Below are 114,109 nucleotides of genomic sequence, written 5' to 3'. Positions count from 1 at the left end.
GCGGTGCCCGGCGCCGGCGACAACTTCATGGTCGTCGCGGACGACCGGCTGGCCCGCCAGATCGCCGAGAAGCGCGAGGCGCGCGAGCGCAACGCCCTCCTGGCACAGCGCACCGGCCGTCGTACGCTCGAGGACTTCATGTCCTCGATGGAGAAGGGCGAGACCGACGAGCTGCTCCTCATCCTCAAGGGTGACGGTTCCGGTTCGGTCGAGGCGCTCGAGGACGCACTGGCCCAGATCGACGTCGGCGAGGAGGTCGCACTCCGGGTCATCGACCGCGGTGTCGGTGCGATCACCGAGACCAACGTCATGCTGGCCGCCGCGTCCAACGCCGTCATCATCGGCTTCAACGTCCGCCCGCAGGGCAAGGCGACGGAGCTGGCCGACCGCGAGGGTGTCGAGATCAAGTACTACTCGGTCATCTACAACGCGATCGAGGAGATCGAGGCATCGCTCAAGGGCCTGCTCAAGCCGGAGTTCGAGGAGGCGCAGCTCGGTACCGCCGAGATCCGCGACATCTTCCGCTCCAGCAAGATCGGCAACATCGCCGGTTGCATGGTCACGAGCGGCGTGATCCGGCGCAACGCGAAGGCACGCCTGCTTCGCGACGGCTCCGTGGTCGCGGACAACCTCGACTTCTCCAGCCTGCGCCGCGAGAAGGACGATGTGTCCGAGGTCCGCGAAGGCTTCGAGTGCGGTCTCGTGCTCAAGGGCTTCAACGACATCAAGGTCGGCGACATCGTCGAGACGTTCGAGCTGCGCGAGAAGGTTCGCGCCTAAGCGCTGATGTTCCTTGAGCTTGTCGAAAGGATCCTTTCGACAAGCTCAAGGAACGCCGCGCACCACGTCTCACACCAGGAGGAATCATGGCTGGACCTCGGATCCACAAGGTCGCCGACCGGATCAAGGTCATCGTCGCGCAGATGCTCGAGCGCCGGGTCAAGGATCCGCGTCTCGGCTTCGTGACGATCACCGACGTACGCATGACCGGTGACGGTCAGCAGGCCTCGGTGTTCTACACCGTCATGGGCGACGAGACGGCCCGTGCGGAGACCGCGGCGGCGCTGCGCAGTGCCACCGGCCTGATCCGCTCCGAGGTCGGCAAGCAGCTCGGCACCCGCATCACGCCGTCGATCGAGTTCTTCCTCGACGCCGTCCCCGAGACGGCCAAGGAGATCGAGGACCTGCTGGCCAAGGTCAAGGAGTCCGACGAGCAGGTCGCCTCGCGCTCCGCGGGTGCGCAGTACGCCGGCGACCCCGATCCGTACAAGAAGAAGGACGAGGACGAGGACGAGGACGACGCGGAGCTCGATGACTGACGCTCCGGTGTCGGGCCTGGTCGTCGTCGACAAGCCGGCCGGCTGGACGTCGCACGACGTCGTCGGCCGCATGCGCCGCATCGCCGGCACCAAGAAGGTCGGCCACTCCGGAACGCTCGACCCGATGGCGACCGGCATCCTGGTGCTGGGCATCAACCGCGCGACGCGGCTGCTCGGCCACCTGACGCTCGCCGACAAGGAGTACGTCGCGACGATCCGCCTCGGCCAGAGCACCGTCACCGACGACGCCGAGGGCGAGGTCACCGCGTCGACGCCGGCCTCGCACATCGACGAGGCCGCCGTACGCGCGGTGCTGCCGGCGTACACGGGCGACATCCAGCAGGTCCCGTCGTCGGTCTCCGCCATCAAGGTCGACGGCGTGCGATCGTACGCACGGGTCCGCGCCGGCGACGAGGTCGAGCTCAAGGCCCGGCCGGTCACGGTCTCGGTGTTCGAGCTCGATGACCTGCGCGTCGAGGGCGACGTGGTCGACGTGGACGTGCGGGTCGTCTGCACGAGCGGCACCTACATCCGGGCCCTGGCCCGCGACATCGGCGCCGATCTCGGTGTCGGGGGGCACCTCACGATGTTGCGCCGCACGCGCGTCGGTGCGTTCGCGCTCGACCAGGCCCACACGCTCGAGGAGCTCGAGAAGGACCTCGTCGTGGCCGGCCTCGACGACGTGGCGCGCGCGAGCTTCCCGTCGTACGACCTCGCGGAGCGCGAAGCCTCGGACGTGCGCTTCGGCCGTCCGCTCACCGGCATCGACCTCGGCGCGCCCGGCGCGGTCGCGGTGTTCGCGCCGTCGGGGGAGTTCCTGGCGCTCTACGAGCAGCGCGGCGGCGTCGCCAAGCCGGTCGCCGTCTTCGTCTGATCACCGCGGGATCGGGACTCGCTAGGGTGAGTGCCACCATGCGCATGCGCCGACCGTCGACCCGCGGCATCCTCAAGCGGGCCCTGTCCACGATGGTGACCGCGCAGTTCCTGATCGTCGTGGCGCTCATGGTGACGACCAAGGTGCGCAAGATGATGCGCGGCGGCAAGGGCCACGAGACGTTCCCGGTGACCGCCCCCGAACCGCTCGAGGTCGGCGCCGGCAACACGGCGACGGTCTACACGTACGGCTCCGACCTGTTCGAGGACATGCTCGAGGCGATCGGCAACGCCCGCGAGCGCATCCTGTTCGAGACCTACATCATCAAGGCCGACGACATGGGCCGGCGCTTCAAGCAGGCGCTGACCGACGCGGCCGAGCGCGGCGTCGAGGTCTACGTGATCTATGACGGCTTCGCCAACCTGGTGGTCCCGCCGAGCTTCCTCACGTTCCCCGCCCCGATCCACGTGCTGCGCTATCCCGTGTTCGCCACCGGCTGGCGGTTCTTCAGCCCGCGGCAGATGGGACGCGACCACCGCAAGGTGCTGGTCGTCGACGACGCGGTCGGCTACGTCGGTGGCTACAACGTCGGTTCGTTGTACGCCTCGGAGTGGCGCGACACGCACCTCAAGATCGAGGGCCCCTCGGTGTGGGACCTCGACAACGCGTTCGTCGACTTCTGGAACCTGCGGCGCAGCAAGCGGTCGCGGATGCTCGAGGAGCGCGGCGACGCGAGCTGGGAGCCGCAGATCCGTGCCCACCGCAACGTCCCGAGGCAGCTGCTGTTCCCGATCCGCGGCATGTACATCGAGGCGATCGACCGGGCGCGCGACCACATCTACATCACCGCCGCCTACTTCATCCCCGACCGCGACATCCTCGAAGGGCTGCTCGCGGCGGCGGCCCGGGGCGTACGCGTGCGGATCCTCGTCCCCGAGATCTCCAACCACGTCGTGGCCGACTGGCTCTCTCGGGGCTTCTACTCCCAACTGCTCGACGGTGGGGTGGAGATCCTGCTCTACCAGGACTGGATGGTGCACGCCAAGACCGCGACGATCGACGGCCGCTGGACGACGATCGGCACGGCCAACATCGACCGGCTGAGCCTGACCGGCAACTACGAGATCAACCTCGAGATCCTCGACGATGCGCTGGCGCAGCACCTGGAGACGGTCTTCGAGACCGACGCCTCCAACGCGCGCGTGCTGACGAGGGCCGAGTGGTCGTCGCGGCCGCTTGTCGCCAAGGCGTGCGAGTGGATCCTCGCCCCGTTGCGGCCGCTGCTCTAGAGCGGCCGCGGCGGGCCGGCTCCGTCGAGCACCACGACCTCGCCGCCGGAGGACGGATCGACGATCAACCGGACGATCTCGTCGGTCACCTGGCCGACCGGCACGAGCGGGGGAGCCGAGAGCCGGTCCTCCGGGGCGAGCGCGGCCAGCTCGCTCTGCGCCCGGGGGAGGGCGATCCAGCCCGGCACGACGCAGCTCACGCGTGGGCTCGCCCAGTCACCCACCGCGGACGTCAGGCGCGCGATGCCGGCCTTGGCGACGGCGTACTCCGGCGAGGCGTACGGGGTGGACTCGATGCCTGCGCTCGACGACACCTGGACGACCGCGCCGCCGTCCACGACAGCGGTGCGGGCGAGGTGCAGCAGGCGCATGGGCGCGACGAGGTTGAGCTCGACGACCCGCAACCACTCGTCCGGTGAGGCGTCGGGGAAGTGGGTGGCGAGCCCGTCCCAGCCGCCGGCGTTGCTGACGACCGAGAACAGACTGCCCTTCGCGGCGGCCAGGTCGACGGCCCATGCCAGGCGATCGGTGTCGCGTACGTCCGCGACCACCGCCTCTGCGGAGCCGCCGTGGTGCTCGACGCGCTGCACCAGCTCGCGTGCCGCGTCGGCATCCGGATCGACGACGACCACATGCGCGCCATGGGAAGCGAGCTCGGCGACGACAGCGGCGCCGAGGCCAGAGGCGCCACCCGTCACGAGGCTGGTGGTGTCGCGCAGGACGGACAGGTCAGGGGTGGTCGGCATGGGTCCGACGCTAGGCGCGGCCCCCGACAGCCGCCACATGAGAGACCTCTCATGCGGGGCTCATGGGTGCCTCACCCCGGGTCGACAGATTGGGGTCATCAGCAACCACCGATCAAGGAGAAGAGCATGCACAAGCTCGTACGCACCGGCATCGTGACCCTGGCCGGCACGGTCGTCCTCGGCACTGCGGGAGTCGCGATCGCCGGCGGCGCCCAGGCCAAGGACGGCGACAAGGTCGTCAAGCGCGAGGACACCTCGACCTCGTGGGTCCAGTCGACCAACCTCGACGACGACCCCGACGACGACCAGGCAGGCAAGGCCGACTCGCCGACGCACCACACCGTCAACACGACGCCGACGACCAACACGGCGAACACCGCCAACACGTCGCCGACGACCAACACGGCGAACACGGCCCCGACCAAGAACACGGTCAAGACCGTGAACACCGCGCCGACGAAGAACACGGCGCCGACCGCGAACACCAACTGATGTCCGACACCTGGGGCCTGGCCGGGGGCGACGCGATCGCCCCCGGCCTCACGGCTGTCAAGCCGGTCGGCGGCGGCACGATGTACGAGGCGTGGCTCGCGTTCGACGAGCGGCTGTACGCGCCCGTCGTCGCCAAGGTCGTCCGGCCGGGTCAGGTCACCGACTCGGCACGTGTCGACCTGCAGCGCGAGGTCGACGTGCTGGGCCGGCTCAACCACCCGGGCATCGCGCGCGTGTTCGCGTACGACGACGAGGGCGATCGCCCGTACCTGGTGCTGGAGAACATCGACGGGCCGAGCCTGTCATCGCTCATCTCGAAGCACGGCTACGTGCCGCTGCACCAGCTGCTGCCGCTCGGTCTGGAGCTCGCGTCGGCGCTGCACTACCTGCGCGGGATGGATGTCTGCCACCTCGACGTGAAGCCCAGCAACGTCATCATGGGCGCCCCGGCGAAGCTCATCGACTTCAGCATCGCGATGGAGAGCAAAACGGCCGCCGAGCTGACCGATCCGCTCGGCAGCGACGAGTACATGGCTCCCGAGCAGTGCCTTCCCGGAGAGCGCGGCACGATCGGCCACGCGAGCGACATGTGGGGGTTCGGGGCCACGATGTTCCGTGCCGCTGCGGGCTATCGCGCGTTCGAGCGGGAGCCTCGCTGGTTGCAGCTCACCGAGGAGCCGTACGTCCTGCCGGACTTCGTGCCGGCCGCGCTCGGCGACCTGATCTTCGCCTGCCTGTCGAGCGACCCGGCCGACCGCCCGCTGCCTGACGAGGCCGCGCGGGCCCTCGAGCCGATGCTCGAACGCCTCCCGCAGGCCCGGCTCTCCGGCTTCAAGATCACCCTCTGACCGTACGAGTCGCGGGTCAGTCGACGCGGTAGCCGAGGCCCCGCACGGTCGTCACGAGGTCGGCACCGAGCTTCTTGCGGAGATAGCCGACGTAGACGTCGACGACGTTGGACCCGGGGTCGAAGTCGTAGCCCCACACCTGTGACAGCAGCTGCTCGCGGGACAGGACGATGCCGCGGTTGCGGATCAGGACCTCGGCGAGCGTCAGCTCACGCGCTGACAGCTCGACCTCCCGCTCTCCGACGTACGCCCGACGCCGGCGCAGGTCCACGCGCACGGCGCCGACCGAGAGCTCGTCGTCGGGTGCCGGCTCGCCAGGCGGTCGCAGCCTCAGCCGTACGCGGGCCAGCAGCTCGCCGAACTTGAACGGCTTGGACATGTAGTCGGCCGCACCGCCTTCCAACGCCGCCACCGTGTCGGTGACCGAGTCGCGGGCGGTCAGCACGATGACCGGCAGGGCCGGCCGCTCGGCCGTGACGCGTTCGAGGATGCGGAAGCCGTCCATGCCGGGCAGCCCTATGTCGAGCACCATGAGGTCGAACTCGCCGGTCAGGGCGTAGTCCAGCCCGGTGATGCCGTCCCCGACCACCGTCGGAGTGAAGCCCTCGGCCTTCAGCCCCTTGGCGACGAACGATGCGATGCGGTCCTCGTCCTCCACGATCAGGATGCGGTTCATGCGATGTCCCCTGTCGGCAGGCGGAGGCGGAACGCCGCCCCGGTGTCGGTGTCGTCCAGCACGACGTCTCCGCCGTGCGCCTCGGCGATCGCTCGTACGATCGACAGTCCGAGTCCGAAGCCCTCGTCGTCGTGGTCGCCGCGCGCGAAGCGTTCGAAGATCTGGGTGCGCAGCTCTGCCGCAACGCCCGGCCCGCTGTCCCGTACCCACAGCTCCAGGCGTCCCTCGTGGTGGCGCGAGCCGATGCCGATCTCGTCGCCGGGCTGAGTGTGCCGGGCGGCGTTGTCGGCGAGCTGGAGCAGGGCCTGGGTGATCCTTTGGCCGTCCATCGGCGCCGTGCCGCGCGCGACGCCGTCGAGCAGCCAGGTGCGGTCGGCCAGCGCGCGGGCGCGGTCCAGCACGCCGTGCGTCAGGGCCTCGACGTCGGTCGGTTGCACGCGGACGAAGTCGGGGCGTCGCGCCTTGGCCAGCATCAGGAGGTCGTCGACCAGCCGCGACATGCGATCGGTCTCGTCGAGCAGCAAGGTGCGGGTCGCCTCGACGTCGTCGGGGTCGGACGCGTCGAGGACCTCGAGGTGGCCACGGAGGATCGTGAGCGGCGTGCGCAGCTCGTGCCCCGCGTCGTCGAGGAGCTGGCGCTGGGTGACGAAGGCCGACTCGAGCCGGTCGAGCATGTCGTTGAAGGTCTGCTGCAGGTCCGAGAGGTCGTCGTGGCCGGTGACCTGAAGCCGGCCGCCGAGGTCGCCGTCGGAGATGCCCCGCGCGGTGTCGCGCAGCCGGCGAACGGGACTCAGCAGCCGGCCCGCGATCCACGAGGCGAGCCCGGCGATGATGATGACCGAGAGCGCGGCGAGCAGGGCGTACGTGATCATCAGCTCGCGCAGGTCCGCCCGGCTGGCGCTGACGTTGTGCGCGACGACGAACGCCGAGGTCGAGCCGCCCTGGATGACGGGCTGCACCGCGACGCGGTACTCGGACCCGCCGACCGTGACGGTGCCCGTGCCGCCCTTGGTCTCGAGCCGGGCGACCAGGCTGCGGAACGGCGCCGAGCCGAGCAGCCGCCTGTCGCCCTCGCCTTGGTAGGACGGGCCGCCCGACGCCCGAAAGCCGTAGAGCGCCTCGTTGTCGTCCGGCAGGTTGCGCTCGAGGAACACCGTGAGCAGCCGGTCGGCGGAGGTGAAGGGCTTGCGGGTCTGCGGATCGGGCTCGGACTGCAGGGCGCGGAACTCGCCGATCTCCTGCGTCAGGCTGGTCTCGATGCCGCGGTCGATCCGGCGCGACTCCAGACCGTACAGCGTCGACCCGACGGCCAGCAGGGCGAGCGAGGTGAGCAGGGCGACGGCGGCGGTGAGACGCTGCCGCACCGAGAGGCGCGACAACGTCGTGAAGCGGGCCATCAACCCTCAGTCGTCATCGTCGCCGGGCCCGGTGTGGTCGTCGTCATCATCATCGGGGCCGTCGTCGTCATCGTCGTCGCGCACGCGCGGGGTGACCTTGCCGGACGTGTCGTCGTCGCCGTGCGTCGGCGTCGTGGACGGGGTGGGATCTTGGTCGGGCGCGATCGTGATCGGGGTGGTGTCGCGCGGCGCCGGATCGGCGCCGGCAGAGACCCTGGAGACGATGACCGCGGCGAGCGCCAGCGCCACGACGGCGAGCACCGCAGCGGGGAGGCGTCTGCGCAGGTCCATGGCTCCAGCCTGCCCCATGCGTCCGCGCGGGTCGATGAGGCGGTGATGAGAGTGTTCTTAGGTTCGGCCCGTGCCGGGCGATCATCGGTCGTGTGGCACAGTTTTGTCGTGATGATCTGGCGTGACTTCCGCGGTGCCGCGACGGATCCGCGCACCGAGCCGTCCGCCGTGACGGTGGGCAACTTCGACGGCGTGCACAAGGGACACCAGCACGTGCTGGCCCGCACCCGTGAGCTCGCCGGTGGGCTGCCGGTCATCGCGGTGACCTTCGTGCCTCACCCACTGGCCGTCGTACGCCCGGAGCAGGCGCCGACGCGGCTCACCACGATCGAGCGCCGGGTCGAGCTGCTGCGTGCCGCGGGCGCCGACGAGGTCCGCATCCTCAACTTCACCGCCGAGATGGCGTCGTGGTCGCCGCAGGAGTTCGTCGACCGGGTCCTGGTGGAGCAGCTCAGCGCCGGACTCGTGGCGGTCGGCGACAACTTCCGCTTCGGCTCCAAGGCCAGCGGCGACACGACCTTCCTCCGCGAGGCGGGGGAGCGCGCCGGGTTCGCGGTCGACGGTCTCGCCCTCGACGGCGGTGCGGTGCCCTACTCGTCGACACTCGTCCGTACGTTGGTCGCCGAGGGCCGGCTCGTCGAGGCCGCCGAGGTGCTCGGCCGCCCCCACGAGGTGTCCGGCATCGTCACCAAGGGTGACCAGCGGGGCCGCGAGCTGGGCTTCCCGACGGCCAACGTCCCGGTCGACGAGGCCTACGCGGTGCCACCCGACGGGGTCTACGCCGGCTGGCTCGTACGCGCTGACGGCGAGAGACTGCCCGCGGCGATCTCGGTCGGCACCAACCCCACGTTCGACGGCGTCGAGCGACGCGTCGAGTCGTACGTCATCGACCGCACCGACCTGGAGCTCTACGGCGAGTCGATCCGCGTCGAGCTGGTCGACCGGCTGCGAAGCATGGTCAAGTACGAGGGCATCGACCCGCTCATCGCGCAGATGCACCAGGACGTCGACAAGGCCCGCGAGATTCTGCAAACCTGAAACCTGTTCCACCTCGCGCCGAACGCGGGTACGTTGTCCGCATTCTGCGTGCGTGCGGCACGCCTGACGTGGGGAGCCCCATGACGACGCGACGCCTGCTCGGCCTGGTCATCGCCGCTGCGACGGCCACCTCGACCCTTGCCCTGGTCCCGGCGTCGCCGGCTGCCGCAGCGGGGCGCTGCGGTGACCATCCCTGGTGCGACACGTCGTTGAGCCCGGGCAAGCGGGCCGACCTGCTGCTCGCGCAGATGACGCTGACCGAGAAGGTCGGCATGCTGGGAGGCGACTCGCTGACCTCCGGCGCGTTCAGCGGACCCGACCAGCACACCGGCGTGCAGAAGGGCATTCCGCGCCTCGACGTGCCGACCATCTACTACAGCGATGGTCCGGTGGGCCCGCGTCAGGGCAAGTCGATCGGGCTGCCGGCGCCGCTGACCCTCGCAGCCACGTTCGACCCGGAGCTGGCCCGCTCGCACGGCACGGTGGCGGCGCTCGAGGCGAGAGCCAAGGGCAATGACGCGATCTACGCCCCGACGGTCAACATCGCCCGCACCCCGCTGGCCGGTCGTACGTTCGAGGGCTACGGCGAGGACCCGTGGCTGACCAGCCGGCTCGGCGTCGCGTGGATCGAGGGCGCGCAGTCGACCGGGCTCATCGGCAACGTCAAGCACTTCGCCGCCAACAACCAGGAGGGCATCGACCTCACGGGCGGCGTGCTCAACGAGTACCTCCCGCTCGGGCTCGGGATCATCGGCACGCGCTACGCACAGAACTCGATCGTCGACGACCGCACGCTGCGCGAGATCTACCTCCCGCAGTTCGAGGCGGCAGTCAAGGAGGCCAAGGTCGGCACGATCATGTGCGCCTACAACCGGGTCAACGGCAAGTACGCCTGCCAGAACCCGACGCTGCTCAAGCAGATCCTGCGCGACGAGTGGGGCTTCAAGGGCTACACGATCGCGGACTACCTGGCGATCCACACCACCGACGGTGGCCTCAACAACGGCCTCGACTTCGAGCCCTGGCCGCCGGTCGGCTACCAGCCGCTGCTGGTGTCCGGCGCGGTGACTCTCGGTCAGGTCTCGCGGGCGACGATCGACCAGCACGTGCACGTGATGCTCGAGACGTGGTTCCGGTTCGGCGTGTTCGACCGGGCGGCGTACCGCAACGACGACGCGCAGATCGACAAGACCGCCGACGGGCTGGCTTCCCAGCGCATCGCCGAGCAGTCGACGACGTTGCTGCGCAACCAGGACCACGTCCTGCCGATCTCGCCGTCCGTGAAGTCGATCGTCGTGATCGGCAAGCCCGCGACACAGTTCGCCGTCGGCGGCGGGTCCGGTGAGGTCGCGCCGTTCGAGAACCACTCGCTCCTCGACGGCCTCAAGGCCCGTGCCGGCTCAGGCGTCGCGGTCACGTACGACGACGGCACCGACAAGGCGCGAGCGACTGCCGCCGCCAAGGCCGCGGACCTCGCGATCGTCGTCGCCAAGGACCAGTACGGCGAGGGATCGGACCGCAACTGCCTGACCTTGGAGTGCCCGGGCGTGAACGGCAACCAGGACGCGCTGATCGACGCCGTCGCGACCGGCCAGCCCAAGACCGTCGTGGTCCTCGAGTCCGGCGGGGCCGACCTCACGCCGTGGCGGTCGAAGGTCGCCGCGCTCGTGCAGGCCTGGTATCCCGGCGCGCACGGCGGCCCGGCGCTCGCCAGGGTGCTGTTCGGCGACGTCGACCCCGGTGGCCGGTTGCCCATCACGTTCCCCGACAGCGAGTCGCAGCTGCCGACCGCGGTGAGCACCGCGCGCTATCCCGGCAGCGGCGTCCTCGGTCTCGACACGCACTACGACGAGGGCGTGTTCGTCGGTTATCGCTGGTACGACGAGAAGAAGCTGGCGCCGGCCTACCCGTTCGGGTTCGGTCTTTCCTACACCTCGTTCGCGCTGTCCGGGCTCGAGGTCGTCCCAAACGGCAGCGGCGCCACGGTGAAGGCTCGCGTGACGAACACCGGCGATCGTACGGGCTATGCGGTGCCGCAGCTCTACCTCGGCCTGCCGGACCAGTCGGCGTCGGTGCAGCAGCCGCCCGCGGCGCTCAAGGGCTTCACCAAGGTCCAGCTCGCGCCGGGGGAGTCGCGCACGGTCTCGTTCCCGCTCGACGAGCGCGCCCTGTCGTACTGGGACACCAGCGCGTCGGCGTGGAAGGTGACGAAGGGCTGCGCCGCGGTCAAGGTCGGCTTCTCGTCGCGCGACCTGCCGCTCGACGGCCAGCTGCCCATCGGCGGGGGTGCCTGCTAGTCCGCGAGCTCGGCCGCGACCGCCCTGGCGACGGCCTGCATGCCGGCCAGTCTTGGGTGGAACGCGATGCCGTCGGCGTCTCGCACGGTGCGGCCGTTGGTCCAGGCGCGCGCACCCGCGCACGCGTCGTGCCCGCGCGACGCCTTGCGCATCGAGACGTACGGGACGCCCGCGTTGCGTGCGGCATCGGCAAGCGCCTGGTCGAGGGCCTCCTCGGCTGCCGCGACAGCTGCCGTGTCGGCGGCAGGGATGCCGATCGTCGGGCACGTGCCGGAGTCGGGCATGATCCGCAGGTAGCCGACGAGCAGGACGGTCGCCTTCGGAGCCTTCGCGCGTACGTCATCGAGCACCGTCGCGATGTCGCTGACGGTCTGGTGCAGGATCCTCGGCGCGGAGTCGCGGGAGAACGGCGCACACGCTCCCTGACCGCCCGTGCAGGCCGAGATCAGGGACGCGAACAGGTTGCCGTCGTTGCCGCCGATGCCGACGGTGACGAGGTCCGTGCCGGCCCGGACAGCGGCGATCTGCGGTCGCGCCCCGACGGGTCCGCCGGCCTGGTGCAGAACGTCGTGGGTCGTCGCGCCGGCGCAGCTGACGTCGGTGAACGACGTCGCGTCGAGCCGCTGCGCCAGCAACGACGGCCAGTTGTGGTCGGAGCGCAGGCACAGCTCGCCGCCCGCACCCAGGGCGGCGAGCCCCGGACCGGCGGTGAACGAGTCGCCGAGGGCGACGTACGAGCGTACGGCCGGCAGCGCGGGCGTCCGGCTCGGCGTCGGGGTCACCGTGGTCGAGCTGGACGGTGCCGGCTGGTCGGGTGCCGACGAGCAACCCGCGAGCAGCGCCGCGACCGCCACGCCGGCGACCAAGGCTCTCCACGACATGTGCACGACGCTAGCCGGGGCCTGGTGACCGCTCGGTGAAGGACCTCTTGCCCTCCGCCGGCGATTCGCCCCGGGAGCAGTGGCGCTGATACTCTGGACGTTGCCGTCTGATCGGCCACGGATCCAGAGTGCCCCGGTGGACAAGCCCGGGCGCGCCGTGCAACGGAACCCCCAGAGGAGAAGAGTGTCAAAGAAGACTGCTGCGCCCACGGTCGCAGGCATTGCCAAGGAAGACATCATCAAGCAGTACGCGCTCAGTGACGGCGACACCGGATCCCCTGAGGTCCAGATCGCGCTCCTGACGGGTCGCATCTCGCACCTGACCGCGCACCTGCAGGAGCACAAGCACGACCACCACAGCCGTCGTGGTCTGCTGCTCCTCGTCGGACAGCGTCGTCGTCTGCTCAACTACCTGCAGAACAACGACATCGAGCGCTACCGCTCGCTCATCGAGCGTCTCGGTCTGCGCCGCTAGACCCCTGAGGCGGTCACTCCCCGTGGAGTGACCGCCTTTCTTCACAACTGCACATCGCACCACCCATGACGAGAGTGCCCAGGCACGACGAGCTCGGTCCTCGGTAGTGGCCCTCGGGATGTTCCGCACGGAACGCCCGCAGGCCTCGATCGAAGACCGACACGGTTTCACCGTCTGGCACCTCTCGTCCCAACAGGCAGGCATACGCCTGCGGAAGGGACTTCCATGTCGGAATCCACACTTCACACCGCTGAGACCGTCATCGACAATGGCAGCTTCGGCACCCGCACGATCCGTTTCGAGACGGGCGTCCTCGCCCAGCAGGCCGCCGGCTCCGTCGCCGCCTTCCTCGACGACGACACGATGCTCCTGTCGGCCACCACGGCCGGCAAGCACCCCAAGGACCACTTCGACTTCTTCCCCTTGACGATCGACGTCGAGGAGCGGATGTACGCCGCCGGTCGCATCCCGGGCTCGTTCTTCCGCCGTGAAGGACGCCCCAGCGAGGACGCGATCCTCACGTGCCGCCTGATCGACCGCCCGCTGCGCCCGACCTTCAAGAAGGGTCTGCGCAACGAGGTCCAGGTCGTCATCACGGTCCTGGCGCTCAACCCCGACACGCCGTACGACGTCCTGGCGATCAACGCGGCTTCCGCGTCGACCCAGATCTCGGGCCTGCCGTTCACCGGTCCCGTCGGCGCCACGCGCGTCGCCCTGATCGACGGCCAGTGGGTCGGCTTCCCGACGCACAGCCAGCTCGAGAACGCCGTGTTCGACATGGTGGTCGCCGGCCGCATCGCTGGTGACGACGTCGCCATCATGATGGTCGAGGCCGAGTCGACCGAGTCGACCTGGGACCTCGTCCAGAGCGGTGTCCAGGCGCCGACCGAAGAGGTCGTCGCCGGTGGCCTCGAGGCCGCCAAGGTCTTCATCAAGCAGCTGTGCGAGGCGCAGATCGCCCTCGCCGAGACCGCCGCCAAGCCGGTCCGCGAGTTCCCGATCTTCCTCGACTACGAGGACGACGTCTACGAAGCCGTCGAGGCCGTCGCCAAGGCCGATCTGGCCCAGGCCCTCACGATCGTCAGCAAGGCTGACCGCGAGGAGCGCGAGTCCGAGATCAAGGCCGACGTCATCGAGAAGCTCGGTGAGCAGTTCGAGGGTCGCGAGAAGGAGATCGGCGCCGCCGTTCGCTCCGTGACCAAGGCTGTCGTCCGCGAGCGCGTCCTGCGCGACAAGGTCCGCATCGACGGCCGTGGCCTCGAGGACATCCGTGCCCTCAGCGCCGAGGTCGGCATCGTCCCCCGCGTGCACGGCTCGGCGCTGTTCCAGCGCGGCGAGACGCAGATCATGGGCATCACGACGCTCAACATGCTGGGCCTCGAGCAGAAGCTCGACACGCTCTCGCCCGAGACGTCGCGCCGCTACATGCACAACTACAACTTCCCGCCCTACTCGACCGGTGAGACCGGCCGGGTCGGTTCGCCGAAGCGCCGCGAGATCGGCCACGGTGCCCTCGCGGGCCGTGCGCTCCTCCCGGTCCTGCCGACGCGCGAGGAGTTCCCCTACGCGATCCGCCAGGTGTCCGAGGCGCTCAGCTCCAACGGCTCCACCTCGATGGGTTCGGTCTGCGCCTCGACGCTGGGCCTGCTCAACGCCGGTGTGCCGCTGCGCGCGCCGGTCGCCGGCATCGCGATGGGCCTGATCTCCGGTGAGATCGACGGCAAGCAGACGTTCGTCACGCTGACCGACATCCTGGGAGCCGAGGACGCCTTCGGCGACATGGACTTCAAGGTCGCCGGAACGCGCGAGTTCGTCACCGCCCTGCAGCTCGACACCAAGCTCGACGGCATCCCCGCCGACGTGCTGGCCGGCGCGCTGACCCAGGCCTACGGTGCGCGTGTCGCGATCCTCGACGTCATGGCCGAGGCCATCGACGAGCCCGACGACATGAGCCCCTACGCCCCGCGGATCATCACGATCAAGATCCCCGTGGACAAGATCGGTGAGGTCATCGGCCCCAAGGGCAAGATCATCAACCAGATCCAGGACGAGACGGGCGCCAACATCTCGCTCGAGGACGACGGCACGGTCTACGTCGGTGCGGAGAGCGGCGAAGCTGCCGAGGCCGCCCGCGACGCGATCAACGCCATCGCCAACCCGACGATGCCCGAGGTCGGCGAGCGCTACCTCGGCACCGTCGTCAAGACGGTCGACTTCGGCGCGTTCGTGTCGCTGGCTCCGGGGCGCGACGGCCTGCTGCACATCAGCAAGCTGCGTGAGCTCAACGGCGGCCAGCGCGTCAACAACGTCGAGGACGTCGTCAAGGTCGGCCAGAAGATCCAGGTCGAGATCGCCGAGCTCGGCGACCGCGGCAAGCTCTCGCTGGTCCCGGTCCTCGAGGACAAGGGTGACGAGGCTGCCCCGGCCGAGGAGCCGGTCAGCTCCGACGCCTGATCCGTACGTCTGAAGGGCCCGGTTGCTTCGGCAGCCGGGCCCTTCGGCGTACCCGAGGACCGACGGTCGTGAGAGCATCACCCGGTGACGACACCCCCTGACGTCCTCGACGGCGCTGACCCACTGGCCGCGTTCCGCGAACGCTTCGTGATCGACGAGGACCTCGTCGCCTACCTCGACGGCAACTCGCTGGGCCGCGTGCCCCAGGCGACGGTCGACCGGCTCGCTGCGTTCGTGCGCGAGGAGTGGGGGAGCCGGTTGATCCGCGGTTGGGAGGACTCGTGGGTCGACCTCCCGGTCACCGTCGGTGACGAGCTCGGCGAAGCGCTCCTGGGTGCCGCTGCCGGGCAGACGGTGATCGCCGACTCGACCTCGGTCAACCTCTACAAGCTGCTGCACGCAGCGATCGGCCTACGCCCCGAGCGCGACGAGATCGTGATCGACGCGACGAACTTCCCGACCGACCGCTACCTCGTCGAGTCGGTCGCCGCCGCTCGCGGCCTGACGGTCCGCTGGCTGCGACCGGACCTGGTCGACAACGTCACGGTCGACGAGCTCGCCGACGTGGTCGGTGAGCGTACGGCCGTGGTCGTGCTGAGCCACGTCGACTACCGTTCCGGCACCTTGGTCGACTTGAGCGCCGTCACGCGGCTCGTGCACGATCACGGTGCCGTGATCGTGTGGGACCTCTGCCACTCCGCAGGTGTGCTGCCGATCGCGCTCGACGCGGCCGAGGTCGACTTCGCGGTCGGCTGCACCTACAAGTACGTCAACAGCGGTCCCGGCGCGCCGGCGTTCCTGTACGTCGCCGAGCGGCACCTGACCGCGGTGACCCAGCCGATCGCCGGCTGGTGGAGCGCGTCGGACCTGTTCGCGATGTCCGAGACGTACGAGGTGGCGCCGACGATCCGGCGGATGCTCAGCGGCACCCCGTTGGTCACCGGCATCGTCGCGGTGCAGGAGGGCGTACGCCTGATCGCCGAGGCAGGCACCGACGCGATCCGGGCCAAGTCCGAGGCCCTGACGGCGTACGCGGTCGAGCTGCTGGACGACGCCGGCCTCGAGCTGGTGACACCACGCGACTCGGCTCTGCGCGGGAGCCACGTCACCGTGCGCCATCCGGAGGCGCGCCGCATCACCGACGAGATGATCGGGCGCGGCGTCGTGCCGGACTTCCGGGAGCCCGACCTGATCCGACTCGGGCTGTCACCGCTGTCGACCTCGTTCGCCGAGGTCGAGGCCGGGATCCGCATCCTCGTCGACTGCGTCGGCAGTACTCGCCGATAGGCTGGCGCCATGACACGAGTCGCGGTGCTGGGTGCCAAGGGGCGCATGGGTTCGGAGTCGGTCCGGGCGCTCAATGACGCCGACGGCATCGAGGTCGTGGCCGAGGTCGACGTCGACGACTCGCTCGACCTGGTCGCGGAGTCGGGAGCCGAGGTCGCGCTCGACTTCACGCAGCCAGCCGTGGCGCTGGACAACGTGGCGTGGTGCATCGAGCACGGAGTCAACGTCGTGGTCGGCACCTCCGGCTTCGACGATGCCAAGATCGATCGCGTGCGCGGCCTGCTGGGCGACGCGCCGTCGACCGGCGTGCTGATCGTGCCCAACTTCTCGATCGGCGCGGTGCTGATGATGCGCTTCGCCGCCACGGCTGCGCCGTTCTTCGAGTCGATCGAGGTCATCGAGCTGCACCATCCCAACAAGATCGACGCACCGTCCGGCACCGCCACGCGCACCGCCGAGATGATCGCCGCGGCCCGCGACGCCGCCGGATCCGCGCCGCTGCCGGACGCCACGACGACGGACCCCGACGGCGCACGCGGCGCCAAGGTCGCGGGCATCCCCGTGCACTCGGTGCGTGCCCGCGGGTTCACGGCGTCGCAGGAGGTCCTGTTCGGTGGGGCGGGGGAGACGTTCTCGATCCGTCACGACTCGATCGACCGGGCGTCGTTCATGCCCGGCGTCGTGGCGGCCGTACGCGCGGTGCCGACGCGTCCTGGCGTCACCGTGGGGCTCGAGGCCGTGCTCGGCCTCTAGAGGCGTACGAGCGCGGCGACGAGGGCTGCGGCGAACACGACCGGCAGGAACGGCACGCGCAACGACAACAGCACTGCAGCGACGACGAGCCCCAGCAGCCGGGCGTCGATCGTGAGCGAGTCGCCGTGGGCGAACACCTGAACCGCGATCAATGCTCCGAGCAGTGCGACCGGGATGAGGTCGGCGGCGCGCACCGTCGCGGGGTGGTTGAGCACCCGCTCCGGCACCGACAGCCCGGCGTACTTCAGTGCGAAGCAGCCGACGATCATCACGACGATGCCGATCCACAGCGACGTCATGGTGCCGCCTTGGGGCGCCACAGCATGCCGAGCAGGACCGCGGCCCCGCCGCCGAGGATGATCGGCAGGCCGGCAGCGCTCATCGGGACCAGCCCGAGGGCGACCGCGGCGCCGAACAGGGCGACGAGCCGGGCGTGCCACGACGTCAGCCGGGGCCACAGCAGCCCCAGGAACGCCGCGCCGACGGCGGCGTCGAGCCCGTACGTCTCGGGGTCGCCGATCTTCTCGCCGGCCACCGCACCGACGTACGTCATGAGGTTCCAGAGCACGAAGATCGAGATGCCGGTCCAGTAGAAGCCGAGCCGGGTCTGCCGCGTCGTCTCGCGGGTGACGGCCATCGCGGTCGACTCGTCGATCACGAAGTGGGCCGAGCCGAGCCGTTGCGGGCCGTTGAGGTCGAGCTTCTGGGCGAGGCTGAGTCCGTAGAACAGGTTGCGGCTGCCGAGCAGGACCGCGGTCAACGCGCCGGTCACCGGGTTGCCCCCGGACGCGATGATGCCGATGAAGGCGAACTGCGAGGCGCCCGTGAACACCAGGAGCGACAGCACGCAGGTCTGCAGCACGTCGAGGCCGGAGGTCGTGGAGATCGCGCCGAACGAGACGCCGTACGCACCAGTCGCCAGGCCGACTCCCAACGAGTCGACGATGACGGAGCGGTCGGTCGCCGTCATCCGATCGCGGTGTGCAGCCGGATCTGCTTGAGGGTCTCCCCGGTGTCGGACGCGAGCTCACGATGGGCGCCGTCGGGCTCCCAGCCGGACTCCGTGACGAACCCGCGCAGCACGTCGTCGGTCGAGCCCACCCACCACACGGCGCGGGTGAACTTGTCGGCGGCGAGGGTGTCGACGGCGGCCTGCAGGAGGCGCGAGCCATGGCCCTCGCGCTGGTGCGCGGGGTCGATGACGAGCTCGCCGATCTCGCCGTCGGCCACCTGGTCGGCGTCAGGGTCGTAGCACGGGTGCACGAGCGCGAACCCGCGTACGTCCGCCCGCTCCAACGCCACCAGCACCCGCATGCGCGCGTCCTTGGGGGAGGAGATCACCGTGGCCCAGCGCTCGGCGAGCTCGGTATCGGCGGTGGCCTCGAGCTCGTCGGGCGAGACCAGGTCGGCGTAGCTCTCGCGCCACCGCGCGAGCTGCACACGAACGATCGAGGTCGCGTCGTCCGGCCAGGCCAGACGCGCGCTGACGTCAGCAGTGGTCACGCCGTCACCCGCATCGAAAAGGCAGGATAAGCGGGCGCCGGCGTGATGGCAGCAACATGGTTCGCTCGCTGGCGCTCGCTCACGCGTCCAGGAAGCTCTCGACGAGGTGTGACTCGGCGCCCTGGGAGTCGAGCATCGCCGCGGTCATCGACGTGTTGCGAAGCGTCGGCCAGGTCTCCCACCCGATGACCGCGAGGCCGGGGAATCCGGCAATGACGAGGGGCCATCCTCCGTAGTCGCCGGCGAACGTGACGGCGCAGGCCGGGATGATCATCGCGAAGAAGCAGTAGAAGAACTTGCGCACGGTCTGCGCCGCGAAGACGCCGATCGCCTCGTTGCGCAGCTCATGGGGTGGTGTCTCGGGCGACAGCGGCGAGGCCCTCAGCCAGACCCGCTCGGCGAAGAACGCGCCGACCGCGATCGGCACGACGAGCGCGACCGCGAGCCACGCCGGCGGGTAGTCCGCGTCGGACCCACCGAACAGGAAGAACAGGGCCACGAGGAAGGCGGCGACCATTCCGATCTGCACCAACGCGAAGTTGCGGACCTCTTTGGGTGTGGCGTCGTATTCAGCGCTCGGCATGGTCAGAGTTTCGCACACGATCCGTCGGTGGCGATTGATAGTCTGCGGTCATGCGGGCCTACCTCGATCTCGTCCAACGGATCCTCGACGAAGGGGTCGCCAAGGGTGACCGCACGGGCACCGGCACGCGCAGCGTCTTCGGCCACCAGATGCGGTTCGACCTCAGCGAGGGATTCCCTCTCGTGACGACCAAGAAGGTGCACCTCAAGTCGGTCGTCGCCGAGCTGCTGTGGTTCATCGCGGGCGACACCAACACCGGCTACCTCCGCGACAACGGCGTGACGATCTGGGACGAGTGGGCCGACGACAACGGCGACCTCGGGCCGGTCTACGGCTACCAGTGGCGCTCCTGGCCTGCGCCGGGCGGCGAGCACATCGACCAGCTCGCAGCCGTCATCGAGCAGATCAAGACCAACCCCGACTCGCGTCGTCACGTCGTCAGCGCGTGGAACGTCGCCGAGCTCGACGCGATGGCGTTGATGCCGTGCCACGCGTTCTTCCAGTTCTACGTCGCCGACGGCAAGCTCTCGTGCCAGATGTACCAACGTTCGGCCGACGTCTTCCTTGGCGTGCCGTTCAACATCGCCTCCTACGCGCTGCTGACCCACATGGTCGCGCAGGTCACGGGGCTCCAGGTCGGCGACTTCGTGCACACGCTCGGCGACGCGCACCTCTACGTCAACCACCTCGACCAGGCCCGTGAGCAGCTGACCCGCGAGCCGCGTGAGCTGCCCGAGCTGTGGCTCGACCCGTCCGTCACCTCGATCGACGGCTTCACGCTCGACTCGATCAAGGTCACCGGCTACGACCCGCACCCGGCGATCAAGGCTCCGATCGCCGTATGAGGCGGAGCCGAATGACGACAGCACTGTGACGGTCACGATCGTCGTGGCGATCGGGTCCAACGGTGTGATCGGCAACGACGGCGAGATGCCGTGGCCGCGCACGGGCGACCAGCAGCAGTTCAAGGCGCTGACGATGGGGCACCCGATCGTGATGGGCCGCACGACGTACGAGTCGATCGGCCGACCCCTGCCGGGCCGCACGTCGATCGTGCTGACCCGCAACGCCGACTGGCACGCCGACGGCGTCGAGGTGGCGCACACTCTGACCGATGCGCTGGCCCTGGCGCTGGGGCGTGACGACGAGGCGTTCCTGATCGGTGGCGCGCAGGTCTATGCCGAGGCGCTGGCTGAGCAGCTCGTCGACCGCATGGTCGTCACGCACGTGCACCTGGCACCCGACGGTGATGCCTGGTTCCCCGACCTCGACTGGTCCGCGTGGACCGAGGTGGGCCGCGAGACGTACGACGGCTACGACATCGCCACCTACGACCGCGCCTGACCGCGGTGGGTCAGAGGAGGATGGCGAGCTGACGGCTCTGGGCGACGAGGTTGCCGGCCTCGTCCCACAGCTCGCAGTCCTCCTCGTGGAAGCCCTTGATGACGTGGCGCGTCGTGAGGCGGGTCGCGATCCAGCCCGGCACGGGCCTGCGGTGCAGGTGGACCGTGAGCTGCACCGTCATCGACTGCGCCTCACCGATCTCGAGCACCGGCGGGGCGTACGAGTCGCAGAGGAACGCCAGCGCGGGAAGGTCGATCTCGCGACCGTCGGCGAGGCGTTGCCACAGCTCGAACGTGGGATCGCCGCTCGGCTGGCCCAGTGCCCAGCCCGGTGCCGTGCCGAGCCGGTAGTCGACGCGATCGAAGATCGTCGACGCGGGCATCGCGTCGGGGAAGTCCTTGGGGTTGATGCAGGCGTCGGGAGCCGGCAGGTCCGGGGGAGTGCCGAGCTCGACCGTCCGTCCGCCGCTGCGGGCGCCGAAGCTCGCCAGCAGCTGGGCGATGTGCCGGTCGCCCTCCCACAGCGCCGCCTCGCCTGTCTGGACCCGGCGACCGCGACGCAGCGACGTCGTGCGCAGCTCGGCTGCGCCGGTCTCGGGCGACGCGAGGTAGGTCACCGCGCCGACCATGGCGTCGTCGGCACCCATCTCCTCGCCGAGACCGCGCAGCATCGCCGCGAGGATGTAGCCACCGTTGGGCTTGCCGAGCGGTGTGTTCCACCGATCCGTCAGGGTCAGGTCGCGGATGCCGTCGCCCCGGGGGACCGACGCGGTGTCGATGTCATAGATGTCCTCGGTCACACCGTCATCCTGCCGGTCGCTGCGGACACCGGCTCAAGCGGTAGCCTCGTGGGTATGACGTCGCCGCTCGCCACCGAGGCTGCGCCCTTCGGGCGCGTGCTGACCGCCATGGTCACGCCGTTCACCCGCGAGGGTGAGCTCGACCTCGCCGACGCGCAGAAGGTCGCGTCCTACCTCGTCGACCAGGGCAGCGACGGACTCGTCATCAGCGGCACGACCGGGGAGTCGCCGACCACCACCGTCGCCGAGGACGGTCGGCTGCTGGCTGCGGTCCTCGAAGCCGTCGGAGACCGTGCGACGGTCGTCGCCGGGGTCGGCACGAACGACACGCGTCACTCCGTCGAGCTCGCCGAGCAGGCCAAGAAGGCCGGCGCGCACGGGCTGCTGCTCGTCACGCCCTACTACAGCAAGCCCCCGCAGGCCGGCATCCTCTCGCACATCGAGGAGGTCGCCCGCGCCGGCGACGACACCCCCGTCATGCTCTACGACATCCCGGGCCGCACCGGCGTCACGATCGCCGACGACACGTACGCCCGGCTTGCTGATCACCCGCTCGTGATCGCGGTCAAGGACGCCCTCGGCGACCTCAACCGCGGCGCCTGGCTGATGCGCGAGACCGGCATCAAGATCTATTCCGGCGACGACCCGGTCAACCTCCCGTGGCTCGCCATGGGCGCCAGCGGCGTCGTGAGCGTCGTCTCGCACGCGGCCGCCGGTGCGTACGCACGCATGGTCGCGGCCGTCGACGCCGGCGACCTCGCCACCGCACGATCCATCAACAACCAGCTGCTTCCCGCCGTCAAGGCGATGATGACCTACACGCAAGGTGCGATCACGTCCAAGGCTGCGCTGCAGCTCCTCGGCGTGGTCGAGCACCGCACGATGCGTTCACCACTCCTCGAAGCCACCGACGAGGAAGTCGCGATCGTACGCGACGGCCTGGTGGCTTCGGGCCTTCTCTGAAAGCTTCGCAATGAGCCACATGCACCTCGAGCTCGATCCGCCTCCCGCACTCCCCGAAGGCGCTCTGCGCGTCATCCCGCTCGGCGGGCTCGGTGAGATCGGCCGCAACATGACGGTCTTCGAGTACGGCGGCAAGCTCCTCGTCGTCGACTGCGGCGTCCTCTTCCCCGAGGAGCACCAGCCCGGCGTCGACCTGATCCTGCCCGACTTCGGCCCCATCCGTGACCGCCTGCAGGACGTCGTCGGCATCGTGCTGACGCACGGCCACGAGGACCACATCGGCGGCGTGCCCTACCTGCTGCGTGAGCGCGACAACATCCCGGTCATCGGCTCGCAGCTCACGCTGGCGTTCCTCGAGCCCAAGCTCAAGGAGCACCGTCTCAAGGACGCGCCCAAGTACGTCGTGTCCGAGGGTGACGTCCAGTCGTTCGGGCCGTTCGAGCTCGAGTTCGTCGCGGTCAACCACTCGATCCCCGACGCCCTCGCCGTTGCGATCAAGACACCGGCCGGCGTCGCGCTGCACACCGGCGACTTCAAGATGGACCAGCTGCCGCTCGACGGCCGCATCACCGACCTCCGGGCGTTCGCGCGCCTCGGCGAGCAGGGCGTCGACCTGTTCCTCACCGACTCGACCAACGCCGAGGTGCCGGGGTTCACGACGTCCGAGCGCAACATCACCCCGGCGATCGACGCGGTGTTCGCCAGCAGCACCCGGCGCATCATCGTGGCGTCGTTCGCGTCGCACATCCACCGCGTCCAGCAGGTCATCGACGCCGCCGTCAAGCACAACCGCAAGGTCGCGTACGTCGGACGGTCGATGGTCCGCAACATGCAGATCGCGCGTGAGCTGGGCTACCTCCACGTGCCCGACGGCGTCGTCGTCGACAAGATCGACGCGGCTCCACCGCACGAGATGGTGCTGATGTCGACCGGCTCGCAGGGCGAGCCGATGGCAGCGCTGTCGCGCATGGCCAACAACAGCCACCAGCAGGTCAGCCTCGAGCCGGGCGACACGGTCCTGCTCGCGTCGTCGCTGATCCCGGGCAACGAGAACGCGATCTACCGCGTGATCGACGGCCTCACCAAGCTCGGCGCCAACGTCGTCCACAAGGGCAACGCCCTGGTGCACGTCTCGGGCCACGCGTCGGCCGGCGAGCTGCTCTACTGCTACAACATCGTCAAGCCGACCAACGTGCTCCCGGTCCACGGCGAGATCCGGCACCTGCACGCCAACGCCAAGCTGGCGACCGCCACCGGCGTGCCCAACGTCCTGCTGGCCGAGGACGGGTTCGTCATCGACCTCGTCGACGGCCACGCCTCGATCACCGGCGCCGTGCAGTGCGGCTACGTCTACGTGGACGGCTCCTCGGTCGGCGACCTGACGGATTCCGAGCTCAAGGATCGCCGCGTGCTCGGCGAGGAGGGCTTCATCTCCGTCGTCGTGGTCGTCGACTCGACCAACGGCAAGATCGTCTCCGGTCCCGAGATCCACGCGCGCGGCATCGCCGAGGACGACTCGGCCTTCGACGAGATCCTGCCCAAGATCGTGTCGGCGCTCGAGGAGTCGATGGCCGAGGGCAACCACGACTCGCGCCAGCTCCAGCAGGTCGTACGCCGGGTCCTCGGCTCGTACGTCGGCCGCAAGCTGCGCCGCCGGCCGATGATCCTCCCCGTCGTCATCGAGGCCTGAGCAACAACCGGCCCCTGGCGACGAAGTCGCGGGAGGGAGCGAGGAACGGGCGACCGAAGGGGCGTACGACGACATGCTCGCGCGAGCGCACGTCTCACGGCGCTTCGCTCGCAGAGCTCGCTCCCACTCGGCCGCCGGCGGCCTCGTCAGCGAACGAGTGCGGCCCGGAAGTGACAGGCTTGCGCCTCGCGACTTCTCACACCAAAGGTGTGGCGACTGTGCGGACAGTGTTACGTCGTCCTCATCGCGAGGTCTCCTGGTCTGAAACACGGACTGCCTAGTTTCAGAGTCACCAGACCCGGCGAAGTGCCGGTCCATGACCTCGGAGCGTTCCATGACCAGTGTCGTCAGCAGTCCTCCAGAACAACAGCCGACCCCACCGGCCTCTGCTCGCCGCACGGGCAGGTGGATCGACGAGTGGGAGCCCGAGAACCCTGCGTTCTGGGAGTCCACTGGTCGCGCGGTCGCCAAGCGCAACCTCATCTGGTCGATCTTCGGTGAGCACCTCGGCTTCTCGGTGTGGCTCCTGTGGAGCGTCAGCGCGGCCCTCCTGACCAAGGCCGGCTTCGCGTTCACTCCGCAGCAGCTGTTCTGGCTCGTGGCCGTGCCCAACCTCGTGGGCTCGCTGCTCCGCCTGCCCTACACGTTCGCGGTGCCGAAGTTCGGCGGCCGCAACTTCGCGGTGTTCAGCGCCTTGATGCTCGTGATCCCGACGCTGCTGTTCGCCTTCTTCGTGCAGCGTCCTGACACACCGTTCTGGGTGTTCATCGTGATCGCGGCGACCGCGGGCGTCGGCGGCGGCAACTTCGCCTCCTCGATGGCCAACATCAACTTCTTCTACCCGACCCGGCTCAAGGGCACGGCGCTCGGCCTCAACGCGGCGGGCGGCAACTTCGGCGTCTCGGTCATCCAGTTCTTCCTGCCCATCATCGTGGGCGGCGCCGGCGCGTTCGGCCTGGTCAAGGCCAGCCAGAACGGAATCGTGCTCGAGCGGGCCGGCTACCTCTACGCCGCACTCGCGGTCGTGGCGGCCCTCGCGGCGTACGCGTTCATGAACAACCTCAGCGCGGCGTACTCCAAGCCCCGTGAGCAGCTCGCGGTCGTGAAGTACAAGCACACCTGGGTCATGTCGTTCCTGTACGTCGGCACGTTCGGCTCGTTCATCGGCTACTCGGCCGCCATGCCGCTGCTGATCAAGATCAACTTCTTCCGCTCGCCGGTCCCGACCGCCTCCATCGGCATCAACTTCGCCTACTACGCCTTCCTCGGCGCGCTCGTCGGCTCGCTCACGCGTCCCGTCGGCGGCTGGCTCGCTGACAAGTACGGCGGCGCCAAGGTCACGTTCGTGACGTTCATCGTGATGATCGTCGGCACGCTGACGGTGTTCTTCACGCTGACGCAGCTCAAGACCGTTCCGACCGCTCCGCCGGAGAAGCTCGCCGCCTGGGCCAAGGATCCGACGTCGTTCCCCGGCTTCACCCCGGAGGTCGTGTCCGCGGTCAACCACAACTCCGACATCTTCCCGTTCTTCCTCATCGCGTTCCTGTTCGTCTTCGCCGCGACCGGCATCGGCAACGGCTCGACGTACCGGATGATCCCGTTGATCTGGAAGAGCTACGCGCTCCAGACCGGTGCTGACGGCTCCCCGGAGCGCGCGGCGGCCGAGAAGAAGTCGACCAAGGAGGCCTCGGCCGTCATCGGCATCGCCGGTGCCGTCGGTGCCCTCGGCGGGTTCCTGATCCCGATCACGTTCAGCTCGCCGTGGGTCGACGACCCGGTCGCGGCGGTCAAGAACGCGTTCATCGTCTTCACGGCGTTCTACGTCATCTGCCTCGCGGTGACCTGGATCTTCTACCTCCGTCCCAAGTCGCACATGACGAAGGTCGGGGTGTAGCAACACCGTGACGGACACCCACTGCCCGTACTGCGCCTTGCAGTGCGCCCAGAAGCTCGGCGGCGATCCCATCGCCGCCGAGCCGCGGGCGTTTCCCACCAACGTCGGCGGCATGTGCCAGAAGGGCTGGACCAGCGCCGAGCTCCTGGGGGCCCAGGACCGCATCACGACACCGCTCAGGCGGGTCCTTTCGAGCCCCCTACTCGCAGAGCTCGTGGGGGGACCCCCAGGCTCAAGAAGCGAGGACCGGTTCGAGCCGGTCGGCTGGGACGAAGCGCTCGATGACATCGCCGCCCGGGTGCAGGCCATCCAGGCGTCCGACGGCCCGGACGGGATCGCGGTGTTCGGTGGCGGTGGGCTGACGAACGAGAAGGCCTACCAGCTCGGCAAGTTCGCCCGGCTCGCCCTGCGTACGCGATTGATCGACTACAACGGCCGGTTCTGCATGTCCTCCGCGGCAGCGGCCGCGAACCGTACGCTCGGCGTCGACCGCGGGCTGCCGTTCCCGCTGACCGACCTCAACGACGCCCAGGTCGTCATGCTGTTCGGCAGCAACCTGGCCGACACGATGCCGCCCGCGGTCCAGCACCTCGGAGGCGTACGCGAGCGCGGTGGGCTCATCGTGGTCGACCCGCGCCTCAGCGCCACGGCCAAGCTCACCGAGGATGGCGGCGGTGAGCACGTGCAGCTCGTCCCCGGCACTGACCTCGTCTTCCTGCTCGGCCTCCTGCACATCGTTCACGCCGAGTCGCTCGTCGATGCGGACTACCTTGCCGCGCGCGTCGACGGCGTCGATGCCGTACGCCGCAGCGTCGCCGAGTGGTGGCCCGAGCGGGTCGCCGCCACGACTGGCGTCCCCGAGACCCAGCTGCGCCGCATCGCCCGTACGCTCGCCGATGCCAGCCCCCACCGCGGTGGTGCGGGAGCGTTCCTGCTGACCGGCCGCGGCTCGGAGCAGCACGTCGACGGCACCGACACCGTCACCGCGGTCATCAACCTCGCCCTGTCGCTCGGCCTCGTCGGCGCTGAGCGTGGCGGATACGGCGCCATCACGGGCCAGGGCAACGGGCAGGGCGGCCGCGAGCACGGCCAGAAGTCCGACCAGCTGCCCGGCTACCGCATGATCGCCGATCCGGCCGCTCGCGAGCACGTCGCCGGCGTGTGGGGCGTCGACCCCGAGATCCTCCCGGGACCGGGCGTCCCGGCGATCGAGCTGCTCATGAGCCTCGGCATGCCCGACGGCCCGCGAGCGCTGTTCGTGCACGGCAGCAACGTGCTGGTCAGCGCCCCCGACGCCGACGCGATCCGTCGCCGCATCGAGTCGCTCGACCTCGTCGTGGTGTGTGACTTCATCCCGTCCGAGACCGCGATGCTGGCCGACTACATCCTCCCGGTGACCCAGTGGGCCGAGGAGGAGGGCACCATGACCGGCCTCGAAGGTCGCGTGCTGCGCCGTCGCAAGGCCGTCGAAGCACCCTCGGGCGTACGTTCTGAGCTCGAGATCTTCTCGGCCTTGGCGTCCAGGCTCGAGGCGCCCGGCGTCTGGGCGACCGAGCCGCGCGAGGTCTACGACGAGCTGCGGCGCGCCAGTGCCGGCGGTCGCGCCGACTACGCCGGCATCTCGTACGACCGGCTCGACGCGGGTGAGGCGCTCTACTGGCCGTGCCCGTCGGAGGACCACCCCGGCACGCCGCGGCTGTTCGCCGAGTCGTTCCCCACGCCGAGCGGCCGCGCGACGATGATCGCCGTACGCCCGGTGGGCCCCGCCGACGCGTTGCGGTCCGAGGCGCCCGTGTGGCTCGTGACCGGTCGCGTCCTGCAGCACTACCAGTCCGGCGCCCAGACCCGCCGCGTCACGAAGCTCAACGAGTCGATGCCCCGGGCGTACGTCGAGATCCATCCGATGCTGGCAGACCGCATCGGCGTCGAGGGCATCGACGACATCCGGATCACGTCCAAGCGGGGGTCGATGGTGGCCCAGGCGCGCATCAGCCCCGACATCCGCCCGGACACCGTGTTCGTGCCGTTCCACTTCGCGGACGAGGGCATGGTCAACGCCGTCACCAACGCGGCGACGGACCCGGTGTCGGGCATGCCGGAGTTCAAGGTCTGTGCAGTCCAGATCAGGAGGGCAGAAGCATGAAGGTCGTGGTCATCGGTGCCGGGATGGTGGGCAACCGCTTCGTCGACGAGCTGGGGCGCGTGGCTCCGGAGATCGACGTCGACCTGCTGGGGGAGGAGTCCTACGAGCCCTACAACCGCGTGCTGCTGACCGAGCTGGTCGCCGGCCGGGTCGACCTTGCGGGCCTCTCGCTGCCGACGCCCGACGAGGGCAGGGTCCGCGTACGTCCCGGTGTCGCGGCGCTCGAGATCGACCGTGAGCGCCGGTGCGTCGTGACGGCGCAGGGCGACTTCGAGTACGACCACCTGGTGCTGGCCACCGGCGCGCGGGGGAGGGTCATCCCGATCCCCGGGCTCCGTGACGGCCTGCCCCGCGGCGCCCATGTCCTGCGCAGCCTCGACGACGCGCGCGACATCTCCGCCGCGGCGCTCAACGTCGACACGGCGGTCGTCATCGGCGGCGGGCCGTTGGGCATCGAGCTCGCCTGCGGCCTGCAGCACCGCGGTGTCGACGTGACGGTCATGTCGATCATGCCGACGATGCTCGACCGTGACCTCGACGCCTCGGTCGCGCAGGTCGCCGAGGACGCCGCCAAGGACCTCGGCATCGACTTCGTGGGCAACGCGCAGATCGCGTCGGTCGGCGTGACCGACGGGCGGGTCACCGCCGTACGGCTGGCGGACGGCACGTCCTACCCGGCCGGTCTCGTGGTGCTCGCCGCCGGCACCGCGCCGGAGACGAGCCTCGCCGGTGCCGCCGGCCTGGAGACCAACATCGGCATCGTCGTCGGCGACGACCTGCGCACGACGCAGGACCGGCACATCTCGGCGATCGGCGACTGCGCCGAGACGCCCAGCGGGGTGAGCGGTCTCGTCGCCCCGGGCTGGGCGCAGGCGCGAGCCCTGGCCCGCAGCATCGCCCATGACAGCGAGCTCGAGCTGCCGCCGATCTCCGGATCGGCGATGCGGCTCAAGGCTGTGGGCATGAGTGTCGTGACGATGGGCGTACGGGCGTCGACCGCCGCCGAGCGTGACCGGGTGGTGACGCTCTCGGACCCGCGCGAGCGCCGCTACGTCGAGCTCGTCGCGCGCGGCGACACCCTCGTGGGCGTCACCTGCGTCGGCGCCCCGGACCTGGCGGCGCACCTGTCGACCCAGTTCGACCGCCCCGGCATGCTCCCCGTCGACCCGATGCACCTGCTGATGGGCAGCGGGTCCATGGGCGTCGTCGAGAGCGCGTCGCCCACCACGATGCCGGCCGCCACGACGGTGTGCCGCTGCAACGGCGTGACCAAGGGTGACCTGGTGCACGCGTGGGACGGCGGCGCCACAACCGTCGACGCGCTGGCGAGCGCGACGCTCGCGACGACCGGCTGCGGAGGCTGCAAGAAGCTCGTGTGCGGCATCGTCGACTGGCTGCAGGAGAGCGACCCGCCGGAGATCTCACAGGCCACTGACGCCACACGTGAGACAACCGTTCCGTCGCGGTAACACGGAGACCCCAGTTGTGAAATCTGCGATTCCTACCGTGAAAGGCATGATGACCCAGAAGAAGAAGCTTGCCGTTGTCGGCGCCGGAATGGTCGCCCATCGCCTGGTCGAGGCGATGGTCGAGCGGGGTGCCGACGAAGCCTGGGACATCGAGGTGTTCGGCGACGAGACCCGCCCGCCCTACGACCGTGTGGCGCTGACCTCGTTCTTCTCCGACCGCGACCCCGAGGACCTGCTCCTCGGCGACGGCGACCTCTGGAAGCGGCCTGGCGTACGCCTCTACCGCGGGTCGATCGTGAGCCGGATCGACCGTGAGGCCAAGCAGATCCACGCCCGCAACACGACGTTCGACTACGACCGCCTGGTGCTGGCCACCGGCTCGTACGCCACGGTGCCTCCGGTCGAGGGCTCCGACCTGCCCGGCTGCTTCGTCTACCGCACCGTCGACGACGTCGCCGAGCTCCGCGCCTGGGTGCTCGACCGTGAGGCGACGCTCGGCCGCAAGGTCAAGGGTGCGGTCGTCGGTGGTGGCCTGCTCGGGCTCGAGGCGGCTGGTGCGCTGACCGCGCTCGGTGCCGACACGACGGTGGTCGAGTTCGCCGACTGGCTCATGCCGCTGCAGGTCGACCAGGCCGGCGGTGGCGCGCTGCGGCGCATCATCGAGCAGCTGGGCGTCTCGGTGCGTACGTCGACGGCGACCTCCAAGCTGCGCGCCGGTCGCGACGGCAAGGTCACCCGCATGCAGTTCGCCGACGGCGACAAGATCCCCGCCGACGTCGTGGTCTTCGCCACCGGCGTCCGCCCACGCGACGAGCTCGCCCGCGAGGCCGGCCTCGAGCTCGGTGAGCGTGGGGGCGTCCTCGCCGACGAGGCGTGCCTGACCAGCGACGAGTCGATCTTCGCGATCGGAGAGGTCGCGCACATCGCCGGTCGCGTGTGGGGGCTCGTCGGTCCCGGCTACTCGATGGCCGAGGTCGTCGCCGACCGCCTGTTGGGCGGCGACGCGACGTTCGAGGGCGCCGACCTGTCGACCAAGCTCAAGCTGCTCGGCGTCGACGTCGCGAGCTTCGGCGACGCGTTCGCCGCGACCAACGGCTCGCTCGAGGTCGTCTACGCGGACCCGACCGCAGGCGTCTACAAGAAGCTCGTCATGAGCGACGACGCCCAGACCCTGCTCGGCGGCATGCTCGTGGGCGACGCCAGCGCGTACACGAACCTGCGGCCGATGGTCGGCCGTGCCCTCGGCAGCGACCCGACGGCGTGGCTGCTCCCCGAGGGCATGGAACCGCCGAGCGGCAGCTCGTTGCCCGACGACGCCAACGTCTGCTCGTGCAACAACGTCACCGCCGGCACGATCCGCGGGGCGGTCACCGATCACCAGTGCACCGACATCGCCGCGGTGAAGCAGTGCACCAAGGCCGGCACGAGCTGCGGCTCGTGCGTCTCCCTGGTCAAGAAGCTCATGGAGAACCAGATGGCCGAGGAGGGCCTGGAGGTCAGCACGGCCCTGTGCGAGCACTTCTCGGTCACCCGGGCGCAATTGTTCGACATCGTGCGGGTCAGCGAGATCTCGACGTTCAGCGAGCTCATCGACAAGCACGGCACGGGACGCGGCTGTGACATCTGCCGCCCGGTCGTCGCGTCGATCCTGGCCTCGCTCGGCAAGGGGCACGTGCTCGAGGGCGAGAATGCGACGCTGCAGGACACCAACGACCACGTCATGGCCAACCTGCAGAAGGACGGCACCTATTCGGTCGTCCCACGCATCCCGGGCGGCGAGGTCACGCCGGCCGGCCTGATCGCGATCGGGCAGGTCGCGTCCGACTTCGGGCTCTACACCAAGATCACCGGTGGACAGCGGATCGACCTGTTCGGCGCCCGCATCGAGCAGCTGCCCGAGATCTGGAAGCGCCTCGTGGACGCCGGGTTCGAGTCCGGTCACGCGTACGGCAAGTCGTTGCGCACCGTGAAGTCCTGCGTCGGCCAGTCCTGGTGCCGTTACGGCGTGCAGGACTCGACGACGCTCGCGATCGACCTCGAGCTGCGCTATCGCGGCCTCCGGTCGCCGCACAAGCTCAAGCTCGCGGTGTCGGGCTGCGCCCGGGAGTGCGCCGAGGCCCGCGGCAAGGACGTCGGCATCATCGCGACCGACAAGGGCTGGAACCTGTACGTCGGCGGCAATGGCGGGTTCACGCCCCGACACGCGCAGCTGTTCGCCGAGGACCTCACCACCGAGGAGCTGGTGCAGGCGATCGACCGCTTCCTGATGTACTACATCCGCACCGCCGACCGCCTGCAGCGCACCGCGCCGTGGCTCGAGTCGATCGAGGGCGGCATCGACGCCGTACGTGCGGTGGTGTTCGAGGACAGCCTCGGCATCGCGGCCGACCTGGACGCCGCGATGGCCGCGCACGTCGACACGTATGAGGACGAGTGGGCGGCGACGCTCGCGGACGAGAAGAAACTTCTTCGGTTCGCATCATTCGTTAACGCGCCTGAAACACCCGACCCGGATCTTGTATATGTCGAGGAACGCGGTCAGCGTCGACCCGCCGACGACGAGGAGCGTGCCGTGCTGATCGCCGGCGCGACGATTCCCGTACGCGACCAGGACGAGGTGACGGTATGACTCAGTGGGAGCGGGTGTGCGAGCTCGATGCGCTCGTGCCGGACCGTGGTGCGGCCGCGCTCGTGGCCGGTCATCAGGTCGCGCTGTTCCGCCTGAGCGACAGCGGTGAAGTGCACGCGGTCGACCACCTCGACCCGTTCAGCCAGGCCAACGTCATGGCACGTGGACTGGTCGGCAGCCGCAAGGGAGTGCCGACGGTCGCGTCACCGATGCACAAGCAGTCGTTCGACCTTCGTACGGGACAGTGCCTCGACGACCCAGAGGTCTCGCTCCAGGTCTGGCCGACCCGTGTCGCTGACGGCTGGGTCGAGGTCCAGGTCATCGCCCGGAGCAGGGCGGCGTGACGGCACTCGGGCCGGTGCTCGCCGGTACGCAGATCCTGGTGACGGCCCAGCGGCGGGCCGCCGACCTCTCGCTGGCGCTGGGCCGCCGCGGGGCGGACGTGACGATCGCCGCCTCGCTCGGCGTGGAGTCGCACATCGACGAGGACACCCTGCTCGCGCAGACCCGGCAGATGATCGCGACCGGCACCGACATCGTCGTCGTGACGACCGGCATCGGCTTTCGTGGCTGGCTCGACACTGCCGAGGCGGCGGGCATGGGGCACGAGCTCATCGAGGCGCTGCAGTCCGTACGCCTGATCGCCCGCGGGCCCAAGGCGCGCGGTGCCCTGCAGGCCGCCGGACTGGTGCCCGACTGGGTCGCCGAGTCCGAGACTTCAGCCGAGATCGCCGACTTCCTGGCGACGGAGGGCGTCAAGGGGCTGTCGATCGCGGTGCAGCACCACGGCGCCGGTGACGACGGGCTCGAGCAGCGGCTGCGCGCCGCCGGCGGCCGGCCGTTCGGCGTCGTCGTTTATCGCTGGGGTGCACCGCCGGACCCCTCGGCGGTCGAGCGTTCCGTGCGCGATGCCGCCGCCGGTTCGTACGACTCGGTCGTCTTCACGTCTGCCCCCGGTGCAGCCGCCTGGCTCGCGGCGGTCAACCAGGCCGGTGTCGACGACGACCTGAGGCGCCTCGAGAAGGACCGCAGGCTCGTGCTCGCGGCTGTCGGCCCGGTCACGGCAGATCCGCTGCGGGCGGCCGGGTTCGACCCGCTGCTGCCCGACCGGGCCAGGCTCGGCGCTCTCGTGCGCTCACTCGTGATGTACCTCGGCGACGCCTCCGAGAACGTCCCCACGCCTGCCGGCCAGCTGCGCGTACGTGCGACGGCCGCGACCCTCAACCACGAGGTGCTGCCGGTCTCGCCGAGCGGCCTGGCGATCCTGCGGGCGCTCGCGAGCGAGCCGGGATCGGTGCGCTCGCGTGAGGAGCTGCTGTCGGTGCTGCCAGGGGACTCCGGCGACCCGCACTCGGCAGAGGTCGCGGTCGCCCGCCTCCGCGAGGCCATCGGTCAGCCGATCGTGCAGACCGTCGTCAAGCGCGGCTACCGCCTCGCCGTTGCGGAGACCCCATGACGATCACGCTGATCGCGACGAGCCACGGCACGGACGTACCTGCTGCCCGTACGTCGATCACCGCGCTCGTGGAGGCTGTGCGTGACGCGGCGCCGCACCTCGACGTGCGCGAGGCGTTCGTCGACGTCCAGGAGCCGCCCGTCGCCCGCGTCGTGGACCACGTCGACGGTCTCGCGGTCGTCGTGCCGTTGCTGCTGGCGCCGGGGTTCCACGTCCACGTCGACATCGAGCAGGCCGTCGACCGGCCGTCCGCCGTCGCGTCGGGCACGCTCGGTCCCGACCCTCGGCTGACCGGCGTGCTGCTCAGCCGCCTCGCCGGAGCCGGTGTCACGAGCGACGACATCGTCGTGCTGGGCGCCGCCGGCTCGACGGACGTACGCGCACGGCAGAGCGTCGACGCGGCCGCCCGGATGCTCGGCGCCGCCTGGGGTGCACCGGTCCCCGTGGGCTACGTCGGCGGCACCGGGACTCCGATCGACGAGATCGTGCGCGACGTGTCGGGCGCCGGCCGCCGCGTGGTCGTGGCGAGCTACCTCATGGCGCCCGGGTTCTTCTACGACAGGCTCCTCGCGTGCGGCGCCGACGTCGTCACCCGCCCGCTGCTCGACGGGCTCGACGTCGATTCGAGCATGGTCTCGCTGGTGCTCGACCGGTTCGCCGAGGCGGCAGGAGCGCTCGACTGGGCGTCCGCGGCATCCTCCAGCCGAGTGTGAGAACAGATGTAACCAAACCTCGCCCCCGCGTTAACCGTTGCGAAACAGGTGCGCCAGAGGGTGGAGGTGCTGGTGGGGGAACCCTCGTCGACGATCGAGAGGTGTGAAGGCATGAAGCGCTTTGACACCTGCAGGCCGTCCGGAGGCAGCCCCCAGGCCGACGATTCGGGAGCCTCCGCCGTTCACGCAACGGCGGAGGCGCACCGACTCCGGCCACCTACCGCGGACATCTCGGGCTCCTCGGTCGGCCGGCACGGGTGGCGGTCGTGAACCGCACGCTGATCCTGTGTGCGCACGGTGCGGAGAGCCAGCGCGGACGCGGGGCCCTGGCCGGCCTCGTGAACGCTGTGCGCCGCGAGGCGCAGGACCTCGACGTCGTCGACGCGTTCGTCGACGTGCAGCAGCCGTCGATCGCGGAGATCGTCGCGGAGACCTCGGGTCCCCGCGCCGTGGTGCCCCTGATGCTGTCGTACGACCGGCCCGTGAGCGTCGACATCGTCGAGGCGTCGCACCTCGACGCAGCGGTGACGGTGACGCCGCCGCTCGGGCCGGACTGGGTCCTGGCGGAGATCGGCGTGCGCCGGTTGTTCGAGGCCGGAGCCCGCTCGCACGACACCATCGTCCTCGCCGCCGACACCACGACGGACGACCGTGCGATCGCCGACATCGGCAAGGCCGCCAGGCTGCTCAGCGCCGTGTGGGGCGGGCGGGTGCATGTCGGGACGCTCGGGGGCCCCGACACGCCACTCGCCGACGCGGTCGACGTCGCGCGGGCGTACGGGCAACGCGTCGTCGTGTCGACCTACCTGCTGACCCCCGGCGACGTGCACGACCACATCGCCGCCGCCGGAGCCGACGTGGTCACCGAGCCGCTGCTCGACGGCGGCCCGCCGGATGCCCGCCTCGTCAGCCTCGTGCTGGCGCGGGCCCGGTCGAAGGGGGCGTGGATGCCGATCGGTGGCGATCCGGGCCCGCGACTGGCGCACCAGTAGTCCCACGCGTCACACGCGAGCCTGCAGCGAAACCTTCGACCTGTGCTTTAACCTTTGTCCATGGCGACCCGAACGTCTTCCCCGCCGCGCAAGCGGCCGTCCGGCAGCCAGGCCCGCAAGAAGACCGCAACGAAGCGCAAGCCGCAGGCGCGCAAGCCTGCAGCCCGCCGACCAGCGGCTCGCACGGGACCTGGTCCGATTGCTGTTGTCTTCAACGCGCTCCTGCGCGCCTCGACAGCCATGTGGCTCGGCCTCGCCGGCCTCGTCGGCGCGATCGCGCGCAGCATCGGCCACAGCGCCAAGGACCTCGATCCCGAGCAACGCCGTGACGGCGTCGGCTTCGGCATCCTCGGCCTTGCCGTCATCGTGGCCGGTTCCGTCTGGTCCGACATGCCCGGCGCGATCGGCAACGCCGTGCGCGACGCCGCCGCCGGCGCGGTCGGCGTCCTGGCATGGGCTGTGCCGATCCTTCTCGTCGTGGTCGCCTGGCGCACCCTGCGTCACCCGGACCGCAACGGCCCGGCCGGCCGCCAGGCCTTCGGCTGGGCCGCGATCAGCGGCGGCATCCTCGGGCTGGTGCACATCTCCCACGGTGTGCCACGTCCCGGCGACCCCGATCCGGACGCGATGCGCGAGGCCGGGGGAGCGATCGGCTTCGTGTTCTCCGCGATCCCGATGGACCTGCTCAAGAGCGCCTACGTCGTCTCGCCGATCCTGCTGCTCATCGTGGCGTTCGGCCTCCTCATCGTCACCAGCACGCCGGTCTACGCCGTTCCCGGCCGTCTGCGCGAGGTCCGCGACAAGGCCCTCGGACGCAACAAGGACGACGCTCCCGAGCCGGAGCCCAAGAAGCGCAAGCACCCCCGCACCGCCGTCGTCACCGACGACGAGCCCTACGAGAACCCGCTGGTCGACGGACCCGACGAGGACCGTCAGGTACCGGCCCGCGTGTTCGACGAGGTCGACGACGACGCCCCGGTCGAGCGACCGCCGATTGAGCCGATCCCGGCGCGTGCCGAGCAGCTCGCGCTGTCCGGCGACGTCGTCTACTCGCTGCCCGACAGCACGATGCTGCGCGAGGGCTCGCCGCACAAGGCGCGCTCCAAGGCGTCCGACGAGGTCGTCGAGCGGCTGACCGAGGTCCTCGAGCAGTTCCAGATCGACGCGACGGTCACGGGCTACACGCGTGGCCCGACCGTGACCCGCTACGAGGTCGAGCTCGGCCCCGCGGTCAAGGTCGAGAAGGTCACCGCGCTGTCCAAGAACATCTCGTACGCCGTGGCGTCCAACGAGGTCCGCATCCTGTCGCCGATCCCGGGCAAGTCCGCGATCGGCGTCGAGATCCCCAACGTCGACAAGGAGATGGTGTCGCTCGGCGACGTCCTCCGCTCGGCCAAGGCGCGCAGCGACCACCACCCGATGGTCATCGGACTCGGCAAGGACGTCGAGGGCGGCTACGTCGTCGCCAACCTCGCCAAGATGCCGCACCTTCTGGTCGCCGGCGCCACGGGCTCCGGCAAGTCGTCGTTCGTCAACTCGATGATCGCCTCGATCCTCATGCGGTCGACGCCCGAAGAGGTCCGCATGATCATGGTCGACCCCAAGCGGGTCGAGCTCACGGCATACGAGGGCGTGCCGCACCTCATCACGCCGATCATCACGAGCCCCAAGAAGGCCGCCGAGGCGCTGCAGTGGGTCGTCCGCGAGATGGACATGCGCTACGACGACTTGGCCAACTTCGGCTTCCGTCACATCGACGACTTCAACAAGGCCGTCCGCGCCGGCAAGGTACGCCTTCCGGCCGGCAGCGAGCGCGTGCTGGCTCCCTACCCCTACCTGCTGGTCGTGGTGGACGAGCTCGCCGACCTCATGATGGTCGCTCCGCGAGACGTCGAGGACTCGATCGTCCGCATCACGCAGCTCGCCCGCGCCGCCGGCATCCACCTCGTGCTGGCCACCCAGCGACCGTCCGTCGACGTCGTGACGGGCCTGATCAAGGCCAACGTGCCGAGCCGGCTGGCATTCGCCACCTCCTCGGTCACCGACAGCCGGGTCATCCTCGACCAGCCGGGCGCCGAGAAGCTCGTCGGCCAGGGCGACGGACTGTTCCTGCCCATGGGCGCCAACAAGTCGATGCGCATGCAGGGCGCCTGGATCACCGAGGCCGAGATCCACACGATCGTCGAGCACTGCAAGACGCAGCTGCAGCCGGTCTACCGCGAGGACGTCACGGCGCCCCAGGCCGCCAAGCGCGAGCTGGACGACGACATCGGCGACGACCTCGACCTCGTGCTGCAGGCCATCGAGCTGTGCGTCACGACCCAGTTCGGCTCGACCTCGATGCTGCAGCGCAAGCTGCGGGTCGGGTTCGCCAAGGCCGGTCGCCTGATGGACATCCTCGAGAGCCGCGGCATCGTCGGTCCCAGCGAGGGGTCCAAGGCACGCGACGTCCTGGTCAAGGCCGATGACCTCGAACAGGTCCTCGCCAGCATCCGAAACGGCTGACCCGTGCCCGAGCCCTTCGAGATCCGCAGGCGTACCGGCCTCTACCTGCTGCTGGCGGCCGCATGCTTCGCCGTGGCCGCCGGCTACGGCTGGCGGGCGTACGACCAGGGGGAGCCGCTGCTGTGGGCCCTCACGGCGGTCTTCGGGGTCCTGGGGTTCATCCACCTGCGCGGGCTGCGCGACGCCCGCACGCCGCTCTTCGTCGCGGACGACCACGGCGTACGCATGAGGGCCCGCGAGGGCTGGGTGGGGCTGCTCTGGAGCGAGATGGGGGAGATCCGCATCGAGCGCCGGATCGGGGTCCGCTACGACCCGCGGGTCAAGGTCGTCAGCCGTGACGGCACCAAGTTCTACACCTCGCCGCTCGGGCTTGCGACCAACGTCTCACCCGGCGAGGCCGAGGTCCAGTTGGCGCGGCGCCGTTCGGCTGCCGCATACTGAGGCGTTGGTTCAAGCCACCGAGAGGGACTCATGGCCGCGGCACAAGAGCCGAGCAACCTGAACATCGCGAACGCCCTGACGGTGCTGCGCATCCTCGGCGTCCCGGTCTTCGGCTGGCTGTTGCTCAAGGACGGCGGGGAGTCGGTCGACTACCGCATCGCCGCGTGGGTCACGTTCGGCCTGCTGATGGTCACCGACAAGATCGACGGCGACCTGGCCCGCAAGCACAACCTCATCACCAACTTCGGCAAGCTCGCCGACCCCATCGCCGACAAGGCGCTGACCGGCATGGCATTCGTGGGCATCTCGATCATCCACCCGATCTTCTGGCCCGTCGCGATCATCATCCTGGTGCGCGAGTGGGGCATCACGCTGATGCGTTTCGTCGTCAAGAAGCACGGCGTCATGCCGGCCGGACAGGGCGGCAAGATCAAGACCGTCCTGCAGGCCGCGGCGATCGGCGGCTACCTGTTGCCGTTCGACCTCTGGAACAACGCGCCGAGCGACTGGAAGGACACCCCGAGCGACATCATGATCTGGGTGACCAACGTCGTCATGGCAGCGGCGCTCGCGATCACGCTGAGCACGGCGGTCCAGTACGTACGCGACGCCAAGACCCTGCGCCGCGAGTCCAAGGCCGCGGCGGGACAGTGACACTGGCGGCCGACGTCGTCGACGCCTTGAGGTCGGCGAACGCGACGGTCGCGACGGCCGAGTCGCTCACGGGCGGCCTGCTCTGCGCGACGTTGGTCAGCGTCAGCGGCGCCTCGGACGTCGTGCGGGGTGGCATCGTCGCGTACGCACCGGGGCTCAAGACCGAGCTCCTCGGCGTCGATGCGGGCCTGATCGCCGAGCACGGCACCGTGACGTCCGACGTCGCGCACCAGATGGCTGAGGGTGCCCGCGATCGCCTCGGAGCGACGTACGGGATCTCGACCACCGGTGTCGCCGGCCCGGGGCCGTCAGAGGGACACCCGGCAGGGACCGTGCACGTCGGCATCGCCGGCCCCACCGGGACCCTGACGAGGCAGCTCGCGCTCGCGGGGGACCGCGACACGATCCGACGAGACACGGTCGATACGCTGTTGTCATGGCTGGTCGCTAGGCTGGGGGAAGAATCCCGATCCGATCGGGGTTGAAGCACATATGGCATGCCAGGACGGAGGGACCCGATGACCGCGATGCGTCAGCTCGTCGGCGAGGTGCTCCGCGCGCGCCGCATGTCCCAAGGCCTCACGCTGCGTGACGTCTCGGGCAAGGCCAGGGTCAGCCTGGGTTACATCTCCGAGGTCGAGCGCGGCCAGAAGGAAGCCAGCTCCGAGCTGCTCGCGGCCCTTGCCGCGGCGCTCGAGGTGCCGCTGTCCAAGGTGCTGCTCGACGTCAGCTCGCTCCTCGAGGTCGAGGAGGCCGCCGAGGCCCAGATCGCGAGCATCTCGTCGATCGCGCCCGGTGACGTCTCGGCCTCGGCCGCCTGACCGTTGAAGCACAGCGAGTTCTGGCTCCGCATGGAGCAGCAGTTCGGTCACGGCTATGCCCGGGTGTGGGCGGACAACCACGTGATGCGCGAGCTCGACGGACGCACCGCGATGCAGGCGCTCGACGAGGGTGAGAGCCCCAAGACCGTGTGGCGCGCGGTGCACGCGAACCTGCAGCTCCCTGCCTCCGAGCGCTGATCCAGGCGGTTCGCCGCCCCTTTTGTCATTTCGGACAACAAATTTGGGAACGCTCCCAAAAATCCATTGACTTCCGCCTGTGACCTACCTCATACTCCCATGGAAGCGCTCCCATCGAGGGAGCCGGAGGAAGGTACGACGTGAATCGCACACAGCGCATCGCCGCCGCCGCGGCCTCAGCCCTCGTGGTGGGCGTGCTCGCCGCCGGCTGCGGAGGATCCGGATCCGACAGCGAAGGCTCGGGCGGGAAGGACGTGACCCTGCGGGTCAACCTGTTCGGTCAGTTCGGCTACAAGGACCTCTACAAGAAGTTCGAGGCGGACCACCCGGGCGTCAAGATCGTGGAGACCGCCGAAGGCGACCTCGGCAAGTACAACACCAAGCTGAGCCAGCAGATCGCCGCCAACGCGGCCGCCGGCGATGTCGTCGCGATCGAGGAGGGCCAGACGGTCAACTTCCTGCAGGCCGCCGACAAGTTCGTCAACCTCCAGGACCACGGCTACGACAAGCTCAAGGACGCCTACCTGCCCTACGTCGCCAACGCGACGACGAGCGCTGATGGCAAGACGACGATCGGGCTCGGCACGGACGTCGGCGGACTCGCCATGTGCTACCGCCGCGACCTGTTCAAGAAGGCCGGCCTGCCGACCGACCGCGAAGAGGTCGCCAAGCTGTGGCCGACGTGGGACGACTTCATCGCGACCGGCGAGAAGTTCAACACCGGCATCAAGAACGACAAGATCCACTTCATCGACGCGGCGACCAACGTCTACAACTCGATCCTGATGCAGGGTGGCGACGAGACGTACTTCGACCGCGACAACAAGCTGGTCGTCGACTCCAACCCCGCGGTCAAGAACGCGTGGAACCTCGCCAACAAGATGATCGAGGCCAACCTGACGGCCAAGGTCCAGGCCTTCACCAAGGAGTGGAACGCCGGCTTCAAGAACGGCTCGTTCGCGACGATCGCGTGCCCGGCGTGGATGACCGGCTACATCAAGGGTCAGGCCGGCGACAGCTTCACCGGCAAGTGGGACATCGCGACGGTGCCCGGCGGCGGCGGCAACTGGGGCGGTTCGTGGCTCGCAGTGCCGAAGTCCAGCAAGCACCAGAAGGAAGCCCTCGAGCTGATCAAGTTCCTGGCGAGTGAAGAGGGCCAGATGGGTGCCTTCAAGAGCGAGGGTCGACTGCCGTCCCTGCCTGCCCTCTACGACACGCCGGAGCTCAAGGACGCCAAGAACCCGTACTTCAACAACGCGCCGATCGGTCAGCTGTTCGTGGCCGGCGCGAAGAACCTGAAGCCGGTCTACCTCGGCGCCAAGAACGTGCCCGTGCGTGACGCGTTCGAGAACGTCCTCCGCAGTGTGGAGAGCGGCGATCGCTCCGAGTCGAAGGGTTGGCCCGCGGCTGTGAAGGCCGCAGAGAAGGCCGCCAAGTAGGCTCCGGCCGGCGCCTCGCCCGCAGCGAGGCGCCGGCTGAGCCCGACCAACCCGTTCGACCCAAGTCTCCGGTGCCTGCGCCTGTCCTCCAGCGGGCGCAGGCACCGGACCCACCAGGAGAGCTCACTTGAGGATCCGCGATCGGTTCGCCAAGACCGAGGCCCGCGTCGCCCCGTACGCATTCGTGTCACCGTTCTTCATCATCTTCGCGATCTTCGGACTCTTCCCGCTGATCTACACCGCCTGGGTCTCCCTGCACGACTGGAGCCTGCTGGCCGGTGATCAGGGGTACGTCGGATTCGCCAACTACCGCGAGCTCTTCCACGACTCGGACTTCTGGCGGGCGTTGACCAACACCGTCGGGATCTTCCTGCTCGCGACGATTCCCCAGCTGATCCTGGCCACCGTCCTGGCCCAGGTCCTCAACGCCAAGCTGCGGGCCCGGACGTTCTGGCGGATGGGCGTGCTCCTCCCCAACGTGACCTCCGTGGCTGCGGTCGGCATCATCTTCGGCCTGATCTTCTCCAGGGACTACGGCATCGTGAACTGGGGACTCGGCCACCTGGGCGTGAACCCGATCGACTGGCAGGGCCACCGTTGGTCGTCCTGGCTCGCGATCTCGGTCATGGTCGACTGGCGCTGGACCGGCTACAACGCGCTGATCCTGCTCGCGTCGCTGCAGTCCGTGCCCAAGGAGCTCTACGAAGCGGCGCGCATCGACGGTGCGTCGGCATGGCGCCAGTTCTGGTCCATCACGGTGCCGATGCTGCGGCCCACCATCATCTTCGTCTCGATCGTCGCCACGATCGGCGGCATCCAGCTGTTCACCGAGCCGCTGCTGTTCGGCTCGGGTGTCAACGCGATCTCGGGCGGCAACAGCGGTCAGTACCAGACCGTCGCGATGTACCTCGTGCAGCAGGCCTTCACGGGACAACGCTTCGGGTACGCCTCCACGGTCGCGTGGGTCCTGTTCCTCATCATCGCGGTCTTCGCGGTGATCAACGTGGCGCTCCTGCGTCGCATCAAGTCGGTGGAGTGAGATGAAGACCAAGAACCCGCTGCTTTACATCGGCCTGATCGCGACGTTGATCTTCTCGGCCGGCCCGATCTACTTCATGCTCGTCATGGCCTCACGGACCAACAACGAGATCGTCTCGCTGCCGCCGCCGTTCTGGGTCGGAGGCAAGCTGTCGTCCAACGTCGACCGGGTCTTCGACAACCCCGACGTGCTGTTCGGCCAGGCGCTGCTCAACAGCCTGATCGTGGCGTCGGTCGCCACCGTGTGCGTCGTCCTCACCTCGTCGCTGGCCGGCTTCGCGTTCGCCAAGCTCAAGTTCCGTGGGCGCAACGCGATGCTCCTGTTCGTCATCGGCACGATGATGGTGCCGGTCCAGCTGGGCCTCATCCCGCTCTACATGCTGATGACGAAGCTGGGTCTGAGCGGCGGCCTCGAGTCGGTGACGCTGCCGTTCGTGGTCGCCGGGTTCGGCGTGTTCATGATGCGCCAGTTCGCCGAGCAGGCGATTCCCGACGAGATGATCGAGGCGGCCCGCGTCGACGGTGCGTCGACGTTCCGCATCTTCTTCAGCATCGTGTTCCCGGCCCTCAGGCCAGCGGCTGCCGTGCTCGCTCTCCTGACGTTCATGGAGCGCTGGAACGACTTCCTGTGGCCTTTCCTCACGCTCGACGCCGAGCACCCCACGGTGCAGGTGGCGCTCTCGCGCCTCTCGAGCGGCTACTACTCCGACCAATCCCTGATCATGGCGGGCACCCTCGTGGGCACCCTGCCGCTGGTCGTGGTCTTCATCGTGTTCGGTCGCCAGATCATCGGCGGCATCATGGAAGGTGGACTCAAGGCATGACTCTCGACCTCTCGGCATTCCCCGCCGACTTCCTCTGGGGCGCGGCGACGTCGTCCTACCAGATCGAGGGCGCCGTCGACGAGGACGGCCGTACGCCGTCCATCTGGGACACGTTCGCGGCGACGCCCGGACGCGTCGACAAGGGCGACACCGGCGTGGTGGCGGTCGACCACTACCACCGCTACTCCGAGGACATCGAGCTGATGTCGGACCTCGGCCTCAACGCGTACCGGTTCTCGGTGGCGTGGCCGCGGGTCCAGCCGGACGGCACCGGCACGGGCAACGCGCCCGGCATCGCGTTCTACGACCGGCTGGTCGACGGGCTGCTGGCCAAGGGCATCACGCCCTGGACAACGCTCTACCACTGGGACCTGCCCGAGGCGCTGGAGCAGGCGGGCGGCTGGCCCCTACGCGAGACCGCCGAGCGGTTCGCCGACTACACGGCGATCATCGCCGAGGCCCTCGGTGACCGGGTCAAGCACTGGATCACGCTCAACGAGCCGTGGTGCGCGGCGTTCCTCGGCTACGCCAGCGGGATCCACGCCCCCGGCCGTACGAACCCGGCCGACGCGGTCGCGGCCTCGCACCACCTGATGCTCGGGCACGGACTCGCCGTGCAGCGCCTGCGCGAGATCGTGCCGGACGCGGAGGTCGGGTGCACGGTCAACCTCTACCCGGTCACCCCGCTCGACGACTCGGGTCGCCACGACGACGCCGTACGCCGCATCGACGGGCTGATGAACCGCTGGTTCCTGGATCCGCTGCTCAAGGGCAGCTACCCCAAGGACGTGCTGCACGACCTGTCGGCGGTCACCGATGCCGCGTTCATCCTCGACGGCGACACGGAGCTCATCGCGCAACCGCTCGACTTCCTGGGCGTCAACTACTACACACGGCACGTCGTCGGCGCGGGCCTGTGGCCCGGCAGCTCGGACGTGCGGTTCCACCTCAACAACGGTCTCGAGACCACCGACACCGGCTGGGACATCGACCCCCAAGGACTGGTCGACATCCTCAGCCAGGTGCAGCGCGACTACCCGGCGATGCCGATCTACCTCACCGAGAACGGCGCGGCGTTCGACGACGTCGCGGTCGACGGCGTGGTGCACGACGACAACCGCATCGAGTTCCTGGAGTCGCACCTGGCGTCGCTGGCGACGCTGCGTGCGCAGGGGGTGGACATCCGCGGCTATTTCGCATGGTCGCTCCTCGACAACTACGAGTGGTCCGAGGGCTACGCCAAGCGGTTCGGGATCGTGCACGTCGACTACGAGACGCAGAAACGTACGCCGAAAGACAGCGCGCATTGGTACGCCGACCTGATCAAGCGCCACAGAACAGCGACAATGGCGACATGAGCCTCGACAGCGAGGGGGGACAGCCGACCCTCGAGCAGGTCGCGGCCCGGGCGGGGGTGGGTCGCGGCACGGCTTCGCGCGTCATCAACGGATCGCCCCAGGTCAGCGCCCGCACCCGCGAGGTCGTGATGAAGGCCGTCGAGGAGCTCGGCTACGTCCCCAACCAGGCGGCACGCACGCTGGTCACCCGGCGCACGGGCACCGTGGCGCTGGTGATCGCCGAGTCCGAGGAGCGCATCTTCGGCGAGCCGTTCTTCGCCGGCGTCGTCCGCGGCATCTCGGCGGCGCTCAACGACGCGTCCCGGCAGCTCGTGCTGTCCCTGGTCCACACCAACGACCAGGCGCAGAGACTCGGCAGCTACCTCACCCGTCAGCACGTTGACGGTGTCCTGCTGCTGTCGCTGCACGACGACGAGGCGTTCCCGGTCGACCTCGACGCACGCCGGCTCCCGGTCGTGCTGGGCGGCCGGTCGGCGCACTGGGCCGGATCGTTCGTCGACGTCGACAACGTCGACGGCGGGCGCCAGGCAGTCAACCACCTGATCAAGACCGGCAGACGTACGATCGCGACGATCTCCGGCCCCCGCGCCATGGCGTCGGGCCGCGACCGCCTCGAGGGCTATGCCGCGGCGCTCCGCGACGCCGGGCTGCCGTACGACGAGGAGCTCGTCGTCGAGGGCAGCTTCAGCGAGCTGAGCGGCCGCACCGGCATGGAGGAGCTGCTGTCGCGGCGCCCTGACATCGACGGCGTGTTCGCGGCGAGCGACCTGATGGCGATGGGCGCGATGCGTACGCTGCGCGACCACGACCGACGGGTGCCGGAGGACGTGGGCGTGATCGGCTTCGACGGCACGAAGGCGTCGGAGACGACGGAGCCACCGCTGTCGACGGTTCGCCAGCCGCTGGTCGAGCTGGGCCGGGGGATGGCGGAGATGCTGCTGAGGCACATCGAGGCTGCTGACCAGCTCGTCGAGACCGAGATCCTGCCGATCGAGCTGATCGTCCGCGAGAGCACGGTCGAAGGGCTTCCGCCGACCGTTCCAGTGGAGTGCTGCACATAGATTGCTCGGCGTGTCGCTGCCGTGGATCGAACAGACGTTCGGGTAATCTCGTGCACAGGTTGGACGTTCCAAGGACGACATCCACAGACGGGTCGACGAGGCCCACATATGTCTGAGGGTCCTTCTAACGTCGTCGATGACCCGCCGCCCACGAGCAGAAACGGAAGCCCACCATGGCACAGCCCAACAGTTCCCTCGCCACCGCGAAGGACAAGGACAAGTCCCTCGAGAACGCAATGGCCCAGATCGACCGTGCCCACGGCAAGGGTGCCGTCATGCGGCTGGGTGACCAGGCCCGCGCACCGATCGAGGTCATCCCCACCGGAGCGACCGCGCTGGACGTGGCCCTCGGCATCGGCGGTCTGCCCCGCGGACGCGTCGTCGAGATCTACGGCCCGGAGTCCTCGGGCAAGACGACGGTCGCCCTCCACGCGGTGGCCAACGCCCAGAAGGCCGGCGGGGTCGCTGCCTTCATCGATGCCGAGCACGCCCTCGACCCGGAGTACGCCAAGCGGCTCGGCGTCGACACCGACGCGCTCCTGATCTCGCAGCCCGACAGCGGTGAGCAGGCGCTCGAGATCGCCGACATGCTGATCCGCTCCGGTGCGCTCGACATCATCGTGATCGACTCGGTGGCCGCGCTCGTGCCCCGTGCCGAGATCGACGGCGAGATGGGCGACAGCCACGTGGGTCTGCAGGCTCGCCTCATGAGCCAGGCGCTGCGCAAGATGACCGGTGCGATCAACGGCTCGGGCACGACAGCGATCTTCATCAACCAACTCCGCGAGAAGATCGGCGTCATGTTCGGCTCGCCCGAGACCACGACCGGCGGCAAGGCGCTCAAGTTCTACGCCTCGGTCCGGCTCGACGTCCGGCGCATCGAGACGCTCAAGGACGGCACCGACATGGTCGGCAACCGCACCCGCATCAAGGTCGTCAAGAACAAGCTCGCCCCGCCGTTCAAGCAGGCCGAGTTCGACATCATGTACGGCCACGGCATCAGCCGCGAGGGCAGCCTGATCGACGTCGGCGTCGACGCGGGCCTCGTCCGCAAGGCCGGAGCCTGGTACACCTACGAGGGCGACCAGCTCGGCCAGGGCAAGGAGAATTCCCGCAAGTTCCTCAAGGACAACCCCGACCTGGCCGACGAGCTCGAGAAGCGCATCTTCGAGCACATGGGCATCGGCGCACAGGCCGACAAGCCTGCGCTCGAGGTCGTCGAGGAGCCCCCGACCGACATCGAGTTCTGATGCCGCGGACTCCCGTCGAGGAGATGACTCCGGAGGAGCTCACGAGCTTCGCCAAGGAGATCGTGGTGCGCAAGCTCAGCGAACGTGCGCACAGCCGAAGCGACCTCGCTCAGGCACTTGCCAAGAAGCAGGTGCCTGACGGGGTCGTCGAGGCGACGCTCGACAAGTTCGAGACCGCCGGGCTGATCGACGACGAGGAGTTCGCTCGCTCATGGGTCCAGGCCCGCCAGCGTGGCAAGGGGCTGTCGTCGCGAGCGCTTGCGATGGAGCTGCGGCGCAAGGGCGTCGACGACGAGATCTCCAAGGAGGTCATCGCTGAGATCGACCCCGAGGCCGAGGTCCAGGCGGCACACCGGCTGGTCCAGACCAAGCTCCGGTCGATGTCCCGCTTCGACGACACCACCAAGATCCGCCGCCTCACCGGCATGCTGGCTCGCAAGGGCTACTCGCCGCAGATGGCGTTCGACGTGGTGCGTCAGGAGCTCGGCGCGGAGGCGCAGGCACTCGACAGCATGTAGGTCAGTTCCTACGCTCTGAGCCATGGCTGAGTTCGAGTTCCGGCGCCTCGTCGACGCCGACCTCGACGATCTGGTGCGCTGGATGGCGGCGGACCACGCGCAGCCGTGGTTCTGGGACGAGCCCCGGTCCGTCGACGGAGCCCGCACGATCTACGCCAAGGAGCTGGCGGGCACGAGTCCCACGCGCATGTGGATCGTCGAGCTCGACGGGCGGCGCATCGGCTACGTGCAGGACTACCCGGTCAAGGCTTATGACGACTACGCCGTCCGCGTGCAGGACCTCGACGCGATCGCGTTCGACTACCTGATCGGCGAGCCCGACCTCGTCGATCGGGGCATCGGCACCCGCATGATCGCGGCCTACTGCCGTGACGTGCTGTGCCGGGACTATCCGGACGCGCCACGGTTCGTCGCGAGCCCCGACGTCCGCAACAAGCGATCCATCCGTGTCCTCGAGAAGTGCGGATTCGTCCCGGGACTGTGGATCCAGCCGGAGTCGGTCGACTATCCCGAGATCGTCTGCACCGCCCCGCGGGAGCTGTTCGACTAGTCGTTACGCGAGGCGCTCCACGAACGTCAGCAGGTTGCCGTCGAGGTCGAGCGTGTCGACCTCGCGGGTTCCCCACGTCGTGGCGGTCGCGCCATCGCCGTGCGTGTAGTGCAGGACGCCTGCGGCCTGCATCTCGTCGAACACGTCGTCGGCGGAGTCCACGTCGATCCGGCAGCTCGCCGTGCCGGCGAGGAAGTCCTCGGCACCGCTGACGATCGGTTGGTCAGCCAGGTCGGGCCGGGCTCGCCAGCTCGTGTCACCTGCCAGCCACAGGTGCACCTGCGCGTCGTCGCGCTCGAGACGGGCGAAGCCCTCATCGGCGTGGATGACGTCGAAGCCGAAGCGGGTCTCGTAGAACGCGATGGCCGCAGGCATGTCCCGCACCGGGAGTGCCGGGACCGTCCGTGAGAAGCCCACGGTCAGAGCGTACGGCGGAGCTTCTCGACGATCTCGACCTCGGCGTCGTAGTAGGCGAGGCCCCAGTCGGCGACCCGCGCCGGGTAGGCGACCGCTTCGTTGTCGCCCAGCATCTCGCGCACGGCCTCGAGCTCCTTGCGCCGGTCGGCGACCGCGGAGACGTAGCCGTCGAGCATCGCCTCGACTTCGCCAGGCCCCATCAGGCTGCCGAGCATGAGGCGCAGGGCGATGGGGTGCTTGAGCATCGGGAACTCGTGCTCCGAGGTGTGCAGCCAGGTCGTGAGCGCCTCGCGGCCCGCGGTGGTGATGCGGAACCGTCGTGTCGTGCGCTTCCCGGCTGTGTCGTCCGTCGCGTCGACGAAGTCGTGACGGCTGAGCCGGTCGAGGTCGGTGTAGATCTGGCTCATCGCGGGGGAAACCCAGTAGAAGCGCAGCGTGCGGTCGGCGCGCTGCTTGAGCTCGTAGCCGGTCAGCCCGTTCTCCGACGTCTCGCTGTCGAAGACCAGCAGGCCCAGCAGGGCGTACGACGTCGTTGACAGGCTGCTGGTCACAGATCTAGCGTACTGTTCCAATTAGGAACACGTAGGGAGGCGGAGCGAGATGTCCGACACGGTCCTGCTGGCAGGAACTCGCAAGGGACTCTTCATCGGCCGCTCCGGCGCCGACCGCTCCTCATGGTCGTGGGACAAGCCGCTGTTCCCCATGGAGGAGATCTACTCCGCCGCGATCGACACCCGAGGTGGGTCGCCGCGACTGCTTGCCGGTGCCACCAGCCCGCACTGGGGGCCGCAGGTGTTCCGTTCGGACGACCTCGGCCGCACGTGGGACGAGACCAAGGGTGGCGCGGTCCGGTTCCCTGAGGACACGGGCGCTGCGCTCGAACGGGTGTGGCAGCTCCGGCCGGCGCCGGAGGGGCAGGATGACCTCGTCTATGCGGGCACCGAGCCCTCGGCGTTGTTCCGTTCGACCGACCGCGGTGAGACCTTCGAGATCGTTCGGAGCCTCTGGGACCACCCGCACCGTCCCAACTGGCAGCCCGGCGGAGGTGGCCAGGCGATCCACACCGTCGTGCCCCACCCGACGGATCCCGACACGGTGACGATCGCGATGTCGACCGGTGGCGTCTACCGCACCGAGGACGGGGGAGCGAGCTGGACTCCCTACAACCGCGGGATCGGCGCCGAGTTCATCCCGGGCGAGACGCCCGAGTACGGGCAGTGCGTCCACAAGGTCGCCATCGACGCGGGTGACCCTGACCGCCTGTACGCCCAGAACCACGGCGGAGTGTTCCGCTCCGACGATGCCGGGCGCTCTTGGCAGTCGATTGCTGACGGGTTGCCGGCCGACTTCGGCTTTCCGATCGTCGCCCATCCGCACCGCCCCGGCACGGTCTTCGTGTTCCCTCTGGTCGCTGACATCGAACGGTTCCCGCCGTCAGGCAAGCCGGCCGTCTGGCGATCCGACGACGCCGGCGAGACGTGGCAGGAGACCGGTCCGGGGCTGCCGGCCGAGGCACACACCGCCGTGCTGCGCGACGCCTTCGTCTCCGACCAGTCGGACCCGCTCGGCCTCTACCTCGGCACGCGGCACGGGGCGATCTGGGCCAGCAACGACGAGGGTGGCACGTGGGCGGAGATCCGTACCAACCTGCCGGACGTGCTCTGCGTACGTGCGGCCGTGATCTGAGTCTCCTCTGACGTTGTCGTGGTTACTCGCTGGTAACCTCGAGGCATGCCTTCGACTCTCGAGCTCTACAAGAAGCTGACCGCGCTGCCCCAGGGCAAGCGACTGTTCTCGATCGCGTTCGGGCAGAAGGCGCCGTACTTCTCCTCGATCCACCTCGAGGTGCAGGAGATGAAGCCCCACTTCGGTCAGATCAAGATCCCCAAGCGACGCTCGGTCAAGAACCACATCGGCACGATCCACGCGATCGCGGCCTGCAACGGCCTCGAGGCGGCGATGGGCCTGCTCGCTGAAGCGACCTGTCCGCCCGACATGCGCTGGCTTCCCAAGGGCATGGAGGTCAGCTATCTCGCCAAGTCGACGACGGCGCTGACCTGCACGGCCGAGAGCACCGAGGCCGACTGGGCCAACGGACCCGACGTCCCGATCAAGGTCAAGGCCGTCACGACCGATGGCACCGTGACCGTGGAGGGCACGATCCACCTCTGGGTGACGCCCAAGCGCTAGATCTACAGGCTGGCCCGCGCCGCCGGGTCCTCACCGGTCTCGGACGCGACCCCGATCGCGGTGAGGTCGAGCTTCTTCCCGCCCGCGAGCCGGCGTTCGAGATAGGTCGCGATGCGGGCCAGGATGAGGTTGACGACGATGAACACGATCGCCAGCACGATCGCCGTCTGCAGGATGTTGCGGAACTCTTGGTAGACCGGTTTGGCGGCGTAGACGACACCGGGCGCGGTGATGGCATATCCGAGCGTGGTGTCCTTCAGCGCCGTGACGGCCTGGTTGATGATGGCGGGAAGCATGATCTTGACGGCCTGGGGGATCAGGATGATCCGCATGACCTGCGACTTGCGCATGCCCAACGCGTAGGCGGCCTCGGACTGGCCCTTCGGGAGAGCATTGATGCCGGCCCGGAAGACCTCCGCGAGCACGGCGCCGTTGTAGAGCGTGAGGCCGATGACGAGCGACCAGAACGCCATCTGGCCGGTCTTGGCGCCTAGCCAGTACCACGTGGCGATGATCAACATCAGCAGCGGGACTGCTCGGAAGAACTCGACGACGAGCCAGGAGGGCCAACGCAGCACGCGGTGCTCGGACAGCTTGCCCACGCCGAAGATCGCGCCGAATCCGACGGACAGACTGATCGCGATGACGGCCGCCAGGACGGTGTGGCCGAGGCCTTCGAGCAGCACGTTGATGATCCGGGGCGTGACGAAGGGCTCCCACAACGCGTAATCGAACTGACCACGTCGGTCGAGCTGGCGGAACCCCAGATAGAGCAGGCCGAGGATCACGAGCGCTGAGATGACGGTGTAGAGGCGGTGACGCGCGCGGGCCTTGGGGCCCGGTGCGTCGAAGAGCACTGAGCTCATCAGGCGATCCTCCATCGACGCTCAAGGACGCTGGCGACGTACGAGATGACTTCGACGATCACGATGTAGCAGAGGGCGATGCCGAAGAAGACCCACCAGAGCTCGCCCGGATTGGTCCGCAGCATGTCGGCCTCGAAGAACGTCAGCTCGGTGATCCCGAAGACGGATGCCAGTGATGTGTTCTTGGTGAGGGCGATCAGCACGCTGGCGACGGGCGCCACGACTGAGCGGATGGACTGCGGGAGGATCACCTCACGCATCGTCCCGCCGAACCGCAACCCGATCGACCGTGCCGCTTCGGCCTGCCCGATCGGCACGGAGTTGATGCCCGACCGCAGGACCTCGCAGACGAATGCTGCTGTGTAGAGGCCGAGGGCGAGGCAGTTCTTGTTGAAGAAGCTGGTCTGCAGGCCGAGCCTCGGCAGTCCGAAGACGACCAGGATCAGCAGGACCAACAACGGCGTGTTGCGGAAGATGTTGACGTAGGTCGCTCCCGCGCCCCGCAACACCGCGACGGGGCTCACCCGCATGGCGGCGAGGAGCGTGCCGAGCACGAGCGCGAAGAGGCCGGAGACCGCCAGCAGCGCCAGCGTGTAGCGGAACCCGGTGGCGATGTCACCGGCTCGATCGACAAGTACGTCCATGGAGGTCCTCAGTGGTGGGCGGGCGGCACTGCGGGCCTGCGCATCGGCAGGCCCGCAGCGCCGGGCGGGTCAAGCGCAGGCGTCCATCTTCGGCGGCTCAGGCGTGTCGACGCCCGACTTGCCGAGAGTGGCTTCGAACGCCTTGGCCCAGTCGCCGTCGTCCTCCGCCTTCTTGATCGTGTCGGTGATGAACTGGCACAGCTCGGGCTTGTCCTTGCTGTAGCCCACGCCGTAGCGCTCCTCGGAGAACGGGTCGCCGATGACCTCGAGCTCGTCGGGGTTCTCCGCGGCATAGCCCAGGAGGATCGCGCCGTCGGTCGTCATGGCGTCGACCGAGCCGTCGAGCACCTGGTCGCGGCACTCGGAGTAGGTGGCGAAGCCGCGCGGCTTGGCGCCCTTGGCCTTGACCTGGTCGAGCGACGTGGAGCCGGTCACCGAACAGACCTCCTGGCCCTTGATGTCGTCGACGCTCTTGATCGAGCTGCCCTTCTTGGTGAGGATCTGCTGGCCCGTCACGTAGTAGGGACCGGCCTGTCCCACGATCGCTCGGCGCTCGTCCGTGATGGAGTACGAAGCGATCACGAAATCGACCGTGCCCTTCTGGAGGAACGGCTCGCGGTTTGCCGAGACGGTCTCGACCCACTGGACGTCATCAGCCTTGATGCCGAGCTTGGCGGCGAGGAGCTTGCCGATCTCGACGTCGAACCCCTCGGGCACGTCGGCTCCGGCCTTCTTGAAGCCGATGCCGGGCTGGTCGAACTTGACGCCGATCTTGACCTTGCCGGCTTCGGCGAGCGCCTTCATCGCGGTGCCGTCCTTGAACTGGCTCGCGGCGTTGTCGTCCACCTTGTTGTCGACCGGATCCTTGTCACCCTCACCTGCGCTCCCGCAGGCTCCCAGGATCAGGGCGGCAGCCGCCCCGATGACGGCGATGCGTAGATGTTTCATGCTTTCCCCTTTTGCTTTCAGTGCTTCAGGATCTTGCCAAGGAAGTCCTTGGCCCTGTCGGTTCGTGGATTGGTGAAGAATTCGTCGGGGGTGTTCTCCTCGATGATGCGGCCGTCGGACATGAAGATGACTCGGTCGGCCGCGGTGCGGGCGAAGCCCATCTCGTGAGTGACGACGATCATCGTCATGCCGCCCTTGGCCAGGTCGACCATGGTGTCGAGGACTTCCTTGATCATCTCGGGGTCCAACGCCGACGTCGGCTCGTCGAAGAGCATGACCTTGGGGTCCATGGCCAGGGCGCGCGCGATCGCAACTCGCTGCTGCTGACCGCCCGACAGCTGGGCGGGGTACTTCGCCGCCTGCTCGTCGATACCCACGCGTGTGAGCAGCTCGTGCCCGCGTGCCTCGGCTTCGGCCTTCTTCGCCCCCCGAACCTTCAGGGGCCCGAGGGTGACGTTCTCGAGGATCGTCTTGTGGGCGAACAGGTTGAACGACTGGAAGACCATCCCCACGTCGGCGCGCAGTTGAGCGAGGCCCTTGCCCTCCTCTGGCAGCACCTTGCCGTCGACCTTGATCTCGCCCTCCTGGATCGTCTCGAGCCTGTTGATGGCGCGACAGAGGGTCGATTTGCCCGATCCGGAGGGGCCGATCACGACGACGACCTCGCCGCGCGCGACGTCGAGCTCGATGTCCTGCAGGACGTGGAGATCGCCGAACCACTTCTGTACGCCATGCATCGAAACCATGGGTGTCTGGTCAACCATGCGGATCAACCTAGCCCGAAAGAACTAGTTCAGCAGAACTAGTTGCGACACGAATCGAAGTTGGCCGGATCGATCTCGACGTAACGCAGGTCACGCGGGGTCGTTGGAGGTTCCGACCTACGAGGGAGATCCGACGATGCGCCGTACGATCATCGCCACCATCATCTGCGCCGTGGCCATCGCCACCGGCGGCCTCGCGGCACCCGCGAACGCCGCGTCGCCGTACGCTCCGGTGGACCGGCCGGGCCCGAAGCTCAGCGTGCCGGCGGCGACGCTCAAGGCAGCGCTGCAGTGCAGCGGCGACTTCGCCCACTCGACGTTGCAGCCAGTGCTGCTGAACCCCGCCACCGGGGTCACGGTCGACGAGAACTTCTCGTGGAACTACGAACGCGCGTTCACGGCCCAGAAGCGGCCGTGGTGCGCGGTCCACATGCCTGCCCACACCCTCGGCGACATCCAGGTCGCGGGGGAGTACCTCGTCTACGCGATCCGCACGATGCGCGCGAAGTCGACGCGCGACATCGCCGTGATGGGACACAGCCAGGGTGGGATGTCGATGCGCTGGGCCCTGCGCTTCTGGCCCGACACACGCTCGAAGGTCGACGACATCATCGGCATGGCCCCGTCGAACCACGGCACCACCGTGCTCCCCACGTGCATCGTCCGGCTGACCACGTGCCTGCCGGCTGTCTGGCAGCAGCAGGACGACGCGCAGTTCGTCAAGGCCCTCAACAGCAGGGCCGAGACGTTCAAAGGGATCTCCTACACGCAGATCTACACGCGTACCGACGAGGTCGTGCAGCCCAACAGCACCAACGCGACAGCCTCGTCCGCGCTGCGCACCGGCGAGGGTTCGATCACCAATGTCGCGACACAGGACGTCTGCCCGCTCGACCTCTACGAGCACCTGCTGGTCGGCACGATCGACGCCACGGCGTACGCACTGGCGATGGACGCGCTCAACCACAGCGGGCCGGCCAAGGTCTCGCGGATCAGCCGGTCGGTCTGCCTGCAGCTCTACCAGCCCGGGGTCAACCCGCTGAACGTCCAGACGTACCTCAAGGTGCTGTCCGCGGCGCCGGGCCTGATCAGCGTCCCGCTCCCGTACGTCAGCCTGGTCGGCGTCAAGTCCGTCCCGGGGGAGCCGAAGCTGCGCTGCTACGTGTACGCGTCGGGCTGCTGACTCATTCCGCCTTGGGGAGCACGACCGACGTCGCGCTGCCACCTGGCCAGCAGCTGAACCCGATCGGGATCTTCTGGTTCTCCTTGACCATCTCGTTGAGGGTGTCCAGGCACTGGCTGACCAGCACGTTCGGGTCCTTGCTGACCGACTTGCTCAGCCGCTCGTTGGCGCGGGCCTGGGCGATCGCCGTCTGCTCGCGCTGCGTCGCGATACGCGTGTTGGCGACCTCGGCCTGGTAGAGGTTGATCTTGTTCTGCGTCGGCTTGTCGAAGTGGATCAACGGGATGATGACGTTCTTGACCTCGATCTGGTCGCCGACCTGCTCGCGGAGGCGGTCGGCAACCTCACGGGAGAACTCGTTGAGGTTGGGGTTGGCCGGGTTCTTGTCGTCGTCCTGGATCTGGCTCAGCGGGTTGTAGTCCGACAGCACCTCGTTGAGGGCCGCGGTGAGCTCGCGGGTGACCAACGACTTCCGGATGTTGTCCATGTCGCGGTAGTCCTTGTAGAGCGCCTCGCCGGCATCGAGCTTGGTGCGCCAGCGGATGGAGTTGTCGACGCAGGCGGTCGACTCGTTGCCGATGCGGATGTCGGTGCAGCCCTCGTCGTTCTTCTCGAGGTACGAGTCGGTCTGGATCGCGCCGTCGAGCGTCTTGACCTTCTCCCACGGCAGCTTGGCGTGGATGCCGTTGTCGAGGTTGCCGACGGGCTTGCCGAAGCTCGTCACGATGCCGATGTCCCGCGTCGGCACGACCGTGAAGACCGAGAAGATCAGCAGCAGCGCGGTCAAGCCGAACGCCGCGATCGCCGACAGCGTCAACGAGCGCTGGAGCGTGGGGGCCTGCGCCGTACGCGGCCTGGCCACGAGCAGGCCGACCGCGACGAGCAGGAAGAAGATCGTGAGGACGAACGTGGATGCCATGGTGCTCCTAGATGGTGACCCTCCTGGGCTGAGCCTAGGAGACAGTCGGTCCGACGGCACCCGGTACGAGAGAGGGTTTGGCGCCGGCGTACCGCGGGTATGTCATGAGTCCCGACCTGAGGAGCATCGATGACCCGCGACACCGTATCCCGCTCACTGCACGACCTTGGACTCGCCGCCTGGTTCGGCGGCACGCTCGCCAACGCCGTCGCGCTCAACCCGGCCGCTTCGGCCGCCCACGGCGACTCCGACACCGGCGCCGTCGCGAACGTCGGCTGGGATCGCTGGACGCCCGTCAACGCTGCTGCGATCGGCGCGCACCTGGTCGGCAGCATCGGCCAGATCCAGGGCAACATGGGCCGTCTCCACGCCCAGAAGGGTGTGGCCTCGATGGCGCTGCTCAAGACCGCGTTGACCGCGGGGGCGCTGGGCGTCACGGCCTACAGCCGCGTCCTCGGGCGCAAGGTCTCCGAACAGACCCGCGTGCCGGCGGAGTCCGGCACCGAACCGGCGGCAGCGACGCCGCCTGAGGTCGCGGCCGCGCAGCGCCAGCTCCGCATGCTGCAGTGGGCCGTGCCGGCAGTCACCGGGGCGTTGGTCGTCATCAGCGCGTTCGCCGGCGAGCAGGAGCGGGCCTCGGAAGTCAACAAGGGACTCGTCCAGCGAATCGTCGGCTAGCTCGCGTTCCTCCGCCGGCGCCCCTGCGCAGGCCTATGCTGCGAAGGTGCACTGCGATCGCGGCGCGCTGACGGAGGTGCCGCATGCCGATCGACGATCCACAGGTGTTCGCGAGCCTCGCCGAGTCCTTGGCCGACGTCGAAGGCGTCACCGAGACGATCGAGCAGATCGTGGCCTTCGCGGTCGAGTCGATCGACACCACGTACGGCGGCATCACCCTCGTGAAGTCCGGCGGCCGGGCGTTCACGACGGTCGGGGCGACCGACGAGTCGGTGATCGAGGCCGACCGGATCCAGTACGAGCTGCGGCAGGGACCCTGCGTCGACGCCGCGGCGGACTCCAAGATCGTCGTCTCGGCCTACCTTGCGACCGACGAGCGGTGGCCGGACTGGGGTCCCAAGGCCAGCGCCTTGGGGTTCAACAGCGTCCTCTCGGCCGAGCTGCACGCGCGCGGCCGCCGGATCGGTGCGCTCAACCTCTACGGCACGTCAGAGGCCACCTTCAGCCCTGAGGACATCGCGCTGGCCGCGCTGTTCGCACGCCAAGGGGCTCTGGCGTTGGGCTATGCCCGCAGCGAGGAGGGCCTGCGCGAGGCCCTCGAGACCCGCACGGTGATCGGTCAGGCGCAGGGCGTGCTGATGGAGCGCTTCGAGATCGACGCCGATCGTGCGTTCTCGACCTTGCGGCGCTACTCGCAGCACCACAACATCAAGCTCAAGGCGCTCTGTCACCAACTGGTCGAGACCCGCGTGCTGCCCGCCGTGGACACGGGCGGCGCAGCCGAGGCCCAGCCCGCGCCGGTGTGAGCCGCGTACGTCAGAACGTGCGGCTGTTGCCTCCGCGCCAGTTGATCTTGGCCAGCCCGCGGCTGACGAGGAACCCGACGGTCAGGAGCGTGACGTAGAACCAGGCCTGCGCGGCGCTGAAGCCGGGCCCGGGACCGTCCTCGTCGATGATCGCCGACGTGATGAAGACGCCGAGCACAGCCAGGACGTACAGGATCATCTCGATCGTGAGGTACGCCGACTGGTTGCCCGTCGAGACCCTCAGGTCACCGAGGTCGCGGGTGTCTCCGTCGTCGTGCCGGCGCTGCGGGTCGAGCGGTTCGTTGGCGGACATGCATGGCCCTCTCTGTCTCGCTGATGGTGAGCCTGGGGCTCGACGTGAGGACTACCCGCGGAGGTGGGCGCCAAACCGTGGTCGCGCGGCTGCGATTCCGTCTGTCATCTCGGGGTACTCCGCATCCGGAGGGATGAACGGAGGCGTGACGTGAGCGTGGTTCTCATTGCTGTCGGGGTCGTTCTGGCCCTCGTCCCGTACGTGCTCTCGCGCGCGGTGCGTCGCGCGCACTGATCGTCGCGCCCTCGTGCCGTCGGAGTGAGCGGCACCGGCCATCTCCGGGTCTCGACGTGTCAGCCGGCACGTACGATTGACCAGTCATGACGAAGACCTATGAAGTGCGCACGTACGGCTGCCAGATGAACGTGCACGACAGCGAACGGCTGTCGGGACTGCTGGAGACCGCCGGCTATTCGAAGGCGGAGGAGGGCAGGCCCGACCTGGTCGTGTTCAACACGTGCGCCGTGCGCGAGAACGCCGACAACAAGCTCTACGGCAACCTCGGCCACATCGCGTCGGTCAAGGAGCAGAACCCCGGCATGCAGATCGCCGTCGGCGGCTGTCTGGCGCAGAAGGACCGCGACACGATCACCAAGCGCGCACCATACGTCGATGTCGTGTTCGGCACTCACAACATCGGCTCGCTGCCGGTCCTGCTCGAGCGCGCCCGCATCGCCGAGGAGTCGCAGGTCGAGATCCTCGAGTCGCTCGAGGTGTTCCCGTCGACGCTGCCGACCAAGCGCGACTCGGTGTTCGCCGCCTGGGTCTCGATCAGCGTCGGCTGCAACAACACCTGCACGTTCTGCATCGTCCCGAGCCTCCGCGGCACGGAGAAGGACCGCCGTCCGGGCGAGATCCTCGCCGAGATCGAGGCTCTCGTCGCCGACGGCGTCGTCGAGGTGACGCTGCTGGGCCAGAACGTCAACTCGTACGGCGTGGAGTTCGGCGACCGCCAGGCATTCGGCAAGCTGCTGCGGGCGTGCGGCGAGATCGAGGGGCTCGAGCGCGTACGGTTCACCAGCCCGCACCCCAAAGACTTCACCGACGACGTCATCGCCGCGATGGCCGAGACGCCCAACGTCATGCCGCAGCTGCACATGCCGTTGCAGTCGGGCTCCGACCGCGTGCTCAAGGCGATGCGCCGGTCGTACCGCCAGGAGAAGTTCCTGGGCATCATCGATCGCGTACGCGCGGCGATGCCTGACGCGGCGATCACCACCGACATCATCGTGGGGTTCCCCGGCGAGACCGAGGAGGACTTCCTGCAGACGATGGAGGTCGTCCGCAAGGCGCGATTCACCAGCGCGTTCACGTTCCAGTACTCCCAGCGCCCCGGCACGCCGGCCGCGGACCTGCCAGACCAGCTGCCCAAGGCTGTCGTGCAGGAGCGCTACGACCGGCTCATCGAGGTCGTCAACGAGGTGGCGTGGGACGAGGCGCGCAAGCAGGAGGGCCAGGTCGTCGAGCTGCTCGTTGCCGACCACGAGGGCAAGAAGGACGGTGCGACCCACCGACTCACGGGCCGTGCCAGGGACAACCGGCTGGTGCACTTCGTGCCGGGCGACCACGCCGTACGCCCGGGCGACATGGTCGAGGTCCGCATCACCTATGCCGCGCCGCACCACCTGGTCAGCGACGACGCACCGATCTCTTTCAGGCGTACGCCTGCCGGCGACGCGTGGGAGTCGCGCCAGGGCAGGACCGAGGTCCGCTCCGTCGGCCTCGGCATGCCGACCCTCGGTGTGCCGGCGCCGTTGCCGCCGGCCGAGGCATGCGCGATCTGACCTTCCGCACGCCTGACCTGGACGACTCTCGGGCGATCGCCGAGTTCCAGACGGTGTGCTGGCGTGAGGCGTACGTGGGTGTGGTCCCGCAGATCTACCTCGACTCGACCGGCCCCGACGAGCGCCAGCGCCGCTGGGCCGACCGCATCCTCGGCAGTGAGCGCGACATCGTCGTGGCCGAGGACGGCGACCGCATCGTCGGTGTCGTCAGCTGGGGCGACGGCAGCTGGCTCGACATCAGTGGGCTCGAGCTCAAGAGCCTCTACGTCTCGGCGGACCAGCGGGGGAGCGGCTTGGCGGACACGCTCCTGCAGCGGTCGATCGGCGGGGCCTCGGCGTTCCTCTGGGTGTACGAGGCCAACCCGCGAGCGCATGCGTTCTATCGGCGGCACGGCTTCGCGCCGAACGGCATCAGCGAGCCGGATCCCGACAGCGGCGCCACCGTCATCATGATGCAGCGCTGAGTCAGTAGATTCGATGGTTGTCAGCGCCGGGCCCTAGACTGCGGCACGCGACGAAAGGACGGCAATGGCAGCAGATTCACGGGTTGAGACGTTCGACGGCAACGCCCTCGACACTCGGCTCTGGCTGCCGCACTACCTCCCGCAATGGAGCTCACGAGCCGCGTCCGCAGCGACGTACGAGGTGGTCGACTCCGAGCTGCGCCTGACCATCCCGGTCGACCAAGGGCTGTGGTGCCCTGACACGCACGACAAGCCCCTGCGGGTGTCGGGCGTCCAGTCGGGCGTGTTCTCAGGACCGGTCGGCAGCCCGATCGGTCAGCAGCCCTTCCTGCCCGATCAGGTCGTACGCGAGCAGCAGCCCGCGTGGTGGGGCTGGACGCCGCATTACGGGCGCGTCGAGGTGCGGGCGCGGATGGAGCTGTCGGAGACGTCGATGGCCTCGGTCTGGATGGTCGGCCTCGAGGACAGCCCCGGGCGGTGCGGAGAGATCTGCGTGTTCGAGGTGTTCGGCGACACGATCACCTCGAACGGTTCGGCCGACATCGGCACCGGGTTGCACCCGTTCCGTGACCCCACGCTCGTCGAGGAGTTCTCCGCCGAAGAGCAGCCCGTCGACGTGAGCGAGCCCCACACGTACGCCGTGGAGTGGCGGCCTGACGGGGTCGACTTCCTGCTGGACGGCCGGGTGACGCGGACGAGCCGGCAGGCACCGGACTACCCGATGCAGCTGATGGTCGCCGTGTTCGACTTCCCCCAAGGACCCGCTGACGCGGCATCGCACGTGCCCCTGCTGGCCGTCGACGAGGTGCGCTGGCAACCGCTGCGCTGAACGCCACGGCTCCCCGTCGTCAGACCGTTTCACAAACGACACACAAAGACCGTTGCGGAAGACAACGATGGGGAGCAGGATGAGGAAACTTCTGCTCGACCGAGCAGCTTCCTTATTTGGGGGGATACATGCGCAAGACCCTGCTATGCGCGGGAGCGGCGATCTCGCTCACCGTGCTGACGCTTGTGGTGCCGACGGTGGCACAGGCGAAAACTGCCACCGCGGAGACCGCGACCTCGGCATCATCGATCAAATGGGGCACGTGTGCCAGCAAGCGGCTCCAGGACGCCGGCGGCCAGTGCGCCAAGATCTCGGTGCCGCTCGACTGGTCCAAGCCGTCAGGCACCAAGATCAAGCTCGCGATCTCACGGATCAAGCACACCGTGCCCTCGAGCCAGTACCAAGGCGTCATGCTGGTCAACCCCGGCGGCCCCGGTGGCTCCGGCCTCGGGCTGGCCGTGCTCGGTCAGTACGTCCCGGACTACGGCACCAAGAACGTCGGCGGTGCGTACGACTGGATCGGTTTCGACCCCCGCGGCGTCGGTGCGAGTGAGCCGGCCGTGTCGTGCGACAACGACTACTTCGCCTTCAACCGGCCGCGCTACGTGCCGACCTCCAAGAGCATCGAGACGGCCTGGAAGGGCCTGACCAACGGCTACACGGACGACTGCGACAAGAACAACGGCGCGATCCTCAGCCACCTCACGACGATCGACTCGGCCAAGGACATGGACGCCATCCGGTCCGCCCTCGGCGTCTCGCAGATCAACTACTACGGGTTCTCCTACGGCACCTACCTCGGCCAGGTCTATGCGACGCGCTACCCGACGCACCTGCGTCGCGCCGTGTTCGACGGCACGGTCGACCCGCGCGGTGTCTGGTACAAGGACAACCTCGACCAGGACGTCGCGTTCGACAAGAACATCCAGACCTGGTTCAGCTGGATCGCCTCTCACGACAGCTTCTACCACCTCGGTGACACAGGGGCCAAGGTCAGCAAGCTCTGGTACGACACGCAGGAAGACCTCTACCAGCACCCGGCTGACGGTCCCGACGGCTTGATCGGTGGCAGCGAGTGGAACGACTCGTTCCTCTACGCCGGCTACTACCAGTCCACGTGGCTCGACCTCGCAGATGTGTTCGACAGCTACATCCACGGACACGACCTCCAGAAGCTCAGTGACGCCTACCTCGACGAGAGCGGTCTCGGCGACGACAACGGCTACGCGGTCTACGACGGCGTCCAGTGCACCGACACCGCATGGCCCAAGAGCTGGGCGACGTGGCGGGCCGACAACGACGCGATCCACGCGAAGGCGCCGTTCGAGACCTGGGCCAACGCCTGGTACAACGAGCCCTGCCGTCACTGGCCGGCACCGTCGCGCACGCTGCAGACGATCAAGTCGGGCAACCCGACCAAGCTGCTGATGCTGAGCGAGTCCGACGATGCGGCGACGCCCTACCCGGGCAGTGTTGAGGTCCGCAAGCGGTTCCCGAACGCGGCACTCGTGACGACGCTGGGTGGCACGACGCACTCCAACTCGCTCAACGGGCTCGCGTGCATCGACGACACGATCTCGCGGTTCCTCTACAACGGGTCGCGGCCGCACCGCAAGGCCGGCAACGTCTCCGACAAGTACTGCACCGCTCCGGCCAAGCCGGATCCGAGTGCGGCACTGAGCAAGAAGAGCGCCCAGTCCAAGACCGAGAAGCTTCGGATGGACGCGCAGAAGATGGCGCTGCGGCCCTAGGGTCGTACGACTGACGACGGGCCGTCCCGAGTGATCGGGGCGGCCCGTTGTCGTACGCCGGGGGCAGGATGGGACGCATGACGGGGATCAAGGACGACCTGCACGCCAAGCTCAAGGCGAGCCGAGCCGTGATGCTGGCCAAGGTCGAGGGGATCAGCGACTACGACATGCGTCGGCCGATGACGCCGACCGGCACCAACCTGCTCGGCATGATCAAGCACCTGGTCGGGGTGGAGCACGTCTACTTCGGCGACTCGTTCGACCGGACCCCGCCCGACACCCTTCCGTGGAACGAGGACGGCACGGTGTGGGAGGGCGCCGACATGTGGGCCAAGGCCGACGAGTCGAGCGACGACATCCTCGGCCTCTACCACCGGGCATGTGCGCACAGCGACGCCACGATCGAGGCGCTCGACATCACGACCCCCGGCCGGGTGCCCCACTGGCCGTCGCCCGACACCACGCTGGGCTACCTGATGGTGTGGGTCCTCACCGACACGGCGCAGCACGCCGGCCACGCCGACATCCTGCGCGAGCTGATCGACGGCAGCACGGGCTCCGACACCGCGACGAGCGACACGGACTGGTCGACCTACGTGCAGCGCATCCAGGCGGCCGCCGACACGTTCCGCGACTGACTACACCAGCAGCGTCGGGTGCAGCCGCGTCATCGTGACGGTCTGCCGTCTCCGGGCCGCGACCACCGTGACCGACAGCGCCAGCACCGTGAACAGCGCGAGCACCACGAAGTCGGTCATGACGCCGGTCCCGCCGCCGGCCGTCGCCGCGCGGAAGCCGTGCACCGCGTACGTCATGGGCATCAGGCCGTGCAGCACGTTGAAGAACGGGGGAGCGGTCTCGATGGGGTACGTCCCGCCGGCCGCCGTGAGCTGCAGGCACACGAACACCAGTGCCGCGAACCGGCCGGCCCCGCCGAACAACGCGACGAACATCTGGTTGATCGCGGTGAACACCGCGCCGGTGGCGAGCGCGACGCCGAGCAGGAGAGGAGGGTTCGCCGCATCGATCTTGAGCACGCCGAGCAGCACCGCCAGCAGCAGCACGACCTGCACGAACGACAGCACGACGCCCGGCACGTAGCCGGCGAGGGCAGTACGAATGCTGCCGGTCGTCGAGGCGATCGCGCGCGACGACAGCGGCCGGAGCAGCAGGTAGATCGCCATCGCCCCGACCCACAGCGCAAGCGCCATGAAGTACGGCGCAAGCGCTTCTCCGTAGTTCTTGACCGGGTTGACCCGCTCAGGGGCATCCGTGATCGGCGTCGCGGCCGTACGTGCGAGCTTCTCGCGCTCGGACTTGTCGTAGTCCGGCACCTGCTTGCTGCCGTCGTCGAGCCCGTTGACGAGCTTGAGCGCACCGGCCGACAGCTGGTCCGCGCCGCCTGACAGCTGGTCGGCCCCCTTGGCGGCATCCGAGGCGCCGTCGCCGAGCTGCGACGTGCCGCTTGCGAGCTGCTTGGCACCGCCGGAGGCCTGTCCGATCGCGTCCACGAGCTGTGGCACGGCATTGGCCAGCTTGGCGTTGCCGGCGGCCACCTGCGCCGCACCGTCAGCCAGCTTCTGCGTCTGCCCGGCATAGCCGTCGGCCTGCGAGGCGAGCGCGCCCGCTCGGTCCGCGGCGGCATCGAGCTGGGCGCACAGCGGCGGATCCGGCTCGGCTGCCGCGCGGCACTGCTCCGCCGCATTGCGGAGGGTGCTGACCAACTGGGCGGTCGAGCCCTTCACCTGCGACGCGAAGCCCTGCACGAGCGCGTTGATCTGCGCGACGCCACCGGAGACCTGCTTCGCTCCGTCAGCGAGCTGGCGAGTCTGGCCCGGCAGGGCGGACGTACGGGAGTCGAGCTGCGACAGTCCGTTGGAGAGCTGCCGGGCACCGGAATCGAGCCGGCTCGCGCCGTCAGCGAGTTGTCGGTTGCCGTCGGCGAGGTCGCTCGCTCCGGTGGCGAGCTTGCCGGCCCCGTCCGACAGCTTGGCGGCGCCGTCGGCGGCGTCGGACAACGCCATCTTGATGTCGGAGAAGCTCAGGTAGACGTTGTCGAGATACGTCTCGGTGACCTGCGCGTTGAGCGCGCCCTTGGCAGCCCGCAGGATCGACTGGGCGACCGTGCCGTTGATGTAGTTGACCGCGTCGTTCGTCCTGAGGTCGAGCTTGCCCTGCACCGCCTCGGCCGGGTCGCCGCTCGTCGACGTGGCTGCCTTCGACAGGGTCGGCGGGATGGTCAGGACGGCCTTGTAGTGGCCGTTGGCCAGGCCCCGCTGAGCGTCCTTGGCGTCGGTCAGGACCCAGTCGTAGTTGTCCTTGTCGTCGTTGCTCACGAGGTTGCCGGCGAGCTGCCGGCCGACCGCGACGGGCTGCTTCTTGCCGTCACGCCCCGTGATCTCGACGACCTTGTCCTCGTTGACGACGGCCGCACGTACGTGGTCGAGATGGCCGGTCGGGTTGATGTTGGCCCACACGTAGAGGGCTCCGTAGAACAGCGGCACCATCATCACGGCGATGACGGCCGCGCGGGTCAGCCGGCTGCGGCGGAACCGGGCGAGCTCGAACCAGGGGAGGGTCGGGGACGGGATCATCAGAGCATCAACTCGCGGAGGGTGCGGGAGGTGTCCAGCTCCAGGTGATGGAGCCGGTTGGTCGGTTCAGGGGCGGACGACGCGGACTGGACGCTGGCGACGAGGGTGACGGTGCGTTCCTCGAGCAGCCAGGCGAGCGCGGACCAGAGCAGCTCGATGTCCTCGGCCGCACGCAGGTCGTCGACGTCGTCGACCACCACGATCTGCGGGTCCTCGGTCAGCGCGAGCACGACGCCGAGCATCTTGCGCTCGAGCCGGGTCAGGGTCGACACGATCGTCGAGCCCGGCAGCGGGTCGTACGCCAGGCCGGCCTCCTCGTGCGCTCGCTCGAGGGCGTGGTTGAGCTCGGCGAGGACCGGCGTGATGCGGCTGCGGGAGACCCAGAGCCCGAACGAGCGGATCGACAGCCGCTCGGCGATGTGCTGGTCGATCGTGAGGTTGTCCTCGAGGTCGTTGACACCCGGCAGCTCGGCGAGGGCCACGGCATGACGTACGGCCGAGGCCTCCTGCGGCAGCAGGTGACCGGCGACGCGCAGCCGGCCCGAGTCGAACGCCATGCGACCGGCGAGGGTGAGCAGCAGCGCCGTCTTGCCCGAGCCGCTCGGCCCGTGGACGACGAGCCAGTCGCCGGCCTCGACCTCGACCCACACGTCGTTGAAGATCGTGCCTTCGGGGCCGGCAGCGGTGACGCCGGCCGCGGTGATGGCTGCGCTGGAGTGCTCCCGCGGCCACGCCTGGAGCTGGACGCGCCGGTGCAGGCCCTCGCCCTCGACGTCGACGTGCGGCAGCCGCGCGTCGAGCCACGCCGGAAGCGTCCAGGACCGCCGGCCGAACAGCTCGAGCACCGCCGGTGCGAACAGCATGCGGATGAGGAAGGCGTCGACGAACACGCCGATCGCCAGGGCGAACGCCACCGGCCTGATGCTCGGGTCACCTTCGGGCACGAACGCGGCGAACACCGCGAGCATGATGACGGCGGCCGCCGTGACGACGCGCGAGCTGCCGACGAACCCGTCGGCGATCGCGCGATGGGGGTCGTCCGTACGGACGTACTCCTCCTTCATCCGCGACATGAGGAACACCTCGTAGTCCATCGACAGGCCGAACAGCACCGCCATGAGGATGATCGGCAGGAAGCTGATGAGCGGTCCGGTCTGCTCCACGTGCACGGCAGACGACAGCCAGCCCCACTGGAACACCGCGACCACGGCGCCGAACGACGCACCGGTCGACAGGATGAACCCCAGCGTCGCCTTCAGCGGCACGACCAGCGAGCGGAACACGATCAGCAGGAGCAGCACCGAGAGGCCGACGACGACCAGCCCGAACGGCAGCAGCGCGTCCTGGAGGCGTTGGGACACGTCGATGCCGCCGGCCGTCAGGCCTGTGACCGAGACGTCGACACCGTGCTGCTTCTTCCACTGCGGCTCGTGATCGCGGATCTCGCGCACGAGGTCGGTGGTGCGCTCGTCGGTTGCGCCCGTCGACGGGATGACCTGGATGATGCCGGTGTCGGCCGTACGGTTGGGGGTCGCGAGGCCGATCGCGTCGACGCCCTTCATGCGGCGCAGGTCGCTCTCGATGTCGTCGACGACGCCAAGCGGGTCGGTGGTCGAGATGATGTCGACGCTGACAAGGAGCGGCCCGTTGTAGCCCGGCCCGAAGTGCTCGTCGACCAGGTCGTACGCCTCGCGCTGCGTGCTGCCGATCGGGGCGGAGCCGTTGTCCGGCAGGGCCAGCTGCAGGGCGTGGGCCGGGATCGCGACGACCCCGAGGCCCACGACGACGATCGAGATGGCAATCAGGGGGAATCGGGTCGTGACCGCGACCCAGCGGCGGGAGAAGCCTCCAGGCGGATGGTCCGTGCTGGGCGTGAGCTTCGTGCCGGCGCGACCGAGCATCGCCGGCAGGACGGTCAGCGCGACGGCGACGGCGACGACGACCGACAGCGCGGCGACGACCCCCATGACGGTGAGGAACGGGATGCGGGCGATCGCCAAACCGAGGAGCGCGATGATCACGGTCAGTCCGGCGAACACGACAGCCGAGCCTGCCGTGGCGACCGAGCGGGCGGCCGCTTCCTCGGGGTCGAGGCCTTCAGCGAGCTGTTCGCGGTGCCGCGACACGATGAACAGCGCGTAGTCGATGCCGACCGCCAGGCCGATCATCAGCGCCAGCAGGGGAGCGGTCGCCGAGATCGTCATGAAGCCGGTCGCCGCGATGGTCAACGCACTCGTCACGAGCACGCCGAGGAGGGCCGTGACGATCGGGATGACGGCAGCGCGCAGCGAGCGGAACATGAGGTAGAGCACGATGAACGCGATGACGACGCCGATGACCTCGATGATCGACAGCTGCGGTCCGGTGTTGGCGAAGACGTCGCCGCCGAACGACGCGGTGTAGCCCGCGTCGCGCAAGGCCTTGCCGGTGTCCACGAGCTCGGAGCGCTCGTCGTCGGTGACGGCCGTCAGCTCGCGGTCGAACTGCACCTGGACCTGGGCTGCGGTGCGGTCCTTGGAGATGCCGATGGCGGTCTGCTCGGAGTAGGGCGAGACGACCTCGCTCACCCCGTCGACCTTCTTCATCCCCGTGATGGCGTCGCCGACGAGCTTCTTGGTCCTGTCGTCGTCGACCGTGTGCCCCTTCGGCGCCACCACGACGACGTAGGCGGCCGCCCCGCTGAGCTCGGGGAACGTACGCCCGAGGGAGTCGATCGCGTCCTGCGACTCGGTGCCGGGGATGTCGAACGAGTTCTGTGTGCCAGATCCGAGACCGAGAGCGGCCGCACCCGCGACCACGAGGATCGCGACCCAGCCGGCGAGCACGCGACGGTGGTGGCGGAAGGCCCAGCGGCCCAGGGCGTACAGGGAGGTCGACACGAAATTGACGATACACTTCTGTATTCAATACAGCAATGTATCGAGTAGGGTGTGTTGCGTGACACGTGACATGGCACCCGCCACACCCCGTTCCCGCGCTGCCACCCGCGAGCGCCTGCTCGACGCTGCGCGGGCGGTCCTCGCGGCCGAGGGCATCCAGGGCGCGTCGGTCGAGCGCATCTGCGACGAGGCCGGTTTCACCCGCGGCGCCTTCTACTCCAACTTCACCAGCAAGGACGACCTCGTGCTGGCGCTGTTTCGCCGCGAGCGCGAGCTGATGATGGCGATCCTGCGTGAGGCGGCCGACCCCCAGTCGTACGCGGGCATGGACCCAGTCGAGGCGGTCGGCGTGATCATGGACCGGTTCTTCAAGCTGCAGCCGCCGGACCGCGAGTGGTACCTGGTGCACGCGGAGTTCGAGCTGCGTGGCGTACGCGACGACGCCGTAGGCCGTGAGTTCAACGATGCGTGGCGCGAGGTCAGGGCCCAGTTCGAGGCGATCATGGTCGCGGTGCTGCGCGACCTCGGACTGCAGCTGACGGTCCATGCGAGCCATGCGTCGGCGATCATCATGGGCACGTACGACACGGCGCTCCGCGAGGCGCTGATCGAGCGCCGCCCGCTCGACCTCGACCTGCTGCGCGTGACGATCCCGCTCGTGATGCTCTCGGTCACCCAGCCCCTCGAGTGACGGTGACGCCTCGAGCCGCAGGTGCGAGGATGGCGTCATGGCCATCCGCATCGCCCAGGACCAGCACGCCGACGAGGTCCTGACCAACGACTCGTTCGCCCTGCTCGCCGGCATGCTGCTCGACCAGCAGTTCCCGATGGAGCGCGCTTTCGCCGGCCCGGCGAAGGTCCTGGACCGGTTCGGCACGCTCGACCCGTCGGCGATCGCCGACCCTGAGGCGTTCGCCGACCTCTGCGCGACGCCGCCGGCGATCCACCGCTACGGCCGGTCGATGGCCGGACGGCTGCAGGCGCTGGCCAGGGTCGTTGCGGATGAGTACGACGGCGACGCGTCACGCATCTGGACCGAGGCGCGCACGGGTGAGGCGCTCATGAAGCGGCTCCTCGCCCTGCCCGGGTTCGGCGAGCAGAAGGCCAAGATCTTCACGGCTCTCGTCGCCAAGCAGCTCGGCGTCAAGCCTGCCGGCTGGACCACGGTCGTGGGCGACTACGGCAAGAAGGGCTATCGCTCGGTCGCCGACGTCGTCGACCCTGACTCGCTGGCCAAGGTGCGTGCGTTCAAGCAGGCCAAGAAGGCTGCCGCCAAGGCCTGAGCCCGTTCAGGCGTCCGATCCGTCACCAGGGTCGAGGTCGACCAGCACGTCGGGCACGTGGCAGGTCGAGTCGTCGATGAAGGCGTCGTTCATGCGTTCGGTGATCTCCTTGCCGCGGCTGTCGGTCGGCACGTCGAACGTCCCGGCCTCCCCGTCGACGAGTGCGTCGGCGTACGTCCTGCGCGCTTCGACGAGCCGGTCCCAGTCCCTCAGCCAGTCCTCGCTCGGAGGGTCGCTCGTCAGCAGGTCCCGTGCCTGGTCGCGAATGTCGTGCACCATGTCGACCACGGCGACGTTCTGCCTGAGGATCGACTGGGCCTGCCGGCGGGGACTGCCGTGGATCGGCAGCGCGGTGACCGTGTTCGTCATGGCGTCGCACTCGTCCTCGATGACCGAGATGAGGTCGGGGTCGTCGATCACGCCCTCCATGCCTGATGAGCCGACCGAGAAGATCACGACGAACAGGCTCGTACCGGCGATCAGGCCGAGGACCGAGGCAGCGATCGCGACCCACTTCCAGCCGGGCGACACCTTCGGTGGCGGGAACTGCCAGGCGTTGTGCGGGGGCGGGTAGTCAGGCAGTCCCCGGGAGTCGAACACGGCTCCATCGTGTCATGGCTGAGCGGCGGACCTGCGACAATCGGCAGACACCACGTCTCGGGGGACACATGCGCATCGGTTCGGTTGGAGCAATCCTGATCCTGGCCATCTCGGCCACGGCGTGCGGCGGGGGCAGCGGAGGCGACGACGGCGACCCGACCGCGATGGTCGGCGACAAGGGGCTCGACGTGTGCGGCCTCGTCTCGGACAGGACCGTCTCCGAGCTCCAGGCCGCGTCCGAGGACGAGCAGGCGGCGCCGACGGAAGACCTGATGTTCGATGCCGAGACGTACGTCGAGTGCCGGATCATCCGGGAGGTCGAGGTGGGGTTCGCCGTCCGCGCCATCCCCGAGGGCCCCACCGCCGAGCAGCTGACCGAGGGGCCGTACGGAGAACCACCCGAGCCGCTGACGGGTGTGGGCGACAAGGCCGTGATCGGCACCAACACCTACAAGGGTGTCCGCATCGCGGCGACCGCACACGGTCAGGAAGTCATCGTCGACAGCGAGTTCGACGACAGCTATGACCCGGAGATCAGCCGTGAACGCCTGATCGCGCTGGCCAAGGAGATCGTCTCCAACCTGACCGATGAGCGCCCTGCCGCGATCCGCTTGCCGAAGGCCTGCCCTCAGACGTCGGACTCGAAGGTCGAGGACACGGTCGGTGAGACCATCGTGGCCCGAGGACGCGCGACCAAGCGTGGAGTCTCGTGCCACTACGTCGGAGGCGCCCGCCACCTCGTGCTCGCCGCTGCCGCCGGTGACCGCGGGTTCAACTTCATGGGGCTGGCGGACAGCGATCCGGATGACCGGACAGAGGTCGACGGAGACCCGGCCGTGTTCGACCGCAGCCAGATCGTGGTCTTCGGCGACGACGGCTGCCTCCTCTCGGCGGACGCCTCCGAGCTCAGGTCGCCCATCACGTACGAGAAGCCGAAGCCGTCGAGCCGCGCAGAGGCGATCGACCTCGTGAAGTACGTCAAGAAGGAGATCGGCTGCCCGTCGTAGCCGCTGACGGGCTCGACTACGCTCGCGACGTGACCGGACATCCGCAGGCCGTGGCCGTGTGCCCGCACCCGCCGATGCTCGTTCCGGAGGTCGCGTCGGGTGCCGCGGACGACCTTGCTGAGTTGCGGGCCGCCTGCGACGCAGCCGTGGCCGGCCTGATCGCACAGGCGCCAGGGCGCATCGTGGTGCTCGGCACCGGTGAGCTGGCAGCCGACCTCGATGAGACCGCCGGCGGGACGTTCGCGCCGTACGGCGTGGATCTCCACGTCGGCGGACCGGGAGCGCAGCTGCCGCTCAGCCTCGCCGTCGGGGCATGGTTGCTGGACCGCGCAGGATGGGCGGGCCCGCGTACGTACTCGACCGGTGTGCCCGACGTCGACGGGGCGGCGCTGCTCGTGATGGCCGACGGCAGCGCGAAGCGTTCGTCGACGGCACCGGGATTCCTCGACGACCGGGCCGAGGAGCACGACACGCGGATCGCCGCTGCTCTGGCTGCCGGCGACGCCGACGCCCTGGCGGGGCTCGACCCGCAGCTCGGAGTCGAGCTGTGGGCGGCCGGCGTGCCGGCCCTGCGAACACTCGGAGAGCTGACGAAGGGCGCCGACATCGTCGCGCGTCTGCGCGTCGACATGGCGCCCTTCGGCGTCGGCTACTGGGTCGCCGACTGGGTGCTCAGCTAGCTACTTGCCGTCCTCGGCGAGCTTGTCGACGCCGTCCTGTGCCTTGTCGGCCGCAGCGTCGATCTTGTCCTCGTACTTGCCCTTGGTGGCCTTGTTGACCGCGTCGGCGGCCTTGTCGATGCCGGCGTCGATCTTGTCGTTCTGGCTCTTGGCGAGGTCAGCTGCCTTTTCCTTGAGCTGCGGCGCCTGCTTCTTGAACTTGTCGAGGAAACCCATGGCTTCCCTCCTTGACTCATGAGAAATGGGGGACGGCCGCCCCCGCGTGGTTCCTCACACTACTGCGAGACTTTGCCCATGTCTGTGCCCGAACGCGTCGTCGCCGTCGTGGGACCCACCGCGTCCGGCAAGTCGTCGTTGGCCGTGGCACTGGCCACGCGACTCGGCGACGCCGAGATCGTCAACGCTGACTCGATGCAGCTCTATCGCGGCATGGACATCGGCACCGCGAAGCCGTCGGTGGCCGAGCGCGCGGGCGTACCGCACCACCTGTTCGACGTCCTCGACGTCACCGAGTCCGCCGCGGTCGCCGAGTTCCAGACCTGGGCGCGGGCGGCGATCGCGGACTGCCATCGACGAGGCATCACGCCGATCGTCGTGGGCGGGTCCGCTCTGTACGTCCGTGCGGTGCTCGATCGGCTCGACTTCCCGGGCACGGACCCGGAGGTCCGGGATCGCTGGAAGTCCGAGCTCGCGGCCCGTGGCGCCGTGGCGTTGCACGCCGAGCTGGCCGAGCGCGATCCTGCGGCGGCGGCGCAGATCCTGCCCACCAACGAGCGCCGCCTCGTACGTGCATTGGAGGTCATCGACCTCACCGGGGAGCCGTTCGTCGCCACGATGCCGGCGTACGAGTCGGTGTTCGCCGGACTGACGATGCTCGGTCTCGACGTGCCGCGGCCCGTCCTGGACGTACGCCTGGCGGCGCGGGTCGACCAGATGTGGGCCGATGGATTCGTCGACGAGGTCCGTGCACTGCGTGAGGTCGGCCTGGAGGACGGGTTCACGGCGAGCCGGGCGCTCGGCTATCAGCAGATCCTCGCCCACCTGCGCGGCGAGATGACCGAGGACGAGGCGCGTGAGGCCACTGTGACCGGGACGCGGAAGTTCGCGCGGCGGCAGGATCGGCTGTTCCGCAAGGACCCGAGGATCCATTGGCTCGCATACGACGCGGAGGACCTTCTCGACCGGGCGTTGGCCGTCATCGGTGAGTGACGTCCGTCCGAGGACCGGTCGTTGAGCCCGTCGAAAGGACGCCGTGTCCGCCCGGACGACTAGACTGGAACGTATGACTTTTCCATGGCTCAAGGGGCACGGCACGGAGAACGACTTCGTGCTGCTCCCGGACCATGACGGCACGATCCACGGCGAGCTGGAGGGTGCCTTCGTGGCCGCTCTCTGCGACCGCCGGCGCGGCATCGGCGCCGACGGCGTCATGCGCGTGATCCGCACCGAGGCGCTGGGCGAGCCCTCGGCCGGCGAGTGGTTCATGGACTACCGCAACGCCGACGGCTCGGTCAGCGAGATGTGCGGCAACGGCATCCGGGTGTTCGCCCTGCACCTCGTCACCGAGGGCCTCGTCGACCCGGCCGAGCCCATCGTCGTCGGCACACGCGGCGGCGACAAGGTCATCACGCGCGCCGGCGACCTGTTCAGCGTCGACATGGGCACACCCGAGGTGCTCGGTGTCTCCAAGGTCAGCGCCGGCGGGAACACCTGGGAGGCGCAGGAGGTTACAACAGGCAACCCCCACGCCGTTGCCTTCGTCGACCACCTGGACGACGCCGGCAGCCTGCTGACACAACCTGACTACGACGAGTCGGTCTATCCCGAAGGCGTCAACATCGAGTTCGTCGTCCGCGAGGGCGAGCGCCACGTCGCGATGCGTGTGCACGAGCGAGGTTCGGGGGAGACGCGTTCCTGCGGCACCGGCGCGTGCGCCGTCGCCGTGGCCACCGCCGTGGCAGACGGCGCCGAGCGGCCGACCTCCTACCGGGTCGACGTGCCCGGCGGCACGCTGCACGTCACTTGGAACGCCGACAACCACATCGTGCTCACCGGCCCTGCCGAGATCGTCGCGCAGGGCACCATGGATTGGATTGCATGACCGAACAGATGGGCAACACCGAAGGCCTGGAGCTCGAGGAGCGCAACTCGCTGCGACGCGTCGCCAACCTGCGCACCGAGCTCGAGGACATCACCGAGGTCGAGTATCGCCAGCTCCGCCTGGAGCGCGTCGTCCTCGTCGGCGTGTGGACCGAGGGCACTGCTGAGGACGCCGACAACTCGCTCGCCGAGCTCAAGCTGCTCGCCGAGACCGCCGGCTCGGAGGTGCTGGACGCCCTGATCCAGCGCCGCCAGAAGCCCGACCCTGCGACCTACATCGGCAGCGGCAAGGTCGAGGACCTGCGCGCCGCTGTCGTCGCCACGGGCGCCGACACCATCATCTGCGACGGTGCGCTCGCGCCCAGCCAGCTGCGCAACCTCGAGGACCGCTGCAAGGTCAAGGTCGTCGACCGCACCGCGCTGATCCTCGACATCTTCGCCCAGCACGCCAAGTCCAAGGAGGGCAAGGCGCAGGTCGAGCTGGCGCAGCTGCAGTACCAGACCCAGCGCCTCCGCGGCTGGGGTGGCAACCTCTCGCGCCAGGCCGGTGGCCAGGCCGCCGGCGGCGAGGGCATCGGTGGCCGTGGCCCCGGTGAGACCAAGCTCGAGACCGACCGCCGGCGCATCCAGATGAAGATGACCAAGCTGCGCCGTGAGCTCAAGGAGCTCGGCAAGGCCCGCGAGACCAAGAAGGCCAACCGCAAACGCCACGAGATCCCGTCGGTGTCGATCGCCGGCTACACCAACGCCGGCAAGTCGAGCCTGCTCAACCGGCTGACCGACGCCGGCGTGCTGGTCGAGGACGCGCTGTTCGCGACGCTCGATCCGACCACCCGTCGTACGCAGACCTCCGACGGCCGCGTCTACACGATGTCCGACACCGTCGGGTTCGTCCGCAACCTGCCGCACCAGCTGGTCGAGGCCTTCCGCTCGACGCTGGAGGAGATCGCCGAGTCCGACCTCATCCTGCACGTCGTCGACGGATCGCACCCTGATCCCGCCGGGCAGATCGCTGCCGTACGCAGCGTGCTCGCCGATGTCGACGCGCTCGACGTCCCCGAGATCATCGTGATCAACAAGGCCGACGCCGCCGATCCGCTGGTGGTCAAGAACCTGCTGGCCCGCGAGCCACACGCCGTCCTGGTCAGCGCCCGCACTGGCGAAGGCATCGACGAGCTGCTCAGCGCGATCGAGGCCGACCTGCCACAGCCGGCGACGCACGTCGACGTCCTGCTGCCCTACGCCCGCGGCGACCTGCTCAACCAGATCCACACGCAAGGTGAGATCGAGTCGCTCGACCACGAGTCCGACGGCACGCACGTCGTCGCTCGTGTCCACGGTCAGCTGGCCAGCGAGCTCGAGCCCTACACGGTCTGAGCGCCTAAAGCCTTCTCGTAGCGCAGGGCGGGGACGGTGAAGGCACCGTCGTCCGTCTCGGCGGAGTATCTGAACGGGCCGGCGTCGACCCAGCCGTGCCGTTCATAGAAGCGGCGGGCGCGTGCGTTGCCGGGCACGACGGCGAGCCACGCTCGGTCGTACGAATCACCGACGACCTGCTCGCCGCGATCGAGCAGCAAGGCGGCCGTCCCCGAACCCCGGGCCGACGCATCGACGTAGACCTGCTCGACCTCGTCGTCGTGCACGGTCACGAAGCCGACGACGCCGCCGCCGGCGACCGCGACCGTCGTGAGGGGGATGCGCGACGGCACGAGCGCACGGAAGTGGTCGAGCGTGCGGTGTGCCGCGAGGCCGTCCGGCACGTGCCCGGCATGGCCATCGGCCCACCCGCGATGCCAGACGCCGGCCACCGCCTCGACGTCGTCCCGGGTCGCCGACCGCAACGTGATCCCTGGCATGACCGAGACGCTACCGCGCTTGTGGATGCAGGTCCCGGCGTCGGGTCCCTGCCCGACTAGCCTTGCGCCATGGCCCCCACTCCTGATGTACGCGCGGTTCTGCATGCCGCGGTCGAGGCCGTCGGGGGAGAGGACCGGCCGGGCCAGATCGAGATGGCCGAGGCGGTGCAGCACGCCCTCGAGAGCGGCGAGCACCTGCTGGTCCAGGCCGGCACCGGCACCGGCAAGTCGCTCGGCTACCTCGTGCCGAGCCTGCTGCACGGCAAGCGGGTCGTCGTGGCGACCGCGACGCTCAATCTGCAGCACCAGCTCGTCGAGCGCGACATCCCGGCGCTCAAGGATGCGGCGCGGGCGACCCTCGACACCGTCCCGCACCACGCCGTCGTCAAGGGTCGCAGCAACTACGCCTGCCTGCACCGCATCCGCGAGGGTGCTCCCGACGACCAGGGCACGTTGGTGGACGTACCCGAGGGATCGCTGGGAGCCGAGGTGCTCGAGCTGCGTGAGTGGGCCGAGGAGCAGGCCGAGGGCGGGCACATGGCCGATCGCGACTCGGCTCCGGCCCACACCGAGCGTGCGTGGCGCCAGGTCAGCGTCAACCACCGCGAGTGCCTCGGGGCGTCGCGGTGCGCCCACGCGCTCGAGTGCTTCGCCGAGCGCGCCCGCGAGGACGCCCACACCGCCCAGGTGGTCGTCACCAACCACGCCCTGCTGGCCATCGACGCGATCGACGGCGTCCCGATGCTCCCTGAGTACGACGCCGTGATCGTCGACGAGGCGCACGAGCTGGCCGCCCGCGTGACCCAGGCGTCGACCGACGAGCTCGATCCGGTCGTGGTCGAGCGGGCGGCACGGCGAGCCCGCGCCCAGGTCGACGGCAAGGAGGCTGACGACCTCACCGACGCCTCCGACGCGCTCGCCGACGTCCTGGCCCGCACCGACGAGGGCCGCATCGACGACCCGCCGCAGCCGTTGCAAGAGGTGCTGGCGTTCGTACGCGACGCCGCTCGCAACTGCCTCTCCGCGTTCCCCAAGGACAAGGACAAGGGCGAGCCCGACGCTGCGCGACAACAGGCGCGCGGCATGGTCGACGACATCCGCAAGATCGCCGAGCGCATGGCCGCCAAGGCCGAGACCGAGGTGCTCTGGATGAGCGACAACCGCGGCAACAAGCAGCTCCACATCGCCCCGATCGACGTGTCGGCCAGCCTGCGCGACAAGCTCTTCGCCGACAAGACCGTCGTGTTGACCAGCGCGACGCTCAAGCTCGGCGGCGGCTTCGACCCTGTCGCCAGCTCGCTCGGCCTCGTGCCCGGCGACGAGTCGTGGAGCTCGCTCGACGTCGGCTCACCGTTCGACTACCGCAAGCAAGGCATGCTCTACGTCGCCCGCGACCTGCCGCTGCCCGGACGTGACGGGCTCGAGGAGGCGCAGCTCGCCGAGATCGCTGCGCTCGTGGAGGCAGCCGGCGGACGTACGCTCGGACTGTTCTCCTCACGCCGCGCCGCCGAGAAGGCAGCCGAAGAGGTCCGCACCCGACTGCCCGACATCGACATCTGGTGCCAGGGTGACGCCCAGCTGCCCGAGCTGGCGCGCCGCTTCGCCGAGACACCCAGCACCTGCCTGTTCGGCACGCTGAGCCTGTGGCAAGGGGTCGACCTGCCCGGAGACACCTGCCAGCTCGTCATCATCGACCGTGTGCCGTTCCCGAGGCCGGACGATCCGCTGATGAGTGCGCGCCAGCGGCTCGTCGAGAAGCGGGGCGGCAACGGCTTCATGAGCGTCGCCGCCAGCCACGCGGCCCTGCTGCTCGCGCAGGGCACCGGCCGGTTGATCCGGCGAGCCACCGACAAGGGCGTCGTCGCGATCCTCGACCCCCGCATCGTCACGGCGCGCTACGGATCGTTCCTGGCGGCGTCACTGCCCGACATGTGGCGTACGACCGACCGTGAGGTCGCACTGGCGGCCCTGCGCCGTCTGGACGACGCGGCGAATGCGGTGAGCGCCCTTGATGTTTGATAACCTGTCGCAGATTCTCTCCTTCCGTCGACGTCCCGGGGATTCCATGAAACTGCGCCTCTTTGCCATGCTTCTCGCCCTCCCGGCGCTCGTCGCCGGGCTGTTGGTGATGTCGCCGGCCGAGGCGGCCACCTATCACGCGTCGGTCCGGACCAAGAACATCGCGATCTATCCGTCCGGCACCGCAGGCGCCGGCAAGGTCCTCGTTGCGTGCTACTCGAGCCAGACGTGCAGGGGCACGCTGAGCTTCCCTGACGACTCGGGCACGCCCTACAAGAAGTCCTACGCCGTGCGCGGCCGCTCCTCGGCCTACGTGACGGTCCTGATGCACAAGTCCGCGCCGATGTACCCCTGGAGCGTCGCCAACAGCGTCGACCGGGGCGACTACCGCGACGTCCGCAACGTACGGCTCAGGATCAACGAGAGCTCGCCGTCCAACCTCAAGTCGCGGACCTACACCGACATCATCACCGAGACCAAGCTGGCCAAGCAGCAGATCTCCGGCAACATCAACGCGGTCGGCGCCTCGGGCAACATGTCAGACCTGCGAGTCGAGCTGATCCGCGTCCTCAAGGGCGGCAACACCCAGCTGGTGGACTCCGACGACGTGACCGAGGGTGGCAGCTACTCCTTCGACGTCGCGCTGGGCACCAACAACTCGCCGTCGAGCACCTACCGAGTCAAGATCCGCGGCGTCGACAAGGATGACGAGGCGAGGTCGTGGTACTACCGCGGCGCCGACGGCACTGCCGCCGGTGGCGGTCGCTACCTCCGCGACGCCACGCCCGTGCAGGCACGCAAGTCGCACGACTATCGCGCCGACTTCAACTACACCTCGATCATCGGCGATGCGATCGCCAACGCACAGGTCACGGTCGCCGCGCCGCCGCCGTCCTACTCGAGCAACTCGACCTCGCTCCGAGAGCTCGACTACCCGCGCTGCGGCGACGTCTTCGGGCACACCACGGCCAACGGCCTGGGCAACTACCGCGTCGACTTCCTGCCCGCGACCTCGAGCACCAACAACCGCTACATGGTCGGGCTCAAGTCGCCCGGCGGGTCGGTCGAGGTCTGGTACGGCAAGGACAGCACGCCCTACGGCAGCTGCTACGACGCCACCAACTACTCCTACTCCAAGACCAACCTCATCACGCTCGCCAGCGTCAAGAACCTCGGCAGCCAGCAGGTCCGCAGCAGCAACATCAACCTGACAGTCAAGGCGAAGTACTCCTCGGCCTACAAGCCGACGGCGTCCGACCGCTGGATCCGGATCCGCGAGAAGGTTCCGGGCGTCCAGATCCTCGACTCGCCCGTGGTCGCCGAGCTCCAGGCCGGCAGCTCCAACTCACGGCTCTTCACCGACCTCCGGCAGGGCAACTTCTGGATCGAGGTCGGCCGTCAGACGGGTTGCTCGGACTGGTACGCCAGCCGCTACCCCGACAACCGGGCCTACTTCAACGGTCCCGACCGCGGAGCAGAGCGCTGGAAGACGGTGTCCGGCCGATACGCGGAGTACCAGAAGTCCTACGACATGGGCTTCAAGCCCAAGACTCCGCCGAGCGGCTACAAGGGCTGGATGTACCGCGGCTACTGCAAGGCCTACGGCACGGGCGTCTACTCGACCAAGGTGGTCTCGGGCTACGACAAGAGCTACTCGATCGACATGGCGACCAACCCCCAGGGCGCCGTCGTCAAGGGTCACGTCAGCCGTTCGGGTGGCCGCACCAACAAGGAGATGATGGTCCGGTTGTCGTCCTCCGACGGCAAGCGCGTGATCCGCACCGACTACACCGACAGCAGCGGCAACTTCTACATCGCCGGTCTGCCGTCGGGCAAGTGGACGATCTCGGTCAACTCCGACTCGTGGCGCGGCATCGGCCGTACGTTCACCGGCAAGCACTCGATCACCGTCACACGTGGGCACGGCTACAACGCCGGAACCCTCCGCTTCAAGGGGTGAGGTCGGCGCCTGAAAGGATGGGCGCATGACCGTTCTCGTCACCGGCGGCGCCGGCTACATCGGCTCGCACATCGTGCGCGCGTTCCGGCTCGCCGGTCTCGACTGCGTCGTGGTCGACGACCTCTCGAGCGGGCATCGGGAGTTCGTGCCTGACGAGGTCGAGTTCATCGACACCAACATCCTCGACAGCACGCTCGTCGCCAAGGCGATGGTGGAGCACGAGGTCGAGGCGGTCGTCCACCTCGCCGGGTTCAAGTACGCCGGCGTGTCCGTCCAGCGGCCACTGCACACGTACGAGCAGAACGTGCAGGGCACCGTGAGCCTGCTGCAGGCGATGCACGAGGCGGACGTCGACAAGATCGTGTTCTCCTCGAGTGCTGCCGTCTACGGCACGCCCGACGTCGACATCGTGACCGAGACGACCCCGACGGCGCCCGAGTCGCCGTATGGAGAGAGCAAGCTCATCGGCGAGTGGCTGCTGCGCGACGCAGCCCGCGCCTTTCCGATGCACCACACGTCGCTGCGCTACTTCAACGTCGTCGGGTCCGCGGTGCCGGACCTCTACGACACCAGCCCGCACAACCTCTTCCCGCTGGTCATCGAGGCGTTGCTCGAGGGTCGTACGCCGCGGATCTTCGGCGATGACTACCCGACGCCCGACGGCACCTGCGTACGCGACTACATCCACGTCGCCGATCTGGCCGACGCCCATGTGGTGGCGGCGCAGAAGCTGCTCGCGGGCAGCGAGCTCGAGCCGGTCTACAACCTCGGCAGCGGCGACGGGGTCTCCGTGCGCGAGATCATGACAGCTGTGGCCGAGGCCACCGGCATCGAGTTCGAGCCGGAGATCAGCGACCGCCGGCCGGGCGACCCGGCGCGCATCGTCGCGTCAGGGGAGCTCGCGACGCGCGACCTGGACTGGGCGATGCGGCACTCGCTGGCCGACATGGTCAGCAGTGCCTGGAACGCCCGCCAGAACCACCCAGTTTCGTGACGGAGCTCGTCACGTCGGCGCGCTGGAGTGACGAGTTCCGTCCCAAAACGTGGGGATGTCAGGGCAGGTAGTAGGTCGGGTTGGGCAGCTTGTACGCCTTGCCGTGCCCACCGATCAGGTCGCTGAACTGGTCGCCGAAGTTGGCCACGATGTCGTAGCTGCCGCCGCTCGGCGACTCGACGTGCGCTCGGGTCTGCGACTTGTACTCGATCGTCGTGCACTTGGCGGCCGCGCACGTCACGTACGAGGGCTGCTGCGACGAGCCGACACCGGTCCACTTGGTGTAGTAGTTGGCTGCCGTGAACCCCTCGTAGCCGACCTTATGCAGGTTGGCGATCGTCGCGGCCTTCTGGTTGTCGTTGCGCCCGGTCAGGCCGATGATCGTGCAGCCGGCCTGGTCGGCGGCGTTGACGAACGAGACCATCGCCGGCGTGGCGGGGAACTTCTGGCCCTGCACGTAGACGTCCTGGAGCACGGGATCGAACGTGAAGTGCATGCCCGCGACCTCCATGTCGTACGTCCACAGGGTCGTGTCGTCGGCATCGAGGACGATCGCCGGCTTCGTGTGGTGCCTGGCGCCGCTGCGGCACTTGGCGAGCACCGACGGGGCGAAGGAGCGGGTGAGCTTGGTCATCTCGCGGATGTAGGGCGAGGTCGTCTTGTCGGCCGTTCCGGTGCCGTGGTCGCCGTAGTAGGCGTAGATCGTGCTCTTGACCGAGTCGATGTTGGGGATGCCCTCGCCGTCGCCCTTGAGCCCGCTCGACCCGTCCGGCTTCATGGTGAAGTGCGTCCGCGGCGCCAGCTCCGGCTCGTGCACGCCCGGCAGGTCGGCCGACGGCAGGTAGTAGGTCGGGTTGGGCAGCTTGAGCACGCGGTCGGCGTAGCCGCCCTGCAGGTCGGACCACTGGTCGCCGACGTTGAGCGTGATCTCGTAGCCGAGGGACTCGATGTGCCTGCGCGTGCCGGCCTTGTACTCGACCGTGGTGCACTTGGCGGCCGCGCAGGTGATGTACGACGGCTGTTGCGAGCTGCCGGTGCCGGTCCACTTGGTGTAGAAGCGGTCGGCGGCGAAGTCGTCGTAGCCGACCTTGTCGAGGTTGGCGAGCGTTGCGGCCTTCTGGTTGTCGTTGCGTCCGGTGAGTCCGAAGATCGTGTAGCCGATGTCGGCGGCCTTGTCGACGAAGCCGGTCATCGCCGGGGTCGCGGGGAACTTCTGCCCCTGCACGTAGACGTCCTGCAGCGCCGGGTCGAACGTGAAGTGCATCCCGGCGACCTCCATGTCGTACGTCCACAGGGTCGTGTCGTCGGCGTCGAACACGATCGCCGGCTTCTTGCCCTGCTTGATCTCGCGGTCGTACGTGGCCTGGAGGTTCTTGGTGGCCCGCTTGACGATGCGGTTCATCTCGGAGATGTAGGGCGAGGCGTCCTTGTCGGCGATGCCGGTGCCGGGATCACCGTAGTAGGCGGCGATGGTCTTCTTGATCGAGTCGATGTTGGGGATGCCGGCGCCGTCGGTCTTGAGCCCGCTGGAGCCGTCGGGCTGCATGACGAAGTGTGTGCGAGGTGCCAGCTTGGTGTGGTGGTCGTGGCCCTTGGCCTGGGCGGGTCCTCCGGCCAGGACGAGCGACGAGGTCACGGCGACGGCCGCGAGCGTACGAATCGAGATCATGGGTCCCCCCGGGACGAAGCAGTTGCCTGACGCAACGACGCTACTCGCGTTGCCGCGCCGAGGCGAGACCCAGAAGGTTAAGGACCGACTAAGCCGAGTTTCCCGTTCCCCAAGGAAGCCGCCAGCGTTCGGACCCGTTCCCTAGTGAGGCCAGCTGGGAGCGTTCCGGACCCCGTTCCCTAGTGAGGCCGCCCGCGGCCGAACGGGAGCGTTCCGGACCCCGTTCCCTAGAGAGGCCGCCCGCGGCCGAACGGGAGCGAGCTCTGCGAGCGAAGGGAAGTGACCCGACGAGCTCGCCCGTGGAGGCTCAGGTCGATCCAGCTCAGAGCAGTTGTGACTCGTCCTCGACTCTGACGCCCGGCCCGGTCGCGATCAGCTTCTTCTTCTTGCTGCGCATCCAACCGTGAACGACCCGCTCCCTGCCCCAGGCTTCCGACACGCGTTGGTACTGCTCGAAGTAGAGGAGTCGAACCGGCAGACGGGTTCGGGTGTACTCGGCCCCGAGCCCTTGCCTGTGCTCCCAGAGGCGGCGAACGAGGTTGCGAGTGCTTCCGACGTAGAAGGTCCCATCGGCGCACAGCAAGACGTAGAAGTAGCCCATGCGCGGATGATGGCCGAACCTGTCGCGCGGCGCTGCGAACCATCCACAGGCGAGCCTTTCGGCTCACCGCCCTTCGCTCGCAGAGCTCGCTCCCGTTCGGCCGCGGGCGGCCTCACTAGGGCACGGGTTCGGCGGGCGGCCGCGCTAGGGCACGGGTTCGGCGGGGGGCCTCACTAGGGCACGGGTTCGGCGGGCGGCCTCACTAGGGCACGGGTGCCGCGGGCGGCCTCACTAGGGAACGGCGCAGCGACGAGCGATCAGACGCGGCGGAGGACTGCGGTGACGATGCCGAGGATCGAGGCGTGGGTGCCGTCGATCGGGTCGTACGCCTCGTTGTGCGGCAGCAGCCACACCTGGCCGTCCTTGCGCTGGAACGTCTTGACCGTGGCCTCGCCGTCGAGCAGGGCGGCGACGATGTCACCGTTGTTGGCGGTCTGCTCCTGACGGATCACGACGTAGTCGCCGTTGCAGATCGCCGCGTCGATCATCGAGTCACCCGACACCTCGAGCAGGAACAGCGTGCCCTCGCCGACGAGCGACTTGGGCAGCGGGAAGATCTCCTCGACCTGCTCGGTCGCCAGGATCGGACCACCGGCGGCGATGCGGCCGACGAGCGGGACGTTGGTGGCCTGGGGGAGTGCGTCGCCGATGCCGGTCTCGTCGAACGTGCTCTCGACGGCGCTGCTCATCGAGCGACGGGCCGCCATGACGTCGGGCAGGAAGATCTCGAGCGCGCGCGGACGGTTGGGGTCGCGCTTGACGTAGCCGAGCGCCTCGAGGGCGCGAAGCTGGTGGGCGACCGAGGACGTGCTGGTCAGCCCGACCGCCGCACCGATCTCGCGCATGCTGGGCGGGTAGCCGCGCTTCTCGATCTCGTCGCGCAGGAACTCCAGCACCTTGCGCTGCCGCGCGGTCAGCCCGGAGGAGTCTGCGGGCCCGTCGGGGAGCTCGGTGACGTCGGCGTTGCGGTCTTCGGTCATGCCGGAAGGGTAACCCGGAACACACGGCCAGTTCAAACATATGTTCGATGGCGTGTCGCGAGCCCTGACGTCTACGTTGGGGCGGTGTCGAAGCCCCTCGTGAAGCCCGGAAGTCCGCGTTCAGCCGTCGTCACCGGGGCGGGCAGGGGCATCGGGCGGGCCATCGCGCTCGAGCTCGTCGGCCGTGGATACGAGGTCGTCGTGACCGATCTCGACGGCAACGCGGCGGAGATCGCAGCCAAGGAGATCGGCGCCGCGATGGGTCTCGCGCTCGACGTGACCGACCCGGACGCCAACCGCGACGTCGCCGCTCGGGCTCGCGAGATCGCGCCGCTGGGTGCCTGGGTGTGCAACGCCGGCGTGCTGGCCGAGGGTGACCTGACGGCGTTGTCGGTCGGGCAGGTACGCGCAATGGTCGACGTCAACGTGCTCGGCGTGATCTGGGGCGTACGCGCTGCCGCCGACACGTTCCGCGACCAGCACGGGGCGACCGGGGGAGACATCGGCATCGTCGCCTCCCTGAGCGCGCACGCACCCGTCCCGGCGCTCAGCGTCTACGCGGCGACCAAGGCGGCGGTGCTGTCGCTGACGACGTCGCTCGCCTCGGAGCTGCACCGCGACCGGATCAAGGTCCACGCGGTGTGCCCCGACGGCGTCGACACGGCGATGGTGCAGTCGATGGACGCACAGGGAGACGTACGTGCTGCGCTGGCGGCCGGTGTCCTGCTCACCCCGCCTCAGGTCGCGCGCGAGCTCGTCGACATGTTCGGCACGGGCCGCGTCTACAAGACGCTCCCGGCGTGGCGCGGGGTCGTCGCGCGTACGGCGTCACTCGCGCCGCGAGCCGCGGTCCATGTCGATCCATGGGTGCGCCGCCTCGGAGCTCGCAAGCTCAAGAAGGCGGGCAAGCGCTAGCGTCAGTGCTGGCGTGCGTGGCGCTTGCGCCTGAACAGCGAGCCGAACCGAGACGTCGGCGCAGGGTCAGGCTCGGGCTCCTCGACGACCTCGACAGGCACGGTCTCGCCGGCGGCCTCGGCCGTACGCCACTCGGCGATCTCGTTGTCCTCCAAGACCGTCTCCGGCGTGACGACGTCCTCGCGCACGGCCTCGACGCACGCGCCGAGCAGGATCGCGTAGATCCCGATCCACAGCCAGAGCAGCAGGACGACGGCGCCGGCCAGGGCCCCGTACGTCTTGCCGTAGCTGCCGAAGTTGTCGACGTACAGCGAGAAGCCCACGGACACAAGCAGCCACAGGGCCGTCGCGACGAGCACGCCCTTGGAGACCAGCGAGCCGGTGGCGGCGCGGTTGGGAGCGAGCCGGAACAGCAGACCGATGGCGACCGTGACGGCGGCCAGCAGCAGCACCCAGCGGCCGGCCTCGAACGCCGCGCGTACTCCGGGCACGATGTCGACCTCGTCGAGCACCGCCGGAGCGACGGCGACGAGCCCCACGACGAGCACGACGAACACGATCGCGCCGAGGGTCAGCAGCAACGACAACGCCTTGCGCTTGATGAAGCCGCGGGTCTCGCCGAGGCCGAACATCGCGTTGATCGCGGTCACGAGGTTGCCCACTCCGCCGGCCGCGCCGTAGATCGCCAGCACGAGGGCGACTGCGAGGCCGAGGCCGAGGGAGCCGTCTGCTGTCTTGGTCAGCTCGTCGAGCTGCCCGGTGACCACTGACGCGGCGTCGGCGGGCAGTGCGTCGGCGATGTCCGCGGACTGCTTGGCGACCGTATCGGGCGAGGCGATCAGCCCGTACGTCATGACGGCGGCGATCATCGCGGGGAACAGCGAGAGGAAGGCGTAGAACGCGACCCCGGCAGCCAGCAGAGGAGCCTGTCGGGACGATGCCTGCTTCCAGGCCGTGACGACGCTCGTGCGCGGAGAAGTCATGCCTCGACGGTAGTGCGGCTGCGACGCGTTCGCCTGTCGGCGGCCGTCGGGCGTGCGAGCGTGGCGAATTTCTGGCGGCGATTTCGCACTGGAATCCCAGGGTCTGTGGCACACCTCTCGAAATTGTGTTCGACAGATGCTTCCTTTTGTCGGAGGCGTCCCCTATCGTCGTACATGTGTTCGATCGAACGCCTGTTCGCACCATCGAATGACATCGAGAACAGCGTTTGATCGACCACACCACAACCTCACATCAGCCCTCACTTCCCCCTTGGAGGCCATCATGAGCAGCATCGCATTCGGTCATCACGACCACTCCGCCCGACCGGTCCGCCACCTGCGTGCCGTGGCCGCCGCCAAGCCGGCGCCGCACGTGCGTCTGACCCGTCGCGGCAGGGTCGTCGTCCTCGTCGCAGCGGTCGCCGTCGTGGCGCTGCTCGTGGTCATGTTCGGGTCGTCCTCGTTCGCCGGCGACCAGGCCGGCACGGCGCCCGAGACCACCTCGGTCCGCGTGCTCCCGGGCCAGACCCTGTGGCAGATCGCAGCCGATGCCAACCCCAACGGTGACATCCGCAAGACGGTCGACGAGATCGTCCGGCTCAACTCTCTCCCGAACGCCTCGGCACTGCAGCTGGGCTCGGAGATCGCGGTTCCTGTCTACAAGTAGGGGACCTGCTGCAACACCCACCGGCGTCCGCGGTGCACCTTGGGGAAGGGGTGCCGCGGACGCCTTCGTTGTGCCTCGTTGACCCGCGGACCGGCACCTGTTTGACTGCTTTTTCTGTGCGCAGGCGAAAGCCTGACACCAATTCCGAGAGGGACCACGTGACGTCACCTGCTGGACCCGGCCGACGGATGGTTGCGATGTTGAGCGGAGCGGCGATGCTGGCGGCGCTCCTGAGCGCCTGCACCGGTGGCCCGCCCGATCCTCGCAAGGCAGCCGAGGCGCTGGCCGGCGGGCTCGCCAAGCAGGACCTCAAGGGCATACCTGCGGTCAAAGGTGGCCGCATCCCGCAGGCCGACCTCAAGCGCATCGTCGAGGGCATGGGTGCCGCGCGCGCCAAGGTCACCGTCGGCGACATCGACAAGGACGGCGACAACGCCACCGCCACGCTCAAGACGAGCTGGACCTTCAAGGGCGCCGACTGGGCGTACGAGACTCCGGCCAGGCTGACGTACGAGGACGACGAGTGGCGGGTGAGGTGGAGCCCGGCGATCGTCGCGCCCAAGCTGACCGCCAACGAGGCCCTGCGGGTGCGCCTGTCACCGGCTGATCGCGGCGACATCGTCGGGGCCGGCGGCAAGGGGCTCGTGATCGAACGACGGGTCGAGCGCATCGGCATCGACAAGTCGCGCATCAAGGCCGCAGAGGCTGACGGATCGGCTCGTGCGCTGGCCAGGCTGATCGACATCGACGCCGACAGGTTCGCCAAGGCGGTCAAGGCGGCCGGTCCGCAGGCGTTCGTGGTCGGGTTGGTGGTGCGCGCGGACTCCGACGACACGCTGAGCGACAGCCTTGTCGCGGCGATCCCCGGCGCCGCCCAGCTCGGGGCCGAGCTGCCGTTGGGGCCGACCAAGGCGTACGGACAGCCCCTGCTCGGCGTCGTCGGTGAAGCCACCGCTGAGGTCATCGCCAAGTCCAAGGGGTCGGTCGGACCCGGCGACCTGGTGGGACTGACCGGGCTCGAGCAGCGCTACGACAGCCAGCTGCGTGGCAACCCCGGCGTCACGGTCGAGGCCGTCGCGGGCTCCAAGGCTCGCGAGCTGTTCGCGACCGCTCCGCGACCCGGCAAGACGCTGCGCACCACGATCGACGCGGGCCTGCAGGGCTCGGCCGACGAGATCCTCGCCGACGTCAAGCCGGCGAGCGCGATCGTCGCGCTGCGCCCGTCGTCCGGCAAGATCGTCGCCCTCGCGAGCGGCCCTGGCGGCAAGGGCGCCGACACGGCGGCCTCCGGCCACTACGCACCGGGCTCGACCTTCAAGCTGGTCACCGCGCTGGCGTTCCTGCGGTCCGGCCTCAAGCCGTCCACCCCCGTGCCGTGCACGCCGACCGTGACGGTCGAGGGCCGCAGGTTCAAGAACTACTCCGACTATCCGGGCAGCGCGATCGGCAACATCCCGCTGCGCTCGGCGATCGCCAATTCGTGCAACACCGCGATGATCGCCACCCGGGGCAAGGCGCCCCAGGCCAAGCTCGCCGGCGCTGCGGCCGCGCTCGGCCTCGGGCCGGACCTCGACCTGGGCTTCCCGGCCTACCTGGGGTCCGTGCCGCGCAAGGCCGAAGGCACCGAGCACGCCGCGTCGATGATCGGGCAGGGCAAGATCGAGGCCTCTCCGCTGGCCATGGCCGTCGTCGCCGCGTCGATCGCCCATGGTTCACGGGTCACCCCGACCCTGCTGGCCGACTCGCCGACCAAGCCCGCGGCGAAGCCCGCCGATGCGCTGACGAGTCGTGAGGCCGAGCAGCTGCAGGAGATGTTCCGCGGCGTCGTGACCGACGGCAGCGGCCGGTTCCTGTCGGACGTGCCGGGCAAGCCGGTGTCGGCCAAGACCGGCACGGCCGAGTACGGCACCGACACCCCGCCGCGTACGCACGCGTGGATGATCGCCACGCAGGGCGACCTCGCCGTCGCGGTGTTCGTCGACGACGGCGAGTCCGGGTCGCAGACCGCCGGGCCGTTGCTCGAGGCGTTCCTGCGGAGTGCCCAGTGACTGTCGAGCTCACGCCCGCCCCGGAGCGTACGACCTGGCGGTCGCTGCCGCCGCTGGCCCTCGTGCCGATAGCGGCCGTCGTGTGGTGGGTCGTCGGGTTCCTGCCCTGGATCCTCGATGGGCTCGGGCCCGACGTCCCGGCCGGAGCGTCCTCGCCGGTGTTCGCGATCCCGCTGTACGCCGGCCACGTCGGCGAGCTCGTGGTCGGCGCCGGCCTCGGCGGGGTCGCCGCCGGACTGCTGACGCTGTGCGGCACCGGTCCACGCACGTTGCGCGCGGCGGCGTGCGCGGTCGGCGTGACCGGTGCCGTGTTCATCACCGTCCTCCAGTCGCGATCCGCGGTGAACGGCTTCACGTTCCTCAGACCGGACACCCGCATCACGAACGGACTGTCCGTCGTCGTGATCCTGACGGCGCTCGTCGGTCTAGGACTGGGCCTCCTCGCGCTGGTGGGTCGGATAGGTGTCGGGCTCGCTCTTGCGGCAGTGGCTGGCGCGGTTCCCTCGTGGTTGCTGAGCGTCCACATGGCGATCGGGGTGAACGATCTGGGTTCCGCGCAGGTGGTCACCGACGTGAGCCGGTGGGGCGGGGCCGCGGTGCTGGCCTTCGCGCTCGTCGTCATCGGGATGCAGCCTGCCCTCCGTCTGGTGGCGTGGCCGGGTGCCGTGCTCGTGGCCTGGTTCGTCGGTCCCACGATCACGGCCGCGAGCTACATGGAGGTGTTCCTCCGACCTGGCATGGGCTTGCCGGACTTGTGGGGTGAGCCGTTCTCGGCCGCCGCCGACGTCTGGCGCCTCTCGGCCTCGCCGGACCTGCGGCCGCTCGCCTCGTGGATCACCGCGATCGTCGTCGCCGCTGCGTACGCGGGCTGGCGCACCCGTTCCTTGAGCCGCGCACCTGCTCCTTGAGCCTGTCGAAAGGACAACCGGCACAATGACCTCATGCGCATTCACGTGGTCGCCGACGAGGCCGACAAGGACGGCGGGCACTTCCACGAGCGCCTGCTGCAGCTCGGCGGTGAGCTCGTCGAGCTCGACCGCGACGACCTTCCGGCGTACGCGGGCATCGACGACACCGACCTGATCTTCCTGCTCGGCTCCGACAAGGGCGCCCACGAGCCGAAGTGGAAGGACGTCGTCGAGGCCGAGTCCCGCTTCGTACGCGCGGCGCTCCGGGCCGGCACCCCCGTGATGGGCATCTGCTACGGCGCCCAGCTCATGGCTCGAGCGCTCGGCGGCACCTCATGGAGGGCCGACCAGCCGGAGCTCGGCTGGCAGCGCGTCGACACGATCGACCCGGTGCTGTGCCCCGAGGGACCCTGGGCGCAGATGCACAGTGACGTGTTCGCGCCCGGCCCGACGTCGAGGGTCATCGGCACCTCGTGGCGCGGCCCGCAGTGCTTCGTCGACGAGGCACACGGCGCACGCGCGATCGCGTGGCAGTTCCACCCCGAGGTCACCGCGGCGACGTACGAGCGATGGGTGCACGAGGGCTACTACGGCGCTGCCGGCATCGACACCAAGGACCTCGTCCGGCAGGCTCACGCGCACGCTGCGGCGACCCGCAACCTTGCACACGCCCTCGTCGACTCAGCCCTCACCTACCTGCGGGTGACCCCGTGAAGGGCCGGCCCAGCGGCTACGAGTGGGTCGTGCGCGGCAAGGAGGTCGTGATCTCGCACCACGGCCGCGAGGCAGCGGTGCTGCGTGGCGCGAAGGCCCACCAGTTCGTACGCGATGCCGAGTCCGGCGACCCGCAGCTCCTGATGGCGCGTCTCACCGGCAACTACAAGCGCGGCAACGAGCGCACCGCCAAGTCGCACCCCCGCAACCGCTGAGCTGACCCACGCCGTCGTTAGGCTTGTCGCATGGCTGACTCGGTGCAGATCCGCAACGTTCCCGACGACGTACGGGAGGCTCTCGCGGCACGTGCCTACGCTCGGGGCGAGTCGCTCGACAACTACCTCCTCACGCTCTTGGTGGAGGATGCGGGACGTACGACGGCGGCGCCGGTGGCGCGCACCGCACCCACGCCGATCTCACCGATCGAGATCACCAAGGCTGTGCTCGACAGCAAGGCCTGAGCTTCCGACTGCGGCAGCTCCGCCTCCGGTGACTCAGCTGGTTGCGATCGACTTCCACTCCTCCAGCCGCTGGGCGATCAACGCCGCGCGCTGCGCCACGTCGGTGCCGCTCAGGACCGCGAGGTCGGCGGCGTCGGCGCGGACGTAGACGCCGGACGTACGCATGTTGAGCGTCGCGTCGGTGCTCGACCGCGTCGTCCAGAACCCGGTGGCGCGATCGGCGCTCTCGAGGTGGATCTCGCCGGCGCCTTCGAGCTGCGGGGCGTTGGGGTCGCGTGGGCGCTCGCCCTTCCAGAAGTAGCGGACGCCGGACGGATCGGCCTTCTCCCTGGCCGCCTCGCTCCAGTAGCGCGCCGACAGCGTGCCGTCCTCCTGCCACGAGTCGCCCTTGACCTCGAGCGCACCCGAACGGTCGCGGGTGATCCGCAGCAGGCTGATCGCGGAGGGCTCGTGCTCGCTGCGCGCGGTCAGGGAGAACTGCCACCACAGGCCCTCGATCGCGGCGAGCCGTCCCTCGGCCTCGATGGCCTTGCGCAGCTTCTGGTTGATGGCCTTGGTCTCGGCGGGCGTCGTCGGTGTGTCGTAGCGGACGCACGTCAGCCCGAGCAGGTCGCTGGGCAGCTTGGCGCCGTTGGCGTGCAGGATGAACGTCCGCCGCATGCCGAGGACGCCGCCGAAGAGCCCGGCCTCGAACACGACGTTGTCGCGAGGCGAGGCCTGCGCGGGGGCGTCGGGGTCGGTCGTTGCCTGCTCGTTCGTCGTCCAGTCGTCCTGGGCGAACACGAACGCCGCGAAGTCGACCTCGTGCGTCAGCTCGACAAGTCGCTCGAGCGTCGAGGTGCCCGGGTTGAACGTCGTGGTCCACGGCTCGACGTCGGCGACGTCCTCGAGCCCGCGGGTCAGGGACTGCAGGAGCTTGGCCTGCTTGCCGGAGGAACCGAGGAAGATCCGGGGCTTCGTCATGCACTCATATTAGGGGCGCAACGCGTCGCGCCGATCGGCCAGGAACGCGCGTTCCACCGCGTTCTCGTTCAGCTCGATCGCCCGGTCGTACGCCGTCACGGCCTCGTCCGTACGTCCGGCACGTCGCAGCAGGTCGGCCCGGATCGCGTGGAACAAAGCGAACCCGTCGAGGTCGAGCTCCTCGACGATGCGCAGCCCGGCGTCCGGCCCGTCGACCTCGGCCACGGCGACGGCACGGTTGAGCGCGGCGACCGGGCTCGGCGCGAGCCGCAGCAGGTGGTCGTAGAGCTGGACGATCTGGCCCCAGTCGGTGTCGGCGGCCGTCGCGGCGTCGCTGTGCACGGCGGCGATCGCGGCCTGCAGCTGGTAGGGCCCGGGCTGGCCTCGCCGGACGCAACGGCGTACGAGGTCGTGGCCCTCGGCGATCTGCTCGCGGTCCCACTGCGTGCGGTCCTGGTCGGCGAGCAGCACGAGCTCACCGTCGGACGTACGCGCGGACCGCCGCGAGTCGTTGAGCAGCATCAGGGCGAGCAGCCCGACGGCCTCGGGCTCGTCGGGCATCAGGTCGACCAGCAACCGGCCGAGCCGGATCGCCTCGGCGCACAGGTCGCCGCGTACGAGGTCGGTGCCCGAGCTGGCGGTGTAGCCCTCGTTGAACACGAGGTAGACGACCGCGAGCACGCCACGGAGCCGGTCGGGCAGGTCGGCGTCGCGGGGCACGCGGTAGGGGATGCGCGCGTCGCGGATCTTGCCCTTCGCGCGCACGAGCCGTTGCGCCATCGTCGGCTCCGGCACGAGGAACGCTCGCGCGATCTCCGGCGTGGTCAGCCCGCCGAGCATCCGCAGCGTCAGGGCGACGCGGGCGGCGGGGGAGAGCGCCGGGTGGCAGCACGTGAAGATGAGGCGGAGCCGGTCGTCGGTCACGGGTCCCTCCTCCTTCGGTGCGTCCTGCTCGAGCAGCAGTGCTGCCTGGGCGTGCTTGTCGTCGCGGTGAGCCTCGCGCCGGAGTCGGTCGATCGCCCGGCGGCGGGCGGTGGTGATGATCCAGCCGCTCGGACTGGCCGGTGTGCCGTCGGCGGGCCAGCGCTCGACGGCGACGGCGAACGCCTCCTGGACCGCGTCCTCGGCGATGTCGAGGTCGCCGAAGACACGGGCCAGGACGGCCACCGCGCGACCGTGCTCCTCGCGGAACACGCGCGCGATGCCGGCGTCGTCGGTCGTCACGTCAGCGGCGGAACGGGCGTACTTCGATCGCCAGGCCGGTCGCCTCGGCGTACTTCCCGGCCCACGCCAGTGCTGCGTCGAGGTCGGGGGAGTCGACGATCGTGAAACCGCCGACATGCTCCTTGCCCTCGACGTACGGTCCGTCGGTCATGAGCGTCTCGCCGTCCTGATGGCGTACGACGGTGGTCGCCTCGGGGCCGGTGAGCCCGCCGGCGAACACCCACTGGCCGGACGCCTGGAGCTCGTCGTTGACGATCGCGAGCTTGCGCATGATCGGCTCGAGGAACTCCGGAGGGGGAGTGAACCCCGGTTCCATCACGGGTTCGATGACGTTGAGCACGTACTGCGTCATGGTGGTGCCTCCTGTGTGCGGGCCGGCCTGTTGCCAGCCTCTCACCACCTACACGAACGGGACACGAGGAAATCGACACCAGCCCCCGACTTTTGATGACGTGCGCACCACTTTGCGCCGTTTTGTGCGCCTCAACGCTTCAGAAGTCGGGGTTGGGCACCACGAAGCCCCGGCGGACCTGGGTATCGCCGGGGCTTCGGTCTGTGGGGACTGCTCCGTGACGTCGATCAAGGCCTACCCATCGAAGCGGCGCTCACACGTCGGCATACGGTTGCGACATGGCTTTGATCGTGTGTCCGTTGTGCGTCCGCGAGGACGATGTCGTGGTGCTCCGCACCCTGCCCGACGGACGCAAGGAGGCCGAGTGCACCGACTGCAAGTTCACGTTCCCGTTCGGCTCCCCGACGCCGGAGCCCAAGCCGGCCGCGACGCGCAAGAGCACGCCGCGCCGGGCAGCCAGCACGGTCGTGGCGCCGCGGCCCATCGCGTACGTCGTGCCGCAGTTCCCCAAGGCGACCGACGTCGACGCTGCGGCGCTGGAGCGCGTCGAGGCACTGAAGCAGGAGTTCCTCGCGACCCCGTACGAGCCGGATCCCCTCGTCGTGCGCCACTGGGCCAAGTTCACGTGGGTCTTCTCCGCTGACGGGCTCGACAAGGCGACGATCTACGACCTCAAGCTGTTCGCCGACGACCAGACCGGCGCGAGCACGGGGGACCCGACGGAGTTCGACAAGGCGTGGGTCCTGCTCGGTGAGCTCGAGGGCGCCCGCCGCGTACGCGCGGTGACCGCGCACCTGCTGCGCGGGCCCGGCGAGCTCGAGGACCGGTTCAGCAACCTCGTCGACCAGGGCTTCGCCTACTCGATGCCCGGGTGGGGCGAAGCCCTGCTCACCAAGACCCTCGCGGTCGCCGATCCCGACCGGTTCCTGCCGATCGTCACGTACTCCGACAAGCGCGCGATCGTCGAGTCGTTGTACGGCCTGGAGCTCGCCGACGTCGACCTGACGTCGTGGACGATCGGCCGCCTCGGCGTGTGGAGCAACGACCTGCTGGTCGAGCTGCTGGGCGACGGTTTCGCCGACCTCCACCACGCCGCAGCCTTCCTCCGCTGGGCACACCACCACTAGGGGTGGTGCGGCTCTCCAGGGCATACGGGAGAGCCGAAAAGCGTTGATACAGGTGTGTCTGGAGGGTTTCGACACGCCGTAATTTTGGCGACCAAATGGGGTCTGACCTGCAATGACGCGGCCCCATCCAGAAAGTGTCCTAGGTTCCCGGAATCGTGTTGCACGGGCCCCACCACCGGCGTACAGTGGCACTAGATCTAGTAGTTACACCAATGTAGTTCTCCACATGTTGTGGGGAGTTACACACCGAAAATCGGCGGAATCCACACGGCTTCCACACCACTTGTCCCCATCGGGGGACAACTTTTCGGGCCAAGCCCCTTGTATGGGAAGGAGTTGACCGACATGCATTGTCCGTTCTGCAAGAACACCGACACCCGGGTTCTCGACAGCCGTGTCGCCGACGAAGGTGGAGCCATCCGCCGTCGCCGGGTCTGCTCCGCCTGCGAGAAGCGGTTCACCACGATCGAGCAGATGCAGCTCACGGTCGTCAAGCGCTCCGGCGCCACCGAGCCCTTCGTCCGTGACAAGGCCATCGCCGGCGTCCGCAAGGCCTGCAAGGGCCGACCGGTCGACGACGACGACCTGGCGCGACTCGGCCAGCAGGTCGAGGACACGCTTCGCGACTCCGGATGCGCGGAGGTCCCGGCCCACGAGGTCGGCCTCGCCATCCTCGAGCCCCTCAAGAGCCTCGACGAGGTCGCCTACCTGCGATTCGCCAGCGTCTACAAGCAGTTCGAGTCGGCCGATGACTTCGCCGACGAGATCGCCAGCCTCATGGCGGCCGGCGCCGACGGTGAGCTCGCCGAGCACACCGCGACGAAGGACCAACACCAGACCTGAGTCCCGCTGGTTGAGCCTGTCGAAACCACCGAGACAACAGAAACACCACCACCATCACCGCGAAATAGGAGCACTCTCATGACGGAAACGGTCAGCGGACCCTCGGGGTCCTCGCGCAAGACTGCTGGCAAGAAGGGCAACGCCGCCCTCAAGATCCAGCGCGTCTACACGACCGAGGGGGTGCACCCGTACGACGCCGTCACCTGGGAACGTCGCGACGTCGTGCAGACCAACTGGAAGACCGGCGAGAACGTCTTCGAGCAGCGCGGTGTGGAGTTCCCCGACTTCTGGAGCGTCAACGCCTCCACGATCGTCACGACCAAGTACTTCCGCGGCGCCGTCGGCTCGCCCGAGCGTGAGCAGAGCCTCAAGCAGCTCCTCGACCGCGTCGTGCTGACCTACACCAAGGCCGGTCGCGAGCACGGCTACTTCGCCACCGAGGACGACGCGACGATCTTCGAGCACGAGCTGACGCACATGCTCCTGCACCAGGTCTTCAGCTTCAACAGCCCGGTGTGGTTCAACGTCGGCACGTCGAGCCCGCAGCAGGTCAGCGCCTGCTTCATCCTCGCGGTGGATGACTCGATGGACTCGATCCTCAACTGGTACAAGGAAGAGGGCCTGATCTTCAAGGGTGGCTCCGGTGCCGGCCTCAACCTGAGCCGCATCCGCTCGTCCAAGGAGCTGCTCCGCTCCTCCGGCGGCACCGCTTCGGGTCCCGTCTCGTTCATGCGCGGCGCCGACGCGTCCGCCGGCACGATCAAGTCCGGTGGCGCCACGCGTCGCGCGGCCAAGATGGTCGTGCTCGACGTCGATCACCCCGACATCCAGGAGTTCGTCGAGACCAAGGCCCGCGAGGAGGACAAGATCCGCGTCCTCCGTGACGCCGGCTACGACATGGACCTCGGCGGCGCCGACATCACCAGCGTCCAGTACCAGAACGCCAACAACTCGATCCGCGTCAACGACGAGTTCATGCGCGCCGTCGAGCAGGGCACCGAGTTCGGGCTCCGCGCCCGTACGACCGGTGAGGTCATCGAGACCGTCGACGCCCGCAAGCTGTGGGAGGACATCGCGCAGGCTGCCTGGGCGTGCGCCGACCCCGGTATCCAGTACGACGGCACGATCAACGACTGGCACACCTCGCCCGAGGCGGGCCGCATCACGGCGTCCAACCCGTGCTCGGAGTACATGCACCTCGACAACTCGTCGTGCAACCTCGCCAGCCTCAACCTGCTGAAGTTCCTCAAGGACGACGGCTCGTTCGACACCGAGACGTTCGTCAAGGCGACCGAGTTCATCATCACCGCGATGGACATCTCGATCTGCTTCGCGGACTTCCCGACCGAGGCGATCGGCGAGACCACGCGCGCCTACCGCCAGCTCGGCATCGGCTTCGCCAACCTCGGCGCGCTGCTCATGGCGTCGGGTCTGGCCTACGACTCCGACGGTGGCCGTGCCCTCGCCGGTGCGATCACGTCGCTGATGACCGGTACGTCCTACCGTCGCTCGGCCGAGCTCGCCGGCGTCGTCGGCCCCTACGACGGCTTCGCTCAGAACGCCTCGGCGCACGAGCGCGTCATGCGCAAGCACCAGGCCGCCAACGACGAGATCCGCACGATGCACTCGATCGACATCGCGGTGCACCGTGAGGCTGCCAAGCAGTGGAAGCTCAACCTCGAGATCGGCCAGAAGAACGGATGGCGCAACAGCCAGGCGTCCGTCCTCGCGCCGACCGGCACCATCGGCTTCATGATGGACTGCGACACGACCGGCATCGAGCCGGACTTCTCGCTGGTCAAGTTCAAGAAGCTCGTGGGTGGCGGCTCGATGCAGATCGTCAACCAGACGATCCCGGCGGCGCTCAAGAAGCTCGGCTACACCGGCGAGACGATCGAGGCGATCGTCGAGTTCATCGCCGAGAACGGCCACGTCGTCGACGCGCCCGGACTCAAGACCGAGCACTACGAGATCTTCGACACCGCGATGGGTCAGCGCTCCATCAAGCCGATGGGCCACGTGCTGATGATGGCTGCCTGCCAGCCGTTCCTGTCCGGCGCGATCTCCAAGACGGTCAACCTGCCCGAGACCGCCACGGTCGAGGAGATCGAGGACGTCTACTTCCAAGGCTGGAAGCTCGGCCTCAAGGCGCTCGCGGTCTACCGCGACAACTGCAAGGTCGGCCAGCCGCTCAGCGACGGCAAGGAGGCCAAGTCCTCGGGTGACACCAAGGTCGAGGTCAAGGAAGTCATCGTCGAGAAGCCGATCCGCCGTCGCCTGCCGAAGTCGCGCCAGTCGATCACGACGTCGTTCTCCGTCGGTGGTGCCGAGGGTTACATGACCTCAGGCGCTCACCCCGACGGCTCGCTCGGCGAGATCTTCATGAAACTCGGCAAGCAGGGCTCGACCCTCGCCGGCATGATGGACGCCTTCTCGATCGCCATCAGCATCTCGCTGCAGTACGGCGTGCCGCTGGAGACGTTCGTCCAGAAGTTCACCAACATGAAGTTCGAGCCGGCCGGTCTGACCGACGACCCGGACGTCCGCATGAGCCAGTCGATCATGGACTACACCTTCCGTCGCCTGGCCCTCGACTACCTCGACTTCGAGACCCGCTCCGCCCTCGGCATCCACTCGGCCGAGGAGCGCCAGCGCTACCTCGACACGGGTTCGTACGAGCCGATCAACACCGGAGGCACCACCGCCGCTGAGCTGATCGGTGGGGAGCTCGGATCCGAGTCCAAGATTTCGGTCCCTAGCGACGAAGTCGCGGGAGCGAGCTCTGCGAGCGAAGGGCCCACGGGTCACCTCGAAGCCGAGGACAAGTCCGACACGGACCCGGTCGAGCACATCGCGATCACGTCCAAGCCGGCCCCGGCAACCGCCCACACGAGCGCCGAGCTCCTGGAGACGCTCACCGGCTCCGCGGTCGACTCGCCGCTCTGCATGACCTGCGGCACCAAGATGCGCCCCGCCGGCTCCTGCCACGTCTGCGAAGGCTGCGGCAGCACCAGCGGCTGCAGCTGATCAAGCCGTGAACGTGGATGAGCCCCGACCGACAAGGTCGGGGCTCATCCACAACACAGAACTTCAATCCCAGAGGCTGTCCGAGGAGAGGAATAGGGTTCGAACATGAGCTCGAAAGACCCAGCCTTCACCTTCATCGACCTCTTCGCCGGCATCGGCGGTTTCCACGCGGCTCTGAGCGCGCTCGGCGGTGAGTGCGTCTACGCCTCGGAGATCGACGAAGCAGCTGCCAAGATCTACCAGCACAACTGGAACATGCGTGTGCATGGTGACATCGTCCCCGAGACGGACCCAGTCGTGAAGGTCCCGAAGCACGACGTGCTGGCGGCCGGTTTCCCGTGCCAGCCCTTCTCCAAGTCAGGCTTCCAGCGGGGGATGGACGAGGCTCGGGGCACCCTCTTCTGGAACATCTGCCGGATCCTAGAAGAGCACCGACCCTCGCTCGTTCTGCTCGAGAACGTCCGCAACATCGCCGGACCTCGCCACACGCACGAGTGGGACGTCATCATCCGCAGCCTGCGCGATCTCGGCTACCAGGTCTCGTCCACGCCGGCAGTCTTCTCACCACACCTCTTGCCGCCTGACATGGGTGGGCGCCCACAGATCCGTGAGCGCGTCTTCATCGTCGGCACCTACGTCGGCGATGAGACAGCGCACGACGAGGTCGAGCCGATCGTCACCAACCGCCCGTTGCCAGGCTGGGACCCGCAGCAATGGTCGCTGAAGGACGAGATTCTCGAGGCAGAAGACGAGATTGCTGACCGTGCCAACTATGAACTTACAGAGGCCGAGCAGCACTGGGTCCACGTGTGGTCGGAGTTTGTGCGTCGGCTCCGTGAGCTCGGCGTTCCAAAGCTTCCGGGCTTTCCCGTCTGGGTCGACGCCTTCGTCCACGAAGACGACCTCTTCATCCCTGAGGACACGCCTCGCTGGAAGGCGAACTTCCTCCGCAAGAATGCTGAGTTCTACACCCAGTACCGAGGCGTCCTTGATCCCTGGCTTCAGGAGTTCAACGGTCTGGCTGACCTGCCACCGTCCCGACGTAAGTTCGAGTGGCAGGCGCAGGACGCAGCCTCGCTCGAGGAATGCATCATGCACTTCCGCCCTTCTGGCATTCGCGCAAAGCGACCTACCTATGTGCCAGCTTTGGTAGCCATCACGCAGACGACGATCCTGGGTGCCCCACTTCGACGCTTGACGCCCCGCGAAGCTGCGCGCCTGCAAGGACTACCCGACACGTTCGAGTTCCCCGGCCAGACCGATGCGCTCACTTACAAGCAGATGGGCAACGGCGTCAATGTTGGGGTCGCGTACCATGTGCTGCGTTCGCAAATGGCGCGCTCCGGCGAGCGCTGGAAGGCACTCGTAGGATCGACTCCCGCCAATGTAGATGGGGCACTGCAGGAGATCACGAACTCTGTCGTCTAGTCTCGACAACGCGCCAAATCCGCTCGGCTGCCTCGATCGGAGGCTCGTGTTCCCACACACGAACAACCTCCCAGCCGTGCTCGGCGAGGAGTCGATTCGTGTCTACGTCACGGTCCCTGTTGCGTTTGATTTTCCAGTCCCACCATTCGCTGTTAGTAGCAGGCCTGGTTCCGTGCAGCGGGCACCCGTGCCAGAAACATCCATCTACAAAGACGGCAACCTTCGCTCGAGTGAACGCGACGTCGATCCTCCTGCGCCGATTGCCTGGAACGGGAAGTTGTACGCGATAGCGGAGACCCGCGGCGTGCAGAGTTGATCTCAGAGCGAGTTCGGGAGCGGTGTCGCGACGAGCGAGCTTCGACATTTTTGCCGACAGGTGTCCGCCCGGACTGGTTCGCTGCGGCTCCTTCTCCATGACTCAATTTCATTCGCGAACGCGTTCTATCGCGTCAAGCAGCGATTGACACCGAATAGATCAGAAAGTTGTCAATGTTCCTCTTGTTGATCATCACCTTCAGGGCTCGGGCGGCGCCATTGGGCTGCTTGCCTTGCGCGAACTCCCCTAGCACGAGCCCGAAGTTTGCTTCATTGACCTCGAGTATTTTCATTCCCACAAAGCGGACCGACTCCTTGAATTTTCGAGCATAGGAGAGCGGGTTGTACTCCTTTCTTCCTTTGTGACCCACGGATCGCCGGTACTCGTTCCACTCGATGGTTGCGAGATCACCGTTGTCACGAGCGTGCCGTGTTTCGTGCTCGTAAATCACGTACCAGAATCGGCCGAACTCTTCGACAGATCGCGCAATGTCTTTGGCGTCGTTTCCCGGCGCTTCGTGTTTCGTGACGTTTGACGCCTTCAGATCTCCCAAGTATTCGAGTTTGCCAGCTCGCAAAAACGCGAGATCGAAGTCGAACTGGTCACGCCGTTTCACCTTTTGGAGTTTGACTGATTGATCGAGACTGTGTGCTCGGATGAACTTGTCCAGCCGGTACTCGACGTAGAACCCGGGCCATTCGCCCTGGAAACGGTCAGGCCAAGAAGCCATATACATTTCCCGAACGGCTGGCAGCGCATCGATCTGTTGCGCGTCCAAAAACTCACAATTGAACTTCTCAAAGACGTCAAGTCGTGGGTCCCGTGCTTCGTATCCCTCCTGCAGGTAGGCGGCAAACTCATCGGCGCGAAGGCTTGTTAGACGATTCCCGTTGCGATCGGTCCGGGCGAACTGCCCAGCAGTAAGCCCTTGATAAAGATCGTTGGTGGATACGTGGGCTGCAGAGTTGTTCGCCTTCCGCTGCACGTAGGTCGCCGGGTCGAAGTCCGTAAACACGGTAACTTCACCGCAGTGATAGATGCCCACGAACCGAGGAACAAGGCCATCCGCTCTTGCGCGCTGTTCGACTTCGAGCCACGACTTCGGTATCTGGATGCGCTTCTTAAAGCCGGGCCATGGTCTGCCGAGATGCGTAATTTGCTTCTTCAGGAGGATCTGGTCCCGGAACCGGACAACTCGAACCCCCGCGTACCGCTCGATCGTTGCTCCAGGAAGCGCGGCGAGGAGTAACTCATTCTTCGCAACTTCGCTGAGTTCGATGTCTGGGCCCCGGAATAGGGCGCCGCTAGGCCTCAGTTGGTCGACGTCCTCGGCGGTCATGTCCCCAGTTCTAGCAGCGGTGGCATATGCGTCGCAGCACATTCACTCTGTTGAGGCACGGAGGATTCTCTAGGTTGCAATGGTGCGCGGTTGGCTTGGATTTCGGCTCGCCATGGAAGGGCCCGCAGTTTCGGACGGTTGTGATTGAGTTTCGGCCTTTTCGAACACGGTGGCGCTAGGGTGCTCAGATGCCCGAAGCGAACAGCGGTTGGAACCTCCAGCGAATTCCGCTCTCAAAACTGCGCTTGGATTGGCAAAATCCTCGACTCCCTGAAGAGAAGCGCAACGAAGGAGTTTCTCAAGAGGAACTTGCGTTGTTCATCGACGACGAGTATGACCCTTTGCGGATCGCGAGCTCGATAGCTAGGCACGGCTATTTCGAGTCAGAACCGCTCATCGCGACGAAGGCGTCGGACGACGAGTACGTAGTCTTGGAGGGCAATCGGCGCCTCACCGCACTGCTGGGTCTTAGCGACGATTCATTGCGGGCGCAGTTCGTGAGGCAAAACTCGGGGTGGAAGTCACTCGGCGGAGTGAGGTTGCCCGCGGAGTTTCCAGTGATAGTCGTCGACGACCCAGCCTCCGTGGTCCCCCTGTTGGGTTTTCGGCACATCTCGGGGATTACGCCTTGGGACCCGTACCAGCAGGCGGGCTACATCGCGAGACTCGTCGATGAGGGACGCCCTCTGGTTGAAGTTGCAGAATTGGTTGGACGCGAACTTACAGAGGTTCGAGCGATGTATCGTGACTTCGAGATCCTGAGGCAGGCGCATGAGGAGTTCGGGCTGAATATAGCCCGGGCGCGTGACAACTTTGGCGTGTTTAACGCGGCAATGGGTCGCGTCCCGATTCGTGCATTCATCGCCGCGCCAGCCCCTCGCGAGGTCGACCCTGAGTATTGGCCACTACCGAGTGATCATAAGCCTCAAATGTCGCGGTTATTGGGCTACATCTTTGGTGACGCAAAGGGCGAGAACCGAGTCGTGCGTGACTCGCGCCAACTGAAGCAGTTGGCTGACGTGCTGAGCGATGCAACTGCGACCGTCGTCCTGGATCAAACTCGAAGCCTTGAGGATGCTCATGCCGCGACCGTTGACGCCAGGTCGCAATTGATTGCTGCCGTGGCTGCTGCTGGTCGCAATCTAGCAAAGGCGAATGCGCTCGGGCCGACCTCAATCGACGCATCGACTAGGCGCGAGTTGCAGACTCTTATTGCTCGCGCCAACGCCTTGCTCGGACTATCCGATGAAGGCGCAGAAGAATGAGCGGGCTTCGGACTCCAAGCGATGCGGATCCTTACAGCCTGGCTGAGTTCATCGAGTCGTGGATGCTCATCAGCGCTGAACCGAAATTGAGTAACCCAGAACTACGAGGGCTCTTTCCCGCTGGGCAAGAACCCTCAGATATCGAGTTCTCCGACGGTCGAGGGGAGATCGAGCGTCGTTCAGATTTGATGGGCAGCGGGTATCCATACGCCGTGAGCAGTCGAGGGGTCGAGAGACGCACCAGCAACTTGACAGCCGTCTACGACTTCCTTCTCCTGATGTCGTTGAAGGACACTCCAGTTCGGATTGAGAAATCGTTCCATCGGTCTGACGCGATCTTTGACGCAGTGGTCCGCGAAGCGGCGCGTGCGCGTCTCGGGAAGACGGCTGTTGCTATCGATTTCGGGTACCCGCCCCGAAATGGCCGACCCACTGACTTTTCGAAAGCCGTCAGTTGGGTCGGGGATCTAATCGGGGTGGGAGATCGAGATTTGGATCGACCGGGTGATTCGAACGACGACGGCGTTGACGTCATTGCCTGGGATCCCGTCGGTGACGGAAGAGTCGGATTCCCTGTGTACCTGATTCAAAACACGGTGCGAATGGACTACGCGAAAAAGCCAAAGGACATCGTTCCGGCTAGATGGGTGCAATGGTTGCGGTTGCCGAAGGAACCTCATACGGGCTTCGCAGTACCGTTTGCGATCCCAGTCGGCGACGATCGCTGGCCCGAAATCACCACTGTCGCGGATCTGCCGTTCGATCGGGTCAGACTGTTGATGGCGCTCGCCGGGTCTGACCCGACGGCGTGGGCAGAATATGCCGCGATTGAGTCATTCAACACAATAGAGTTGCGCCGAATTCGGTCAGACGATCCGGCGACGTCACAACTTTCGGTTGCCCGTCCGCGAAAGCCGAAGAAGGCCTATGAGGATGTCAGGGACCGGCGCTCGCGCTGAATGCGTGAAGTAGCAACGAGGAAAGCCACCACGTACTCGAGGGAATGCCTCAACGGAGTGCCACCCAGATAGGAGCGGACTCGCACTGCTGCCGCACGTCCGGGCAGCAGATCGCTGACGACAATGGAGAGGATGAAAGTAGTTCGAACGATCCGCGATCGCTCTGGCGGCAAACAGCCAGCTCGTAGGACCACGGCAATTTTCGGGCGGGAGGCTGCGTTGCCCTTCGAACACACTCGCATGCATCTGGTCTCGGGTGTCGGACTCGACACGGCGGCAATCGTGGGAGCATGAGTTCGACGCAGGAGGCAACGTGCACATTGAGCGGCTTCAAGTGGAGGCAGAGGGCTTCCTTTCAGGTCTCGATATCGAGTTCGCGCAAGGTTTGAACGTCATCATTGGCGCAAGAGGCACGGGAAAGACCTCGATCGTCGAATTGATCAGATTTTGTCTCGACGCTGGATCGTTCACCGAGGATGCGCGTCTTCGAGGTGAGCAGCAAGCAGTGGCAATTCTCTCGGGGGGCGCGGTGACGCTCACTATGGCTGATGGTTTAGAGCGATTCACAATCACAAGGTCGGCGTCGGGGCATACCACTAGTTCAGATCCGACTCGATCGCTGATCTGCACTGTTCTTGCGCAGAACGAAATGGAAGCGGTGGGAGCTCAATCGTCGGGCCGACTACGGCTAATCGACCGATTCCGACCGAATCGATCGATAGCGGCAGAAAGGGTGCAGTCTCAGCGAACGCAACTTCGCAGCTTGACCAGTGAGTTGATGACCTTGGTCCAGGAGGGCGTGGCTCTCAACGCTGAAATCGATCAACTGTCTCCCGTGACCCAACTACTCTCAGGAGCGCTCGAGAGGCAGTCGGAACTGTTGAAGGGTTCTACTGCCACACAAGAGCAGCAGGATCGTTTGAAAAGACTGCAGTCTGCTGCTCAAAGGGTGTCGGCCAAGAGTTCCTTACTTGGTCAGGATGCTGCTCAACTCGAACAAGTGAGGTCGGAGATCCGGCGCCTGGAGATGAACTTGCCGCACGCCCTGCAACCGTGGCCCGACTCGGTCGGCGACGATCCCTTGACCAACGAGCGCGATCTGGTTGCGCAAGCAGTAGTGATGATAGACCTTGCCGCGGCGCAGTTGGAGCAGGCAGCGGCTGGCGTCGATAGTGCCAAAGCCGAGGCAGAGAAGCTCCGCGCGTCGATAGACGAGCAGAGTAGGGACGTAAGACAAACGTTGGATCAAGTGCGCGAAGGGGTGGGTCAGGCCTCGCGTCAGGTTGCAGAACTTGAGGAGAAGCAGGGCCAGCTGAATTCCTTGCACAGCCGCTTGGAAGATCGTCGACGGCGCTTTCGACAACTAGTCCAGGAACGGGACCTCCTCCGTGAGGAGGTTGAAAAGACTGTGGATGCTGTGTTCGATGAACGGCAGCAGATCGTCAACGAGCTTAACGCGGAACTCTCGCCTACTATCCGAATTCGCGTGCAGCGATCATCGAACGTTGAGGAATATCGGGACGCTCTCGTTGCGGCATTTCGAGGAACGGGAATTCACTACAACTCCCTCGCACCGCAACTCGCTCGGGAGGTCGCCCCTCACGAGTTGGTGACCTGGACGGAGACGCTGGACGCGGACTCTCTGAGTGGCGCGACAGGCGTAAGCAGAGACCGCGCCCTAGCAGTGCTTACCGCACTCCGGAATCCGAATCTCGCTGGCCTATTCGCGGCGAATATCGAGGACGGGGCAACACTCGAACTCCTTGACGGAGGCGAATACAAGCCCAGTGACCAACTTTCAATCGGCCAACGATGCACCGCAGTCTTGCCGGTCCTGTTGGGGCAGCACGGCGATCCTCTGATCCTCGACCAACCGGAAGATCACCTCGACAATGCATTCGTTGCTTCGACTTTGGTTGAAGCTCTGCAACGGCGACACGCCGATGATCAGTACATCTTTACGTCGCACAATGCCAACATCCCGGTACTTGGCAACGCCGATCGGATCATCCACATGGGTTCAGACGGTAAGCATGGGTATGTTGCTAGCGCGGGAGCTCTCGACGAACCTGAAGCGGTTTCCGCTGTTACTGGAATCATGGAAGGTGGCGCGCGAGCGTTCGCGCTGCGAGCGGCCTTCTACGGTCAAGAGTCGCAATAGTGAGCGAGTCCGAGGCATCCAAGCTCTTAAACTCGTCCGCGGCAAGCGCTCGCTTGCAGGGTGCGCGTTTGGCCTTGGGAGACACGTCGCTCACTCTTGCGAAGCTCCGGGCATTTCGCGACCAGGAATCCAATTCGTGGGTTCGCATCGCCCTTGGCAGAGCGATCAGCGCTCGGAGGCCGGATGGTGACGTGCAGATCGGCGAGGCCTGGATTTCGTTGCCAGATGAAATCGACCGTAACGATGTTCGGGCCGAGGCGATTCAAGCCGTGACCCGGACCATCATTCATGAGGCTCGACCGATCGTGCTTGACGTTCATCTGGCGGCTGCCAGGGACATTGGTGAGTCGTACGAATCGTCCGATACCCGACAGCGCCTGGAACGTCTTAGCGAATTTCTAGACACGCTCACGAGGTTGCATGACGCCGCTGCACCGCCCCAATTTCGGGAGACCGACCTAGCCGATTTGGTCGTGGAGGAGATAAGTCAGATGGGTTACGCGGATGGCGTAGTGCGCGCCGCCCGCTCTGAACCGGTAGTTGTTCAGTGCGACCAGGGATTGTTGAGCCTTGCCCTTCAAAATGCAATACGCAATGCAGTTGAAGCCACGCTGCCAGTAGTTGGCCCTCCGGTGGTCGTCGCATTCGGTGCTGACAATGATCAGGCTTGGGTGACGGTTCTCGACGAGGGCAAGGGTCTGCCGGACGGTGCCAATCGAATTTGGGAGCCGGGCATATCGGCAGGGAAGTCCAAAGACAAACACTTCGGCTTTGGGCTCCCGATCGCGGAACTGGCCGTGCACTCCCTCGGTGGCACGATCGAGTTACGTCCGCGAGAGGATCGAGGCACCGCGTGCGAGATCCGCTGGGCACTACCGAAGGTGGTTACGGGTGAAGATTCTTCTAGTCGAGGATGAAGATCGGAGTCTGCGGCAAACCAGCGAACTAATCGCGTTGGCGGATTCAACAGGATCAATTACCGCAGTGGTTAGTCGGGATGAGGCGCTCGACGCACTGCGTGCTGACCAATTTGATTTATTAGTGTGCGACCTGCGGCTGCCGCCATTTCGCGACAGCGCTGATGTGCGTGAAGAATACGGTCTGGCTGTGCACGCTGCTGCGCGGCAGGTATGTCCTGGCACACCGATAATTTTCCTGACTGCGTTCGCCACCGACACGAACTTGCGTGATCAGCTTTCGTCCGGAGGACTGGGGAGAGTCTTCGGTTTGCCGCCGGCGCCTCTGGTTCAACTGCGAACGAAAACAGAGAGCGATTCGTTTGTCGAGCTCGTATCCGCTCTGGCCGATGGCTTGAGTGCTTTGCACTCAGAGGTCGCCCTTGAGTGCTCGGACCCGCTAGATGAAATGTTCGATCGCGGCGCGCGGGCTTACGCGCGCGAACTGGGTCACTCCTCTGTGGCCGTAAAGGGGCTCAGTGGGCTTTCGGCCGCTCGAGTTGGTCGACTTTCATTTCGTTCTGAAACGCAATCAGAGGCAGCTGTTTTCATGAAGGTTGCCCATTTCGAGGTAGCCCGAGATGAGCATGAGCGTTTCGTGACGCTTGTCGCGACACGTCTGCAGCCAGGAACATTTGCTGGTGCTTTGCCGCCCATGACGGCCGGTCTACGTGACCAGACGGCGCTCTTCTCTACGCTTGCCAACTCTGAACACGTGTCCCTATTTAGTTTGCTAACCCGCAGTCCGGCCGACGCGTCGCAAGTCGTCAGCCGACTCCGAGCGAGCTTGTTGCCCTTCGAGTCCGATCATGAAGCTCTGGGTACCTCGCTGGGAGATTTGCGACGAGAGTCCATCTCGGACGAAAAACTCGCTCAGTCGGTTCCCGACTTTGCTGCCTACGCTGAGGATGATCAAATCGAGTTGGACATTCGACGGTATCTCGCCCACGGAGACCTGCACGGTGAGAACGTTCTCGTCGATGGCTCGAACCGGCCGATCCTGATCGATTTCGGCGATGTTGGGACTCGGGCAGCGCCTTTGGACCCTATCACTTTGGAACTGAGTCTTATTTTCCATACGAATGGTCCAGCGCGAGACACAGAATGGGCCGCGACAGTCGATTGGGGTTCTTGGGCCGAAGTTGACAAGTTTGCTGCCGGGTCGCCGTTTGAGCCTTTCATTCAGGCGTGTCGTGCCTGGGCGCATGACCGCGATGAGCCACGCGCGGTCTATGGCACTGCATATGCGCACGCAACGAGGCAATTGAAGTACGCAGACGTAAGCAAGGAGATCGCGCTGTCAGTCGCGGCGTCCGCAAAGCAGGCGATGACATCTTCATAGGTTCAATTCGACCCCCCACAAAGGTTCGCTCGTCGAAAGGTCGACCCCAAGAAGCTTACGATTTGAAAGGTAGACAAGCCGGAGTGGGTCGAGGGCATGGGCGACGAGACTGCCGAGGACGATGAGCTCGTACGCGCGGTGATCGCGCTGATGGACCACGCCGATGACGTGCGCCGGCTGGGTGTGCGCGCCAACGCCGACACGCCTGAGGACGCTGCGCGGGCGCGCAGGTTCGGCGCGCAGGGCATCGGACTGTGCCGCACCGAGCACATGTTCCTCGGCGATCGCCGTGAGCTCGTCGAGCACCTGATCCTCGCCGAGAACCCCGACGAGCAGCGCGAAGCCCTCGACGCCTTGCTGCCCATGCAGCGCGATGATTTCACCGGCATCCTCGAGGCGATGGACGGGTTGCCGGTCACGATCCGGCTGCTTGACCCGCCGCTGCACGAGTTCCTGCCCGACTACACGCAGCTGGCGGTGCGGCTCGCGCACGAGGAGGAGAACCACGAGGACAAGCCCCGGACGCACAAGCTGCTCGCTGTGAAGCGGCTGCACGAGGAGAACCCGATGCTGGGGCTGCGCGGCGTACGCCTCGGGATCGTCATCCCCGGCCTCTACACGATGCAGGCGCGGGCAATCCTCGAGGCCACCGCTGCGCGCACGGCTGCCGGTGGAGACCCACAGCCGGAGATCATGATCCCTTTGGTCGGCTCGCCGCAGGAGCTCGAGCTGATGAAGGCAGAGATCATCGGCGTCGCCGCCGAGGTGGAGAAGGAGACCGGCACCAAGCTGACGTTCAAGGTCGGCACGATGATCGAGCTGCCACGCGCCGTGACCTTGGCCGACCAGATCGCTAAGGTCGCGGAGTTCTTCTCGTTCGGCACCAATGACCTGACGCAGATGACGTGGGGATTCTCGCGGGACGACGTCGAGGCGTCGTTCTTCTCGACCTACCTGGAGAAGGGCATCTTCCCGGTCTCACCGTTCGAGTCGCTCGACGTCGAGGGCGTCGGCCTGCTCGTCGAGCACGCGGTGAAGGCAGGGCGCAAGGCGCGGCCCGATCTGCACCTCGGCGTCTGCGGCGAGCACGGGGGAGACCCGGACTCGATCCACTTCTTCGACGAGATCGGGCTCGACTACGTGTCGTGCTCGCCCTATCGCGTGCCGGTCGCCCGACTCGAAGCCGGCCGCTCGGCGACCGCTGGCTCGGCGTCAGCCTGACGGCGCAGCAACGGGACCAGCCATGCGTGACAGCTGATCCCGTTGTTGGTCTGCTGCATTACCCCTGGGCTGCAACGCCTTGAGACTAGGGCGGAAACCGTGCAACCACACGGGTACAAGGTCCCTCGCCCAGCGTGTACCAGTTCGGCTCCGGCGGATCTTGCTGCGGACCGCCGTTACGGCATGGCCGGCACGATATTGGCGGATGTGGCGTCGACAGTGGGGCGCCAGGTCGGATCGAAGTCCGTGTGCTCGACCTTCCACTTCTGAATTCGAGGTGCTACCCAGAAGCTGTAGATGCCCAGTGTGATCACCATGAGAAGGAGCCACTTGATCCACAGGCCGAACAGACCCAGCCCGGTGCCGGTGAACACCAACCGGTGACCATCGATGTACGTGTGCTTGGCGCGCCAGCGCTCCCTCAACACGAGGGCGAATGGATAACAGATCCCGAGCGTGCAGATCGTGATCAGCGCGGCCAAGAGCCCCGTGCCGAAGTATGTTGCGGCTCCGCCGTCGAAACGGAATCGGCCAGAGTTGTGAGCCATGTCTCCCCTGTGAACGTGGCAGCTCAGGTGAGCCGCGGCACCTGACCGTAGGCCGGATCCAGCCGAATGAACCGGGGCAAAGGTCCCGAGTGTGCCGGCTCAGACGACGCCGTGGGTCAGGACCAGGCCGACGGCGCCGAGTGCTCCGGCGCGACGGTCGATGTCGCCCATGCGCACCTCGACGTGGTTGTTGACCGGCAGGCAGTGCCGTCGCAAGTTGTTCTTGATGAGCTGAGCTCCTTGTGGGTAGGCGCGACTGAGCGCTCCACCGAGGATCACGGCGTCGGGGTTGAACACGTTGACGAGCGACGCGGTCGCCCGCCCCACCGTCTCGAACGCGTCCTCGACCACGCCGACCGCAGCGGCGTCGCCGGCCGTCAACAGCTCTCGGAACTCTGTCCAGCTCGGCGCGTGCGGATAGATGAGGCTCACCGAGTGCAGCAGGGCCGGCACTCCGGCGACCGTCTCCAGGCATCCACGGTTGCCGCATCGGCACATCAGGCCGTGCGGGTCGACGTTGACGTGGCCGATCTCGCCGGCGGCGCCGGTCGACCCGGTCACGATGCGCCGGTCGAGCACCACGGATCCGCCGGTGCCGGAGTGGAGCTTGAGATAGAGGAACGAGTCGAAGTCGCGCCCGGCTCCCCACAGCATCTCCGCGTGGGCCGACAGCCGCGAGTCGTTGCCGATGTAGCTGGGGCAGGGCAGGTGCTCGGCCGCGGCCTTGAGCAGGTCGCCGCGCCATCGCAGCTGCAGGCTTCCGCCGAGCGCCACGGCGTTGCTGCCGCGTTCGATGGGGGCGCCGACGGCGATGCCGGCTCCGACGATCTCGGCCCAGTCGGTGCCCTGCTCAGCCAGGAGGGCGTCGACCATCTCGCGGGCCGCCTCCAACGCCTCGTCCTGCCCGATCTCGTCGGCGAACGGCCGCTCGTCGATGGCCAGGACGCTGTGGTCGACCGCGGCAATTATGGTCCGAATCGAACGGAATCCGATGTCGATGCCCACGACGCGGCCCGCGGCCGGATTGAGGCTGAGCCGGGAGACCGGCCGTCCTCGGCCGTGCGCTTCCCCTGGCTCCTCGGTGAGCAGGCCGCCGTCCATGAGGAGCGACACGATCCGGGACAGTGTCGTCCGAGACCAGCCCAACGAGTCCATGAGCTCGGCTCGCGTCTGGGGCGGACGGGCGGCCAGGTGGTTCATCAGGGCGGTCGCGGGTGTACGCAGACCGAGCGGCTGCTGAGCGATGAACTCCACGCCGATCTGTCGATTCTGCGACATCGGAGCTCTCCTGAAGTGAAGGTCAGAACGAATTATTTTTGACGCTTGCTGAACATAATTAGGTCCTGCAAGGTTCTCACTGTGACCGCAATCACGCAACCTCCTTCCCCAGCCAGCCCCGGCATCGGCGTCGACTTCACCGGCGAGGTGACACCCCGTTTCCGGCGTGTCGTCGACGCGGCGGCGAGCAACATCACCACGGGCGACGACCTCGGGTTCCAGCTCGCTGTCTGGCATGACGGCGACCTCGTCATCGACGTCGCAGCCGGTCATGTCGACCGCGGCCGGACCCGCCGACAGACGACCAACGACCTGGCCATGACCTTCTCGGTGTCCAAGGGCGTGCTGGGGCTCTGCGTGGCACTGCTCGTCGAGGAGGGAGCGTTGGACCTCGACCGTCCGGTCGTCGACTACTGGCCGGAGTTCGGGGCTGCAGGCAAGCAGTCCATCACCTTCGGCTGCCTGCTCAGCCACCGTGCCGGGCTGCCCGCGTTCGACCGCACCATCTCGGTCACCGACCTCATCGACTGGGACCTCTGCATCGCACGGCTCGCCCAGCAGGCGCCAGTGTGGGATCCCGGCACGCGGCACGGCTACCACCCGCTCACCATCGGCTACCTCGTCGGGGAGGTCATCCACCGGGTCTCCGGTCTCCGGCCGGCAGAGTTCTTCCGGCAGCAGATCGGGGATCCCATGAGCATCGACGCATGGTTCGGCGTTCCGGCGGCCGAGCTCGGTCGTATGGTCCCTCAGCTCGGCCTGGCTCCGGCTTTCGACGACGACGGATGGCGCGCTCAGGTGGTGCAGGCAGCGCCCAGCTACGTTGCCCGGGCCTCGACCAACCCCGTCCTCAGTGACCTCGACGTGCCGGAGATCTGGCAGGCGGACATTCCGGCCATCTCGTTCGTCAGCAACGCCGCAGCACTTGCTCGGTGCTACTCGATCGCCCTGGCTGGGCCGCAGCAGCTGATCTCCGCGGAAACGCTCCGTGCGGTGACCTCACCGGTGCACGATGGTCACGACCACGTCCTGCTGGACCAGGCTTCGCGATTCGGCGGGATCTTCCAGATGTCCTCTCCACGCCAGCCGATGCTCGGCCCGACGAGCTTCGGTCACGACGGCTACACCGGCAGCATCGCGTTCGCCGACCCGGAGAGCCGTACGGCCGTCGCCTATCTCGCCAGCCGACCTGATCTACGCCCCACACCTCACAGCCGCGTGACACGCGTACTGGCCGCTCTCCGCGAAGCGCTGTGACCACCCACCGACACGCCCCCTTACCCACCCGAAGAAGGAGAACGATGAACATCAAGAAGACACTCGTCCCGCCGATCGCAGGTCTGCTGCTCCTTGGCGGACTCACAGCAGGATGTGGGGGATCGTCGGACGGCAGCAAGAAGTCCTCGTCGAACTACACGATCATCGACATCTCCGGCCCCGTGTCAGACCCCTTCTTCGGGTCGTTCAAGCAGGGCAGCGATGCGGCGGCGAAAGACCTCGGCATCGACTACGAGTACAGCGCGTCGAAGGACTACACCGACCTCGTCCCCACCTACGAGCGCATCACTAGGGCCGCGATCGGCAAGAAGCCCGACGCCCTGATCATCGGCGACTACTTCCCTGAGGCACTCGAACCATTGATCAAGCAGGCTGTGGGCAAGGGCATCCCGGTCTTCGTGACCAACTCCGGTCGCGACTCCTGGCAGAAGCTCGGAGCGCTCGGCTTCATCGGCGAGAACCCCACCGCGATGGGCGAGGAAGCCGGCAAGGTCGCGGTCAAGGCCGGCGCCAAGAATGCGATCTGCGTCAACCAGATCGCCGGCAACCCGGTGCTGGAGCAGCGCTGCAACGGATTCCTCAAGCAGGTGACCGACGCCGGCGGCAAGGGCAAGATCCTGACCATCCCGACTGAGGACGCCAGCAACGAGGAGAAGGTCCGGCAGAGCATCGCCGGTGCGCTGAACGCCGACAAGGACGTCGACAGCGTCCTCACGCTCGGCTCGTCGATCGCCACGGCAGCGCTGGCTGCTGCCAAGCAGGCCGGCATGGATGACACGGTCAAGGTCGGCACCGTCGACATCTCGACCAACGTGCTGGAGTCGGTGAAGTCCGGCAAGCTCCTGTTCGCTCTCGACCAGCAGCCCTACCTCCAGGGCTACTACGGAGTCCTTCAGGCATACCAGTGGCTGGAGTACGGCCTGCGTCCCACCAACGCCATCGACTCCGGCCCGCAGGTCATCACCAAGGACAACGTGGATCGCGTGCTCGAGGTGCAGAAGAAGCATCGCGGCGTGCGAGGGGCCTCCTGATGTCGAACACCGAGACGATCCGGGCACCGCGCGCGGCCGGGGGTGAAGCACCTGGTGACGCCCCGCCCGCGGTCGCGCGCAAGCAGCGGCACATCGCCCGCCTCTATCAAGCCACCCAGCTCGGCGCGATGCTGTCGGCCCTCGCGGTCTTCGCGTTCTTCTCCATCACGGCCGGTGACAAGGGTTTCCTCTCGCTGGCCGCGACAAGCGGCTGGCTGAATGCCTCGGCAGAGCTCGCGCTCATCGCCATCCCGATCGGGCTGCTGATGATCGCGGGGGAGTTCGATCTGTCGGTCGGCTCCGTCGTGGGCGCGTCGAGCATCACGATGGCGCTGGGCGTCAATGTCTATGAGCTTCCCGTCCCGCTCGTGTTCCTCATGTGCCTCGCGATCGGTGTGCTGGTCGGGTTGTTCAACGGCATGATCGTCAACCACACCGGGCTGCCGTCGTTCATCGTCACGCTTGCCGCCAACTACGTCCTGCTCGGACTCGCCCTCGGTCTGTCCCGCAGCCTGGCCGGCACCAGCACGGTGTCAGTCGACATCACGGGGTTTTGGGGCAACGTCTTCGGCGCGACCTTCGGCGACCTCAACGTCACCGTGATCTGGTGTGCCGTCCTCGGCCTCATCGCCTACTGGGTGCTGAGCCGGATGAGTGTTGGCAGCTGGATCTATGCGACCGGCGGCAACCTCGACGGCGCGATCAAGGCGGGAGTCCCGACCCAGAAGGTCCGGCTCGCGCTCTTCATCACGACCGGTGTGGCGGCATCGATCGTCGGAGTCCTGCAGGCTGCGCTGTTCAACTCCGGCAACGCCGTCCAGGGCCAGGGATTCGTGTTCCAGGCACCGATCGTCGCGGTCATCGGCGGCGTGTTGCTGGTCGGCGGCTACGGCACGGTGCAAGGCGTCGCCCTGGGCACCATCACGTACGGGATGGTCAACATCGGGCTGTTCTACACGGGGTGGACGACCGACTGGCTCTCCACCTTCATCGGCGGTCTGCTGATCGTCGCCGTCCTCGCCAAC

At 67.8% G+C, this 114,109-nt stretch carries 112 protein-coding genes (2 of these 112 only partly in view); 78 read left to right on the top strand and 34 right to left on the bottom strand.

Annotated features, from left to right (window positions below; translation table 11 throughout):
- The 4 genes from infB to ASE12_RS04830 all read left to right on the top strand — a co-directional run.
- Positions 1-780: the 3' end of a translation initiation factor IF-2 gene (infB, locus tag ASE12_RS04845; RefSeq protein WP_056397642.1), read on the top strand. 1,989 nt of this gene lie to the left of the window's left edge; 780 of the gene's 2,769 nt are visible here — the last part of the coding sequence; the start codon falls outside the window, past its left edge; its stop codon occupies positions 778-780.
- 86 nt (positions 781-866) lie between these two features.
- Positions 867-1,319 (top strand): 30S ribosome-binding factor RbfA, encoded by a 453-nt coding sequence (gene rbfA / locus ASE12_RS04840; protein ID WP_056397638.1) that lies wholly within the window; start codon positions 867-869, stop codon positions 1,317-1,319.
- A complete protein-coding gene (gene truB / locus ASE12_RS04835; protein WP_056397636.1) occupies positions 1,312-2,193 on the top strand; it encodes a tRNA pseudouridine(55) synthase TruB in 882 nt (293 codons plus the stop codon). The genes rbfA and truB overlap by 8 nt, the downstream gene beginning before the upstream one ends.
- Before the next feature lie 38 nt (positions 2,194-2,231).
- Positions 2,232-3,482: a phosphatidylserine/phosphatidylglycerophosphate/cardiolipin synthase family protein gene (locus ASE12_RS04830; RefSeq protein ID WP_157412815.1), complete on the top strand. Its 1,251-nt coding sequence runs from the start codon at positions 2,232-2,234 to the stop codon at positions 3,480-3,482.
- Here the strand turns inward: ASE12_RS04830 and ASE12_RS04825 are convergent.
- The gene (locus ASE12_RS04825; RefSeq protein ID WP_056397633.1) at positions 3,479-4,228 is read right to left on the bottom strand and encodes an SDR family NAD(P)-dependent oxidoreductase; all 750 of its coding nucleotides are present in this window, start codon (positions 4,226-4,228) and stop codon (positions 3,479-3,481) included. The two genes, ASE12_RS04830 and ASE12_RS04825, sit on opposite strands and share 4 nt — an antisense overlap.
- A 126-nt stretch (positions 4,229-4,354) precedes the next feature.
- Here ASE12_RS04825 and ASE12_RS04820 point away from each other — a divergent pair, with 126 nt between their 5' ends.
- Together ASE12_RS04820 and ASE12_RS04815 are read left to right on the top strand one after the other, a co-directional pair.
- Entirely contained in the window at positions 4,355-4,720 is a 366-nt protein-coding gene (locus ASE12_RS04820; RefSeq protein ID WP_056397629.1) for a hypothetical protein, read from the top strand.
- Complete coding sequence (locus tag ASE12_RS04815) at positions 4,720-5,568, top strand: serine/threonine-protein kinase (RefSeq protein WP_056397628.1); 849 nt, start codon at positions 4,720-4,722, stop codon at positions 5,566-5,568. The genes ASE12_RS04820 and ASE12_RS04815 overlap by 1 nt, the downstream gene beginning before the upstream one ends.
- 16 nt (positions 5,569-5,584) lie before the next feature.
- On the opposite strand, the gene ASE12_RS04810 is transcribed toward ASE12_RS04815, so the two are convergent.
- From ASE12_RS04810 to ASE12_RS04800, 3 genes are read right to left on the bottom strand one after another with little or no spacing between them, the layout of a single operon-like run.
- Entirely contained in the window at positions 5,585-6,244 is a 660-nt protein-coding gene (locus ASE12_RS04810) for a response regulator transcription factor (RefSeq protein ID WP_056397625.1), read from the bottom strand.
- Entirely contained in the window at positions 6,241-7,641 is a 1,401-nt protein-coding gene (locus ASE12_RS04805) for a cell wall metabolism sensor histidine kinase WalK (protein WP_056397623.1), read from the bottom strand. The genes ASE12_RS04810 and ASE12_RS04805 overlap by 4 nt, the downstream gene beginning before the upstream one ends.
- 6 nt (positions 7,642-7,647) lie before the next feature.
- On the bottom strand, positions 7,648-7,932 hold the full coding sequence (locus ASE12_RS04800) for a hypothetical protein (RefSeq protein ID WP_056397621.1): 285 nt from the start codon (positions 7,930-7,932) through the stop codon (positions 7,648-7,650).
- A 111-nt stretch (positions 7,933-8,043) separates the two neighbouring features.
- Between ASE12_RS04800 and ASE12_RS04795 the strand changes: the two genes are divergently transcribed.
- Both ASE12_RS04795 and ASE12_RS04790 read left to right on the top strand, forming a co-directional pair.
- On the top strand, positions 8,044-8,970 hold the full coding sequence (locus ASE12_RS04795) for a bifunctional riboflavin kinase/FAD synthetase (RefSeq protein WP_056397619.1): 927 nt from the start codon (positions 8,044-8,046) through the stop codon (positions 8,968-8,970).
- 80 nt (positions 8,971-9,050) lie between these two features.
- A complete protein-coding gene (locus ASE12_RS04790; protein ID WP_056397616.1) occupies positions 9,051-11,267 on the top strand; it encodes a beta-glucosidase in 2,217 nt (738 codons plus the stop codon).
- Here the strand turns inward: ASE12_RS04790 and ASE12_RS04785 are convergent.
- A complete protein-coding gene (locus ASE12_RS04785; protein WP_162255465.1) occupies positions 11,264-12,148 on the bottom strand; it encodes an SGNH/GDSL hydrolase family protein in 885 nt (294 codons plus the stop codon). The genes ASE12_RS04790 and ASE12_RS04785 overlap by 4 nt on opposite strands.
- Before the next feature lie 220 nt (positions 12,149-12,368).
- Here ASE12_RS04785 and rpsO point away from each other — a divergent pair, with 220 nt between their 5' ends.
- From rpsO to dapB, 4 genes are all read left to right on the top strand, one after another.
- Positions 12,369-12,623, top strand: coding sequence for a 30S ribosomal protein S15 (rpsO, locus tag ASE12_RS04780; protein ID WP_056215938.1), 255 nt, complete (start codon positions 12,369-12,371; stop codon positions 12,621-12,623).
- 225 nt (positions 12,624-12,848) lie between these two features.
- Positions 12,849-15,077 (top strand): polyribonucleotide nucleotidyltransferase, encoded by a 2,229-nt coding sequence (locus tag ASE12_RS04775; RefSeq protein WP_056397609.1) that lies wholly within the window; start codon positions 12,849-12,851, stop codon positions 15,075-15,077.
- Positions 15,078-15,161: 84 nt separating this feature from the next.
- Positions 15,162-16,364, top strand: a complete 1,203-nt coding sequence (kynU, locus tag ASE12_RS04770; RefSeq protein WP_056397606.1) for a kynureninase — start codon at positions 15,162-15,164, stop codon at positions 16,362-16,364.
- Between the two features lie 9 nt (positions 16,365-16,373).
- Positions 16,374-17,117, top strand: a complete 744-nt coding sequence (gene dapB, locus ASE12_RS04765) for a 4-hydroxy-tetrahydrodipicolinate reductase (RefSeq protein WP_056397602.1) — start codon at positions 16,374-16,376, stop codon at positions 17,115-17,117.
- Here the strand turns inward: dapB and ASE12_RS04760 are convergent.
- From ASE12_RS04760 to ASE12_RS04745, 4 genes are all read right to left on the bottom strand, one after another.
- On the bottom strand, positions 17,114-17,416 hold the full coding sequence (locus ASE12_RS04760; protein ID WP_056397601.1) for an AzlD domain-containing protein: 303 nt from the start codon (positions 17,414-17,416) through the stop codon (positions 17,114-17,116). The genes dapB and ASE12_RS04760 overlap by 4 nt on opposite strands.
- The gene (locus tag ASE12_RS04755; protein ID WP_056397598.1) at positions 17,413-18,087 is read right to left on the bottom strand and encodes an AzlC family ABC transporter permease; all 675 of its coding nucleotides are present in this window, start codon (positions 18,085-18,087) and stop codon (positions 17,413-17,415) included. The genes ASE12_RS04760 and ASE12_RS04755 overlap by 4 nt, the downstream gene beginning before the upstream one ends.
- On the bottom strand, positions 18,084-18,620 hold the full coding sequence (locus tag ASE12_RS04750) for a GNAT family N-acetyltransferase (protein WP_056397595.1): 537 nt from the start codon (positions 18,618-18,620) through the stop codon (positions 18,084-18,086). Before ASE12_RS04750 ends, ASE12_RS04755 begins: the two co-directional genes overlap by 4 nt.
- Before the next feature lie 79 nt (positions 18,621-18,699).
- On the bottom strand, positions 18,700-19,203 hold the full coding sequence (locus tag ASE12_RS04745) for a hypothetical protein (RefSeq protein ID WP_056397592.1): 504 nt from the start codon (positions 19,201-19,203) through the stop codon (positions 18,700-18,702).
- Positions 19,204-19,253: 50 nt separating this feature from the next.
- On the opposite strand from ASE12_RS04745, the gene ASE12_RS04740 reads away from it, so the two are divergent.
- The gene (locus ASE12_RS04740; protein ID WP_056397589.1) at positions 19,254-20,048 is read left to right on the top strand and encodes a thymidylate synthase; all 795 of its coding nucleotides are present in this window, start codon (positions 19,254-19,256) and stop codon (positions 20,046-20,048) included.
- 25 nt (positions 20,049-20,073) lie between these two features.
- Positions 20,074-20,547, top strand: coding sequence for a dihydrofolate reductase (locus tag ASE12_RS04735; protein WP_056397587.1), 474 nt, complete (start codon positions 20,074-20,076; stop codon positions 20,545-20,547).
- A gap of 10 nt (positions 20,548-20,557) precedes the next feature.
- On the opposite strand, the gene ASE12_RS04730 is transcribed toward ASE12_RS04735, so the two are convergent.
- A complete protein-coding gene (locus ASE12_RS04730) occupies positions 20,558-21,346 on the bottom strand; it encodes a thioesterase family protein (RefSeq protein WP_056397584.1) in 789 nt (262 codons plus the stop codon).
- 54 nt (positions 21,347-21,400) lie between these two features.
- Between ASE12_RS04730 and dapA the strand changes: the two genes are divergently transcribed.
- The 24 genes from dapA (at position 21,401) to ASE12_RS04610 (ending at position 47,952) form a co-directional block, all read left to right on the top strand.
- Entirely contained in the window at positions 21,401-22,309 is a 909-nt protein-coding gene (gene dapA / locus ASE12_RS04725; protein ID WP_056397581.1) for a 4-hydroxy-tetrahydrodipicolinate synthase, read from the top strand.
- Between the two features lie 10 nt (positions 22,310-22,319).
- Complete coding sequence (locus ASE12_RS04720) at positions 22,320-23,999, top strand: ribonuclease J (protein WP_056397579.1); 1,680 nt, start codon at positions 22,320-22,322, stop codon at positions 23,997-23,999.
- Positions 24,000-24,333: 334 nt separating this feature from the next.
- Positions 24,334-25,893, top strand: coding sequence for an MFS transporter (locus tag ASE12_RS04715; protein WP_082582085.1), 1,560 nt, complete (start codon positions 24,334-24,336; stop codon positions 25,891-25,893).
- A 7-nt stretch (positions 25,894-25,900) separates the two neighbouring features.
- On the top strand, positions 25,901-28,036 hold the full coding sequence (locus ASE12_RS04710) for a molybdopterin oxidoreductase family protein (protein WP_056397577.1): 2,136 nt from the start codon (positions 25,901-25,903) through the stop codon (positions 28,034-28,036).
- Entirely contained in the window at positions 28,033-29,505 is a 1,473-nt protein-coding gene (locus tag ASE12_RS04705; RefSeq protein WP_056397576.1) for an FAD-dependent oxidoreductase, read from the top strand. Before ASE12_RS04710 ends, ASE12_RS04705 begins: the two co-directional genes overlap by 4 nt.
- Positions 29,506-29,551: 46 nt before the next feature.
- Positions 29,552-32,134 (top strand): nitrite reductase large subunit NirB, encoded by a 2,583-nt coding sequence (gene nirB / locus ASE12_RS04700; RefSeq protein WP_235508841.1) that lies wholly within the window; start codon positions 29,552-29,554, stop codon positions 32,132-32,134.
- Positions 32,131-32,478, top strand: a complete 348-nt coding sequence (gene nirD / locus ASE12_RS04695) for a nitrite reductase small subunit NirD (RefSeq protein ID WP_056397573.1) — start codon at positions 32,131-32,133, stop codon at positions 32,476-32,478. Before nirB ends, nirD begins: the two co-directional genes overlap by 4 nt.
- Positions 32,475-33,590 carry a uroporphyrinogen-III synthase gene (locus ASE12_RS04690; RefSeq protein ID WP_056397570.1) on the top strand — a complete coding sequence of 372 codons (1,116 nt, stop codon included), beginning with the start codon at positions 32,475-32,477 and terminating at the stop codon, positions 33,588-33,590. Before nirD ends, ASE12_RS04690 begins: the two co-directional genes overlap by 4 nt.
- The gene (locus ASE12_RS04685) at positions 33,587-34,303 is read left to right on the top strand and encodes a sirohydrochlorin chelatase (protein WP_056397567.1); all 717 of its coding nucleotides are present in this window, start codon (positions 33,587-33,589) and stop codon (positions 34,301-34,303) included. The genes ASE12_RS04690 and ASE12_RS04685 overlap by 4 nt, the downstream gene beginning before the upstream one ends.
- A 266-nt stretch (positions 34,304-34,569) precedes the next feature.
- Positions 34,570-35,295 carry a sirohydrochlorin chelatase gene (locus ASE12_RS04680; protein WP_162255464.1) on the top strand — a complete coding sequence of 242 codons (726 nt, stop codon included), beginning with the start codon at positions 34,570-34,572 and terminating at the stop codon, positions 35,293-35,295.
- 60 nt (positions 35,296-35,355) lie between these two features.
- Entirely contained in the window at positions 35,356-37,800 is a 2,445-nt protein-coding gene (locus tag ASE12_RS04675) for a DNA translocase FtsK (RefSeq protein ID WP_200954960.1), read from the top strand.
- Between the two features lie 3 nt (positions 37,801-37,803).
- Positions 37,804-38,241, top strand: coding sequence for a hypothetical protein (locus ASE12_RS04670; RefSeq protein ID WP_056397558.1), 438 nt, complete (start codon positions 37,804-37,806; stop codon positions 38,239-38,241).
- 30 nt (positions 38,242-38,271) lie between these two features.
- Positions 38,272-38,895: a CDP-alcohol phosphatidyltransferase family protein gene (locus ASE12_RS04665; protein WP_056397557.1), complete on the top strand. Its 624-nt coding sequence runs from the start codon at positions 38,272-38,274 to the stop codon at positions 38,893-38,895.
- Positions 38,892-39,380: a CinA family protein gene (locus ASE12_RS04660; protein WP_056397554.1), complete on the top strand. Its 489-nt coding sequence runs from the start codon at positions 38,892-38,894 to the stop codon at positions 39,378-39,380. Before ASE12_RS04665 ends, ASE12_RS04660 begins: the two co-directional genes overlap by 4 nt.
- A 33-nt stretch (positions 39,381-39,413) precedes the next feature.
- Positions 39,414-39,716, top strand: coding sequence for a helix-turn-helix domain-containing protein (locus tag ASE12_RS04655; RefSeq protein ID WP_056397552.1), 303 nt, complete (start codon positions 39,414-39,416; stop codon positions 39,714-39,716).
- A 3-nt stretch (positions 39,717-39,719) separates the two neighbouring features.
- Entirely contained in the window at positions 39,720-39,914 is a 195-nt protein-coding gene (locus ASE12_RS04650; protein ID WP_056397549.1) for a DUF3046 domain-containing protein, read from the top strand.
- 140 nt (positions 39,915-40,054) lie between these two features.
- The gene (locus ASE12_RS04645; RefSeq protein ID WP_056397546.1) at positions 40,055-41,353 is read left to right on the top strand and encodes an extracellular solute-binding protein; all 1,299 of its coding nucleotides are present in this window, start codon (positions 40,055-40,057) and stop codon (positions 41,351-41,353) included.
- 127 nt (positions 41,354-41,480) lie between these two features.
- A complete protein-coding gene (locus ASE12_RS04640; RefSeq protein WP_235508840.1) occupies positions 41,481-42,392 on the top strand; it encodes a carbohydrate ABC transporter permease in 912 nt (303 codons plus the stop codon).
- 1 nt (position 42,393) lies between these two features.
- Positions 42,394-43,215 (top strand): carbohydrate ABC transporter permease, encoded by an 822-nt coding sequence (locus tag ASE12_RS04635; protein ID WP_056397542.1) that lies wholly within the window; start codon positions 42,394-42,396, stop codon positions 43,213-43,215.
- Positions 43,212-44,573, top strand: a complete 1,362-nt coding sequence (locus ASE12_RS04630; RefSeq protein WP_056397539.1) for a GH1 family beta-glucosidase — start codon at positions 43,212-43,214, stop codon at positions 44,571-44,573. The genes ASE12_RS04635 and ASE12_RS04630 overlap by 4 nt, the downstream gene beginning before the upstream one ends.
- Positions 44,570-45,634, top strand: coding sequence for a LacI family DNA-binding transcriptional regulator (locus tag ASE12_RS04625; RefSeq protein WP_056397536.1), 1,065 nt, complete (start codon positions 44,570-44,572; stop codon positions 45,632-45,634). Before ASE12_RS04630 ends, ASE12_RS04625 begins: the two co-directional genes overlap by 4 nt.
- Before the next feature lie 173 nt (positions 45,635-45,807).
- The gene (recA, locus tag ASE12_RS04620) at positions 45,808-46,884 is read left to right on the top strand and encodes a recombinase RecA (protein WP_056397533.1); all 1,077 of its coding nucleotides are present in this window, start codon (positions 45,808-45,810) and stop codon (positions 46,882-46,884) included.
- Positions 46,884-47,402: a regulatory protein RecX gene (locus tag ASE12_RS04615; RefSeq protein ID WP_082582083.1), complete on the top strand. Its 519-nt coding sequence runs from the start codon at positions 46,884-46,886 to the stop codon at positions 47,400-47,402. Before recA ends, ASE12_RS04615 begins: the two co-directional genes overlap by 1 nt.
- A 22-nt stretch (positions 47,403-47,424) precedes the next feature.
- Positions 47,425-47,952 (top strand): GNAT family N-acetyltransferase, encoded by a 528-nt coding sequence (locus ASE12_RS04610; RefSeq protein WP_056397530.1) that lies wholly within the window; start codon positions 47,425-47,427, stop codon positions 47,950-47,952.
- 3 nt (positions 47,953-47,955) lie between these two features.
- Here the strand turns inward: ASE12_RS04610 and ASE12_RS04605 are convergent, their stop codons facing one another.
- Together ASE12_RS04605 and ASE12_RS04600 are read right to left on the bottom strand one after the other, a co-directional pair.
- On the bottom strand, positions 47,956-48,369 hold the full coding sequence (locus tag ASE12_RS04605) for a VOC family protein (protein ID WP_056397527.1): 414 nt from the start codon (positions 48,367-48,369) through the stop codon (positions 47,956-47,958).
- 2 nt (positions 48,370-48,371) lie between these two features.
- Positions 48,372-48,920: a helix-turn-helix transcriptional regulator gene (locus ASE12_RS04600; protein WP_056397525.1), complete on the bottom strand. Its 549-nt coding sequence runs from the start codon at positions 48,918-48,920 to the stop codon at positions 48,372-48,374.
- A gap of 49 nt (positions 48,921-48,969) precedes the next feature.
- Between ASE12_RS04600 and ASE12_RS04595 the strand changes: the two genes are divergently transcribed.
- Positions 48,970-50,055 carry a hypothetical protein gene (locus ASE12_RS04595; protein WP_056397523.1) on the top strand — a complete coding sequence of 362 codons (1,086 nt, stop codon included), beginning with the start codon at positions 48,970-48,972 and terminating at the stop codon, positions 50,053-50,055.
- 45 nt (positions 50,056-50,100) lie between these two features.
- Positions 50,101-50,559 carry a hotdog fold domain-containing protein gene (locus ASE12_RS04590; RefSeq protein WP_056397520.1) on the top strand — a complete coding sequence of 153 codons (459 nt, stop codon included), beginning with the start codon at positions 50,101-50,103 and terminating at the stop codon, positions 50,557-50,559.
- 2 nt (positions 50,560-50,561) lie between these two features.
- Here ASE12_RS04590 and ASE12_RS04585 read toward each other — a convergent pair whose 3' ends face one another.
- From ASE12_RS04585 to ASE12_RS04570, 4 genes are all read right to left on the bottom strand, one after another.
- Positions 50,562-51,425, bottom strand: a complete 864-nt coding sequence (locus ASE12_RS04585; protein ID WP_162255463.1) for an amino acid ABC transporter permease — start codon at positions 51,423-51,425, stop codon at positions 50,562-50,564.
- Complete coding sequence (locus ASE12_RS04580; protein ID WP_056397514.1) at positions 51,425-52,069, bottom strand: amino acid ABC transporter permease; 645 nt, start codon at positions 52,067-52,069, stop codon at positions 51,425-51,427. The genes ASE12_RS04585 and ASE12_RS04580 overlap by 1 nt, the downstream gene beginning before the upstream one ends.
- A 69-nt stretch (positions 52,070-52,138) precedes the next feature.
- Positions 52,139-53,017: a glutamate ABC transporter substrate-binding protein gene (locus tag ASE12_RS04575; protein WP_056397512.1), complete on the bottom strand. Its 879-nt coding sequence runs from the start codon at positions 53,015-53,017 to the stop codon at positions 52,139-52,141.
- Between the two features lie 17 nt (positions 53,018-53,034).
- Positions 53,035-53,763 (bottom strand): amino acid ABC transporter ATP-binding protein, encoded by a 729-nt coding sequence (locus ASE12_RS04570; RefSeq protein ID WP_157413081.1) that lies wholly within the window; start codon positions 53,761-53,763, stop codon positions 53,035-53,037.
- A 154-nt stretch (positions 53,764-53,917) separates the two neighbouring features.
- Here ASE12_RS04570 and ASE12_RS04565 point away from each other — a divergent pair, with 154 nt between their 5' ends.
- Complete coding sequence (locus ASE12_RS04565) at positions 53,918-54,964, top strand: triacylglycerol lipase (protein WP_157412813.1); 1,047 nt, start codon at positions 53,918-53,920, stop codon at positions 54,962-54,964.
- A gap of 1 nt (position 54,965) precedes the next feature.
- Here ASE12_RS04565 and ASE12_RS04560 read toward each other — a convergent pair whose 3' ends face one another.
- Positions 54,966-55,883 (bottom strand): SPFH domain-containing protein, encoded by a 918-nt coding sequence (locus ASE12_RS04560; RefSeq protein ID WP_056397504.1) that lies wholly within the window; start codon positions 55,881-55,883, stop codon positions 54,966-54,968.
- A 129-nt stretch (positions 55,884-56,012) separates the two neighbouring features.
- Between ASE12_RS04560 and ASE12_RS04555 the strand changes: the two genes are divergently transcribed.
- Together ASE12_RS04555 and ASE12_RS04550 are read left to right on the top strand one after the other, a co-directional pair.
- A complete protein-coding gene (locus ASE12_RS04555; RefSeq protein WP_056397501.1) occupies positions 56,013-56,561 on the top strand; it encodes a hypothetical protein in 549 nt (182 codons plus the stop codon).
- 83 nt (positions 56,562-56,644) lie between these two features.
- Positions 56,645-57,367 (top strand): GAF and ANTAR domain-containing protein, encoded by a 723-nt coding sequence (locus ASE12_RS04550; RefSeq protein WP_056397497.1) that lies wholly within the window; start codon positions 56,645-56,647, stop codon positions 57,365-57,367.
- A gap of 10 nt (positions 57,368-57,377) precedes the next feature.
- Here ASE12_RS04550 and ASE12_RS04545 read toward each other — a convergent pair whose 3' ends face one another.
- The gene (locus ASE12_RS04545) at positions 57,378-57,680 is read right to left on the bottom strand and encodes a hypothetical protein (RefSeq protein ID WP_056397494.1); all 303 of its coding nucleotides are present in this window, start codon (positions 57,678-57,680) and stop codon (positions 57,378-57,380) included.
- A gap of 320 nt (positions 57,681-58,000) precedes the next feature.
- Here ASE12_RS04545 and miaB point away from each other — a divergent pair, with 320 nt between their 5' ends.
- From miaB to ASE12_RS04520, 5 genes are all read left to right on the top strand, one after another.
- Entirely contained in the window at positions 58,001-59,464 is a 1,464-nt protein-coding gene (gene miaB / locus ASE12_RS04540) for a tRNA (N6-isopentenyl adenosine(37)-C2)-methylthiotransferase MiaB (RefSeq protein WP_056397490.1), read from the top strand.
- A complete protein-coding gene (locus ASE12_RS04535) occupies positions 59,452-59,928 on the top strand; it encodes a GNAT family N-acetyltransferase (protein ID WP_056397488.1) in 477 nt (158 codons plus the stop codon). Before miaB ends, ASE12_RS04535 begins: the two co-directional genes overlap by 13 nt.
- 64 nt (positions 59,929-59,992) lie before the next feature.
- Positions 59,993-60,757, top strand: a complete 765-nt coding sequence (locus ASE12_RS04530) for a glycoside hydrolase family 16 protein (protein ID WP_056397487.1) — start codon at positions 59,993-59,995, stop codon at positions 60,755-60,757.
- A 128-nt stretch (positions 60,758-60,885) separates the two neighbouring features.
- Positions 60,886-62,508, top strand: coding sequence for an alpha/beta fold hydrolase (locus ASE12_RS04525; protein ID WP_056397483.1), 1,623 nt, complete (start codon positions 60,886-60,888; stop codon positions 62,506-62,508).
- Positions 62,509-62,585: 77 nt separating this feature from the next.
- Positions 62,586-63,146 (top strand): DinB family protein, encoded by a 561-nt coding sequence (locus ASE12_RS04520; RefSeq protein WP_056397479.1) that lies wholly within the window; start codon positions 62,586-62,588, stop codon positions 63,144-63,146.
- Here the strand turns inward: ASE12_RS04520 and ASE12_RS04515 are convergent, their stop codons facing one another.
- Together ASE12_RS04515 and ASE12_RS04510 are read right to left on the bottom strand one after the other, a co-directional pair.
- Positions 63,147-65,102: a YhgE/Pip domain-containing protein gene (locus ASE12_RS04515; protein WP_056397476.1), complete on the bottom strand. Its 1,956-nt coding sequence runs from the start codon at positions 65,100-65,102 to the stop codon at positions 63,147-63,149.
- Positions 65,102-67,981: an MMPL family transporter gene (locus ASE12_RS04510; protein WP_056397474.1), complete on the bottom strand. Its 2,880-nt coding sequence runs from the start codon at positions 67,979-67,981 to the stop codon at positions 65,102-65,104. The genes ASE12_RS04515 and ASE12_RS04510 overlap by 1 nt, the downstream gene beginning before the upstream one ends.
- Before the next feature lie 58 nt (positions 67,982-68,039).
- Between ASE12_RS04510 and ASE12_RS04505 the strand changes: the two genes are divergently transcribed.
- On the top strand, positions 68,040-68,672 hold the full coding sequence (locus tag ASE12_RS04505) for a TetR/AcrR family transcriptional regulator (RefSeq protein WP_157412812.1): 633 nt from the start codon (positions 68,040-68,042) through the stop codon (positions 68,670-68,672).
- Between the two features lie 37 nt (positions 68,673-68,709).
- On the top strand, positions 68,710-69,264 hold the full coding sequence (locus ASE12_RS04500; protein ID WP_056397467.1) for an HhH-GPD-type base excision DNA repair protein: 555 nt from the start codon (positions 68,710-68,712) through the stop codon (positions 69,262-69,264).
- A gap of 6 nt (positions 69,265-69,270) precedes the next feature.
- Here the strand turns inward: ASE12_RS04500 and ASE12_RS04495 are convergent, their stop codons facing one another.
- Positions 69,271-69,864 carry a hypothetical protein gene (locus tag ASE12_RS04495; protein ID WP_056397464.1) on the bottom strand — a complete coding sequence of 198 codons (594 nt, stop codon included), beginning with the start codon at positions 69,862-69,864 and terminating at the stop codon, positions 69,271-69,273.
- Positions 69,865-69,932: 68 nt separating this feature from the next.
- On the opposite strand from ASE12_RS04495, the gene ASE12_RS04490 reads away from it, so the two are divergent.
- Together ASE12_RS04490 and ASE12_RS04485 are read left to right on the top strand one after the other, a co-directional pair.
- Entirely contained in the window at positions 69,933-70,871 is a 939-nt protein-coding gene (locus ASE12_RS04490) for a hypothetical protein (protein WP_056397461.1), read from the top strand.
- A gap of 29 nt (positions 70,872-70,900) precedes the next feature.
- On the top strand, positions 70,901-71,551 hold the full coding sequence (locus tag ASE12_RS04485; RefSeq protein WP_235508839.1) for a hypothetical protein: 651 nt from the start codon (positions 70,901-70,903) through the stop codon (positions 71,549-71,551).
- On the opposite strand, the gene ASE12_RS04480 is transcribed toward ASE12_RS04485, so the two are convergent.
- Positions 71,552-71,767 (bottom strand): antitoxin, encoded by a 216-nt coding sequence (locus tag ASE12_RS04480; RefSeq protein ID WP_056214722.1) that lies wholly within the window; start codon positions 71,765-71,767, stop codon positions 71,552-71,554.
- Positions 71,768-71,845: 78 nt separating this feature from the next.
- Here ASE12_RS04480 and miaA point away from each other — a divergent pair, with 78 nt between their 5' ends.
- The 3 genes from miaA (at position 71,846) to hflX (ending at position 75,028) form a co-directional block, all read left to right on the top strand.
- The gene (miaA, locus tag ASE12_RS04475; protein WP_056397457.1) at positions 71,846-72,760 is read left to right on the top strand and encodes a tRNA (adenosine(37)-N6)-dimethylallyltransferase MiaA; all 915 of its coding nucleotides are present in this window, start codon (positions 71,846-71,848) and stop codon (positions 72,758-72,760) included.
- Positions 72,761-72,833: 73 nt separating this feature from the next.
- Complete coding sequence (gene dapF / locus ASE12_RS04470) at positions 72,834-73,652, top strand: diaminopimelate epimerase (protein ID WP_056397452.1); 819 nt, start codon at positions 72,834-72,836, stop codon at positions 73,650-73,652.
- The gene (gene hflX, locus ASE12_RS04465; RefSeq protein ID WP_056397449.1) at positions 73,649-75,028 is read left to right on the top strand and encodes a GTPase HflX; all 1,380 of its coding nucleotides are present in this window, start codon (positions 73,649-73,651) and stop codon (positions 75,026-75,028) included. The genes dapF and hflX overlap by 4 nt, the downstream gene beginning before the upstream one ends.
- Here hflX and ASE12_RS04460 read toward each other — a convergent pair.
- Complete coding sequence (locus ASE12_RS04460; protein WP_056397447.1) at positions 75,016-75,507, bottom strand: GNAT family N-acetyltransferase; 492 nt, start codon at positions 75,505-75,507, stop codon at positions 75,016-75,018. The genes hflX and ASE12_RS04460 overlap by 13 nt on opposite strands.
- 69 nt (positions 75,508-75,576) lie before the next feature.
- Between ASE12_RS04460 and ASE12_RS04455 the strand changes: the two genes are divergently transcribed.
- From ASE12_RS04455 to galE, 3 genes are all read left to right on the top strand, one after another.
- Positions 75,577-77,526, top strand: coding sequence for an ATP-dependent DNA helicase (locus tag ASE12_RS04455; RefSeq protein ID WP_056397444.1), 1,950 nt, complete (start codon positions 75,577-75,579; stop codon positions 77,524-77,526).
- Between the two features lie 67 nt (positions 77,527-77,593).
- Entirely contained in the window at positions 77,594-79,486 is a 1,893-nt protein-coding gene (locus ASE12_RS04450) for a hypothetical protein (RefSeq protein WP_056397441.1), read from the top strand.
- A gap of 25 nt (positions 79,487-79,511) precedes the next feature.
- Complete coding sequence (gene galE, locus ASE12_RS04445) at positions 79,512-80,480, top strand: UDP-glucose 4-epimerase GalE (RefSeq protein ID WP_056397439.1); 969 nt, start codon at positions 79,512-79,514, stop codon at positions 80,478-80,480.
- 58 nt (positions 80,481-80,538) lie between these two features.
- Here galE and ASE12_RS04440 read toward each other — a convergent pair whose 3' ends face one another.
- The 3 genes from ASE12_RS04440 to lexA form a co-directional block, all read right to left on the bottom strand.
- On the bottom strand, positions 80,539-82,149 hold the full coding sequence (locus ASE12_RS04440; protein ID WP_056397436.1) for an HAD family acid phosphatase: 1,611 nt from the start codon (positions 82,147-82,149) through the stop codon (positions 80,539-80,541).
- A 322-nt stretch (positions 82,150-82,471) separates the two neighbouring features.
- Positions 82,472-82,750 carry a GIY-YIG nuclease family protein gene (locus ASE12_RS04435; protein WP_056397433.1) on the bottom strand — a complete coding sequence of 93 codons (279 nt, stop codon included), beginning with the start codon at positions 82,748-82,750 and terminating at the stop codon, positions 82,472-82,474.
- A 257-nt stretch (positions 82,751-83,007) separates the two neighbouring features.
- On the bottom strand, positions 83,008-83,730 hold the full coding sequence (gene lexA, locus ASE12_RS04430) for a transcriptional repressor LexA (protein WP_056397430.1): 723 nt from the start codon (positions 83,728-83,730) through the stop codon (positions 83,008-83,010).
- An 84-nt stretch (positions 83,731-83,814) separates the two neighbouring features.
- Between lexA and ASE12_RS04425 the strand changes: the two genes are divergently transcribed.
- A complete protein-coding gene (locus ASE12_RS04425; RefSeq protein WP_056397426.1) occupies positions 83,815-84,645 on the top strand; it encodes an SDR family oxidoreductase in 831 nt (276 codons plus the stop codon).
- Between the two features lie 2 nt (positions 84,646-84,647).
- Here ASE12_RS04425 and ASE12_RS04420 read toward each other — a convergent pair whose 3' ends face one another.
- On the bottom strand, positions 84,648-85,628 hold the full coding sequence (locus tag ASE12_RS04420; protein ID WP_056397423.1) for a YihY/virulence factor BrkB family protein: 981 nt from the start codon (positions 85,626-85,628) through the stop codon (positions 84,648-84,650).
- A 283-nt stretch (positions 85,629-85,911) separates the two neighbouring features.
- On the opposite strand from ASE12_RS04420, the gene ASE12_RS04415 reads away from it, so the two are divergent.
- From ASE12_RS04415 to ASE12_RS04390, 6 genes are all read left to right on the top strand, one after another.
- Complete coding sequence (locus ASE12_RS04415) at positions 85,912-86,295, top strand: LysM domain-containing protein (protein WP_056397420.1); 384 nt, start codon at positions 85,912-85,914, stop codon at positions 86,293-86,295.
- Positions 86,296-86,453: 158 nt separating this feature from the next.
- Positions 86,454-88,343: a penicillin-binding transpeptidase domain-containing protein gene (locus ASE12_RS04410; RefSeq protein WP_200954958.1), complete on the top strand. Its 1,890-nt coding sequence runs from the start codon at positions 86,454-86,456 to the stop codon at positions 88,341-88,343.
- Positions 88,340-89,251, top strand: coding sequence for a hypothetical protein (locus tag ASE12_RS04405; protein ID WP_056397414.1), 912 nt, complete (start codon positions 88,340-88,342; stop codon positions 89,249-89,251). The genes ASE12_RS04410 and ASE12_RS04405 overlap by 4 nt, the downstream gene beginning before the upstream one ends.
- Positions 89,252-89,284: 33 nt before the next feature.
- Positions 89,285-89,965 (top strand): type 1 glutamine amidotransferase, encoded by a 681-nt coding sequence (locus ASE12_RS04400; protein ID WP_056397412.1) that lies wholly within the window; start codon positions 89,285-89,287, stop codon positions 89,963-89,965.
- Positions 89,962-90,180, top strand: coding sequence for a hypothetical protein (locus tag ASE12_RS04395; RefSeq protein WP_056397411.1), 219 nt, complete (start codon positions 89,962-89,964; stop codon positions 90,178-90,180). Before ASE12_RS04400 ends, ASE12_RS04395 begins: the two co-directional genes overlap by 4 nt.
- 30 nt (positions 90,181-90,210) lie before the next feature.
- On the top strand, positions 90,211-90,426 hold the full coding sequence (locus ASE12_RS04390; RefSeq protein ID WP_056397409.1) for a hypothetical protein: 216 nt from the start codon (positions 90,211-90,213) through the stop codon (positions 90,424-90,426).
- Between the two features lie 33 nt (positions 90,427-90,459).
- On the opposite strand, the gene ASE12_RS04385 is transcribed toward ASE12_RS04390, so the two are convergent.
- From ASE12_RS04385 to ASE12_RS04375, 3 genes are read right to left on the bottom strand one after another with little or no spacing between them, the layout of a single operon-like run.
- Entirely contained in the window at positions 90,460-91,389 is a 930-nt protein-coding gene (locus tag ASE12_RS04385; RefSeq protein ID WP_056397406.1) for a TIR domain-containing protein, read from the bottom strand.
- 9 nt (positions 91,390-91,398) lie between these two features.
- Positions 91,399-92,613, bottom strand: coding sequence for an RNA polymerase sigma factor (locus ASE12_RS04380; protein ID WP_056397404.1), 1,215 nt, complete (start codon positions 92,611-92,613; stop codon positions 91,399-91,401).
- A 1-nt stretch (position 92,614) separates the two neighbouring features.
- The gene (locus tag ASE12_RS04375; protein ID WP_056397401.1) at positions 92,615-92,965 is read right to left on the bottom strand and encodes a YciI family protein; all 351 of its coding nucleotides are present in this window, start codon (positions 92,963-92,965) and stop codon (positions 92,615-92,617) included.
- 278 nt (positions 92,966-93,243) lie between these two features.
- Here ASE12_RS04375 and ASE12_RS04370 point away from each other — a divergent pair, with 278 nt between their 5' ends.
- The 4 genes from ASE12_RS04370 (at position 93,244) to ASE12_RS04355 (ending at position 99,390) form a co-directional block, all read left to right on the top strand.
- Positions 93,244-94,092, top strand: coding sequence for a hypothetical protein (locus tag ASE12_RS04370; RefSeq protein WP_056397398.1), 849 nt, complete (start codon positions 93,244-93,246; stop codon positions 94,090-94,092).
- Positions 94,093-94,437: 345 nt separating this feature from the next.
- Positions 94,438-94,935, top strand: coding sequence for a transcriptional regulator NrdR (nrdR, locus tag ASE12_RS04365; protein ID WP_056397393.1), 498 nt, complete (start codon positions 94,438-94,440; stop codon positions 94,933-94,935).
- Between the two features lie 78 nt (positions 94,936-95,013).
- On the top strand, positions 95,014-97,962 hold the full coding sequence (locus ASE12_RS04360) for a vitamin B12-dependent ribonucleotide reductase (protein ID WP_056397392.1): 2,949 nt from the start codon (positions 95,014-95,016) through the stop codon (positions 97,960-97,962).
- 105 nt (positions 97,963-98,067) lie between these two features.
- Positions 98,068-99,390: a DNA cytosine methyltransferase gene (locus ASE12_RS04355; RefSeq protein WP_056397389.1), complete on the top strand. Its 1,323-nt coding sequence runs from the start codon at positions 98,068-98,070 to the stop codon at positions 99,388-99,390.
- On the opposite strand, the gene ASE12_RS19690 is transcribed toward ASE12_RS04355, so the two are convergent.
- Positions 99,371-99,754, bottom strand: a complete 384-nt coding sequence (locus ASE12_RS19690; RefSeq protein ID WP_157413079.1) for a very short patch repair endonuclease — start codon at positions 99,752-99,754, stop codon at positions 99,371-99,373. The two genes, ASE12_RS04355 and ASE12_RS19690, sit on opposite strands and share 20 nt — an antisense overlap.
- Positions 99,755-99,839: 85 nt before the next feature.
- Positions 99,840-101,045, bottom strand: coding sequence for a hypothetical protein (locus ASE12_RS04350; RefSeq protein WP_056397386.1), 1,206 nt, complete (start codon positions 101,043-101,045; stop codon positions 99,840-99,842).
- Positions 101,046-101,233: 188 nt separating this feature from the next.
- Between ASE12_RS04350 and ASE12_RS04345 the strand changes: the two genes are divergently transcribed.
- The 6 genes from ASE12_RS04345 to ASE12_RS04320 all read left to right on the top strand — a co-directional run bounded on the left by ASE12_RS04345 (position 101,234) and on the right by ASE12_RS04320 (position 108,949).
- Complete coding sequence (locus tag ASE12_RS04345; protein WP_157412811.1) at positions 101,234-102,310, top strand: hypothetical protein; 1,077 nt, start codon at positions 101,234-101,236, stop codon at positions 102,308-102,310.
- Positions 102,307-103,269, top strand: coding sequence for a hypothetical protein (locus ASE12_RS19980; protein ID WP_157412810.1), 963 nt, complete (start codon positions 102,307-102,309; stop codon positions 103,267-103,269). Before ASE12_RS04345 ends, ASE12_RS19980 begins: the two co-directional genes overlap by 4 nt.
- A 313-nt stretch (positions 103,270-103,582) precedes the next feature.
- On the top strand, positions 103,583-105,430 hold the full coding sequence (locus ASE12_RS19685) for an AAA family ATPase (protein WP_162255462.1): 1,848 nt from the start codon (positions 103,583-103,585) through the stop codon (positions 105,428-105,430).
- A complete protein-coding gene (locus tag ASE12_RS19680) occupies positions 105,430-106,347 on the top strand; it encodes a HAMP domain-containing sensor histidine kinase (RefSeq protein WP_082582078.1) in 918 nt (305 codons plus the stop codon). The genes ASE12_RS19685 and ASE12_RS19680 overlap by 1 nt, the downstream gene beginning before the upstream one ends.
- The gene (locus tag ASE12_RS19675) at positions 106,322-107,728 is read left to right on the top strand and encodes a response regulator (RefSeq protein ID WP_162255461.1); all 1,407 of its coding nucleotides are present in this window, start codon (positions 106,322-106,324) and stop codon (positions 107,726-107,728) included. The genes ASE12_RS19680 and ASE12_RS19675 overlap by 26 nt, the downstream gene beginning before the upstream one ends.
- A 96-nt stretch (positions 107,729-107,824) precedes the next feature.
- Positions 107,825-108,949, top strand: coding sequence for a putative PEP-binding protein (locus tag ASE12_RS04320; RefSeq protein WP_082582076.1), 1,125 nt, complete (start codon positions 107,825-107,827; stop codon positions 108,947-108,949).
- A gap of 176 nt (positions 108,950-109,125) precedes the next feature.
- Here the strand turns inward: ASE12_RS04320 and ASE12_RS04315 are convergent, their stop codons facing one another.
- Complete coding sequence (locus tag ASE12_RS04315) at positions 109,126-109,497, bottom strand: DUF898 family protein (protein ID WP_056397368.1); 372 nt, start codon at positions 109,495-109,497, stop codon at positions 109,126-109,128.
- 99 nt (positions 109,498-109,596) lie between these two features.
- Positions 109,597-110,775, bottom strand: coding sequence for an ROK family transcriptional regulator (locus ASE12_RS04310; RefSeq protein ID WP_056397365.1), 1,179 nt, complete (start codon positions 110,773-110,775; stop codon positions 109,597-109,599).
- 81 nt (positions 110,776-110,856) lie between these two features.
- Here ASE12_RS04310 and ASE12_RS04305 point away from each other — a divergent pair, with 81 nt between their 5' ends.
- The 3 genes in view from ASE12_RS04305 to ASE12_RS04295 are tightly spaced (at most 44 nt apart) and all read left to right on the top strand, a layout consistent with a single transcriptional unit that may run on beyond the window.
- The gene (locus ASE12_RS04305; RefSeq protein WP_056397364.1) at positions 110,857-112,032 is read left to right on the top strand and encodes a serine hydrolase; all 1,176 of its coding nucleotides are present in this window, start codon (positions 110,857-110,859) and stop codon (positions 112,030-112,032) included.
- 44 nt (positions 112,033-112,076) lie between these two features.
- Entirely contained in the window at positions 112,077-113,084 is a 1,008-nt protein-coding gene (locus tag ASE12_RS04300) for a sugar ABC transporter substrate-binding protein (RefSeq protein WP_056397363.1), read from the top strand.
- Positions 113,084-114,109: the 5' portion of an ABC transporter permease gene (locus ASE12_RS04295; RefSeq protein WP_056397360.1), read on the top strand. It continues 90 nt past the right edge of the window; 1,026 of the gene's 1,116 nt are visible here — the first part of the coding sequence; the start codon lies at positions 113,084-113,086; the stop codon falls past the right edge of the window. The genes ASE12_RS04300 and ASE12_RS04295 overlap by 1 nt, the downstream gene beginning before the upstream one ends.

The organism is Aeromicrobium sp. Root236, from assembly GCF_001428805.1.
Classification (GTDB): domain Bacteria; phylum Actinomycetota; class Actinomycetes; order Propionibacteriales; family Nocardioidaceae; genus Aeromicrobium.
This window is presented reverse-complemented; position numbering and strand designations above follow the sequence as displayed.

Coding starts and splice junctions, on each gene's coding strand:
- rbfA (WP_056397638.1), top strand. CDS start 867: ATGGCTGGACCTCGGATCCACAAGGTCGCCGACCGGATCAAGGTCATC.
- truB (WP_056397636.1), top strand. CDS start 1,312: ATGACTGACGCTCCGGTGTCGGGCCTGGTCGTCGTCGACAAGCCGGCC.
- ASE12_RS04830 (WP_157412815.1), top strand. CDS start 2,232: ATGCGCATGCGCCGACCGTCGACCCGCGGCATCCTCAAGCGGGCCCTG.
- ASE12_RS04825 (WP_056397633.1), bottom strand. CDS start 4,228: ATGCCGACCACCCCTGACCTGTCCGTCCTGCGCGACACCACCAGCCTC.
- ASE12_RS04820 (WP_056397629.1), top strand. CDS start 4,355: ATGCACAAGCTCGTACGCACCGGCATCGTGACCCTGGCCGGCACGGTC.
- ASE12_RS04815 (WP_056397628.1), top strand. CDS start 4,720: ATGTCCGACACCTGGGGCCTGGCCGGGGGCGACGCGATCGCCCCCGGC.
- ASE12_RS04810 (WP_056397625.1), bottom strand. CDS start 6,244: ATGAACCGCATCCTGATCGTGGAGGACGAGGACCGCATCGCATCGTTC.
- ASE12_RS04805 (WP_056397623.1), bottom strand. CDS start 7,641: ATGGCCCGCTTCACGACGTTGTCGCGCCTCTCGGTGCGGCAGCGTCTC.
- ASE12_RS04800 (WP_056397621.1), bottom strand. CDS start 7,932: ATGGACCTGCGCAGACGCCTCCCCGCTGCGGTGCTCGCCGTCGTGGCG.
- ASE12_RS04795 (WP_056397619.1), top strand. CDS start 8,044: ATGATCTGGCGTGACTTCCGCGGTGCCGCGACGGATCCGCGCACCGAG.
- ASE12_RS04790 (WP_056397616.1), top strand. CDS start 9,051: ATGACGACGCGACGCCTGCTCGGCCTGGTCATCGCCGCTGCGACGGCC.
- ASE12_RS04785 (WP_162255465.1), bottom strand. CDS start 12,148: ATGTCGTGGAGAGCCTTGGTCGCCGGCGTGGCGGTCGCGGCGCTGCTC.
- ASE12_RS04775 (WP_056397609.1), top strand. CDS start 12,849: ATGTCGGAATCCACACTTCACACCGCTGAGACCGTCATCGACAATGGC.
- dapB (WP_056397602.1), top strand. CDS start 16,374: ATGACACGAGTCGCGGTGCTGGGTGCCAAGGGGCGCATGGGTTCGGAG.
- ASE12_RS04760 (WP_056397601.1), bottom strand. CDS start 17,416: ATGACGTCGCTGTGGATCGGCATCGTCGTGATGATCGTCGGCTGCTTC.
- ASE12_RS04755 (WP_056397598.1), bottom strand. CDS start 18,087: ATGACGGCGACCGACCGCTCCGTCATCGTCGACTCGTTGGGAGTCGGC.
- ASE12_RS04745 (WP_056397592.1), bottom strand. CDS start 19,203: ATGCCGAGCGCTGAATACGACGCCACACCCAAAGAGGTCCGCAACTTC.
- ASE12_RS04740 (WP_056397589.1), top strand. CDS start 19,254: ATGCGGGCCTACCTCGATCTCGTCCAACGGATCCTCGACGAAGGGGTC.
- dapA (WP_056397581.1), top strand. CDS start 21,401: ATGACGTCGCCGCTCGCCACCGAGGCTGCGCCCTTCGGGCGCGTGCTG.
- ASE12_RS04720 (WP_056397579.1), top strand. CDS start 22,320: ATGAGCCACATGCACCTCGAGCTCGATCCGCCTCCCGCACTCCCCGAA.
- ASE12_RS04715 (WP_082582085.1), top strand. CDS start 24,334: ATGACCAGTGTCGTCAGCAGTCCTCCAGAACAACAGCCGACCCCACCG.
- ASE12_RS04705 (WP_056397576.1), top strand. CDS start 28,033: ATGAAGGTCGTGGTCATCGGTGCCGGGATGGTGGGCAACCGCTTCGTC.
- nirB (WP_235508841.1), top strand. CDS start 29,552: ATGATGACCCAGAAGAAGAAGCTTGCCGTTGTCGGCGCCGGAATGGTC.
- nirD (WP_056397573.1), top strand. CDS start 32,131: ATGACTCAGTGGGAGCGGGTGTGCGAGCTCGATGCGCTCGTGCCGGAC.
- ASE12_RS04685 (WP_056397567.1), top strand. CDS start 33,587: ATGACGATCACGCTGATCGCGACGAGCCACGGCACGGACGTACCTGCT.
- ASE12_RS04675 (WP_200954960.1), top strand. CDS start 35,356: ATGGCGACCCGAACGTCTTCCCCGCCGCGCAAGCGGCCGTCCGGCAGC.
- ASE12_RS04665 (WP_056397557.1), top strand. CDS start 38,272: ATGGCCGCGGCACAAGAGCCGAGCAACCTGAACATCGCGAACGCCCTG.
- ASE12_RS04655 (WP_056397552.1), top strand. CDS start 39,414: ATGACCGCGATGCGTCAGCTCGTCGGCGAGGTGCTCCGCGCGCGCCGC.
- ASE12_RS04635 (WP_056397542.1), top strand. CDS start 42,394: ATGAAGACCAAGAACCCGCTGCTTTACATCGGCCTGATCGCGACGTTG.
- ASE12_RS04630 (WP_056397539.1), top strand. CDS start 43,212: ATGACTCTCGACCTCTCGGCATTCCCCGCCGACTTCCTCTGGGGCGCG.
- ASE12_RS04625 (WP_056397536.1), top strand. CDS start 44,570: ATGAGCCTCGACAGCGAGGGGGGACAGCCGACCCTCGAGCAGGTCGCG.
- recA (WP_056397533.1), top strand. CDS start 45,808: ATGGCACAGCCCAACAGTTCCCTCGCCACCGCGAAGGACAAGGACAAG.
- ASE12_RS04615 (WP_082582083.1), top strand. CDS start 46,884: ATGCCGCGGACTCCCGTCGAGGAGATGACTCCGGAGGAGCTCACGAGC.
- ASE12_RS04610 (WP_056397530.1), top strand. CDS start 47,425: ATGGCTGAGTTCGAGTTCCGGCGCCTCGTCGACGCCGACCTCGACGAT.
- ASE12_RS04595 (WP_056397523.1), top strand. CDS start 48,970: ATGTCCGACACGGTCCTGCTGGCAGGAACTCGCAAGGGACTCTTCATC.
- ASE12_RS04590 (WP_056397520.1), top strand. CDS start 50,101: ATGCCTTCGACTCTCGAGCTCTACAAGAAGCTGACCGCGCTGCCCCAG.
- ASE12_RS04585 (WP_162255463.1), bottom strand. CDS start 51,425: ATGAGCTCAGTGCTCTTCGACGCACCGGGCCCCAAGGCCCGCGCGCGT.
- ASE12_RS04580 (WP_056397514.1), bottom strand. CDS start 52,069: ATGGACGTACTTGTCGATCGAGCCGGTGACATCGCCACCGGGTTCCGC.
- ASE12_RS04575 (WP_056397512.1), bottom strand. CDS start 53,017: ATGAAACATCTACGCATCGCCGTCATCGGGGCGGCTGCCGCCCTGATC.
- ASE12_RS04570 (WP_157413081.1), bottom strand. CDS start 53,763: ATGGTTTCGATGCATGGCGTACAGAAGTGGTTCGGCGATCTCCACGTC.
- ASE12_RS04565 (WP_157412813.1), top strand. CDS start 53,918: ATGCGCCGTACGATCATCGCCACCATCATCTGCGCCGTGGCCATCGCC.
- ASE12_RS04560 (WP_056397504.1), bottom strand. CDS start 55,883: ATGGCATCCACGTTCGTCCTCACGATCTTCTTCCTGCTCGTCGCGGTC.
- ASE12_RS04555 (WP_056397501.1), top strand. CDS start 56,013: ATGACCCGCGACACCGTATCCCGCTCACTGCACGACCTTGGACTCGCC.
- ASE12_RS04550 (WP_056397497.1), top strand. CDS start 56,645: ATGCCGATCGACGATCCACAGGTGTTCGCGAGCCTCGCCGAGTCCTTG.
- ASE12_RS04545 (WP_056397494.1), bottom strand. CDS start 57,680: ATGTCCGCCAACGAACCGCTCGACCCGCAGCGCCGGCACGACGACGGA.
- miaB (WP_056397490.1), top strand. CDS start 58,001: ATGACGAAGACCTATGAAGTGCGCACGTACGGCTGCCAGATGAACGTG.
- ASE12_RS04535 (WP_056397488.1), top strand. CDS start 59,452: ATGCGCGATCTGACCTTCCGCACGCCTGACCTGGACGACTCTCGGGCG.
- ASE12_RS04530 (WP_056397487.1), top strand. CDS start 59,993: ATGGCAGCAGATTCACGGGTTGAGACGTTCGACGGCAACGCCCTCGAC.
- ASE12_RS04525 (WP_056397483.1), top strand. CDS start 60,886: ATGCGCAAGACCCTGCTATGCGCGGGAGCGGCGATCTCGCTCACCGTG.
- ASE12_RS04520 (WP_056397479.1), top strand. CDS start 62,586: ATGACGGGGATCAAGGACGACCTGCACGCCAAGCTCAAGGCGAGCCGA.
- ASE12_RS04515 (WP_056397476.1), bottom strand. CDS start 65,102: ATGATCCCGTCCCCGACCCTCCCCTGGTTCGAGCTCGCCCGGTTCCGC.
- ASE12_RS04500 (WP_056397467.1), top strand. CDS start 68,710: ATGGCCATCCGCATCGCCCAGGACCAGCACGCCGACGAGGTCCTGACC.
- ASE12_RS04490 (WP_056397461.1), top strand. CDS start 69,933: ATGCGCATCGGTTCGGTTGGAGCAATCCTGATCCTGGCCATCTCGGCC.
- ASE12_RS04480 (WP_056214722.1), bottom strand. CDS start 71,767: ATGGGTTTCCTCGACAAGTTCAAGAAGCAGGCGCCGCAGCTCAAGGAA.
- miaA (WP_056397457.1), top strand. CDS start 71,846: ATGTCTGTGCCCGAACGCGTCGTCGCCGTCGTGGGACCCACCGCGTCC.
- dapF (WP_056397452.1), top strand. CDS start 72,834: ATGACTTTTCCATGGCTCAAGGGGCACGGCACGGAGAACGACTTCGTG.
- hflX (WP_056397449.1), top strand. CDS start 73,649: ATGACCGAACAGATGGGCAACACCGAAGGCCTGGAGCTCGAGGAGCGC.
- ASE12_RS04460 (WP_056397447.1), bottom strand. CDS start 75,507: ATGCCAGGGATCACGTTGCGGTCGGCGACCCGGGACGACGTCGAGGCG.
- ASE12_RS04455 (WP_056397444.1), top strand. CDS start 75,577: ATGGCCCCCACTCCTGATGTACGCGCGGTTCTGCATGCCGCGGTCGAG.
- ASE12_RS04450 (WP_056397441.1), top strand. CDS start 77,594: ATGCTTCTCGCCCTCCCGGCGCTCGTCGCCGGGCTGTTGGTGATGTCG.
- galE (WP_056397439.1), top strand. CDS start 79,512: ATGACCGTTCTCGTCACCGGCGGCGCCGGCTACATCGGCTCGCACATC.
- ASE12_RS04440 (WP_056397436.1), bottom strand. CDS start 82,149: ATGATCTCGATTCGTACGCTCGCGGCCGTCGCCGTGACCTCGTCGCTC.
- ASE12_RS04435 (WP_056397433.1), bottom strand. CDS start 82,750: ATGGGCTACTTCTACGTCTTGCTGTGCGCCGATGGGACCTTCTACGTC.
- lexA (WP_056397430.1), bottom strand. CDS start 83,730: ATGACCGAAGACCGCAACGCCGACGTCACCGAGCTCCCCGACGGGCCC.
- ASE12_RS04420 (WP_056397423.1), bottom strand. CDS start 85,628: ATGACTTCTCCGCGCACGAGCGTCGTCACGGCCTGGAAGCAGGCATCG.
- ASE12_RS04415 (WP_056397420.1), top strand. CDS start 85,912: ATGAGCAGCATCGCATTCGGTCATCACGACCACTCCGCCCGACCGGTC.
- ASE12_RS04400 (WP_056397412.1), top strand. CDS start 89,285: ATGCGCATTCACGTGGTCGCCGACGAGGCCGACAAGGACGGCGGGCAC.
- ASE12_RS04390 (WP_056397409.1), top strand. CDS start 90,211: ATGGCTGACTCGGTGCAGATCCGCAACGTTCCCGACGACGTACGGGAG.
- ASE12_RS04385 (WP_056397406.1), bottom strand. CDS start 91,389: ATGACGAAGCCCCGGATCTTCCTCGGTTCCTCCGGCAAGCAGGCCAAG.
- ASE12_RS04375 (WP_056397401.1), bottom strand. CDS start 92,965: ATGACGCAGTACGTGCTCAACGTCATCGAACCCGTGATGGAACCGGGG.
- ASE12_RS04370 (WP_056397398.1), top strand. CDS start 93,244: ATGGCTTTGATCGTGTGTCCGTTGTGCGTCCGCGAGGACGATGTCGTG.
- nrdR (WP_056397393.1), top strand. CDS start 94,438: ATGCATTGTCCGTTCTGCAAGAACACCGACACCCGGGTTCTCGACAGC.
- ASE12_RS04360 (WP_056397392.1), top strand. CDS start 95,014: ATGACGGAAACGGTCAGCGGACCCTCGGGGTCCTCGCGCAAGACTGCT.
- ASE12_RS04355 (WP_056397389.1), top strand. CDS start 98,068: ATGAGCTCGAAAGACCCAGCCTTCACCTTCATCGACCTCTTCGCCGGC.
- ASE12_RS19690 (WP_157413079.1), bottom strand. CDS start 99,754: ATGTCGAAGCTCGCTCGTCGCGACACCGCTCCCGAACTCGCTCTGAGA.
- ASE12_RS04350 (WP_056397386.1), bottom strand. CDS start 101,045: ATGACCGCCGAGGACGTCGACCAACTGAGGCCTAGCGGCGCCCTATTC.
- ASE12_RS04345 (WP_157412811.1), top strand. CDS start 101,234: ATGCCCGAAGCGAACAGCGGTTGGAACCTCCAGCGAATTCCGCTCTCA.
- ASE12_RS19980 (WP_157412810.1), top strand. CDS start 102,307: ATGAGCGGGCTTCGGACTCCAAGCGATGCGGATCCTTACAGCCTGGCT.
- ASE12_RS04320 (WP_082582076.1), top strand. CDS start 107,825: ATGGGCGACGAGACTGCCGAGGACGATGAGCTCGTACGCGCGGTGATC.
- ASE12_RS04315 (WP_056397368.1), bottom strand. CDS start 109,497: ATGGCTCACAACTCTGGCCGATTCCGTTTCGACGGCGGAGCCGCAACA.
- ASE12_RS04310 (WP_056397365.1), bottom strand. CDS start 110,775: ATGTCGCAGAATCGACAGATCGGCGTGGAGTTCATCGCTCAGCAGCCG.
- ASE12_RS04300 (WP_056397363.1), top strand. CDS start 112,077: ATGAACATCAAGAAGACACTCGTCCCGCCGATCGCAGGTCTGCTGCTC.